Annotated in this window: 88 protein-coding genes and 1 tRNA gene (1 of these 89 running past the window's edge); 35 read left to right on the top strand and 54 right to left on the bottom strand. The window is 55.8% G+C overall.

The features are described 5' to 3' along the window. The 8 genes from BM155_RS10995 to BM155_RS10970 form a co-directional block, all read right to left on the bottom strand. Nucleotides 1-410: the 5' portion of an acyl carrier protein gene (locus BM155_RS10995; protein ID WP_083421158.1), read on the bottom strand. The gene continues 7 nt to the left of window position 1, outside the view; the window shows 410 of its 417 coding nt (coding positions 1-410); its start codon is at nucleotides 408-410; its stop codon lies beyond the left edge, outside the window. 123 nt (nucleotides 411-533) lie between these two features. Then, nucleotides 534-674 (bottom strand): hypothetical protein, encoded by a 141-nt coding sequence (locus BM155_RS17315; RefSeq protein WP_175487794.1) that lies wholly within the window; start codon nucleotides 672-674, stop codon nucleotides 534-536. Next, nucleotides 655-1,272, bottom strand: a complete 618-nt coding sequence (locus tag BM155_RS10990) for a DUF6338 family protein (protein WP_074903110.1) — start codon at nucleotides 1,270-1,272, stop codon at nucleotides 655-657. The genes BM155_RS17315 and BM155_RS10990 overlap by 20 nt, the downstream gene beginning before the upstream one ends. A 119-nt stretch (nucleotides 1,273-1,391) precedes the next feature. Then, on the bottom strand, nucleotides 1,392-1,646 hold the full coding sequence (locus BM155_RS10985; RefSeq protein WP_074903108.1) for a DUF2442 domain-containing protein: 255 nt from the start codon (nucleotides 1,644-1,646) through the stop codon (nucleotides 1,392-1,394). A 1,050-nt stretch (nucleotides 1,647-2,696) separates the two neighbouring features. Beyond that, the gene (locus BM155_RS10975; protein ID WP_074903106.1) at nucleotides 2,697-3,209 is read right to left on the bottom strand and encodes a hypothetical protein; all 513 of its coding nucleotides are present in this window, start codon (nucleotides 3,207-3,209) and stop codon (nucleotides 2,697-2,699) included. Nucleotides 3,210-3,324: 115 nt separating this feature from the next. Then, nucleotides 3,325-3,747, bottom strand: coding sequence for a hypothetical protein (locus BM155_RS17100; protein ID WP_139223232.1), 423 nt, complete (start codon nucleotides 3,745-3,747; stop codon nucleotides 3,325-3,327). A gap of 120 nt (nucleotides 3,748-3,867) precedes the next feature. After that, nucleotides 3,868-4,326: a hypothetical protein gene (locus tag BM155_RS17095; RefSeq protein ID WP_139223231.1), complete on the bottom strand. Its 459-nt coding sequence runs from the start codon at nucleotides 4,324-4,326 to the stop codon at nucleotides 3,868-3,870. Nucleotides 4,327-4,446: 120 nt separating this feature from the next. Next, nucleotides 4,447-5,379, bottom strand: coding sequence for a hypothetical protein (locus BM155_RS10970; protein ID WP_139223230.1), 933 nt, complete (start codon nucleotides 5,377-5,379; stop codon nucleotides 4,447-4,449). 302 nt (nucleotides 5,380-5,681) lie between these two features. On the opposite strand from BM155_RS10970, the gene BM155_RS10965 reads away from it, so the two are divergent. Continuing rightward, on the top strand, nucleotides 5,682-6,038 hold the full coding sequence (locus tag BM155_RS10965; protein WP_074903101.1) for a phage integrase N-terminal SAM-like domain-containing protein: 357 nt from the start codon (nucleotides 5,682-5,684) through the stop codon (nucleotides 6,036-6,038). 110 nt (nucleotides 6,039-6,148) lie between these two features. On the opposite strand, the gene groL is transcribed toward BM155_RS10965, so the two are convergent. The 3 genes from groL to BM155_RS10950 all read right to left on the bottom strand — a co-directional run bounded on the left by groL (nucleotide 6,149) and on the right by BM155_RS10950 (nucleotide 8,841). Continuing rightward, nucleotides 6,149-7,789, bottom strand: a complete 1,641-nt coding sequence (groL, locus tag BM155_RS10960) for a chaperonin GroEL (RefSeq protein ID WP_067154406.1) — start codon at nucleotides 7,787-7,789, stop codon at nucleotides 6,149-6,151. A 74-nt stretch (nucleotides 7,790-7,863) separates the two neighbouring features. After that, complete coding sequence (locus tag BM155_RS10955; protein WP_067154409.1) at nucleotides 7,864-8,157, bottom strand: co-chaperone GroES; 294 nt, start codon at nucleotides 8,155-8,157, stop codon at nucleotides 7,864-7,866. Between the two features lie 204 nt (nucleotides 8,158-8,361). Further along, nucleotides 8,362-8,841, bottom strand: coding sequence for an FxsA family protein (locus BM155_RS10950; protein WP_074903098.1), 480 nt, complete (start codon nucleotides 8,839-8,841; stop codon nucleotides 8,362-8,364). Nucleotides 8,842-8,989: 148 nt separating this feature from the next. Here BM155_RS10950 and cfa point away from each other — a divergent pair, with 148 nt between their 5' ends. Beyond that, nucleotides 8,990-10,138, top strand: coding sequence for a cyclopropane fatty acyl phospholipid synthase (gene cfa, locus BM155_RS10945; protein WP_074903095.1), 1,149 nt, complete (start codon nucleotides 8,990-8,992; stop codon nucleotides 10,136-10,138). A gap of 67 nt (nucleotides 10,139-10,205) precedes the next feature. Here cfa and BM155_RS10940 read toward each other — a convergent pair whose 3' ends face one another. Beyond that, nucleotides 10,206-10,967, bottom strand: a complete 762-nt coding sequence (locus tag BM155_RS10940) for an SDR family oxidoreductase (protein ID WP_067154418.1) — start codon at nucleotides 10,965-10,967, stop codon at nucleotides 10,206-10,208. A 184-nt stretch (nucleotides 10,968-11,151) separates the two neighbouring features. Beyond that, nucleotides 11,152-12,102: a DUF481 domain-containing protein gene (locus BM155_RS10935; RefSeq protein WP_231902367.1), complete on the bottom strand. Its 951-nt coding sequence runs from the start codon at nucleotides 12,100-12,102 to the stop codon at nucleotides 11,152-11,154. Between the two features lie 128 nt (nucleotides 12,103-12,230). On the opposite strand from BM155_RS10935, the gene BM155_RS10930 reads away from it, so the two are divergent. Next, complete coding sequence (locus BM155_RS10930; RefSeq protein WP_067154421.1) at nucleotides 12,231-12,554, top strand: MGMT family protein; 324 nt, start codon at nucleotides 12,231-12,233, stop codon at nucleotides 12,552-12,554. Here the strand turns inward: BM155_RS10930 and BM155_RS10925 are convergent. From BM155_RS10925 to BM155_RS10895, 7 genes are all read right to left on the bottom strand, one after another. Beyond that, nucleotides 12,532-13,881, bottom strand: coding sequence for an AmpG family muropeptide MFS transporter (locus tag BM155_RS10925; RefSeq protein ID WP_074903093.1), 1,350 nt, complete (start codon nucleotides 13,879-13,881; stop codon nucleotides 12,532-12,534). The genes BM155_RS10930 and BM155_RS10925 overlap by 23 nt on opposite strands. A 42-nt stretch (nucleotides 13,882-13,923) precedes the next feature. Continuing rightward, complete coding sequence (locus BM155_RS10920; RefSeq protein ID WP_231902368.1) at nucleotides 13,924-14,430, bottom strand: YbhB/YbcL family Raf kinase inhibitor-like protein; 507 nt, start codon at nucleotides 14,428-14,430, stop codon at nucleotides 13,924-13,926. 92 nt (nucleotides 14,431-14,522) lie between these two features. Continuing rightward, entirely contained in the window at nucleotides 14,523-15,515 is a 993-nt protein-coding gene (locus BM155_RS10915; protein WP_067154430.1) for a threonine ammonia-lyase, read from the bottom strand. A gap of 103 nt (nucleotides 15,516-15,618) precedes the next feature. Then, the gene (locus BM155_RS10910) at nucleotides 15,619-17,043 is read right to left on the bottom strand and encodes an aldehyde dehydrogenase family protein (protein WP_083421156.1); all 1,425 of its coding nucleotides are present in this window, start codon (nucleotides 17,041-17,043) and stop codon (nucleotides 15,619-15,621) included. Nucleotides 17,044-17,546: 503 nt separating this feature from the next. Beyond that, entirely contained in the window at nucleotides 17,547-18,425 is an 879-nt protein-coding gene (gene ampE, locus BM155_RS10905) for a regulatory signaling modulator protein AmpE (protein ID WP_074903091.1), read from the bottom strand. A gap of 280 nt (nucleotides 18,426-18,705) precedes the next feature. After that, on the bottom strand, nucleotides 18,706-19,269 hold the full coding sequence (ampD, locus tag BM155_RS10900) for a 1,6-anhydro-N-acetylmuramyl-L-alanine amidase AmpD (protein ID WP_074903089.1): 564 nt from the start codon (nucleotides 19,267-19,269) through the stop codon (nucleotides 18,706-18,708). Nucleotides 19,270-19,441: 172 nt separating this feature from the next. Beyond that, a complete protein-coding gene (locus BM155_RS10895) occupies nucleotides 19,442-21,712 on the bottom strand; it encodes a DUF1631 domain-containing protein (RefSeq protein WP_074903086.1) in 2,271 nt (756 codons plus the stop codon). Nucleotides 21,713-22,066: 354 nt separating this feature from the next. On the opposite strand from BM155_RS10895, the gene nadC reads away from it, so the two are divergent. Beyond that, nucleotides 22,067-22,921, top strand: coding sequence for a carboxylating nicotinate-nucleotide diphosphorylase (nadC, locus tag BM155_RS10890; protein WP_067154441.1), 855 nt, complete (start codon nucleotides 22,067-22,069; stop codon nucleotides 22,919-22,921). A gap of 235 nt (nucleotides 22,922-23,156) precedes the next feature. After that, nucleotides 23,157-23,390, top strand: a complete 234-nt coding sequence (locus tag BM155_RS10885; RefSeq protein WP_067154444.1) for a metallothionein — start codon at nucleotides 23,157-23,159, stop codon at nucleotides 23,388-23,390. Nucleotides 23,391-23,441: 51 nt separating this feature from the next. Here the strand turns inward: BM155_RS10885 and BM155_RS10880 are convergent, their stop codons facing one another. The 13 genes from BM155_RS10880 to BM155_RS10820 all read right to left on the bottom strand — a co-directional run bounded on the left by BM155_RS10880 (nucleotide 23,442) and on the right by BM155_RS10820 (nucleotide 38,706). Next, nucleotides 23,442-24,971 carry a glycosyl hydrolase family 18 protein gene (locus BM155_RS10880; RefSeq protein ID WP_067154446.1) on the bottom strand — a complete coding sequence of 510 codons (1,530 nt, stop codon included), beginning with the start codon at nucleotides 24,969-24,971 and terminating at the stop codon, nucleotides 23,442-23,444. Between the two features lie 11 nt (nucleotides 24,972-24,982). Beyond that, nucleotides 24,983-26,350 carry an isoprenylcysteine carboxylmethyltransferase family protein gene (locus BM155_RS10875; RefSeq protein ID WP_082817498.1) on the bottom strand — a complete coding sequence of 456 codons (1,368 nt, stop codon included), beginning with the start codon at nucleotides 26,348-26,350 and terminating at the stop codon, nucleotides 24,983-24,985. A 108-nt stretch (nucleotides 26,351-26,458) separates the two neighbouring features. Beyond that, the gene (locus tag BM155_RS10870; RefSeq protein WP_067154449.1) at nucleotides 26,459-28,174 is read right to left on the bottom strand and encodes a glycosyl hydrolase family 18 protein; all 1,716 of its coding nucleotides are present in this window, start codon (nucleotides 28,172-28,174) and stop codon (nucleotides 26,459-26,461) included. Nucleotides 28,175-28,576: 402 nt separating this feature from the next. Continuing rightward, nucleotides 28,577-29,311 (bottom strand): sulfite exporter TauE/SafE family protein, encoded by a 735-nt coding sequence (locus tag BM155_RS10865; RefSeq protein ID WP_074903083.1) that lies wholly within the window; start codon nucleotides 29,309-29,311, stop codon nucleotides 28,577-28,579. Continuing rightward, nucleotides 29,311-29,493, bottom strand: coding sequence for a cbb3-type cytochrome oxidase assembly protein CcoS (gene ccoS / locus BM155_RS10860; protein WP_067154455.1), 183 nt, complete (start codon nucleotides 29,491-29,493; stop codon nucleotides 29,311-29,313). Before ccoS ends, BM155_RS10865 begins: the two co-directional genes overlap by 1 nt. A 2-nt stretch (nucleotides 29,494-29,495) precedes the next feature. Continuing rightward, nucleotides 29,496-31,970, bottom strand: a complete 2,475-nt coding sequence (locus BM155_RS10855; RefSeq protein ID WP_074903081.1) for a heavy metal translocating P-type ATPase — start codon at nucleotides 31,968-31,970, stop codon at nucleotides 29,496-29,498. Then, nucleotides 31,967-32,491, bottom strand: a complete 525-nt coding sequence (locus BM155_RS10850) for a FixH family protein (RefSeq protein WP_067154458.1) — start codon at nucleotides 32,489-32,491, stop codon at nucleotides 31,967-31,969. Before BM155_RS10850 ends, BM155_RS10855 begins: the two co-directional genes overlap by 4 nt. A 67-nt stretch (nucleotides 32,492-32,558) precedes the next feature. After that, entirely contained in the window at nucleotides 32,559-33,980 is a 1,422-nt protein-coding gene (gene ccoG / locus BM155_RS10845; RefSeq protein WP_074903078.1) for a cytochrome c oxidase accessory protein CcoG, read from the bottom strand. Nucleotides 33,981-34,113: 133 nt separating this feature from the next. After that, the gene (gene ccoP, locus BM155_RS10840; RefSeq protein ID WP_175487793.1) at nucleotides 34,114-35,022 is read right to left on the bottom strand and encodes a cytochrome-c oxidase, cbb3-type subunit III; all 909 of its coding nucleotides are present in this window, start codon (nucleotides 35,020-35,022) and stop codon (nucleotides 34,114-34,116) included. Then, entirely contained in the window at nucleotides 35,022-35,240 is a 219-nt protein-coding gene (locus BM155_RS10835; protein ID WP_067154462.1) for a CcoQ/FixQ family Cbb3-type cytochrome c oxidase assembly chaperone, read from the bottom strand. The genes ccoP and BM155_RS10835 overlap by 1 nt, the downstream gene beginning before the upstream one ends. An 18-nt stretch (nucleotides 35,241-35,258) precedes the next feature. Then, the gene (ccoO, locus tag BM155_RS10830) at nucleotides 35,259-35,876 is read right to left on the bottom strand and encodes a cytochrome-c oxidase, cbb3-type subunit II (protein ID WP_067154465.1); all 618 of its coding nucleotides are present in this window, start codon (nucleotides 35,874-35,876) and stop codon (nucleotides 35,259-35,261) included. A 12-nt stretch (nucleotides 35,877-35,888) separates the two neighbouring features. After that, complete coding sequence (gene ccoN / locus BM155_RS10825) at nucleotides 35,889-37,343, bottom strand: cytochrome-c oxidase, cbb3-type subunit I (protein WP_067154468.1); 1,455 nt, start codon at nucleotides 37,341-37,343, stop codon at nucleotides 35,889-35,891. A gap of 142 nt (nucleotides 37,344-37,485) precedes the next feature. Then, a complete protein-coding gene (locus BM155_RS10820; RefSeq protein WP_074903076.1) occupies nucleotides 37,486-38,706 on the bottom strand; it encodes an argininosuccinate synthase in 1,221 nt (406 codons plus the stop codon). Nucleotides 38,707-39,009: 303 nt separating this feature from the next. Here BM155_RS10820 and pyrC point away from each other — a divergent pair, with 303 nt between their 5' ends. From pyrC to BM155_RS10800, 5 genes are all read left to right on the top strand, one after another. Beyond that, complete coding sequence (pyrC, locus tag BM155_RS10815; protein ID WP_074903074.1) at nucleotides 39,010-40,041, top strand: dihydroorotase; 1,032 nt, start codon at nucleotides 39,010-39,012, stop codon at nucleotides 40,039-40,041. Between the two features lie 153 nt (nucleotides 40,042-40,194). Next, nucleotides 40,195-40,878, top strand: a complete 684-nt coding sequence (gene rnt, locus BM155_RS10810) for a ribonuclease T (protein WP_067154475.1) — start codon at nucleotides 40,195-40,197, stop codon at nucleotides 40,876-40,878. Between the two features lie 154 nt (nucleotides 40,879-41,032). Beyond that, nucleotides 41,033-42,163 (top strand): extracellular catalytic domain type 1 short-chain-length polyhydroxyalkanoate depolymerase, encoded by a 1,131-nt coding sequence (locus BM155_RS17440; protein ID WP_217641515.1) that lies wholly within the window; start codon nucleotides 41,033-41,035, stop codon nucleotides 42,161-42,163. A gap of 10 nt (nucleotides 42,164-42,173) precedes the next feature. Beyond that, on the top strand, nucleotides 42,174-42,935 hold the full coding sequence (locus BM155_RS17435; protein WP_217641514.1) for a hypothetical protein: 762 nt from the start codon (nucleotides 42,174-42,176) through the stop codon (nucleotides 42,933-42,935). Between the two features lie 193 nt (nucleotides 42,936-43,128). Further along, the gene (locus BM155_RS10800; RefSeq protein WP_139223229.1) at nucleotides 43,129-43,323 is read left to right on the top strand and encodes a PFL_1563 family small protein; all 195 of its coding nucleotides are present in this window, start codon (nucleotides 43,129-43,131) and stop codon (nucleotides 43,321-43,323) included. Between the two features lie 91 nt (nucleotides 43,324-43,414). Here BM155_RS10800 and secF read toward each other — a convergent pair whose 3' ends face one another. From secF to queA, 4 genes are all read right to left on the bottom strand, one after another. Then, entirely contained in the window at nucleotides 43,415-44,416 is a 1,002-nt protein-coding gene (gene secF / locus BM155_RS10795; protein WP_067154478.1) for a protein translocase subunit SecF, read from the bottom strand. A 10-nt stretch (nucleotides 44,417-44,426) separates the two neighbouring features. Beyond that, entirely contained in the window at nucleotides 44,427-46,295 is a 1,869-nt protein-coding gene (gene secD, locus BM155_RS10790; RefSeq protein WP_074903072.1) for a protein translocase subunit SecD, read from the bottom strand. Between the two features lie 166 nt (nucleotides 46,296-46,461). Next, nucleotides 46,462-47,580 (bottom strand): tRNA guanosine(34) transglycosylase Tgt, encoded by a 1,119-nt coding sequence (gene tgt, locus BM155_RS10785; RefSeq protein WP_067154484.1) that lies wholly within the window; start codon nucleotides 47,578-47,580, stop codon nucleotides 46,462-46,464. Nucleotides 47,581-47,707: 127 nt separating this feature from the next. After that, nucleotides 47,708-48,748, bottom strand: coding sequence for a tRNA preQ1(34) S-adenosylmethionine ribosyltransferase-isomerase QueA (gene queA / locus BM155_RS10780; protein ID WP_074903070.1), 1,041 nt, complete (start codon nucleotides 48,746-48,748; stop codon nucleotides 47,708-47,710). A gap of 155 nt (nucleotides 48,749-48,903) precedes the next feature. Between queA and BM155_RS10775 the strand changes: the two genes are divergently transcribed. From BM155_RS10775 to BM155_RS10765, 3 genes are all read left to right on the top strand, one after another. Beyond that, nucleotides 48,904-48,990: transfer RNA gene (locus tag BM155_RS10775), tRNA-Leu, on the top strand. 100 nt (nucleotides 48,991-49,090) lie between these two features. Then, complete coding sequence (locus BM155_RS10770) at nucleotides 49,091-50,179, top strand: acyltransferase family protein (protein ID WP_067154491.1); 1,089 nt, start codon at nucleotides 49,091-49,093, stop codon at nucleotides 50,177-50,179. A 472-nt stretch (nucleotides 50,180-50,651) separates the two neighbouring features. Then, nucleotides 50,652-51,698, top strand: coding sequence for a glycosyltransferase family 25 protein (locus BM155_RS10765; RefSeq protein ID WP_067154494.1), 1,047 nt, complete (start codon nucleotides 50,652-50,654; stop codon nucleotides 51,696-51,698). Between the two features lie 79 nt (nucleotides 51,699-51,777). Here the strand turns inward: BM155_RS10765 and BM155_RS10760 are convergent, their stop codons facing one another. The 6 genes from BM155_RS10760 to BM155_RS10740 all read right to left on the bottom strand — a co-directional run bounded on the left by BM155_RS10760 (nucleotide 51,778) and on the right by BM155_RS10740 (nucleotide 58,418). After that, a complete protein-coding gene (locus BM155_RS10760) occupies nucleotides 51,778-52,200 on the bottom strand; it encodes a potassium channel family protein (protein ID WP_067154497.1) in 423 nt (140 codons plus the stop codon). A 1-nt stretch (nucleotide 52,201) separates the two neighbouring features. Further along, nucleotides 52,202-52,657 (bottom strand): tRNA adenosine(34) deaminase TadA, encoded by a 456-nt coding sequence (tadA, locus tag BM155_RS10755; protein ID WP_067154500.1) that lies wholly within the window; start codon nucleotides 52,655-52,657, stop codon nucleotides 52,202-52,204. A 161-nt stretch (nucleotides 52,658-52,818) separates the two neighbouring features. Then, on the bottom strand, nucleotides 52,819-53,625 hold the full coding sequence (locus BM155_RS10750; protein WP_067154503.1) for a putative RNA methyltransferase: 807 nt from the start codon (nucleotides 53,623-53,625) through the stop codon (nucleotides 52,819-52,821). After that, nucleotides 53,622-55,256: a GMC family oxidoreductase gene (locus tag BM155_RS10745; RefSeq protein WP_082817501.1), complete on the bottom strand. Its 1,635-nt coding sequence runs from the start codon at nucleotides 55,254-55,256 to the stop codon at nucleotides 53,622-53,624. Before BM155_RS10745 ends, BM155_RS10750 begins: the two co-directional genes overlap by 4 nt. Before the next feature lie 56 nt (nucleotides 55,257-55,312). Next, the gene (locus BM155_RS17310) at nucleotides 55,313-55,480 is read right to left on the bottom strand and encodes a hypothetical protein (RefSeq protein ID WP_175487792.1); all 168 of its coding nucleotides are present in this window, start codon (nucleotides 55,478-55,480) and stop codon (nucleotides 55,313-55,315) included. A gap of 214 nt (nucleotides 55,481-55,694) precedes the next feature. Continuing rightward, complete coding sequence (locus tag BM155_RS10740; protein WP_074903069.1) at nucleotides 55,695-58,418, bottom strand: family 20 glycosylhydrolase; 2,724 nt, start codon at nucleotides 58,416-58,418, stop codon at nucleotides 55,695-55,697. Between the two features lie 266 nt (nucleotides 58,419-58,684). Here BM155_RS10740 and BM155_RS17305 point away from each other — a divergent pair, with 266 nt between their 5' ends. The 3 genes from BM155_RS17305 (at nucleotide 58,685) to BM155_RS10725 (ending at nucleotide 60,089) form a co-directional block, all read left to right on the top strand. Continuing rightward, complete coding sequence (locus BM155_RS17305; RefSeq protein WP_175487791.1) at nucleotides 58,685-58,840, top strand: hypothetical protein; 156 nt, start codon at nucleotides 58,685-58,687, stop codon at nucleotides 58,838-58,840. Between the two features lie 90 nt (nucleotides 58,841-58,930). Next, nucleotides 58,931-59,431, top strand: coding sequence for a hypothetical protein (locus BM155_RS10730; RefSeq protein WP_139223228.1), 501 nt, complete (start codon nucleotides 58,931-58,933; stop codon nucleotides 59,429-59,431). A 160-nt stretch (nucleotides 59,432-59,591) separates the two neighbouring features. Then, the gene (locus BM155_RS10725) at nucleotides 59,592-60,089 is read left to right on the top strand and encodes an RDD family protein (RefSeq protein WP_067154513.1); all 498 of its coding nucleotides are present in this window, start codon (nucleotides 59,592-59,594) and stop codon (nucleotides 60,087-60,089) included. A gap of 218 nt (nucleotides 60,090-60,307) precedes the next feature. Here BM155_RS10725 and lptG read toward each other — a convergent pair whose 3' ends face one another. Both lptG and lptF read right to left on the bottom strand, forming a co-directional pair. After that, nucleotides 60,308-61,369, bottom strand: a complete 1,062-nt coding sequence (gene lptG, locus BM155_RS10720; RefSeq protein ID WP_067154516.1) for an LPS export ABC transporter permease LptG — start codon at nucleotides 61,367-61,369, stop codon at nucleotides 60,308-60,310. Further along, on the bottom strand, nucleotides 61,362-62,492 hold the full coding sequence (gene lptF / locus BM155_RS10715; RefSeq protein ID WP_067154519.1) for an LPS export ABC transporter permease LptF: 1,131 nt from the start codon (nucleotides 62,490-62,492) through the stop codon (nucleotides 61,362-61,364). The genes lptG and lptF overlap by 8 nt, the downstream gene beginning before the upstream one ends. A gap of 187 nt (nucleotides 62,493-62,679) precedes the next feature. Between lptF and BM155_RS10710 the strand changes: the two genes are divergently transcribed. The 18 genes from BM155_RS10710 (at nucleotide 62,680) to BM155_RS10625 (ending at nucleotide 85,008) form a co-directional block, all read left to right on the top strand. Continuing rightward, nucleotides 62,680-64,146 carry a leucyl aminopeptidase gene (locus BM155_RS10710; protein ID WP_067154522.1) on the top strand — a complete coding sequence of 489 codons (1,467 nt, stop codon included), beginning with the start codon at nucleotides 62,680-62,682 and terminating at the stop codon, nucleotides 64,144-64,146. A gap of 132 nt (nucleotides 64,147-64,278) precedes the next feature. After that, nucleotides 64,279-64,701, top strand: a complete 423-nt coding sequence (locus BM155_RS10705) for a DNA polymerase III subunit chi (RefSeq protein ID WP_067154525.1) — start codon at nucleotides 64,279-64,281, stop codon at nucleotides 64,699-64,701. Between the two features lie 35 nt (nucleotides 64,702-64,736). Beyond that, entirely contained in the window at nucleotides 64,737-65,597 is an 861-nt protein-coding gene (locus BM155_RS10700) for a hypothetical protein (RefSeq protein ID WP_074903067.1), read from the top strand. Between the two features lie 145 nt (nucleotides 65,598-65,742). After that, a complete protein-coding gene (locus tag BM155_RS10695; protein ID WP_074903065.1) occupies nucleotides 65,743-68,517 on the top strand; it encodes a valine--tRNA ligase in 2,775 nt (924 codons plus the stop codon). 481 nt (nucleotides 68,518-68,998) lie between these two features. Continuing rightward, a complete protein-coding gene (gene ndhC / locus BM155_RS10690) occupies nucleotides 68,999-69,412 on the top strand; it encodes an NADH-quinone oxidoreductase subunit A (protein ID WP_067154534.1) in 414 nt (137 codons plus the stop codon). A gap of 353 nt (nucleotides 69,413-69,765) precedes the next feature. Further along, a complete protein-coding gene (locus BM155_RS10685; protein WP_067154536.1) occupies nucleotides 69,766-70,413 on the top strand; it encodes an NADH-quinone oxidoreductase subunit B in 648 nt (215 codons plus the stop codon). Nucleotides 70,414-70,458: 45 nt separating this feature from the next. Then, complete coding sequence (nuoC, locus tag BM155_RS10680; RefSeq protein WP_074903063.1) at nucleotides 70,459-72,264, top strand: NADH-quinone oxidoreductase subunit C/D; 1,806 nt, start codon at nucleotides 70,459-70,461, stop codon at nucleotides 72,262-72,264. Between the two features lie 99 nt (nucleotides 72,265-72,363). Continuing rightward, on the top strand, nucleotides 72,364-72,951 hold the full coding sequence (nuoE, locus tag BM155_RS10675) for an NADH-quinone oxidoreductase subunit NuoE (protein ID WP_083421154.1): 588 nt from the start codon (nucleotides 72,364-72,366) through the stop codon (nucleotides 72,949-72,951). Next, nucleotides 72,929-74,215: an NADH-quinone oxidoreductase subunit NuoF gene (gene nuoF / locus BM155_RS10670; RefSeq protein ID WP_074903061.1), complete on the top strand. Its 1,287-nt coding sequence runs from the start codon at nucleotides 72,929-72,931 to the stop codon at nucleotides 74,213-74,215. Before nuoE ends, nuoF begins: the two co-directional genes overlap by 23 nt. A 56-nt stretch (nucleotides 74,216-74,271) precedes the next feature. Next, a complete protein-coding gene (gene nuoG, locus BM155_RS10665) occupies nucleotides 74,272-77,100 on the top strand; it encodes an NADH-quinone oxidoreductase subunit NuoG (RefSeq protein WP_074903059.1) in 2,829 nt (942 codons plus the stop codon). Further along, nucleotides 77,097-78,053 (top strand): NADH-quinone oxidoreductase subunit NuoH, encoded by a 957-nt coding sequence (gene nuoH, locus BM155_RS10660; RefSeq protein ID WP_067154548.1) that lies wholly within the window; start codon nucleotides 77,097-77,099, stop codon nucleotides 78,051-78,053. Before nuoG ends, nuoH begins: the two co-directional genes overlap by 4 nt. A gap of 28 nt (nucleotides 78,054-78,081) precedes the next feature. Beyond that, nucleotides 78,082-78,600, top strand: a complete 519-nt coding sequence (nuoI, locus tag BM155_RS10655; protein ID WP_175487790.1) for an NADH-quinone oxidoreductase subunit NuoI — start codon at nucleotides 78,082-78,084, stop codon at nucleotides 78,598-78,600. Nucleotides 78,601-78,683: 83 nt separating this feature from the next. Then, on the top strand, nucleotides 78,684-79,211 hold the full coding sequence (nuoJ, locus tag BM155_RS10650; RefSeq protein WP_074903057.1) for an NADH-quinone oxidoreductase subunit J: 528 nt from the start codon (nucleotides 78,684-78,686) through the stop codon (nucleotides 79,209-79,211). Continuing rightward, a complete protein-coding gene (gene nuoK / locus BM155_RS10645) occupies nucleotides 79,201-79,518 on the top strand; it encodes an NADH-quinone oxidoreductase subunit NuoK (protein ID WP_067154554.1) in 318 nt (105 codons plus the stop codon). The genes nuoJ and nuoK overlap by 11 nt, the downstream gene beginning before the upstream one ends. A gap of 1 nt (nucleotide 79,519) precedes the next feature. After that, nucleotides 79,520-81,376 carry an NADH-quinone oxidoreductase subunit L gene (nuoL, locus tag BM155_RS10640; protein WP_074903054.1) on the top strand — a complete coding sequence of 619 codons (1,857 nt, stop codon included), beginning with the start codon at nucleotides 79,520-79,522 and terminating at the stop codon, nucleotides 81,374-81,376. Further along, on the top strand, nucleotides 81,373-82,956 hold the full coding sequence (locus BM155_RS10635; protein WP_083421153.1) for a complex I subunit 4 family protein: 1,584 nt from the start codon (nucleotides 81,373-81,375) through the stop codon (nucleotides 82,954-82,956). Before nuoL ends, BM155_RS10635 begins: the two co-directional genes overlap by 4 nt. Next, nucleotides 82,953-84,482 (top strand): NADH-quinone oxidoreductase subunit N, encoded by a 1,530-nt coding sequence (locus BM155_RS10630; RefSeq protein ID WP_074903051.1) that lies wholly within the window; start codon nucleotides 82,953-82,955, stop codon nucleotides 84,480-84,482. The genes BM155_RS10635 and BM155_RS10630 overlap by 4 nt, the downstream gene beginning before the upstream one ends. 67 nt (nucleotides 84,483-84,549) lie before the next feature. Continuing rightward, nucleotides 84,550-85,008 carry a hypothetical protein gene (locus BM155_RS10625; protein WP_067154564.1) on the top strand — a complete coding sequence of 153 codons (459 nt, stop codon included), beginning with the start codon at nucleotides 84,550-84,552 and terminating at the stop codon, nucleotides 85,006-85,008. Between the two features lie 236 nt (nucleotides 85,009-85,244). Here the strand turns inward: BM155_RS10625 and BM155_RS10620 are convergent, their stop codons facing one another. Both BM155_RS10620 and BM155_RS17090 read right to left on the bottom strand, forming a co-directional pair. Continuing rightward, entirely contained in the window at nucleotides 85,245-87,635 is a 2,391-nt protein-coding gene (locus tag BM155_RS10620; RefSeq protein ID WP_231902369.1) for a TonB-dependent receptor plug domain-containing protein, read from the bottom strand. Nucleotides 87,636-88,233: 598 nt separating this feature from the next. Continuing rightward, nucleotides 88,234-88,563, bottom strand: a complete 330-nt coding sequence (locus tag BM155_RS17090; protein ID WP_139223227.1) for a hypothetical protein — start codon at nucleotides 88,561-88,563, stop codon at nucleotides 88,234-88,236. Here BM155_RS17090 and BM155_RS10615 point away from each other — a divergent pair. Then, nucleotides 88,539-91,649, top strand: a complete 3,111-nt coding sequence (locus BM155_RS10615) for a chitinase C-terminal domain-containing protein (RefSeq protein WP_074903050.1) — start codon at nucleotides 88,539-88,541, stop codon at nucleotides 91,647-91,649. The two genes, BM155_RS17090 and BM155_RS10615, sit on opposite strands and share 25 nt — an antisense overlap. Nucleotides 91,650-91,894: 245 nt before the next feature. Here BM155_RS10615 and BM155_RS10610 read toward each other — a convergent pair whose 3' ends face one another. The 7 genes from BM155_RS10610 to BM155_RS10585 all read right to left on the bottom strand — a co-directional run bounded on the left by BM155_RS10610 (nucleotide 91,895) and on the right by BM155_RS10585 (nucleotide 115,328). After that, nucleotides 91,895-92,710 carry an MBL fold metallo-hydrolase gene (locus BM155_RS10610; RefSeq protein ID WP_067154570.1) on the bottom strand — a complete coding sequence of 272 codons (816 nt, stop codon included), beginning with the start codon at nucleotides 92,708-92,710 and terminating at the stop codon, nucleotides 91,895-91,897. A 124-nt stretch (nucleotides 92,711-92,834) separates the two neighbouring features. Next, nucleotides 92,835-93,338 (bottom strand): protein disulfide oxidoreductase, encoded by a 504-nt coding sequence (locus tag BM155_RS10605; RefSeq protein WP_074903037.1) that lies wholly within the window; start codon nucleotides 93,336-93,338, stop codon nucleotides 92,835-92,837. Beyond that, nucleotides 93,329-100,963 carry a putative Ig domain-containing protein gene (locus BM155_RS10600; RefSeq protein ID WP_074903035.1) on the bottom strand — a complete coding sequence of 2,545 codons (7,635 nt, stop codon included), beginning with the start codon at nucleotides 100,961-100,963 and terminating at the stop codon, nucleotides 93,329-93,331. The genes BM155_RS10605 and BM155_RS10600 overlap by 10 nt, the downstream gene beginning before the upstream one ends. 352 nt (nucleotides 100,964-101,315) lie before the next feature. After that, nucleotides 101,316-101,477 (bottom strand): hypothetical protein, encoded by a 162-nt coding sequence (locus BM155_RS17300; protein WP_175487789.1) that lies wholly within the window; start codon nucleotides 101,475-101,477, stop codon nucleotides 101,316-101,318. Nucleotides 101,478-101,597: 120 nt separating this feature from the next. Then, on the bottom strand, nucleotides 101,598-102,230 hold the full coding sequence (locus BM155_RS10595) for a hypothetical protein (RefSeq protein ID WP_139223226.1): 633 nt from the start codon (nucleotides 102,228-102,230) through the stop codon (nucleotides 101,598-101,600). Between the two features lie 8 nt (nucleotides 102,231-102,238). Next, on the bottom strand, nucleotides 102,239-106,708 hold the full coding sequence (locus BM155_RS10590) for an RHS repeat-associated core domain-containing protein (protein ID WP_175487788.1): 4,470 nt from the start codon (nucleotides 106,706-106,708) through the stop codon (nucleotides 102,239-102,241). Nucleotides 106,709-106,850: 142 nt separating this feature from the next. Further along, complete coding sequence (locus BM155_RS10585; protein ID WP_217641510.1) at nucleotides 106,851-115,328, bottom strand: fibronectin type III domain-containing protein; 8,478 nt, start codon at nucleotides 115,326-115,328, stop codon at nucleotides 106,851-106,853. Between the last annotated feature and the right edge of the window lie 15 nt (nucleotides 115,329-115,343).

The raw sequence follows: 115,343 nt of genomic DNA, 5'->3' as shown, positions 1-115,343 counted from the left end.
CATTCATTGGACAATACCAATAAGATTGCCATTAACACACAAGTAAAGACACCAATAGCTAGTACATTTTGTACTAGTAAAGCTCTTTTAAACTTCTGGTGATTCTCCAGATCTCTATCTGGTAAGAACCAAGATTTTCTATTGCAAACCTCAATTAGATGACCAACAGAAACAGGATAATAGCCATACTCTGAATTTTTGATTCCACCTGCCTCTGGGACAAAGTGAAGACTGAAATCAAATTCAGTCAAATCAAGATCAAACAGTTTCTGAATGTCTTCAATTAATTCGAACGCATCATCTCCGGTTATGCCAAGATCACCTTCTAAATACATCTCAGATGATACATCTTCGGCCTTTACACCCGAATGATAGGAAACCCGTTCTTTCAGCTTATTCTCAATGCTCATTATTTAGAACGCATAACGCCAAGTGCAGGGGCCGGAGTGGAGGCGATTGGCTTTTGTGCAAGCGTAGCGACCAGCACAAAATCAAGCGCCGCAACGTAGGTCCCTCTGGCACGTATTGTTATGCTATTTTTTCTTTGGCGGATTAACCGGTTTTGCCAGTTCACTTTTTTCAGGCTTGTGGCCAGCTGTCGCAGGGCTATCACCGGGCTTATATCCCTTTTTTAATGGCACATAACCTCTATTTTCAGTCTTCTTCTCTGTCATCCAGCTGCTCTCCGCTATGGATTAATTCAATAGATTTAATCTCTGAGGACAAGATGATAACGCCCGCAGTTTGTTCTGCTGGGCGCTCAAACCCGTCATCTTCGTTGAGCACCCACAATTGTTCAAGGTATATTTGTTCGTCGGCCGGTGCACTTGATGCGAAAGAATTTGGGCCGTACATTCCTGCTACTTTCTCACCGTTCTTTAGGTTAACAATTACCCAATAAGCCTTTCGCTGTCCGAACACAAAATCCCAAGGCTTTTGCGTGGGATGAGGAACTAATTTTTGAAAATATTCAGTTTGCCGTATTTTCTTCCAAAGGTAGACCCAAAAAACTGGTGCGATAAAGAATACGAAAAAATAGAAAGCTCCATATGCAAATGGATATTTACTCTGTAGATCGTAGTGCTCGACTAAATAGATGGGCCAGATCAAAACTGAATAATTAAAGCAACTATACGCAACTGCATCCACGACCTGCTTTGAACTATCCATTCTTTGAGATGGAAAAAATAGTTCGTATGCTTTAATCGCCACGAAACCGGGTATCACAAAAGCGATGAAAACCAGTAATTTATCTTCTTCCCATATGTTCATATTTGTCCATGACCTGATTTAGCATAACGCCATGCGCAGCGGGCGGTTTGGCGGGCGCAGCACGACAAACCGATCCGACTGACGCTACTGGTTATACTTTCCAGCGATCTTAGTTTTAATCAGCGTTTAATAAGCCGATTATTATAAAGGTCTTCTACTGGAAAAATCATCGTGTAATCATCCCAATTTAAGTTCCCATCCACTATCTCAAAATCAAGAAAATTTTCTACCGATTTATACGGCTCATAATCAGGATGCCCATTTGAAAATATAAATGGAGCAAAATCGACACAAGCAACATGGCCATCATTAAATTTTATTTCCAGTATGTGACCAATTTTATGCTTGGCGGATTTAACCAATAGTTCTGACATTTCGCACCTTTTGAGTGATCGTCTTGGGAGCAATGTGCTTTTTCTTTACAAAGTAATCCACTCACTTATCTACGATCTCAGAAGCGTTTGCTTTAACAAATTCTTCGAACTCCTTTCGTTTTTTGGGCTCTAAACCTGGTCCCTTATCCTTAAGCGTTACCTTATGAATTCGCCCAGAAAAGAAATGGATCTCGGCCTTGGTTTCTCATCCATTGAACTTACCATGGATATGAATGGGCTCGTGTTCATTGCTATAGAAGAACAAGACGATACCAAGGTACTCATAGATTTTTGGCATAATGATTCCTTCCTTTGATTTTCTGTCCTTTATTTCACCAGGCGGTGTCTTGGCCCAGAGAGGATACCTTTTTGATCAATTTTTCGAAAGTGACCGATTCTCTGTACGTATAACGCCCGGCTTTAGGGCGAACTTGTAGCCGCGAAGCGGCGGAAAGGCCGTCCCAGCCCCGCAGGGGCGATAACAGCCGATTGTTATAGGGCTCTACATCTCTGGTCGAATCGGAGGCTCATTGACAGACCTAACCAGAGCACATTGCCCATTTTTACAGCTAGGCGCCACAAATTCACATATTAAGAATCCAGTATTGCAACTTAGCTGATCTGACATCTCAAGAAGAAAAGAAAACTTATCCTCCATTTGTTGGGCCTTATCTGTCGGAATAGACGAACACGCTTGCCCTACGATTCTGCAATCGCTTGAGGTTTCTCAGAAACCGCCCGAACAAACCTTTCGTAAGCTTTCAACCTCAGCTTCAATTAGCTGGCAATCAAATTTAGCCTCAACTACCGGTGTGACTCTTAACTGTGACTGGTCTAGATCTGATCCTGAACGCACAGCTATTAACGTGAAAATACCGAAGAGGGCCAAAACAAGAATCGCAGAAAATACTCCAGCTTTTAGAACCTGAGGACTCATCCTTTACGCCCTATAACGCTTTGCTAAGGGGCAGCCGAAACGCAGTGTAGGCTGTCCCGCGGAGGCCGAGCCTTTTGCGGCCAGAGTGAACTTGAGTAACTTGTTACAAGGCATTACTGTTCCATAAGGTCGACTATACGGCCGTTTTCTAATTTTACTGGACCGTAGTATTTATCTGGTTGCTCCAGATATTGCTCGAGTTGAGAGTTGCATGCTTGCAGGTGCTTCTTGAGTACTTCGATATCATTTGTTTCGAAGTACTCACCTTCATCGATTATTTCAATGGACTCGAACAATTCAATATTTGACCGAAGGAAGTCGACTAATAGAACGTGTATTTCGACGGGAGCAAATTGAGTTTTTGTAAACTCTTGAATATAGAGATCCCTATCGAACTCCAAGCGGAATGGCTCACAAGCTTCATGTGGAAAGATCTCAATACCTTTAACTGGGCCTATGTAGTCCCAATCTTCTTCATTGCGGGTTCTTTCGAGCTTTATCTCTTGCTCAGAGATTAGCGCGAAAGGCCATTCCATTTCTTTAGCAAACGCCTCAGCATTTGAGCAGATTGCATTATAGGAGGCTTCGTCTTTTAATTTTCCCTCAAAATGTACAGTAATTCCCACGCTCTCTCCTTATGCCTTGTAACCCCTTGCTTTGGGGCGTCGGAGCGTCAGCGTAGGCGTCCCAGCAGCGTGCCCCTTTGCGCTGCGACAACAGCAACTTGTTAGGGTGGGATGGCTACGCATTGCATTTAATTTCAATTGAACGACGACCAAACCAATTAAAGAAGATAAGCCCGGTTTCATCAGCTACTCGCTGCCCTTCAAAAGTATGACGAAGTATCCACTTATAGGGCTTTGACCCGGAGTAACATATTTCCAGCTCTGCATCAGTAACTATAGAGTTCAAGAATTCCCGCAGACTAGCCTCTAGGTCTTTAGGCTTCCAAACTGTTACGTCCCAACAACCACCGTGCCAGCCTTCAGCTGACGGATATACCCCGTATTCCGTGCATTCCAATTCAACTTGAAACCCATTTTCCGATTGCGGCGGGATACGAAGGACATCTCGGCCCTTTTCGGATTTGATTTCGGCTGCCACAGACAGCGAAGCCATAAATTCTTCAGCAACATTCCGAAAAGAATTACGAAATTCGCTCATTTTGAACCCTAACGCTCAGCGCAGGCGCAGCCAGCGCGGAGCTCCTTTTGTGTTAATGTTTGAGCGCTAGCGAGTAACGCAAAAGGTGCGTAGCGTTGGCTGTCGCTCTGCCGCTGTTTGTTATGCGTTCCGTAGCTTCCGGAGGTCACGGAGGCCTGTAAAAATAAATAATAAACTGATCAAAATGCCGGCACTTGCGAATACAACGATACTAGATAAAGACTGAAATTTACTTAATACTTTAGTGTTACCGACTCTCAATGATACCAATTGGTTGTTACCATCGAGTGACCTATAGTAATTAAGCCCTACTTCAGATCCACCTACTATGGATTTATAAACATCTTTACTCCAGAAGCCAGAATATCGGAATTTCTCTCCATCTACAGATAGCAAAAAAATATCGCTACCTTTACCTCCGGACTTTAGTTCCGATCTTTCAACAACTCCGCGGAATAGCTTCATTTCTTTCGCTGAAGGAAGGTTGGCCAGTAAGAAAATGCTCAACGATAGAAACAACCCACCAACAACAATTGCAGCCCAGCCATAGAAACTTGAAGGATTATCTAGTCGTTGCATCGTTCGTATGCATAACGTCCGGCTCACCAGCGCCCAAGCCGGAGAGCTTTTTGTGGTAAAATGAGCGCAGCGAATTCCACAAAAAGAACGTAGGTTTGGGCGTCTGCGTGGAGCCGTTTGTTATGTTTTTTTCTCATGATCTTTTGAAATGACCTCAGCGATTTTAACCTCACCATTCTTTATCATTTCTCTAATTTTCTCTTGCGCCTTTTTAGAAATCCCAAATTCTGGATGAACATACTCCTGTCTATGTTTTGCATATTTGTAAGCGCCTTCACCCTGAAAGTTTTTAACGTCATTCGGCCATTCCGACGGGTATTTATGCTTTCTTAATGGATCATCATAATCATCAGGCCAAGCCAAGAATTCAAAAACGATGTATACACTATGCTCTGAAAGCATTGGTAGTCGCTCTATTCTTGATACCTCATGCTCACCAAACGTTGCAGGCCGATCTCGCCTAAAAGCCTCATAAGCCGCATCGTCGGGAGAGTCTATATAATCTCTCCAATTTTCAACTCCATAAAAAAATGAAACTGGCAAAGGGCTTTCTGTATTTGTCTCGTGATCTATGATCTGATACTGATTCAGAAGATCATGACGCACTTTCATTTTCTTTACATCAAGCACTCGTCTGTGCTCTTTGTAGATAATTTCATTTTCTAGCTCTTTAGTTTCGAGAAGCAGACGCGCAGCATATATCCAATCTACTCTGACGTTATTTAAACCATCTAAAGTTTTATAAAAGATCTCGTAGTTATCTAAGCAAATATCCAAGTAAAATTGGGATGTCTCGCGCTCACGCTTTTTATGGTCAAGCATTGAATTGAATCGAAATGCAGCAAACGCACCCACCAATGCAGCTATAAGTACAGTAAAGAATCTCGATATGTGTTCAAAATAGGCAGGCAACACCTTCTTATCTATAGCTAATGCTGAGAAGTACCATAATACCAGTGCACCGATACCCACTAACACACCAGTAACTACTGGATCATATCTATATTTATTCAGAACTGATTTCCTCGATGAAAACATAACAGTTTTATTCAAAAGCCAGTGGCTCTATATCACCTTGGCTCTTGTTCACAGGCGCCCAATGCCACATACTGAAAAATCTCCATTGAAATCAATTAGATAACTTACGAGTCAATCTAACTTCCGGAGTTAAACGAGCCTGGCGCCCTGTTATCTTTTTTGTTTATTTGGCTCCAAGTTTTATCACTACGTCCTTTAAAGTCAATAAGTTAACCTCTGTTCAGCGGTGAACAATAGCCACTGGCTACTGATTACGGTCTTGACATCGTCATTCTTGCGGAAATACTGTATATAAAAACAGTTCCAGGAGCTCTACCATGGTCATGGATGACGTTCGCCCCAGGATATCCGCCCAACCGGTGCGTTTTTTAGACATGCTACGACTACATATTCGCCAGAACGGCTTGGCATTTACCACCGAGCAGACCTATGTCCATTGGGTGCGGCGCTTTATCTGTTTTCATCAAAAACGGCACCCTCAGGAAATGGGCTCTGCGGAGGTGGAGCACTTTCTCACACATCTTTCCCAGCAGAGGGATTGTTCGGTAAATACCCAGAGGGTTGCATTGAACGCCCTGGTTTACCTGTATAAGTGCTTCATTGGCAAGGGGGTGTTGAGCCCAATGGATCGGATGCAGGCGCTGGATGGGATTGCAGAAGCGGGAGCGGCCTAGCGTCTCGCTTCATGGTACCGAATAAAGGATTACGAGAAGGGAGTCGGACCAATACAAAAAAGCCCCGCAATTGCGGGGCTTTTTCTTTGGTATAGCCGGATCAGGCTGGCTTACATCATGCCGCCCATTCCGCCCATGCCTCCCATGCCGCCCATGTCAGGCGCAGCCGGTTTTTCTTCCGGGATCTCGGAAACCATGGCTTCGGTGGTGATCATCAGACCGGCGATGGAAGCAGCCGCCTGCAGTGCGGTGCGGGTTACTTTGGCCGGGTCGAGGATACCCATTTCCAGCATGTCGCCGTACTCGCCGGTAGCGGCGTTGTAGCCGAAGTTGCCGGAGCCTTGTTTCACTTTGTCTACCACAACGGAGGCTTCTTCGCCGGCGTTGGTAACGATCTGACGCAGCGGCATTTCCATGGCGCGCAGTGCGGCGGCAATACCGTGGTTCTGGTCTTCGTTGTCACCGGTTACCTTGATAGCCTGGGTAGCGCGAACCAGTGCGGTGCCACCACCAGGTACCACGCCCTCTTCCACTGCGGCGCGGGTTGCGTGCAGGGCGTCTTCTACGCGGGCTTTCTTCTCTTTCATTTCCACTTCAGTGGCGGCGCCAACTTTGATCACTGCAACACCACCGGCCAGCTTGGCCACGCGCTCTTGCAGTTTTTCTTTGTCGTAGTCGGAAGTGGATTCTTCGATTTGAGTGCGGATCTGAGCAACGCGGGCTTCGATGTCTTTCACATCGCCGGCGCCATCGACGATCACAGTGTTTTCTTTGGACAGAGTCACGCGCTTGGCGGTACCCAGGTGCTCCAGAGTGGCGCCTTCCAATTCCAGGCCAACTTCTTCAGAGATCACGGTGCCGCCGGTCAGGATGGCGATGTCTTGCAGCATGGCTTTGCGACGGTCGCCGAAGCCAGGGGCTTTAACAGCGGCAACTTTAACGATACCGCGCATGCTGTTGACAACCAGAGTGGCCAGCGCTTCGCCTTCTACGTCTTCAGCGATGATCAGCAGCGGCTTGGAAGCCTTGGCTACTTGCTCCAGCAGCGGCAGCAGGTCGCGGATGTTGGAGATTTTCTTGTCCACCAGCAGGATGTAGGGGTTTTCCAGCTCGGCGGTCATGCTTTCCTGGTTGGTGATAAAGTAGGGAGACAGGTAGCCGCGGTCGAACTGCATACCTTCTACCACATCCAGTTCGTTTTCCAGGCCGGAACCTTCTTCTACAGTGATTACGCCTTCTTTGCCAACTTTTTCCATGGCCTGCGCGATGATGGAGCCGATGCTCTCGTCGCTGTTGGCGGAGATAGTACCTACCTGGGCAATGGATTTGCTGTCTTCACAGGGAGTGGACAGGCCTGCGATGTGTTCAACAGCGGCGGCTACGGCTTTGTCGATACCGCGTTTCAGGTCCATCGGGTTGAAGCCGGCGGCCACGGACTTGAGGCCTTCGCTGACGATTGCCTGGGCCAGTACGGTGGCAGTGGTGGTACCGTCACCGGCGGCGTCGGAAGCTTTGGAGGCCACTTCCTTCACCATCTGTGCGCCCATGTTCTCGAACTTGTCTTGCAGTTCGATTTCCTTGGCTACGGATACACCGTCTTTGGTCACGGTGGGAGCGCCGAAGGACTTGTCCAGTACTACGTTGCGGCCTTTCGGGCCCAGGGTGGTTTTCACTGCGTCAGCCAGAATATTCACGCCTTTCAGCATTTTCTGACGGGCGTCATCACCGAATTTTACGTCTTTAGCTGCCATGATTTTGTTCCTCAGATTCTGTATGCGTTTCTATCTACACGCCGGACGGGCGCTACGGGGAGTACAGCGGTCGCTTAACCTTCCAGTACGCCGTAGATATCGCTTTCGCTCATGATGATCAGCTCTTCGCCGTCCACCTTGAGGGTGTTGCTGTCGGCATAGCGACCGAACACAACTTTGTCGCCAACTTTTACAGACAGCGCGCGAACGTCACCGTTATCCAGCAGCTTGCCTTCACCCACGGCAACCACTTCACCTTGATTCGGCTTCTCTTTGGCTGCGCCCGGAAGCACGATGCCGCCAGCGGTTTTCTCTTCTTCTTCCTTACGGCGCACTACGACGCGGTCGTGTAAAGGACGAATTTTCATGGATAAGCTCTCCATTGAGTGTTTCACAGTTTCCAAAGTGGTAGGCCCTGTCTCGGGCCCTCGCCCCGCTCCGGCTGGCAGAGCCGGGGCAAAAAACTTGGGGTGGACCCTATCTATGGGCACTCATGAGGATTTCAACAGCGGCAGGAAAAAAAACTGCGGGGTTGTGACTGCCATGCCACAGAAGTTTATTTTTTGTACAACTCAATCAGGGTCACGCTTATCTTCCTTGCTGGAGTGACTCTCATCGCGGGAGTAGTCCCCCTCGATCACATTGTGATCGTTGAATCGATCATCTGGCCGCGCTCCACGGGCTGTATAGCTGGTTCCCACGATAGTGACGTGCCGCAACAGGCGTACCAGCAGCAGCTGGCGCAGTCCTGGGACCAAACAGGCAAAACCGAGCAGGTCTGTAATAAAGCCGGGGGTTAACAACAGCACACCGCCCACGGCGAGGAAAATTCCTTCCACCATCTCCCGCGCCGGCAATTCACCAGCCTCGGCCTTCTGGCGGGCCCGCATCACTGTGGAAAGCCCCTGGCGGCGCAGCAGTGCCATCCCCAGTACCGCGGTGAACAGCACCAAGCCAATGGTGGGCAGTGCGCCGATCTCGCTGCCCACGGTAATCAAGAGCCACATCTCCAGGATGGGCATGGCGATGAACAACAACAGCAGTGGGCGCATTCGGGGTTCCTTTCAGCTTGTTTGGAGAAACGGGCGAAACTGGGTATTTTCGATATGCTGTAGTAAATGGAGTGAGGTGGCAAATTCTTCAAGGGCGCCGCATTCAACTCGGCGCGCCATAGCGTCAATTGAGCCAAGGAGGCCAACGATGGCAACTGAGCAGCAAGACACCATGGAAGTACCCGCAGTCGGCCGCAGCCGCCATTTGCTGGACGAGGTGTTCGGTGAAGCGGATATCCGTATCAACGGGGACAGACCCTGGGATATGCGCCTGCACCGGGCGGAGGCACTGGACGAAATCGTTGCACGTCACAGTCTGGGCTTGGGCGAGACCTATATGCGCGGGGACTGGGATGTCCCATCCCTCGACCAGTTCTTCTACCGCATTCTCACCGCGGACCTGCCCCGTTATATCAAGCCCTGGCGCAATGCCGGGCGTATCCTGCGCAGTTATCTGATCAACTTGCAGAGCCGGCGCCGTGCGTTCAAGGTGGGTGAACACCACTACGATCTGGGCAATGACTTCTATCAGGCCATGCTCGACAGCCGCATGACTTATAGTTGCGGCTACTGGCGCGAGGCAAAGACACTGGAGGAGGCACAAACAGCCAAGCTGGATCTGATCTGTCGCAAGCTGGGTCTGAAGCCAGGTATGCGCCTTCTGGACATCGGCTGCGGCTGGGGCAGCCTGATCAGTTACGCGGCAAAGAGCTACGGGGTCGAATGCGTCGGAGTGACTGTCTCCCGCGAGCAGAGCAACTATATCGCCGAAACTTATGCGGACTTGCCGATTACCGTGCACCTGCGGGACTACCGCAGCCTGGATCAACCCTTCGACCGCATCGCCAGCGTGGGCATGTTTGAGCATGTCGGGCGCAAGAATCACCGCACCTTTATGCGCGTGGTTAAGCGCTGCCTGAAAAAGGACGGCCTGATGCTGCTGCATACCATCGGCAAAAACCTGCGCCACTCAACAACTGACCCCTGGATCGAGAAGTACATCTTCCCCAACGGTGAACTTCCCTCCGCGGGCCAGATCACCGACGCGGCGGACAATCTGCTGGTTTGCGAGGATATGCACAACTTCGGCAGTGACTACGAGAAGACCCTACTGGCATGGCACGCCAATTTTGAACGGCACTGGGAGCGTTTCGCAGAGCAATATGGACAGCAGTTCTACCGCATGTGGCGCTACTACCTGCTGTCCTGCGCCGGCGCCTTCCGCGCCCGGTATATTCAGCTGTGGCAGTGGATGTTTTCAGATCGGTTGCAGGGTGGTATTGAGCGGGTTTCCTGAGGGGGTATAGATGCGGCCGCGATCGCGGCCGCAGTTTTTTCCACAGCGCATTATCCTCAATGCGGGATCATATGCGCGCGCCGCCATCGATATCCAGTACCCGACCGGAAACGAAGTCGTTCTCCAGAATAAACGCTACCGTAGAAGCGATTTCCTCCTGCTCACCCAGGCGGCGCAGAGGCACCTGCTTCACCAGGCTATCGAGGATCTCAGGGCGCATCTGCGCAACCATATCCGTATTGATGAAGCCTGGTGCAATCGCGGCTGCGCGGATGCCGTAGCGAGCCAGCTCCCGCGCCCAAGTGACGGTCATAGCGGCAACGCCGGCCTTACTGGCAGAATAATTCGTCTGCCCCATATTGCCGGCTCGGGAAAGGCTGGAAATATTCACAATCACACCGCCTTCCCCGCGCTCGGCCATGATCGCCGCAGCGGCGCGGCCACAGAGGAAGACGCCGGTCAAGTTGACATCGATCACCGACTGCCACTGAGCGAGGGACATGCGATCGGTCACTTTGCCGTCTTTGACTTTCAGCAGCATACCGTCGCGCATAATGCCGGCGTTGTTCACCAGCACCTGCAGGCCGCCAAAGTCTTCGGCAATTTTGGCAAAACCGCTGTCCACTTCTTCTTCCACAGCCACGTTGATTCCATAGCTGCGTACTTCTGCACCGTGTTGCGCGCAGGCCTCGACACTCGCCTTCAGATCATCTTCGTTTAAATCGATCAGTGCCAAACGCGCACCGCGCTCGGCGAGATATTCAGCAGTGGCGCGGCCGAGTCCCCGACCGGCACCGGTGATTGCTACTACGCTGTTGGCGATTTGCATTTTGGATTCCTCTTTCTAATCTTCATTATTTTTGTGCTCCCCTTGGGTAAATTGCGGGGAGGGTGATCAACTCCGAGGCGGGCACATCGTCTCACCACCGGGCTTCCTCAGCCAATAACGACGTATCTTTAAGCCTTCAAGGCAGATTTACCAGCACTTGGTCCAAAGCACCGGAAATTCACAACTACCACTGGTAACCGACACCAACCGTCACCTTGGTATCCTCTTTTTCCAAGTCCAGTGATGGCGTATTGTCATATAGCCAGTGGTAGGCGATTTCCATCAGCACTCCCTCTACCAGCGGGGTGCGCACGCCAAACTTGGCTGTGGCCTGGTAGTCGTCACTGCGATCGAGGGACTGCAATGTTTCCTGGTCCAGATAGACTTCAGGCCCAAGCGCGAATTTGTAGCGGTAATTCAGTGCCAAACGCCCGGCTGCGAAACTGTCATCCTGGTCCTCACTCAAATCAGTATCGATAAAGTCTTCCTGTAGGCTGCTGATACCGCCTTGCAGGGAAAAGGCCGTCTTTGCGGTGTCAAAAAAGAGATAACCTAGACCAAGACCCAGAGTGGTGCCCAGATCCAGGTTGCGCGCTTCTTCCCGTTCCACTGCGCTATTGGCGGCGGCAAACCACCTTTCGGCAAAAATCCAGCGCAGGTTATAGCCCAGCTGGTATTTTTCCAGTCCCTCCACTTCACTATCTGTCTGATTCTGATAAAGGAAATTAATCAGATGGTGGAAATCGCCATTGCGGATGTCCAGATTGATACTCGTATCGAGATCTTCGCGTTCGCGGTTGCCACTTTCGAAAACGCCACCGGCACTGACCTTGCCGTGAAAGACCACCGGGTTGCCGACAAAATTGATATAGGGTTCAGCCCGGTCGACAGCGGGAAAATCCATCACCCAGCCCGCGCCTTCGTCGCAGTATAGCTCCCACTGCTCGCGGCGGTGTCCAACCAGTGCACAAGGGCCTTCGCGTCCGGCGATCTTCAGGTCCACATCCACATCCATGGACAATACCTTGGACTTGTCCACCTTAATCTCGCCAAAATTCTCAGACTTCCATACAACCTGTTCCCGCTCCACAACCACCAATTCCCCGTGCACCCGGTCACCGTTATCCAGTGTCAAGACACCCGCCGCGGCATTAAGGGAGACAAAAAGCGGTAAAAAAAGCAGAAGCGATGTTAATTTTCGTACAACTGGAACCACAGGAAGTGCCTTGGAGTTATCGGGAAGTTGGAAATGCGGAGTTATTTGTGAGAGCAGACGCACAAACAGAGGGCAATGATGCCACAACCAGAATTTATCGTGTACTGGCCACAGTCCCTTATGGTCGCGTAATCACCTACGGTGACTTGGCGCAAATGGCGGGCTATCCGCGCGCCGCAAGGCTCGCCGGACAGACATTGCGCAAACTACCACGGGATACCAAACTGCCCTGGCACCGGGTCATTAACGCCCAGGGGCGTATATCACTGCCGGAGCCAGACGCGGCGCGGCAGAGAGCGCGGCTGGAAAGAGAGGGGATCTTTCTGCACAACGGGCGCGTGGATCTGCTCAAGTACCGCTGGCAGCCTTAGAACCGCGCCTGTCGCGCCACCACAGATAAACAGCCAGAATCACCGCCGGGGTACCCAGCAGGGCGACATAGACGAAAAATTGAGCATAACCCTGAGCATCCACGACTACTCCGGAGAAACCGCTGATGAATTTCCCCGGCAGGGTCATCAGGGAACTGAAGAGCGCGTACTGGGTGGCCGTATAAGCTTGATTGGTCAAACTCGACAAATAGGCGATAAACACTGCGTTGGATATACCGCCGCTGATATTGTCTGCGCTGATCACCACTGCCAACCAGACTTTGTCCGGCCCCACCTGAGCCAGGTGGGCAAACAGCAGATTGGTGGCGGCCACCATGGCCGCACCGAGAATCAAGGGGCGCATAATGCCGTAACGCACCACCAGCAAACCGCCCAGGAATGAACCGATGATGGTACAGAAGAAGCCAAAGATTTTTCCGATTTCGGCAATATCGCTCTTGCTAAATCCCAGGTCCAGATAGAAGGGATTGGCCATCACCCCCATGGCGATATCGCTCAAGCGGTAAATACCAATAAACAGCAAGAGCACCAGCGCAAAGCGGCCGTTGCGTTCAAAAAACTCAATAAACGGACAGGCGACGGCGCGTACAAACCATTCCTTAAGCGGGCCGTGCTCACCGCTGCCCAACATCCGATCTACCCACGCGTGCTGGAAAGAAGCCGCCTGCGCCTTCACTTTCGAGTGGTCCGGCTCTGCCACCAACAGGGTTGTGATAACCCCTACCCCCATCAGCAGTGCCATAACGGTATAGGACATGGGCCAGTTGGCCAGCTCGGCGATATACAGAGCACCCGCACCAGCCACCAGCAGCGCCACCCGGTATCCGAAGACATAATTGGCGGCCATGGCCCCCTGCAGTTCCTTATCCACGGCTTCAATGCGGTAGGCATCGATCACCACATCCTGGGAGGCAGAGCAGAAAGCTACCCACACCGCCAGTACCGCCACCTGAGTCAATGCCAGCTGCGGATTCAAACTGCCCATCCCCAGCAGGCCCAAAGCCACCCCCAACTGAGAGACCAGCATCCAGCTGCGGCGTTTCCCTAGCCAGCGTGTCAACAGCGGCAGGCGCAAATAGTCGATCACCGGAGCCCATAACACCTTGATGGAAAAGGTGATACCCACCCAGGCGAAAAAACCGATGGCTGTGCGGCTGACACCGTAATCCCGCAGCCACGCGGTCATGGTGGAAAAAACCAGCAACAGCGGCAGTCCGGCGGAAAAACCGAGGAAGAACATGGCGAGTACGCGAGGCTTGAGATAAACCTGCAGCGCCTCTCCCCAACTGAGTTTGTTTTGTGGCATGCCGCTGAATAATGTCTGTGTGAATCAACTCGTCCGCAGCGATCAACGACCGTAGACGACCTCCAACTCCGCTACCGCCAGCGCATTGGCGTTGACGTTAAAGCCCACCATGGCCGGGGTTGCGGTATCGTCCAGAGGCAACTGCTCCACCTTAAGCGCATAGAGGCGGAATTGATAGCGGTGGTCTCCGTGCCCTTCCGGTGGGCAGGCACCGCCGTAGCCGGGAGCGCCGTAGTCATTGCGGACCTGTATCGCTTCGGGAATCAGGCCGTTTTTCAGATCGCCAGCCCCTTCGGGAAGCTCAGTGGCATCTGCCGGAATATTGAACATAACCCAGTGCCACCAACCGCTGCCTGTGGGTGCATCCGGGTCATGTACCATCAGGGCAAAACTCTCGGTCCCCTCAGGTGCGCCCTGCCAACTGAGCTGCGGAGAAATATTATCGCCACCGCAGGCATCAAAAACGTGGGCCATGGGCATGCGCTCACCAGCTTTCAGGGTTTTCGAAGTGAGAATAAAGTCCGGAGTGGAAGAAACGGCAAAAGACATAGGCGTTATCACCATTAGTATTGTAGTAATCCCGAGTTTAGCAACCCGTGTACGGAGCAAACTGAGATATTGATGCAACAGTACTGAAACGTTCAAGACAGCTCCTCCCTGGAAAAAAGATCCGCAACCCGATCCAAATCCATGTTGCCGCCTGTCAGTATCAGGGCGACATTTTTGTTGCGAAAGCGCGCGCTGTGCTCCAGTACCGCCGCCAGCCCGACCGCCGCCGACGGCTCAACCAGCTGTTTGGTGTACATCCACAACATGCGCATGGCCTCGACAATACCATGCTCAGTTACCGTGACAATATCCCGTACGGTACGGCGTATCACCGCATAGTTACGTCGCCCCAGGGAAGTCCGCAAACCGTCGGCAATGGTATCCGGCACCTGTGGCGCGGTGATATGCACCCCGCCACGGAGAGAGCGCTGGGCGTCATCGGCGCCGGCGGGCTCGGCCCCCATTACCGTAATATCCGGAGCCAGCGCTGCCACCGCCAGGCCGACCCCCGCCAATAGGCCGCCGCCACCCACCGGTGCCACCAGCACATCCGGCGTGAAGCCGCGCTCGCGGCACTGCTGTATGGTCTCCAGGGCAACGGTACCCTGCCCGGCAATAATGCGGCGGTCATCGAAAGGGGGCACCACATGAGCTCCAGTCTGAGCTACCACGCTTTCCAGCGCGCGCTCCCGGTCCGCCTGCGAAGGTCCGCAGATCACAATCTCGGCACCGTAGGCAGCGACCGCCGCGCGCTTGACCTGAGGCGCTGTCTCCGGCATCACTACCGTGCACGCCAAGCCGCGCTCCGCAGCCGCCCAGGCGAGCGCAGCGCCGTGATTACCGGAAGAATGCGTGGCCACCATAGTGACCTCTGATGGTACCTGCGCCAATGCGTTGCAAACACCACGCGCCTTAAAGGCACCGACCTTCTGCAAATGCTCGCACTTAAACCACAGGTTGGCACCGCTGAGTGTATTCAGCAGGCGGCTGCTAATCAGAGGCGTACGGTGAATATAACTGGCGATATGCTGTGCCGCGGTGAAGACATCAGCGCTGCGGGGAACATCATTGCGATCATTCTGCATAAGGGGTATCGGGAAGGCAGAGGTTATTATTTCCTTGGAATGGCCAGAGACTGGAACCGGAGCGACCCTGACGGCTGCGCCCCGGCTCCGGCGCCCCGATAATTTAACGCAGTAGCCGCAACAGTTTAAATTTCCAGGTGCTGAAGGGTGCGTAACGTATACTCAGATCGAAGATATTGCGCCGTTTCATCACTGCCTTGAAATGACTGAAGGTGCGAAAACCGTGTTCACCATGGTAAGCACCCATGCCACTGGCGCCGACGCCGCCAAACGGCAAGGCACTGTTTGCCATAAACATTACACAATCATTGACACAAGCATTGCCGGAACTACAGCGGGCCAATAGGTGGTCGGCGGTAGCATCGCTCTGGGTGAAAACGTAGAGTGCAAGTGGTTTTTCGCGCTCGTTGACAAACGCTTCCGCCTCGGAAATATCATTCAGCTCCACGACCGGCAGCACAGGGCCAAAAATCTCCTCTTGCATCACCGCCGACTCCACGCCGACGTTGCGCAACAGCGTCGGCGCTACATAGCGCGCATCGGCATCCACTTGACCGCCGAAAACCACTTCTCCATCACTCAAGTAGCTGGCCAAGCGGTGAGCGTGACGACTGTTGACGATGCGACCGTAATCCGGAGACTTGCGAGGATCATCCCCGAACATGGCGCGCACAGACTTTTCAATTTCCGGCAGCAGCCGGTCGGCGGTGGTTTTGGAGCACAGGAGATAATCAGGGGCAATGCAGGTCTGTCCAGCGTTGAGAAACTTGCCCCAGGCTATTCGCCGAGCGGCCAACGCAATATTTGCATCGTCGGCGACGATACATGGGCTTTTGCCCCCAAGTTCCAGCGTTACAGGCGTCAGGTGCTTGGCGGCCGCGGCCATTACGATACGCCCCACCTGGCCGCCTCCGGTGTAGAAAATGTGGTCCCAACGCTGTTCCAACAGCGCGGTGGTTTCCGGCACTGCGCCTTCAACACAGATAAACGCATCGCCATCCAGGTAACGCGGCAGCAGTTCTGCCACCAGCCGGGACGTGGCCGGCGCCAGTTCGGAGGGTTTTAATACGGCGCAGTTACCAGCGGCGATAGCCGGCACGAGTGGCGATAACAGCAACTGCAAGGGGTAGTTCCAGGCCCCGATAATCAGCACCACTCCCAGGGGTTCCGGCAACATATAACTCTTTGCCGGCTGGGCGATTAGCGGCGTCGGGACCCGGCGCGGCCGCACCCATTTTTTCAAGTACTTCAGCGTGTGAGCGATATCTTCGTAGAGACCGGATATCTCGGTCATATAGCCTTCTTGGGGCGCTTTATGCAGGTCCTGCGCCAGCGCATCGAGAAAGCGGGCTTCGTTTTCAGACAACATGCTGCGCAGCTGTTCCAGCTGCCGACGCCGCCAGCCGATATCAGCGGTAGTGCCGCTGCGAAAATATGTGCGCAGCCCTGCCACCAGCGCCGCCGCATCGAAGCCGCTATCCGGTTCCGGGGGCAACCTTACTTGAGATTCCAACGCAGACGCTTTCAACCTTTGTTTCCTCTCTCAGATGTATCGTTATTATGGTACCGGTCAAAGCCGCACGCTTTTTACACCGGCTTGGGAAAGAGTCCCTGCAATATCGGAGGCGGATGGAATGAAGTCAAGAAGGGAAATGGGACAATTTTACAAATTTGGCGCAGATTCTCTTATCACCGAAGAGCGCATGAAGCTTGCGAAACGGCCCATGAGCAGTCGCTGGCACGACCGTTGTGCCGCACCTTCGGGCAATGGATTAAAGAGCCTCTGTTTAAGTCGCTTGGTAACGGTAAAGATGCTCTGGGCCAGATGAGCCGCTCAGGTGATGGAATGGACGTCCCGAAGCCCACTACGCGCCCATGCGAATCCATCAGCGGCTCCTTATGTATTTTTTTTAAAAACCGTCAAGTCACCTATCTATGTGGAAGGGGCGGCCGCAATTCAGGTCCGCCACGTAATTCGTTCATCCACTGACAGACTGCCCTCCCCGAGGCGCGGTAGCGGCCAGTGGCACCTCAAAAACCAAACAACACCGCCAGCGCCATAACGGTGATCCACAACAGCAGAGAACGGGAAAGCAATGCCTGCAACCCTTCCAATTGCGCACCGCAGATTCGCTGCCCCTCAGCCACTTCGGCACCAGCGCTGCACTCACTGGCATCTATGCCGCCCAGCGCACCCTCGAGATAGGTCTCCAACACTTCGTCGGTATCCCGCTCCCGGCAGGTGAGGCACTGGCGCCAGGCTCGGTAACAACCGACAAAATTGCCCACTATGGCAAAGCTGAATCCCATCACCCGTACAGGCAGCCACTCCAGAAGCCACAGCCAACGCTCGGCCGCGGCGCCTCCGTTACCGCCACGGGACAGCTCGGCGTAGAGTGCGCTCAGCCGGAACAATACAGCGCCCGGAATCCCCAGCAGGAAAAACCAAAAGAGTACGGCGAAGAGGCGTTCGAATGCGCAATAGGCCGCACCGCGAAACACCTGCTCATGCAGATGCCGACTGTCCGCCGGCTCCTCGTGCAATTCTTTCATCAGTGGGGCCGCCGCCTCTCTGGCCGCGGCCAAGTCGCCCTTGTACCAGTTGCGCAGGTAATTCGATAGGATTTCGCTAAAATTGCCCCTTCCCAGGCAGTAGAGAAGCAGGGGAACCCCCATCAGCAAGGAACCCAGCCCCCCCAGGAGAGCTTCCGCCAGCACCATCAATACTGCGGAAAACAGCACCGGGGGCAACACGCAGGCCGCCAGCATCAATCCCGCGTCCTTGTGCAGTAGTTCTATCTTGTCCAGTTGCCCGCGCCACCATCGAAACCATCCGTCCCGGTGCAGCGGCGCACCGGACCCCCAGAGCTGCACTAGGCCCAAGGCCAGCAACATGATCAACAGTGCCATAATCGTTCTCATGATTGAGTTGGATTGAGAAGAATAACGCCGACGAGCTTCAGAAAAAACTATTACCGCGCCACCAGCACTTAGGGCCCCTGATTAAACCGTTTTATAACGGCAAAGATACTTTGAGGCCCAATGAGAAGTTCCGGTGGTGGGATGGGCATTTCCAAACTGCCGGACACAGGGACCTACTCGTGTGTTTTCGCCCCTCATCCCAATGTCTACGCCCCACCCCCACTACAACTCCCGTGTGAGTGAATCAGAGGCTACCTAGGTTCTACGATCAAACGACGGCCGCTTGATCCAGTTCTCGAAAATAGCGATCCCAGTCAAAACCTGGGCCAGGGTCCAGTTTACGGCCGGGTGCGATATTCGAGTGGCCGGTAATCCGGCTTTTGTCGATTACCGGATAAGATGCCATGATAGCCGCGCTCACTTGCGCCAGCACTCGGTATTGCACATCGGTATAACTATCCGTGTCCAATCCCTCCAGCTCAATGCCGATGGAAAAGTCGTTGCAGTTGCAGCGGCCCTCGAACTGCGACTGTCCAGCGTGCCATGCGCGCAGCTCCAGGGGGACATACTGTGTAACGCGGCCTTCGCGGTCGATCAAAATATGCGCCGATACCCGAAGCCCTTCGATCTCAGCGAAATAAGGGTGGGCACTTGCATCTAACTGGCCGAGAAAAAGGTCGTCGATATAGCGGCCGCCATACTGGCCCGGGGGCAGGCTGATACAGTGAATCACCAGCAAGTCTATGGAGCAATCCGCTGGCCGGCTGTCGCAGTGGGGGCTGGGCACCCGGCGCGCGCCGGACAACCAACCGGATTCCAGTCGATACTTCACGCTAGGTCTCCGCTTCGGCAGAAAAGAGCGCGGGGGCTCGCGCACCACATCGCGCCAGGGAGTTCACATTCTATGGAAGCGGTGCTGGGGATGCCAACCGGCCCCGCGCACCCCCAGACAGGAGAACCGATCAGCGGATATTTAAATCCCAGGTGAAATGGCAGTGCAGCGGTTATCTTTGCTCACTGCGTTTCTTGCGCACGTTCCCGATCACGGATTGCAGTGCCCGTTCGAACAACATACCGTCATCCAGCGGCATCAACTGTGCTCCGCGCAAGGCATAGGCGAGCTCCAGACGAGAGAACTCCGCCACCTTGGCGCCATTGCGATTGACAAAAATAAACTGGTCTATGTCGCGAATGACCGCCGCCAGGCGACAGCGGAACTGCTCGTCGTCCGAACGTTTAAGTTCGAACCAGCTGCCCTGCGCCAAGCGATAGGTCATCTGCCAGTGGGGGTCGCTCTCCGGCAGCTGCGCTTCTCCCTGCTCCGCCTCGGGCGCGGCCACTTCCGCCTCGGCGACCACCTGTTCCAGTTCTTCCATTTGCGGCACGGAGACCGCCTCTTGCGGTATCTCCGGGGCCTGCTGGACGTCTGATTCAGAGGTGTTCTCCGCGGCTTCCCGCATTTCCTGGGCCACCTGCTCCCTGACTTGCCGCTCGCGCTCCTCGGTGAGCTGTTTGGCCAGCGCGAAGCGCTCCCGGTACACCTCTTTCAACCCGGAAAACAGCGTGCGCGCCTCGAAGGGGTTTAAGGAAACCGCCTCGACACCCTCGCGCAACCGCTCCTGTAACGTGGGCAACAACCCCAACAATTGCTGGCGGCTGTCGGGCATGGGAGCCAGCACACTCCAGACCAGGTCCCGGGCCGTGCGCACATCGCGGCTCCAGGCTTCGCTTTCTGTCCCTTCCTTGACACAGGTGAGAAAGAGGACGTTGTTCCAGACTTTGTGCAGCCAGTCCTGCACGACTTGCGGCAATTCCCGTTCGGCGACCAAGGCATCCATCACCGCGGCCACTCGCGCCCTCGCCGCCTGGGTTTTAGCACGCCCGTCCGCTTCGTCCACCACGCGGCGCTCGAGCATCTCCGCGCGTTTGCGCTCACGGGCAATAAACTGTCGGAAGGACTCCAGCAGCAGCGAGAAGATGTTGACGTCCTGGTCGAACTCGCTGAGTACGCGATCGACCACTTGACTGATCTCCCGGTACAGCGGGTCGGACTCGAAATTTTCCCCGGCTTGCCAGCCGGTCGCGGCGTCGGCCAGCTCGTTCAACAGCTTGCGCGCGGGGTGACCGCCCTTGCTAAAGAAAGACTTGTCGGCAATGGCCACCTTCAACAGTGGCAGCTGCAACCGCGCAAGCAACGTCTTAATCGGATCGGCCAGATTGCGGTCTTCGAGAATGAAGGAAAACAGCATCTCCACCAGCTTGATGATATCGCTGTCTACCTTGGCCAGAGAGGCGGCCTGGTTGGCCTGAACCAAGCGCTGTTGCAGCAGCTCACCAACATTCAGAGGCTGAGCTTCGTCCGCGGGCTTAAAGCTGTGGGCACTGCCTTGTAGCTCACCCAAATACGTCAGCAGGTCCGACGACGGCATAGGGGCGATTCCAGCGGTGGCGGGCAGCAGCCCCGGTGGAAAATGCCCCGCGCTTACAGGGCCACCACCTTGAGTCGGCGCGGTACTTCCGGACTGCACAGGCCCTGCCCCGGCCCCAGTAGCACCGCCAGAGCGCGGCGCGTTGCGCTGCTGCCGGGCGACCCGACGCTGCTCGCGCAGAGACGGCAAGACGCCGCGCTCCACCAGCAGCTGATTGCAGTGTTCGTAGAAATCCTTCAGCTGCGACATCACCCCCTGCTCAAATTTTTTCAGCAGGGTCAGGCGCGCGCGAATATGAATATCCAGTGGGCGCACGGCCTCGACAAAAGCGTCGCAGATGGCATCGGGCCCCAGGGGGTTGTTTTTGTCGTAGATCTTGACCGAATAGAGGGTGTCGAGGCGCAGGCACAGTTCCGTGATGAGCTCGGCACAATCGCGCTTGGCATTGGCCACCATGGTGTCGGCGGCAACCAGTTGCTCCAGGTCATCGTTGTGTACCAACGACAGATTATCCGAGGCGAAGGCCTCCTCTTTCTCCCGCTCCGGAGAACACACCTGAAACGCCGCATCGATATTGGCCGCAAACCGCTCGACAATATGGCGGCGCTCCACCCGCAGCAAACGCAGCGCCTGAAAAAGGCCATCCTGCTCTTCCTGCCCGTGGGCCCGCTCCGCCATGGAAAAGAGAGAGTCATCCACCTTGCCGAAAAGCTGCTTGACCTGCTCCTGCAGCAGCTCCCGCGCTTTATCACGCAGAGCCACCACTGCCGCTGCCAGACGCACCGGTTTGCGCGCAGAACTATCCAAGCGTTCCGCCAGTGAAACAACCTTGTTGGAATCTTTCATTGCCAAGCCGCCTTCGGGATACCGCCCCGGCTCCCAGCTCTATCGATAGTATCTAATTATGCCCTGCCATTGCGCTTCGCGCAGGGCGCCGTGCAAGCGTCCAATATTGTGCTCACCCGTTTGTACCGCACACGGGCGGATTGATTGCCAACGCCCATTCTACCGCTGTTTCGGTACGGTTGAACAACGGGCACCAGCGTAATTGAGACGCTTGTCACAAGCTGATGACAGCCAGAAAATTCATCACAACTTCCCCTGTCCCGACCCGCGGCGCCGCGTTATGACAATGCCGTCCCGGAGTCCAAATCCATCGGGTTTCAGGTACACTTCGCCCACCGTATTCGAGGTCTTCCCATGCAACCACAAGACACGCCTATTCCCAACCTGATCTCCGATATCAAACGCACCGTAAGAGCCGCACTGGAGGAGGACATCGGCAGTGGTGATATCACCGCCCAGCTGATACCGGCAGACCGGAGCGCCCGCGCGCGGGTGATTACCCGTGAGGCATGCACCGTCTGCGGCCGCGCTTGGGTGGAGGAGGTTTTCCACCAATTGGACCCGGATTTGCAACTGACCTGGCACTGCGAAGACGGCGATCAAGTGGCCGCCAACGCGGTGCTTTTCGAGCTCACTGGCAACGCCCGCGCCATTCTGACCGGCGAACGCACCGCACTGAATTTTCTGCAAACCCTTTCTGGTACGGCAACCACCGCAGCGGAATACGCGGCGCGGGCAGCGGGCACTCAGATCAAGATACTCGACACCCGCAAGACGATTCCCGGCTTGCGCACGGCACAGAAATACGCCGTACTCTGCGGGGGCTGCCACAATCATCGCATTGGCCTCTACGACGCCTTCCTGATCAAGGAAAACCATATCGCCGCCGCTGGTGGTATCGACCGGGCCATCGCCCAGGCCAAAAAGATCAAGTCCGGAGCACTGGTCGAAGTAGAGGTGGAAAATCTCGACGAGCTGCGCCAGGCACTCGACAGCGGCGCGGACGTAATTATGCTGGACGAGTTCAGTGACGAGGACACGCGGACCGCGCTCTCCCTGGCCAAAGGCAAGGCCAAAATCGAGATTTCCGGCAGTGTCGACAGTGACCGCTTACAGCAGCTGGCGAAACTGGAGGCGGACTATATTTCGTCCGGCAGTCTGACTAAACATCTACGCGCCATCGACCTCTCCCTGCGTATCGATCTCTGACGGCATCACCGCTTGACGTAGAGGGGCTCCGCGCCCCGTAATCACGCACAAGCGGAGGGAATATCAGTGCAAAACCGCCAGATACACGGATGTATCCCATAGCGTCACGGGTGTGTACTTGCACTTTCGTATCCGCCCCCAGGTCCGGGCGCCCCTCCCCACTATACAACCCTCGCGATTCAGGCAGTCGTTCCCTAAGCTTTATTTGGTCCCTTCTTTCACGGAGATTCCTGTCATGAACCGCTGCGAAACCTGTGGTAACGACTACGACAAAACGATGGAAATCACTATGGGCGGTATAACGCACACCTTCGACAGTTTTGAGTGTGCCATCCAGGCCCTGGCGCCAAGGTGCGAGCAGTGCAACTGCCGTATCCTGGGCCACGGAACCGAAGCCGGGGGCAAATTCTACTGCTGCGCCCACTGCGCGGCGCGCGCGGGGCATCCGGAAATGGTTGACCGATCCTAGCCGGCAATTGAGAACGGGGCCTCGCGGCCCCGTTTTTTCTCTTACTTCCGCTTAGGGCAGATTGTGTACATGGCTGCCGACCGGCCCGGAAAAGATTCCACCGTCGTGCATATCCCAGTTAATCGACCAGGTCATCACGCCGTTGAAATCCGGCCAGGCCTGACTCGGCGTCAGGCTGCCGCAATTAACCCGCGCGGTAAGGCAGTCCAGTGCCCGGTTGATATCTGCGGTGGCAGCCTGTCCGCTCCCGGCGGCGCTGGGCCCCGACGGCAATCCCAAAGCCACCTGGTCCGGGCGAAGCCCGTCGAAATAGCCCGCCGAGCCTCCACCGAGCGGGAAACCTTCAATCAGCATCATCGCCGAAGCCACCATCATATCCACTGATCCCGCCGCATAGGCCTGGGAATGGTAGGGGGTGGACAAGCCGCCGTTGTTGTACAGCTGTACATGCAACAAATCCAACTCGTCGCGCAGCTGATCAATCATCGGCAGATATGCGCCCCAAATACCCGTGTAGGCCACATAGCCACCCTGAACATAAGGATGTTCCGGCGCCATGGACAAGTACATATTCGGGTAGCGCGCTTTCAGCTGTTTAACCGCGCTGACGAGATTCTGCACCACCGGCGCACCATGCATAACGCCGGCACCTGACTCGAGATCGATGTCGATACCATCGAAGCCGTATTCATCCAAAATGTCCGCGGTGCTGTTAACGAAGTTGGTGACATGCTCTGCACTGTTGAGCGTCACGGTACCGTTCTGGCCACCAAATGACAGCACCACTATCTTGCCAGCGGCGCGTTTGGCCGCAATATCATCAATAAATTGCTGTTTGTTCAGCCCCGCGTCCAGATTGAAAGCGACATTACCGTTGCCGGCATCGTCCGCAAAAGCCACGACAATCACATCCCATACGTCCGATACTTCCGCGATGCGATACAGGCCCGAGCCATTGTTGAAGTTGTGCCAATAACCCACCAGCGCGTGCTTCGGCAACAAGCCACTGTTGCCGCCGGAACTGCCGGGGTTGCCAGAACTGCCCGAGCTACCAGAGGAGCTGGAAGAACTGCTGGAGCTACCCTCACAGTCCCCCAACTGCGTCCAGGCTTCCCCCCAAGCCCAGCCGACACCGGGCGCATAGGCTCCCCCCAGACTGCACCAGCCTCCCACATCACAGCGGAATTCCGATCCGACGTTTTGCACCAAATCGCCAGTGCTGTAACGCCCCCCATCGACATACTGCGGTGAGCTGCAACTGCCACCACTGGATGAAGAGCCGCTTGACGAGCCGCTGCCGGAGGAGCTGCTTGAGGAACTGGATGAAGATGAACTCGACGAGGAGGAAACGCCATCACAGGCACCGTCGTAGCGCCAGACATCCCAGGTCCCCGAATGGGTCGCTGGATCCTCGGCCTGAGTCCACCATTTGGCGGTATAGGCATTGTTAAGGTGGCGAACCTGATCTCCGCCCACGTAGACGCCTGCGTTCTCCCAGTCGGGCAGACTTCTGCAGTCCACCGCGGCGGCGTTTGCCGCACATAGCCCCAAAGCGGTGAGGCCAAGCCAAAACATTTTCATAATCCTTGTCCTTATTTCGTCGCCAGCTCCGGCGCCGCCGGGTGCACCTGCCCCTGGGCTCTGGGCTGGCCGCCAACATTCAACAAACACCCGGGTTTGAATCGCAGCAGCGGGAACCAGCGCCCGACAAAGGCAAACAATCCGCGCTGCTCGATATAGCGCGCATAGGCGACATAGTCCGGGTCCCAAGAAAGATGCCGCTCTTCCGTACGGGCGCGCATGAAGTAAATAAAATTCACCAACAACAGCAGCAGCGAGTGACGCAGTGCTTCATCCGCGGTGGTGCTGACCATAAAAGGCATGGAAATCATCCACCAAGACAGATTTTTACTGACATAAGCCGGGTGCTTGGTGTAGCGATATGGGCCGTTGGTGAGAATGCCGCGGTGGGTCAAATTGGAAAAGCGGATACCGAACGGCACACTCGCCCACACATAAATGGCAATCAGCAGAAGAATCGCGCTGCCCCACAGGCTGTAGGCCCAGGGTGTATTCCAGAACCAATAACCCCAGGCCGGCCCTTCATCGTATTTGAGATAGAGACCAGAAAAAGAGCCCCAGAATGGCTGATAGCCTATTAGCGCCACCCCCCAGCCGAGAAAACTCGGCTCTGCAGTGCGGATATGGGAGTCAAACAGGCGCAGCGTGCACACGTAGCCCACGGTCACGAACAACAAATCGATGTAGTAGAGAAAGTTGAAGGTGAAATCGAACACTGCGCGAAAACTTCCCACGAGCTGCGAAAAGTCAAAATTGAGCAGTGTTGTCAGGTTATTGCCGAGATAGACAAACATCAGCGGAAGGAAAAACAGTTTCACCAACCAACCCAGCAACAATTGGCCAATGGCGCGGCCATCGACATCATCGCGCCGGCCGAGCAGCCAGCTACCCAAGTGCCAATAGCCGTCCCTGGGTTTCAGCATGTGCCCGTCCAGCCAGTAAAAATAAGGTACCGCCAGCAACAGCCACCAGGGCAGAACCGTTTTCACCACCGCAAAATAATTGTCGTAAAAAGAGCCGTGATATTCGGGAAACAGCCAGTAAACAAAGGCCACCAGGCCCACACTGGCGTAAAAGCCCAACAGCTTCACCGCCGCGCGCCGCGCGCTGCCCTGCTTGCGCCGGGAAAAATCCAACCCTGCGGACGCATTGCGGTAAGGCTTCAGAAACAACCACTCCAGCAGAATAATCGGCACCGCCAGGGCTGTGCAGACCACTATCAAACCAGCTGTGCGCGAGGGCAATTGTTGTCCGTATTCGCGCAGCCAGACCACCGCCAGCAGAGAAATGCCAAGGGCGATCAGATTGATAACAACACTGGTGGGTGACTTGGGACATTCGACGGCTTCCGCCGCCGCGGGCTTTTTATTTTTTTTCATATCGCGGCCAGGTAATCAGTCAAATAAATTTTGTTTTGCCGGGCCCCGCGGCCATCCTGCCATCGGGGCCCTTTGGTTCCGAGTATATTTTCCGGAAACCAAACCAATCTACTGATTACTGTGCATGGCTTCAATCAACTCGCCATCTGCCGTATCGCCGGAAAGTTCCCAGAAGAAGGAGCCTCCCAGATTTTGGTCGGCGATATACTGCATTTTTCCGGCAATGGTAGAGGGTGTATCGTAGCTCCACCAATTGTTGCCACAGTGCGCGTAAGCCGTGCCAGCAACGGTGCCAGTAGCCGGGCAGGTGTTCTTAAGCACCTTGTAGTCCTCAATACCAGCCTCGTAGGTACCCGGAGCCGCACCAGTAGCAGAGCCGCCAGGAGCCGACTGGGTGACGCCGGTCCAGCCGCGGCCGTAAAAACCGATACCGAGGCTGAGTTTTTGTGCCGGAACACCTTTGCTTTTTAGTGCCTGAATCGCTTTATCGGCGTAGAAACCGGGAGTCGGGATACCCGGGTAGTCATACAATGCGGAATGCGGCGCAGTGGGACCATCGGCGTCAAAAGCACCAAAGAAGTCATAGCTCATGACGTTGTAGAAATCGACATATTGCGCCGCACCGGCGTAGTCCGCCTGATCGATCTTACCCCCTGTGTTGCCGTCCGCGGTGATCGCCGCAGTGACCAGCTTGTTACCAAAACGGGCGCGCATGGCTGCCATCATCTCGGTAAAAGCGGAGAAACCACTGCTATCGCAGGTCAGACCACAAGAATTGGGGTATTCCCAGTCCAGATCGATTCCGTCAAATACATCGGCCCAACGCGGATCGAAAACCAGGTTGTAACAGGAATCGGCGAAGGCCTGAGGATTCTGCACTGCCTGGGGGAAACCACCGGACCAGGTCCAGCCGCCAAACGACCAGAGTACCTTGATATGGGGGTACATCTGCTTCAGCTTGCGCAGCTGGTTGAAAGACCCCCGCAGTGCGCCCGTATCCCAAGTATCGGCCACGCCGTCGACACTTTCGGAAGCATCGTAGAAGCGGTCATAGTCTGCGTAGGAATCACCGATAGTGCACTTGCCATTCTGCACATTGCCGAAGGCGTAGTAGATATGCGTCAATTTCTCGGCAGATCCACTGGTGACAATGTTTTTCACGTGATAATTGCGGCCATAGACGCCCCAGTTCACGAAGTAGCCGCCCAGGCGCTCGCCGCCACTGCTGGAACCACTGCCGGAGCCGGAACCGCTACCAGAGCCGGAGCTGCTGCCGGAACTGCTGGACGAAGACGAGCTGCCGGAGTCGCTGGCACATTGCCCAATCAGCCGCCATACACCCTCCGCACCAGACTGGGCCGGGTCTTCCCCCTGGGTCCACCACTTGGCCTCATATTCCTTGCCCTGGTACTGGACCCGGTCTCCGCCAACGTAAACCTCGGTCGCAGACCACAGCGGCAGACTGACACAGCTGCCAGTGTCAACCGGGCCTCCGGAACCGGAAGAACTTCCCGACGAAGAACTGCCGGAAGAGGTGCCACCGGAAGAGGAACCACTACCGCCGTCACAGGCCCCAATGTCTTCCCAGGCCTCGGGCCAGGCCCATCCGGCGCTACCACCCGGCTCGTAGGGGCCGCCCTGGCTACACCAGCCCCCTACCTTACAGCGATAGGCCACGTCGTAATTCTGCACAATATCGTTCGTGCTGTAGGGGGAACCGTCCACGTAGACAGGTACGCCTCCGCAATCGTAGCTGTACGCCTGTCCCGTAATCAGGCCGAGTAGCGCCAGGGCCCCCAACCGTAAAGACGTCATTGTTTTCATGCATGTCACCGTATTTTTAAAGTGAGTTCGATAAGCCAACGGCGAAAGCCCGCGCAGATACCCCACAAGATGCAACAGCGCACACCAATCCCGCTGCACATCCCCACCACTCCAGCGAGCCACACTGATGCAAATATGCGCCTTTGGCATCCGAGCACTTCAACGCCCTGTTTCGCCGGTGGGGACTGCTGAGCACCGTTTACCGACGCACAGACAGCGCTGTCAAAAATAAAAATGATAACGCTGTCATCTGTGCGCGAGAGAAGATAACGCTGATTATTTTTTCGCACCAGACAGCGATTACGAATAAGTGCAGATGGTCACATAACGGCGAAAAAAATCGCGTCAACCTAAGAAGTGAGACACAGTCAGAGCAAAACGTTTTGCTAAAAAAGTCTGCTGTTAATGGTGGTGATGTTGGTGTTCTTGGTGTTGGTGATCCATGCTTTCCACCGCCGGCGTGTGGTCATGACCGGCGTGGCCGCCGTGCCCCAACGCCCCCCAGAGGGTCCAGCCACCGAACAGCAATATCGCGCCGGCAAACAGCAGCCGCACCGCCGGTTTCTGCATAAAACTGCGCACCTGCGCCGCGGCGGCGCCGGTGGCGAGCATTGCGGGCACAGTGCCGAGGCCAAACGCCAGCATTGCCAGCGCCGCGCGCAATGCGCTGCCCTGAGCCAGAGCGAAGGTGAGCGCACTGTAGACCAAACCGCAGGGCAACCAGCCCCACAGCGCCCCCAGGGCCAGTGCCTGGGGAGCGGACTTCACTGGCAGCAGTTTTTCCGACAGCGGGCGCAGGTAACGCCAGAGATGCGCCCCCCCTTTTTCCAGCCAGACAAGGCCGCGCCAGATCCCCGCGATATAGAGCGCCATAGCGATCAGCATCAGCCCCGCGAGCAGGCGCAGTGGCGTCAGTGTCGGCAGTGCCGCCGCCCCCAGTGCCCCCGCCAGAGCCCCCATGAATGCGTAGCTGCTGAGACGCCCTGCGGAATAACAGATCAACGGCGTCCAGGCAGTCTGCCGTCCCGGCACCGCCATCCCCAGAGCGGAGGCCACACCGCCGCACATGCCAATGCAGTGACTACTGCCAAAAAATCCGACGGCCAGCGCAGCAGCCAAAAATCCCCAGTCTCCCATTAGTCATCCCGCTCATCTTGCTCTGGTACATCGACGCCGGACTCGTCGTCATCGAAAAGGATACGTCTTCCTTCGGTTTCCAAGTCGTCGTACTGGCCGCTGTTCACCGCCCAGAAAAAGAGCTTTACTGCCAGGCCAATAAAAAGAATGGCGATGGGAATCAAAAAATAGAGACTGTCCAAAACTACCCCCGACTGATTAATCCCGAGGAAACCTGCCCCGTTGGCAGCAAGTTGCCAACAGGGCGCTTGCCCACACGACTGCGCGAAAGCCGCAATGCGTTCAATACCACGATCAGTGAGCTGGCCGACATGCCGATAGCCGCCGCCCAAGGCGGTACCAGACCGCACACCGCCAAAGGCAGAGCCAGAGCATTGTATCCCAGGGCCCATGTCAGGTTCTGACGCACAATGCGCCGGCATTTGCGCGCCAGGGCAATGGCGTCCGGCAGCACCATCAAATCGCCGTTCAAAAGGATGGCGTCCGCCCGCGACTGGGCGAGATCTGCAGCAGACAGCATCGCCACCGAGGCGTCCGCACCGGACAACACCGGCACGTCGTTGAGACCGTCCCCCACCATGAGCACTTTGTCGCCACGCCGTTGCAACTGTTGTAGATGTGCCAACTTGTCTTCCGGTGAAGCCCCCGCGCGGAAATCGCGGATTCCAGCGGCAGCGGCAAGGCGCGCCACCTCCGCCGATTGATCACCACTCAACAGTTCCGTGTGCAGGCCTTCCGCTTGCAGCCGAGCCACTGCCCCTCTCGCAGAGGGGCGCAGACTGTCGCCCAGCGCAATCCAGGCGACAGGGCCCTCGGTATCGGCGAGCAAGAGCCACTGCCCTTCCGCCGCCGGAATTTCCGGTGCCGCCGCGCCGGTCGGCTGCACAGCGAAGTCCGCCCGCCCCAGGCGCAGCCGCTCGCCATCGACAACACCCTCAACACCCTGCCCGGTATGCAGTCTGAGCTCGCTTGCGCCGAGATTGCCGCGCCAGGCCCGAAAGGCGCGAGCGAGCGGGTGGTTACTGTGGGATTCCAGCGCCGCAGCGCAGTCCTTGACCCGCTGTTCTGTCCAGCCGTCGCGCAAAAGTTCAATCTGCGTTATGTGAGGTTCGCCGCGGGTCAGGGTGCCCGTTTTATCGAACACGACACGGGTAATACGCGGAAGGGTTTCCAACAGATTGCCCGCGGCCACCAGCAGACCTATCTGTTGCAGGCGCAAGGTCGCCGCCGCGACCGCCGCCGGAGTGGCCAGTGACAGGGCGCATGGACAAGTGACAACCAACACCGACAAGGCCACCCAGAAGGCCCGCTCCGCGTCCAGGTGCCACCAAAAGGCGAACGCCGTCAGCGCCGCGACAAGAACCAGGCCGACGAACCAGCCGGCAACGCGATCCGCCAGAGCCACCTGGCGTGGCTTTTCCAACTGAGCCCGCTCCACCAGACGCTCTATCGCGGACAGGCGCGTGGCCTGGCCGGCAGCCGTCACACGCACAAGAAGTGAGGAATCACTGTTGACGCTGCCAGCATAAACCGTACTCCCTGGGGACTTTTGACGCGGAGCGGACTCGCCGCTGAGAAGGGACTCATCCACGCCGCTCTCACCCTCGATGACCTCGCCATCGGCGGGAATGGTGTCGCCAGGGCGCAACAGTATGGTGTCGCCGGCGGCCAATGCCGCCACCGGGACACTGTTCTCTTCACCCTTTTCAACTTTTGTCGCTGTCAGTGGCAACAGCTGCGCCAGGCCGCCACTGGCGAGACCGGCGCGGTGGCGTGCGCGCATCTCCACAGTGCGGCCAAGCAATAGAAAAAAGGTGAACATGGAGATGGATTCGAAATAGACTTCGCCGGTTTCAAAAACAGTGGCATAAAAACTGGCCACATAAGCGAGGCCTATAGCTAGTGAGACCGGCACGTCCATACTGAGGCTGCGCCCGCGCAAACTGCGCCAGGCGGCGGAGAAGAAGGGTCTCGCGGCGAAAAACACCACCGGCGTGGCCACCAGCAGGGACACCCAGCGCAGGTAGCTTTGCAGCTCGGTCTCTATGCCGCTGCTGGCACCGAAATAAAGTGCTACGGCAAACATCATCACCTGCATGGTGCCCAGTCCGGCAACACCCAGGCGGCGCAAAGCCGCTCGCTGTTCGCGCTGGATCAGGTCTTCGCTGTTTGCCGAAGTGGCCGGTGCCGGCCGGTAACCGATGCGGGCCAGTTCGGCGAAGAGCTGACTGGGTCGTATTGCGGATGGATCAAAGCATACCTGCGCGCGCTGGGTATTGGCGTTGACCGACACCTTGTCCACCCCTTCGAGCTGGCCCAGATGTTTCTCGATCAGCCAAACACAGGCGGCACAACTGATACCGCCGATCAGCAGACTGGCGAGTTGGCGATCGTCATCACCGAAGGGGCGCACATACTGGCGCTGTACCTCCGCCAGGTCGTAAGCGGCCCAGCGATCCTCGGGCGGCACCTCCTCCGGGCGTTCGTTTCGGCTGTCCCGGTAGCGGTAAAAGTTGTCGAGACCGCCGGCGACGATGGCACCGGCCACCGCCTCGCAACCAGGGCAGCACATAGGACGCTCTACCCCGCCGATGCGCACAGAAAAGTTGCTGCCGGCGGGCACTGGTAGGCCGCAGTGATAGCAGGCAGTGGAACTCATTGAATAGCGGGATTCAGCGGCGCGGAGTCGCCCAGGTCAAAGTTGATCTCGCCCTTGAGACGCCACTCGGCTTTCTGGTGCTCCTGCGGGTTCAGTTCAGGCATCAAACGCAAGTACCAACGGTGCTTGAGCTCGCCGGTCACTGAGCCGGTATAACGGCCCACCGACAACTGTTCGAGCAGAATATGGCGGTCCAGATCCGCCTCCACCGGGTGGCTGAGTGTCAGCAGCAACCGCTGAGGGTAGTCCAGATCGCCTGTCAGCTCGAGGGTGATGGTGTTGTCCGCGCGCGCGAAGCGCACCATACCCGCGAGCCCCAAAGCCTTGGCCCGCTTGTCCTGGTCTGCGGTGAAGTGATACAGGCGGCTGTCTTTGTAGTAGGTGTCGCTGACAGTGTCGTCCGCGTGACGCACAGCGATGGAGACCATCACGAAACTGACTACCACGGTCAAAATCAGTGGCGAAAGCACAAGCCACACCCAAAACTCACGATACCAAGGTTTTGAAGAGTGTTTACTCATTGTGTTATCCAAAATTACGGACCGTGAAACCTTTATTTGAAGGCCCGCTTTCCGCGGGCCTCAACGTCTATTGCTTAGGTCCGATAAACACCGTCTGATGCCGGTCTATCAGTTCGGGATCATCCTCCGCCTGCACGACGATAACGATATTGTGCTTGGCGGTTTTCAATTGGTCCTTGGGCACACTTACGCGAATTGGCACCGCAAAGATTTCCCCCGCCTCCAGGTAGATATCCCGCGGCCGGCGCAGGGAGTAATCGTAACCAGCCACGCCCTCGACGGCGATAGAAAACTCATGGGGATCCCGGTCCATGTTGTTGATTTTGACCGTGTACACGTTCTGAATATCCCCGCGGTACTCGCGGAACAGGCGCGCTCCCCGGTCGCGCAACACCTCGGCCTCTATGGGGCTGCGGGTGACGACCTGATGGGTAAAGAGGGCAACCATCGCCGTCAGCACAAAAGCGTAACCGAACAGGCGCGGGCGCAGGTAATTAGTTTTACCCGTTTCCAGTTCGTCTTCCGATGTGAAACGGATCAAGCCACGCTCATAGCCCATCTTGTCCATGACGCTGTTGCAGGCATCCACACACAGACCGCAGTTGATGCATTCGTACTGCATTCCGTCACGGATATCGATATCCACAGGGCACACCTGCACGCACCAGGAACAATCGATGCAATCGCCCAGTCCCTCTGCTCGATAATCCATATTTTTTTTGCGGGGGCCACGGGTTTCCCCGCGCTTGGCATCGTAGTAGACCGCCAGGGTATCCCGGTCGTACATCACCGACTGGAAGCGCGCATAGGGGCACATGTACTTGCACACCTGTTCGCGCATAAAACCGGCATTGAAGTATGTGGCAAAGGTGAAAAAAGCTACCCAGAAAACGGCCTGAGGATGGGCTTCAAAACTCGCCAGATCCACCACCAGATCGCGAATCCCGTAAAAGTAGCCGACAAAAGCCAGTGCCGTGGCAAAGGCGATCAATATCCAGATGGCGTGGGTGCCCCCCTTGCGGAGCACTTTGTTCACACTCCAGGGCGCCGCATCCAGTTTTATGCGCTGGTTTCGGTCTCCTTCACACACCCGCTCGGCCCAGATAAACATCATGGTCCACACCGTCTGCGGACAGGTAAATCCGCACCAGACCCGGCCCAGCCATGTGGTAACCGCAAACAAGCCAAAAGCGGCAATGATCAGCAGCCACGCAAGCAGGAAGCCATCCTGGGGGCCGAAGGTGGCCCAGAAAATGTGGAACTGTCGCTCCGGGAGGTCGAAGTGAAGTGCCTGACGGCCCTCGATATTAAACCAGGGGATGAAAAAATAGGCCGCCAGAAGAGGAAGGCCCGTGTATTTGCGGATCCGGGTGTAGACGCCGCGGATATGGCGAATATAAACCTTGTCTGCCGACTCATAGAGCATGCGGTAGCGCACTTCGCCGTCACCGTCCTGCTCTTCGATGCTGGGGATTCGATTGTCGCTCACAATACCTCTCTTAGCCCCTGCGCGGCGCGAACGGGCTCTCTTCAACTCGATGAGGCTTTTCTTATTCGTCCGTGCGACGCCCGGGATCCCGTTGCGACCCGGCCGCGCCGGGTCGATGGTTCAGATTGGAAAACTACTGCTCTACCTCTTCCTGACGAGAGAGGCTGTAGACATAGGCCGCCACCAGGCGGATCTTGTCTTCGCGCAGTTTGTCTTTCTGGCTCGGCATCTGGTTCTGACGACCGCCGCGGATGGTGTGTTGTATCTGCTCGCGGCTGCCGCCGTAGAGCCAGATATTGTCGGTCAGATTAGGGGCACCCAGCGCCTGGTTACCCTTCCCGTCCATACCGTGGCATGCCATGCAAACGGTGCCGAAGATCTTCTTGCCCTCGGCGGCCATCTCGGCATTGTGCTCGAGGCCGTTCATAGCCAGCACATATTCTGCGGCATTCTTGACACCTTCCTCGCCAATTACCGGACCCTGTGGCGGCATCACACCCTGCCGACCCTCGTGAATAGTCTCGAGAATTTTCTCCGGCGTACCCCCGTAGAGCCAGTCGTTATCGGTGAGGTTGGGGAAGCCATAGTTGCCGCCACCATCCGCGCCGTGGCACACAGCACAGTTGTTGGCAAAGATGCGCGCACCCATTTTCAAAGCCTCGCGGCTTTCGGCAATCTGTTCGATAGGCATATCCAGGTACTTGCCGAAAGTATCGTCGAACTGCTCCTGCGCCTTCGCCTGCTGGGCCTCCAGCTGATTCACGGAAGTCCAGCCACGCAGCCCTTTGAAGTTACCCAGCCCCGGATAAACCGCCAGGTAGATAGCGGTAAATATCAAGGTACCCACGAACAGCATGAACCACCATCTGGGCAGCGGGTTGTCGTATTCCTGGATGCCGTCGTAGACGTGACCGGTGGTTTTGTTTTCCGGATCCGCCTGGTCATCCACCGCCACTTTGCGGTTGGCAAACAGTACCCAGGCAATCAGACCCAGGTTCGCGAGGGTGAGCACAATTACCCACAGACTCCAAAATGTACTCATTACTTATCCTGCCCCTGTTTTTGTTTCGCGCCGGATTTGTCTCCGGATTCATCTTTGTCCCCGCGAGCTTCATCGGTTGAAGGCTCTTCATCGGCGAACGGCAGCTTGGCGTCCTCCTCAAAGCGCTTTTTGCGCTTCGGAGAAAAGGCCCACCAACAGATGGCGAGAAATGCCAGTGCTCCGAGAACGACGGCGATCTGCCGCAATATGTCAATCATGCTAAACCTCGTCGCGGATCAGCGTTTCTGCTGTACCACAGTACCCAGCTGTTGCAGATAGGCCACCAGTGCGTCTATCTCCTTCACCTTGTCGCCGATGAAGGGTTTGGAGGCATTGGCGATGTCCTCGTCGGTATAAGGCACACCCAATGTGCGCAGCGCTTCCATTTTCCTGGCCGTGTACTCACCGGTGACGACATTGTCGAACAGCCAGGGGTAAGCAGGCATAATGGATTCCGGCACTACACTGCGCGGGTTGTACAAGTGCGCGCGGTGCCACTCATCGGAGTAACGGCCGCCTACGCGGGCCAGATCCGGACCGGTGCGCTTGGATCCCCACAGGAAGGGAAATTCGTAAACGTATTCCTGCGCCATGGAGTAGTGGCCATACCGTTCCACTTCCGCGCGCAGCGGGCGGATCATCTGCGTATGACAGACGTGACAGCCTTCGCGGATGTAGATATCGCGCCCTTCCAGCTCAATCGGACCCAGCGGTTTGAGGCCGGCAATAGGTTCGTTGTTGTCCTTGGTAAAGAACTGCGGAACTATCTCCACCAACGCGCCAAAGCTGATGGCAATGACGATGAAGGCGATCATCAGACCGATGTTCTTTTCTACGATGTCATGGTTTTTCACGATCTGACCTCCTTACGCCGCTACCGGTTGTGCCTTAGTGTTGTCTTCACGAGCGGCATTCTCCGTCTCGGTCACGGTGCGGAACACGTTGTAAGCCATCAGCAACATTCCCAGCAGGAAGAGAGAGCCGCCGATCCAGCGCACGACATAACCCGGGTGGCTGGCAATCACACTTTCCACGAAGCTGTAGGTTAGCGTGCCGTCGGCGTTGAACGCACGCCACATCAAGCCCTGGGTAATACCATTCACCCACATAGCGGCGATGTAGAGCACGGTGCCCACAGTGGCCAGCCAGAAGTGCGCATTGATCAGCTTCACGCTGTACATTTCCTTGCGCTTCCACAGCACCGGCACCAGGTGGTACAGGGCGCCGATGGAGATCATGGCCACCCAGCCCAGAGCGCCGGAGTGAACGTGACCCACGGTCCAGTCGGTGTTGTGAGACAGGGCGTTGACTGTCTTGATGGACATCATCGGCCCTTCAAAGGTGGACATGCCGTAGAAAGACAGGGATACCACCAGGAAGCGCAGTGTCGGGTCAGTACGCAGTTTGTGCCAGGCTCCAGACAGGGTCATGATGCCGTTGATCATGCCGCCCCAGGAGGGGGCCAGCAGAATCACGGACATCACCATGGCCAGGCTCTGGGTCCAGTCCGGCAGCGCCGAGTAGTGCAGGTGGTGGCCGCCGGCCCAAACGTAGATCGAGATCAGCGCCCAGAAGTGCACGATGGACAGCTGGTAGGAATACACCGGGCGTCCGGCCTGCTTGGGCACGAAGTAGTACATGATGCCGAGGAAGGCCGCGGTCAGGAAAAAGCCCACCGCGTTGTGGCCGTACCACCACTGGATCATCGCATCCTTAGTGCCGGAGTAGATGGAATAGGATTTAAACGGCGCAACCGGAATCTCCAGGTTGTTGACGACATGCAACACGGCAATGGTGATGATGTAAGCGCCAAAGAACCAGTTGGCCACGTAGATATGTGAAGTTTTGCGCTTGGCGATAGTGCCGAAGAAAACCAGGGCGTAGGCGATCCAGACGAGGGTGATCAGTATATCGATCGGCCACTCCAGCTCAGCGTACTCCTTGGTGGAGGTGTAACCCAGCGGCAGGGTGATAGCGGCGGCAACGATGACCGCTTGCCAACCCCAAAAGGTGAAAGGTACCAGCCAGCCACCCCAGAGAGGCGTCTGACAGGTGCGCTGCACCACATAGTAAGAAGTAGCGAAGAGCACGCTGCCGCCAAAGGCGAAAATTACCGCGTTGGTGTGCAGCGGACGCAGGCGGCCGAAGTGGGAAAACGGCTGCCAGAAGTCGTTGAGGGCAGGCCAAGCCAGCTGAGCGGCGATCAGCACCCCCATTCCCATACCAACGATACCCCAGACCACGGACATTATGGTGAACTGGCGCACGATCTTGTAGTCATAGCCCGGCACAGGGCCGGTCTTTGCCACCGATGTCGTCATTGCGTTACTTCCGTTGCTTTTTAAAATTTGTTTACGTTGAACGACAGAAGCCGCACCCAAAGCGGCGGCTTTCTGCGTCACAATCGTCCGCACTGGTTGCAGGGCGAGGATTTAAACGCATCATCGGCCCCGCGCGGCTGATCTATATCAATTTTCTTCCTTTACCTGCGGCAATGCGCAGACGTAGGGCATTCAGCTTGATAAAGCCTTCGGCGTCCTTCTGGTCGTAGGCACCCGCATCCTCTTCAAAGGTGGCGATGCGCTCGTCGAACAGACTATCCGCAGACCGGCGCCCCACGGCGCTTACGCTACCCTTGTACAGTTTCAGGCGCACCTCTCCATTCACCACCTGCTGAGACTCATCGATTGCAGCCTGCAGCATGCGCCGCTCGGGCGACCACCAGTAGCCGTTGTAGATCAGCTTGGCGTAACGCGGCATCAGCTCGTCTTTCAAGTGCGCCACTTCGCGATCCAGGGTAATGGACTCTATCGCGCGGTGCGCTTTCAACAGGATGGTGCCGCCAGGTGTTTCATAACAACCGCGGGACTTCATGCCCACGTAGCGATTCTCGACAATATCCAGGCGGCCGATTCCGTTGGCGCCACCCAGCTTGTTCAGCTTCTCCAGCAGGGTTGCCGGACTCATGCGTTCGCCATCGATGGCCACCGCGTCACCCTTCTCGAAGGTCAGGGTGATATAGGTGGGCTGATCGGGGGCCGCTTCGGGGCTGACGCTCCAGCGCCACATGCTCTCCTCGGCCTCCGCCCAAGGATCTTCCAGAATGCCGCCCTCATAGGAGATATGCAGCAGGTTGGCATCCATTGAATAAGGGGACTTCTTCTTGCCAGAGGAGAAATCCACTGGAATCTTGTGCTGCTCGCAGTAGCGCATCAGCTTTTCGCGGGAAGTCAGATCCCACTCACGCCAGGGAGCGATCACCTGAATGCCGGGCTTCAGGGCGTAAGCGCCCAGTTCGAAGCGCACCTGATCGTTGCCCTTGCCGGTGGCGCCGTGAGCGATCGCAGAGGCGGAAGTCTCGTTGGCGATTTCAATCAGGCGCTTGGCGATCAGTGGGCGGGCGATGGAGGTGCCCAGCAGGTATTCCCCCTCGTAGATAGTGTTGGCGCGGAACATCGGGAAGACGAAATCGCGCACGAACTCCTCGCGCAGGTCATCGATGTAGATCTCCTTGACCCCGAGCGCCTCGGCTTTGGCCCGCGCCGGCTCCACTTCCTCGCCTTGACCTATATCGGCGGTGAAAGTCACCACTTCGCAGTCATAGGTCTCCTGCAACCAGCGTACGATCACCGAGGTATCCAGCCCGCCGGAATACGCCAATACCACCTTGTCGATTTTGCTCATTGCTGTCCTCTGCTGCCGCTTGAATCAAATAAGCGCCACCACAAGCGCCGGGGCCGGTGGTCTCCGCGCACGAAATCGGTGTCGATCTGGGGAATTATTCTTGGAGGTGTGCCCAGGAGTGGTACTCTCGGTACCTCTTTCGGGGCGCGATTGTAGCGCCAAGTTCGGCGAACGACTAGCGGAAAGCGATTCACCACAGCAGTTGATCATATTATGAACAGCCCGTGCATCGCAATTTATCCGCGCTTCCGGTAGCATGCGCGCCCCTAACCCGCTCATCTTTACCCGGTTACACAGAGCAATATGACGGAGCAGATCACCCTTCGCGCCCCAGACGACTGGCACATCCACCTGCGTGACGGCGCCGCCCTCGCGCGTACAGTTACTGACGCGGCCCGCCAATTCCGCCGCGCCATTGTGATGCCGAACCTGGTTCCGCCGGTTGCAAATGCGGATGATGCTCGCGCATACCGACAACGCATCCTTGAGCAAATCCCTGAAGGCACCGATTTTGAGCCCCTGATGACCCTATACCTCACCGATAGGACGGATGCGGAAGTCATCAGACAGGCCCGCAAAGCCGGCGTTGTCGCCGCCAAACTCTATCCAGCGGGCGCCACCACCAATTCCGACTCGGGCGTTACCGATCTGGCCAATATCTACCCAGCGCTGGAGGCCATGCAGGAATCCGGCATGAAGTTGCTGCTGCACGGCGAGGTGACTACCAGCGATATCGACATATTCGACCGCGAGCAGGTGTTCATCGAAAAGGTGCTGACCAGACTGGTGGAGGATTTCCCGAATCTGAAGCTCGTTTTGGAACACATCACCACAGCCCATGCGGTCGAGTTCGTGCAGAAAGCGCGCGAAGGCGTGGGCGCCACTATCACCGCCCACCATCTGCTCTACAATCGCAACCATATGCTGGTAGGCGGCATGCGCCCCCATTACTACTGCCTGCCGATTCTAAAGCGCAGCTACCATCAGGCCGCCCTGATGGAGGCAGCCACCAGCGGCAGCCCCCGGTTCTTTCTCGGTACCGACTCGGCGCCCCATATCCAGGGCAGAAAAGAGGCCGCCTGCGGTTGCGCCGGCTGCTACACAGCCATTGCAGCCATAGAACTCTACGCCGAGGCCTTTGACCGCGCCGGCAGGCTGGACAGACTGGAAGGCTTCGCCAGTGAGTTCGGGCCGGACTTTTACGGCCTGCCACGCAACGAAAATCGCATCACCCTGGTGAAACAGCCCTGGTCTTTGCCCGAACACCTGGATATGGGTGGAGAACCCTTGATTCCACTGGCGGCCGGGGAAACATTGAACTGGAAGCTGGTTTAAAAACAGAACATTAGCCACGTGCAAAAACCGAAAGGCAAAGTCCCTGGAGCGGCAGCTGCTTGTGAAACCTCAGCAAGCATCCACCAAACCTGCTGCCGCAGCGGACTTCGCATTTCAATAAACTAACCCCGACAGACCAAAGAAGGACATCGAGTGACCCCCGCGGAAGAACCCACAGGACCCAAAAGCCTACTCGCCCAACGATTCCGCGGCTTCCTGCCCGTAGTGGTGGACCTGGAGACCGGCGGCTTCAATGCGCGCACCGATGCCTTGCTGGAAGTCTCCGCGGTTATCCTGGATATGAACGAAGAGGGCCAGCTCTTTCCGCAGGAGACCCACACTTTTCACCTGGAACCCTTTGAGGGCGCAAACATAGAGCAATCCGCCCTGGACTTTATCGGCATAGACCTGGAGTCCCCGGAACGCGAAGCCATTCCCGAGGAAATGGCCCTGCCGGAAATGTTCCGCAAGATCCGCAGTGCGGTAAAAAAACACAGCTGTACCCGCGCCATCATGGTTGCCCACAACGCCCACTTTGACCTCGGTTTTATCAATGCCGCGGTGGAGCGCTGCGGTATCAAGCGCAACCCCTTTCACCCCTTTTCCTGCTTCGATACCGCCACTCTCGCCGGCCTCGCCTACGGCCAGACGGTTCTGGCCAAGGCCTGCCAAGTCGCGGGAATAGAATTCGATAACAGCAGTGCCCACTCCGCCGAATACGACGCAGAGAAAACAGCCGAACTCTTCTGCGGAATCGTGAATAAATGGAAGGCACTGGGCGGATGGCCACTATCCTCGGCAACCATATCCCAGGGGGAAGACCGGGAGACCTCCTGAGGCCCGGTGCCCTTGCGCCCCCTGCACCAGTGGCCGCGCGCACGGGAAAACCTGTCAGCCCGACATCTGTCGCTACAACCAAGGTCGCATTCCCATCCCCCCCCCTGCCCTTCTAGGCTGTCCGATGCCCGAATAACAATAAAAGGTGAATGCGATGATGACTTCCAAGCTCCTGCAAGGGCGCCTCCTGCGCTTGCTTGCCACCGCGGCACTGTGCGCGACTGCGACAGCTCAAGCCGGCAGCTGGCAAGAGAATGTCTCCGTTGGCGGTTTCAACAAGGTGCATATTTACACCCCGGAGAACAGTTCGCCGATCGGCAACGGCAAAGCTCTGCTGATCGTCCTGCACGGATGCGTACAACCTATCGACAATTATCTGACCGCCAACCTGGAAGACGCCGCTGAGGAATTCGGCATGGTGATTGCCGTACCCGACGCCATGAACAAAGCGGGCTATAACTGCTGGTCCTACTGGCAGGGCAGCAAGTCCCGCTCCGCTGGCGACTACCAAAATCTGATTAATCTGGCCAACACCATGGCCGGCGACAGTAGCCGGGGGATAGATCCGAACCAAGTCTACATCGCTGGCCTCTCCTCCGGCGCCAGCTTTGCCAACACCACCGCCTGCCTGGCGCCGGACGTTTTCGCCGGCGTGGGCGTTAGCGCCGGGCCGAGCATTGGCACTAGCGCCAGTGGCGCTCTGGGCCCCTGCGAAGCTGCCGATGTGGCTAGCCGTTGCAACAATTACGCCGGCAGCTACGCCAACCACTTCGCCACCCAAATTGCATCCATTGCACACGGCACGGAAGACTCGACGGTCAATCAGTGCTACAACCGACAAAATGCGGACGGTATGGCGGGTGTCTACGGTGTCAGTCAGCTTTCCGGAACAAACACCATCTCCGAAGACGGCCGCAGCGCCCAGGAAACCCTCTGGGAAGACGGTCGCGTTTCCATGCTATGGCTGGACGGTGTCGACCACTCCTGGTCTGGCGGCGAGGGCGCTACGGGAAGCTATATCAGCAGCGCAGGCATTAATTACGCACGCTACCTGGGACAATTTTTCGCCAACAACAACAAACGGGTTGACCGGAATCAGCAGCCAGTACTCAGTAACGTGGAAGTCAGCTCCAGTGGCGACCGCATCCTCGTCAGCGGCAACGCGACCGATGCCGAGGGCAGCATCTCTCAGGTAAACGCCACATTTAGCGGGAACATCACGTCCAGCGCCAGCGGTCAGGTCGATAACAGCGGTTTTTTTTATTACCAGCGACTCACTGACTGATGACCTCTACTTGGTCACCATAGTCGCCACCGACAATGAGGGGGCGAAAAGCGAAGCCTACGCGCAGACAGTGCGGGTTGGGCCGGAACCGCCCCCGATGGCGCCGGAACTGAGCGATATCTCCGCCGAAACCAGCGGTCAGTGCGCATCGGTCATGGGCACTGTCATCGATGAAAACCAGAACCTGGATTCGTTGGTGGTAGCTTTCGCCAACGACAGTGTCACCGCCTCGGTAACCGGGACTGCTTTCAGGGCCGAACAGTGTAACCTGACAGGGGGCGAGCAGACTGCCCTTGTTACCGCCACCGACTTGACCGGTCTCAAGGCCACCGCCAGTGTCACCTTTACCGTGGACGCTGGTGTGACCGCAACCCTCGATGATCATATCGTTGCAGGTCGCCTGGACTATACCAACTATGCCAACTGCTATCTCGAATACAGCACTGCACCTTTCCGGCTGGACGAATATCCTATTTCCAGCGACCGGTGCCAGTGGCGAGATGGTGACGGCAGCTGCAGCGGCCCAGCAGTGGCCTGCAGCAATAATGACAGTAATAGCGGCGGTAACGACGGAAGCAACAGCAGTTGCAGCGACTATTCAACGTACAATTACTACCACAAGGCCGCCGGGCGCGCATACAGTACCGGCAACCCCCTGACACCGGATTACTTTGCCAAAGGGAGCGGCGATGCCATGCCAGGATCAACCTGGGGTTGGACCACACTGCACAGCAGCGATGGCAGCATTTGGCGGACAGGTAACTGCCCCTGATAGAACACCGGACTCACAGAGACATACGGGAAATATGCCCGGTAAACGCCGGGCATTATCGAATCCGGCCTCCATGGATCCAGGCCAAAAATCATTCATGGAACGGCGGTATGAATACCACTTAATCGATTGGGTGAAATTTCATCCAGTTTTATGTATAATGCGTGGTTCACGCTCAAAACCGGAAATTACCGTGGCCAAAAAAGCTTCCACCTCCGCCAAGCGCAAACAGCCCGCCGCCGTCGAAACCCGCGAAAGTATCGAGGAACAGGTTCAGGCATTTCTCGCCGCTGGCGGTAAGATCCAGCAGGTCCCCAAAGGGGTCAGCGGGCAGACCAACACCTCAGGCCCCAGACACATCACCCTGGGCAAAAAACCCCGCAGCTGATTACTTCCTTTATCTTTCTCCGCGGCCAGCGGCACAGTCGCTGTACCACCTTGTTTTGGTTAGCCCCGGCTTAACCGGGGCAACGCGCTTCTTAAGGCATTTCTTCCAATTCCGCCCCTTCCTTGACCGGCGGCATCATGTCTTCCTTGGTAATCTTCAGGAACATCAGCACGTTGGCTGCCACGTATATGGATGAGTAAGTACCCACCACCACACCGACAATCAGCGCCAGGGAAAAGTTGTGAATCAGCTCGCCGCCGAAGAATTGCAATGCCCAAAGCACCAACAGAGTGGTGAATGAGGTCATAAAGGTACGGCCCAGCGTCTGACTGATGGAAATATTAATTATCTCCTCGGTACTCGCCTTGCGCACTTTGCGGAAATTTTCGCGAATGCGGTCTGCGACAACAATGGTGTCGTTAAGGGAGTAACCAATCACCGCCAACACCGCTGCGAGAACCGTCAGGTCAAAATCCAGCTTAAAGAGGGCGAAAAAACCCAATACGATGATCACATCGTGGGCCAGGGCCGTCACGGCACCAAAGGAAAATTTATATTGAAAGCGCAGCGCCACATAGGCCATCACCACGGCCAGTGCGAACAACATGCCCAACCCGCCGTCGTCCCGCAACTCCTCGCCGACCTGCGGTCCCACCATTTCCACGCGGCGCAACTCCACAGCGCCATCGCTGTTTTGACGCAACACCTCCACCACCTTGTCTCCGATGGTTTGTGACGCCTTTTCATCGCGGGCGCTGATCTGAGTCTGCGCCTCGGCCACTTCCGGCGGCAGCTTGATCAGGATTTCGTTATCGGAGCCAAATCGCACCGCCGAAGCACCTTCGAAACCGGCCAAATCCAACTGATCGCGGACCGACTCTACATTGGGCGCCTGCTCGTAAGCCACCTCAATTTGCGTACCGCCGGTAAAATCCAAGCCGAACTGTAGGCCGTTCATTGCAAGGGCAGTAATAGACGCGACCACCATGGCGATGGATAGCGCCGCGGCCAATTTACGCCAGCGCATAAAATCAAACACGCGCTTGCCCATATATTCGGTAATTTTTCCGTTCTCTACTTTGGTCTCGCTCATCGCCGACTCCTCAGATCCAGAGTTTTTGCACACGGCGGCCGCCGTAGAAAAGATTGATCAACGCACGGGTCCCCATGATTGCGCTAAACATGGAGGTCAAAATGCCGATGGACAGGGTTACCGCGAAACCCTGCACTGGGCCGGAACCAATCGCGTACAGGATCACCGCCACAATCAGCGTGGTGATATTGGCATCGACAATGGTGCTGTAGGCGTTATCGAAGCCGGCACTGATCGCCATTTGTGGCGACATGCCATTCCTGAGTTCCTCCCGTATTCGCGAAAAGATAAGCACATTGGCGTCTACCGCCATACCCACCGTCAGCACGATACCGGCAATACCGGGCAGAGTGAGTGTTGCCCCGATAATCGACATCACGGCTACCAGCAATATCATGTTCACCAGCAGGGCGAGGTTGGCAGCGAGGCCGAACACCCGATAGAAAAGCAGCATGCAGATCACCACCGCCAGCAGGCCGATCTGCACCGAAGTCACACCCACTTCGATATTGTCCGCACCCAGAGACGGACCTATAACGCGCTCCTCAACAAAATACATGGGCGCCGCCAGGGCTCCCGCTCGCAACAGCAACGCCAACTCCTGCGCTTCCGCAGGACTGTCCAGGCCGGTAATGCGGAACTGACGCCCCAAAGCACTTTGTACCGTGGCCAGGCTGATGATTTTCTTGTCGTCGGTGCGCTGCTGCACAATGACTTCATTGCCCTGCTCATCCGTGCGGGCCTGTGGCACGAAACGGCTTTCGATAAACAGAGTGCCCATGCGACGGCCGACGTTTTTCCAAGTGGCGCGATGCATTAATTCGCCACCGCGGGAATCCAGGGTGATGTTTACCTGCGGGAAGCCGCTCTCGTCGTAGCCGACGCGGGCATCGGTTACCCGGTCCCCTTTGATAATCACCTTGCGCTCCAGCCATGCACCACCGTACATCTGGCGCTGTCTTTCATCCCGGTATTCGAAATATTCCTTGTTGGTGACCAGCGTGTCCGGACGCGCCTCCATGCGGAACTCCAGGTTGGCGGTCTTGCCGATAATGCGCTTGGCTTCGGCGGTATCCTGAACACCGGGCAGCTCCACCACGATGCGGTTGCGCCCTTGGCGCTGCACGATTGGCTCCGCCACGCCCAGCTCATTGACGCGGTTGCGCAGGGTAGTGAGGTTCTGAGTTACCGCGTAATCCTCCAACTGCTTAACTTCCTGGTCAGACAATGTCGCACGCACGATCAGATTGTCGCCGCTGCCGGATTCGGTCAGCTGCAGTTGCGGGAACTCCTTACGCATGGTGGAGACCGCCAGATCACGTAACTCCTCGCTGCGGAAACGGGCAACGATTTCCCGCTCATCCACCAACTCCACGCTGCGGTAGCGGGCTTTGGCCGCACGCAGCTTGGCTTTCACATCCTGCGCGTAACCTTCCATATTGGTCTTGACGATGGTGTTGGTGTCCACTTCCATTAGGAAGTGCACCCCACCGGCCAGGTCCAGGCCCAGCTTCATCGGACTGGCCCCCATATTGGCGAGCCAATCCGGGGTAGTGGAGGCCAGGTTCAGCGCCACTACATATTCACTGTGCCCCAGAGCCTCTTGTATGGCTCGTTTGGCTGGCAACTGCTCTTCGATTGACTTGAGGCGCAGCAAAACCGCCTTGTCTTGCACTTCGCCGCCAAAATAGGCGATACCAGCGTCATCCAGTGCCTTCTGTGCCCGCTCGAGCACACCCTGCCCCACGGTCATAGCGCTGGACTGGCCGGAAATCTGCACGGCGGGATCCGGTGCGTAGAGGTTGGGCGCGGCATACAAAAAGCCGAGGGCCGCAACCGCGAGAATCAGGAGATACTTCCAGAGGGGATAGCGATTCATGCTGCTCTCATTGTTCTAGTGGGGCCGTTACGGCCGGTAAACTTTGGCAATGTCGGGGGATATGCGGGCTCCCGTGCCGGATTGCAAGGCGCCTTTTCCCCAAATGGAGGCCGATTATACGGGGATAGTATTAGGGTACAAATCAGCCCCGGACTGGCGCCCGCAATTACGATGACAGTGGCGGCACATCACGCCCGAGTCGCCGATAGAAATCGATCACAAAAGTCTCCAGTGCCCCGGCGGCAATCGCCTCTCTCAGCCCTTGCATCAGCCGCTGATAATGGCGCAGATTATGAATGGTATTGAGCTGGGCACCGAGCATCTCGCCACAGCGATCCAGATGGTGCAGATAGGCGCGGGAAAAATTCTTGCAGGTATAGCAGTCGCAATCCGCTTCCAGGGGGCCTGTGTCGTGCCGGTGCCTGGCATTGCGGATCTTCACAACGCCCTCGGCGGTGAACAGATGGCCATTGCGCGCATTGCGGGTGGGCATCACGCAATCGAACATATCCACCCCCCGGCGCACCGCCTCGACAATATCCTCCGGCTTGCCCACGCCCATCAGGTAACGGGGCCTGTCCGCCGGCATTCGGTGGGCCAAATGATCAAGCACCCGGATCATCTCCTCCTTGGGCTCACCCACCGACAGGCCGCCAATGGCATAGCCATCGAAACCTATATCGGTCAGACCGCGCAGGGAAATATCCCGCAGCTCGGGATACATACCACCCTGAACTATGCCAAACAGCGCCGACGGACTGTCTCCGTGAGCCCGTTTGGAGCGCTCCGCCCAGCGTAGGGACAGCTCCATGGACTTGCGCGCCTCTTCGGGCGTGGCAGGGTAAGGCGTGCATTCATCGAAGATCATCACAATATCCGACCCCAGCGCCCTTTGTACCTGCATGGACTCTTCCGGCCCCATAAAAACCGGACTGCCATCCACCGGCGATCGGAAAGACACGCCCTCCTCGGTGATCTTGCGCAGATCTCCAAGGCTGAATACCTGAAAGCCGCCGGAGTCCGTCAGAATAGGCCCCTGCCACTGCATGAAGTCGTGCAGATCCCCGTGTTCCTGCACCACTTGGGCCCCCGGGCGCAGCATCAGGTGAAATGTATTACCGAGGATGATCTGTGCCCCAATGGCCTCTATATCCCGCGGCAGCATCCCTTTGACGGTACCGTAGGTACCCACCGGCATAAACGCCGGCGTCTCCACCACCCCGCGTGGAAAACGCAAGCGCCCGCGTCGGGCCTTGCCGTCGGTGGTGTCCAATTCAAACTGCATAAAGCACTGGCGACTCAAGGGAAACTCCTGATTCTGGTACCGGCCCGGGCGGCAAATGCCAGCTTGCAGCGGCACTCCCACGCGCTACGGACCTGAATTTTGGCTGCGGACTGAGAGATGTGAAGACTCACCAGCCGCTCACATGGGGGTTGCGATCGATCAGCATCGCATCCCCGTAACTAAAGAAACGGTAGCGCTTCTGCACCGCCTCCCGATAGGCATTCATTGTCTGATCATAACCGGCAAATGCACTGACCAGCATTAGCAGTGTGGATTCCGGCAGGTGGAAATTGGTAATCAGGCGATCCACGACGCGAAACTGATAGCCGGGGTAGATAAAGATATCCGTTTCCCCCACGACAGGTTTCAGCTCACCTCCGGCCGCCGCACTCTCCAGGGCCCGCACGCTGGTGGTCCCCACTGCGATCACTCTACCGCCACGGGCACGGCAATCCGCCACCGCGCGGCAGACGGATTCAGGCACATTCATCACCTCACTGTGCATCTCGTGCTCGAATATGTTGTCCACGCGCACCGGCTGGAAAGTGCCGGCGCCCACATGCAGAGTCACGAACGCAGTCTCCACACCTTTGTGGCGCAGGGTCTCCAGCATAGCTTCGTCAAAATGCAATCCCGCCGTCGGCGCCGCCACTGCGCCGGCTTCCCGGCTGTATACCGTCTGGTAGCGCTCCCGATCCGCGTCCTCATCGGGCCGGTCGATGTACGGCGGCAACGGCATATGCCCCAGCCGCTCCAGCACCGGCAGCACGCCTTCTGCGGGAAACTCAAGTTCAAACAGCGCACCGCGGCGCGAAACCATCCGCAGCTCGGTACCGTCTTGCAGTAATATTTCGCTGCCGGGTTTGGGAGACTTGCTGGAGCGAATATGAGCCAAGGCATCGCGCTCGCCCTGCACCCGCTCTATCAGTATCTCCAAGCGGCCACCGGTGGCCTTGCGCCCGAACAGGCGCGCCGGAATAACCCGGGTATCGTTGAACACCAGCAGGTCACCGGTATCCACCAGATCGGCCAGATCCGCAAAGTGCCGGTGCTGGACAGCGCCGCTGGGGCCATCCAGGCACAGCAGGCGGCTGCCCCGGCGCTCTGCTGCCGGCGCGCGGGCGATCAGTTCATCGGGAAGTTCGAAGTGGAAATCCTGGCGGCGCATGGAATCAGTCCGGCAATCAGCAGTTTGGAGAACCAAGGGGCGCGAAGAGTAACGGAAACCGCTCTTCGCGCCAAATCCTGTTGACCGCGAGCCTCGCATCGCTATAATCGGCCCCTCTCGCGGTTCCGGTGTGCATTCTCGGGCCCCGAGCCAGTGCCAGAGTGGTGAAATTGGTAGACACGACGGATTCAAAATCCGTTGGGGTAAAACCCGTGCCGGTTCGAGTCCGGCCTCTGGTACCAAGTTTGAAAGCCCGCTTAGTGCGGGCTTTTTCGTATCTTGGTTAAGCGCCATGGACGACCATTCGACTCGATACGAGCTGAATAACGCGAATAAACGACAATGAATAGCCGTTTTTTCAACCTAGATGCCCTACGTGGAATTGCTGCCTTACTAGTAGTGTGGCAACACAGCAGCGAGCTCTTTGTTAGAAACCCTAGAATAGCTCAACATGGAACAGCGCTGGCTGATATAGCCTCGACGGTTGACTTCGGCCGAATCGGAGTTATTTGCTTTTTCCTGATTTCGGGGTTCGTGATCCCCTATAGTCTCTCCGAAACAGAGTCTTCTCTGAAGAGATTCGCTATAAGACGATTCTTCCGGCTCTACCCCCCTTACTGGATATCACTACTCGCCGCGATAGTCTTTACTGTTTTCGTAGACAACAGCCACCTTTCAACAGGCACTATTGTAGCTAACATCACAATGCTACAAGGATTGTTTGGTTATGAGAATATTCAGGGACTATACTGGACTCTCACAATCGAACTAATCTTTTACTGCCTGGTTGCCCTCTTATTTGCGATGAAATTACTCAACCGGCCCGCAGCTCTGCTTCTAGCCTGCTTGAGCAATCTATTCATATTCGTTGTTTGGCAATTAGCCGGTAAATTTATGCCTCAACTTACCAACCTACCCTCCCCCATCACTTACACCCCGTTTTGCTTGGCAGTTATGTTTTGTGGCGCACTGATCCGTCACACTTACATTAACCGATCTGATTACCACTACACTATTCTGGGTGTTTTTACTGTTTTTTCTTTACCCCTGGCAGTACTGACTCTTGGCCTACTGGGCCACAATCTGGTCAATAACCCCGCACGGTTCGGGCTCTCTCACCTAATTGCACTTGTAGTTTTTTTGGGAGGACTGCTGATGCGCAAAACCCCTCCCCGGCAGTTTCTGTATTTGGGGCTTATCAGTTACTCTGTTTACCTATTCCATCCGATTGCCATTAAAGTGCTCGACTGGTCAATTCAACAGCAATGGGGTCTACCGCTCGCCAACCTATCACTTGGCTTCTATATTTTTATCACTACGCTGTTCGCTATCGCCATTTCCCATCTTATCTATCAAGTGATAGAAAGGCCGTCCATCGCCATCGGCAGAGCTTTAACACAATCGGCAAAGTCACAGCTAAACTTTGCTTAATTGTACAACCCTATGTAATTTGGCTAGCACCTGACCTTATGATTAATTCGCAAGCCGCTTCTCCTCTTCCGCACCTGACAAACTATGTGAGATAGATCCCAAAATCAGACGTTCAACAGTACGAGCGTCCGCGTTAAGGTTAGACTCCGCAAACAAACCAAAGAAAGATAACAAGAAGGTAGGTATTGGGGGGTTGGTAGCTATCCTGGGGGCGGTTCTCGTCTCCATCCCGTCGGCGCCGAGCGGTGTCCGGCCACCTTCTGAAAGTCAACAGACGAATCAACCAAAAAATCCAGATTCGGACACAGGGATGGTCGGCCCAGGCGCCGAACCTTGCTCGATCACGGACCGCAGTAGCAACCGCTGGATTGGTCGCCCGCTGGCGACCGCGTTGCAGATAAGGTGATCGCATGCTCAACAGACTCCTCTCCTCTCTCACACCAGCTCTGAAGTGTGTAAGTGGGAGGCGCGGATGAAACAGCAAAATCATCGCCGCTTCACCGCGGCACTCAAACGCTTCGCTAATATCCCTGTGGACATGGTCGGCCAGCTTCTGAAACAACTGGCCGGCAACACGGGGGTGGCTGTAGCCAATGGCGCCTCCGCTCAGTTGCAGCGAGTGGCGACACAGCCGGCGCCCGCCTACCAGCCGCGGCCACAGAAACCGCATAAGCGCGAGCGCCCTACACGGCAACGCCCACAAACTTCGCACATCACCAAAGCACCCTGCTGGGTGATCACCTTGGACCCGGATGGGGAGCGGGTAAAATCGCTACTGGAATCACTGCGAGCACAGCGCCTGCCAACGACTGCCATCCCCGGCGTCGATGGCCGCAGTGGTATGCCTGAATTTGAGCGTGGCGAACGCCTCTCCCAAGGCACCACTCGCTGGCGCCATTTATGCGAGTTGAAAAGTTCCGAAGTCGGATGCTATCTGGCGCACCTGCGCGCCATACGCCGCGCCTATGAGTCCGGTCTCGAACGGGTCTGTATTCTCGAAGACGACGTACGCCTGGAACCGAGCTTCGGCAAGGTATTGGCGGAGCTGGAGCGCCTGCCCGCAAATGTGGAAATGGTGCGCCTGATGGGCCTCAAGGTGCGCAAGCGCAAGGAAATACAGCCGCTCGCCGATGGCAGTCACACACTGGTGCGGCCAGAGCGCGGCTGGTGTGGAGCGCAGGGGTATCTGATCAACCGCGCGGGCATGAAAAAGGTGCTGGCACACGGCAGCCGCATCTTCGAACCCATCGACAAGCTGTTTGACCACTTCTGGCAGTTCGATTTGCAACTCTACGGCGTGGAGCCGCACCTGCTGTGGGAAACGGAACACGAATCCAGTATCGTGAAGTCCAACGCGGGACGGGACAAAGTCGCAACCTGGCTCTATTGGCTGCACCCGCTGGGTAAACTCTGGCGCAGCCTGGAGCGCCATTACTATCTGCGGCGGAACGCGCGTGCATTTTACCCGGCTCAGAACCCCACAAAACGTCCGGGACGCACCCCGCGGCTCAAGTTTTAACGGAAACTTCAGTGCATTCTCGCAAGCGCTATTTCCAGCTCAAGGGTGTCCGGACGATAAAATAGACTTTGGGCTCAGTTTAAACTTCCCAATATTTCTGCATTTTCAGAAACATAAAAGAGGCGCTCCAGGTAATCATCATCAATCCTGCGAGCGCCTCCAGGCCAGCGGTAAAGCGCAAATAGCCCATGGGTTCGATATCGCCAAACCCCAAAGACGTGTATGTGGTAAAGGAAAAGTAAACACAGTCAATTAAACTGCCATCAAAATTGCCGGCCAGGGTTTCGAAATCCTCGGACCGCACCATATAGTAGTAACCGAGGGCAAACAGCCAGATTTCCGCAACGTGCGCGAACAGAGCACCGAACACACCGATCAACACCGCCAAATTCCGCCGCACCGACAACTTCTGCCCCAGCCGGAACAGCCCGTTGAGCGATTCGTGGTGAATCAGCACTGTCGCCGCCACAAGAAAACTGTTGAGTAGATAAGCAACCAGCATCTCAGCGCCTGTCCGCGAAGAACTCCCTCACCAGAGCCGCGGCCTCCTCCGCCAATACACCGCCCTCCACGGAAATTTTGTGGTTGTAAAAATCCGACGCGCCGAGCTGCAGTCGACTTTCCACCGCGCCGGCACGCGGCTCCGAGGCACCGTACACCAGCCTGCCGACACGCGCGTGTATCATGGCGCCGAAGCACATGGTGCAGGGCTCGATAGTGACATAGAGGGTAGTCTGCGGCAGTCTGTAGTTGCGCATCCGCTCAGCCCCGCGGCGCAGGGCGATGACCTCCGCGTGGGCACTGGGATCACAGTTACCAATCGGGCGGTTGCTGCCCTCGCCGATAACCTCTCCCTCGAACACCAAAACCGCACCAACCGGCACTTCACCGCGCGCACCGGCAATTTCCGCCAGCTCCAGGGCCCGGCGCATAAATCCGTAATCTCTCGGGGTTGCCATAAAGTTCCCAGATAAATTGTTATACCGACGTCGTGTAGCCGGGATAGTCTTATTTAATCCGCCGCATACCGAAGCCTATCGACGGGCCCGTCATATCCATCCCACCACATGCGCTTCTCATCTGGGCGCAAAGTATCTTTGCCGCCATTAAGCGACGCAACCTAAGGTTCCGTAGCGACCAGGCGGCGCACCACAAAGTCCGCTTCCAGATTCAGACTGTCTTGCTGTTCCAGCTGGCGGCGCATATCCCGGCTGCCTTTCCAAGCGAAAGGAGTCATCATCAGAAAATCCGCGATCGCCTCACGCCCCTGAACCCGAAATGGAAAGCAGCAACGGACTTCCATTTCCGGTACAAATCCGTCCACCCGCCCGGGCGGTGGATGGAGGCGCGGCTCGTCGTAGAGGGCCGCCTTCAGTGACCAGAGGTGCTCCGGCCCCGGAGATACATCCAACAGTGAACCGCCCGGATTCAGCACCCGGCGCATTTCACTGTCCGCAGCTGGAGCGAAGATTCGCAGCAAGTGGTCGACACTGTCCTGCGCCAAAGGTAGCTCCACACTGCTGGCCACCACAAACTGAACATCCGGCATGCGCTTGGCTGCCAGACGCACGCCGGCCTTGGCAATATCCACGCCCGCCAGTGCCTGCGACGGCCAGCCTGCGGCCTCGAGTGCGCGGAGGTAATACCCCTCGCCACAGCCAATATCCAGTAATTGTCGACCGGGAGTGTATGGCAGTAGCGCCGTCACCGCCTCAACCAGCGGGCGATAGTAACCCGCGTCGAGAAAGCGGCGCCGCGCGCGCAACATTTCCGCGGAATCACCGGGGTCTTTGCTGCGTTTTCGGTTGGCCGGCAGCAGGTTCACATAGCCCTCTCGGGCACAGTCATAGCTGTGATGGTTGGCGCAATGCCAGCGCGTATCATCGCACTGCAACGGCAGCTGACAGACAGGACATTGCCAGATCATTCGGTTTTCAGAGTTTCCGTGTTTACCTGCGGCGGACTCGCCCGCTTCTGCAGAATCAAATCCGCCGCTTTTTCCGCGATGGCAATGACCGGTGCATTGGTATTGCCGCTGATGAGGGCGGGCATTATGGAGGCATCGACCACGCGCAGTCCATCCACGCCATGCACTTTGAGTTCCGCGTCCACCACGGCCATCTCATCACGGCCCATCTTGCAGGTACCCACCGGGTGATAGATGGTCTCCGCATGGCGCCGGATAAAGCGTTTGATGGATAGCTTGCTGCGCAGCGCTTTATCCGGACTCCACCAGCGCTTGTGGTAACGCTGCATATCCGCTTGCATCAAAATATCGCGCGCCATTTCAAACGCTTCCACCATCACTGCCATATCCTCGGATTCGCTTAAATAATTCGGCTGTATCAGCGGCAGCGACCTGGGGTCGCCATCCGCCAATATGATTTCCCCGCGGCTTCTGGGCCTCAGTGCACAGGCGTGCAACGAGTAACCATAGCCTCCGGGCTTTTTCCGTCCGTGCTCAAATAGCGGCGCCGCGGAAAGGTGAAATTGAATGTCCGGTTGTCCGCCAGCACGACTGGAAAAGACGAATCCCCCCGCCTCGGCCACATTGTTGGTGAGCGGCCCCCGATGTGCCAAAAGAAATTCCGGCAGACGTAGAGCCATCTGTAATTTCGAGTGCAGAGAATTGGAAAAAGTTACCGCTTCCGAAGCCTGCACTACCTGGGTGATATCCAGGTGGTCCTGCAGATTCTTGCCCACTCCCGGCAAGTGTGCCTGCAGCCGTATCCCGTGCTTTTTCAACGCTTCGCCGGGGCCAATACCTGAAAGCAACAGCAATTGCGGCGATTGGATGGCGCCAGCGCAGAGCAGTACTTCCCTGTTGGCCAATATGCGCTTGCCGTTAATCAGCGCCACCCCACTTACCCGATCCCCTCTGAACAACAAGCGTGCGACCTGACTGCGGGTAAAAACGCTCAAATTGGGCCTGTTTTTAATTGGGTGCAGATAAGCCGCGGCGGCGGAACACCGGCGACCGTGTTTCTGCGTCACCTGATAAAACCCTACGCCGTGCTGATGACTGCCATTGAAGTCGTTATTGAACGGGTGGCCGGCGGAACGGGCCGCGCGCACAAAAGCGCGCCCGGCCTCTGTCTTCCATTGCAGGTCAGACACCGATAGAGGACCCGCGCCACTGTGAAAGGCATCGCTACCCCTGGCATTGCCTTCCGCCCGCAGAAAGTAGGGCAAGATGTCGCGCCAGCCCCAGCCGGGGTTGCCCGCGGCCTCCCAGGCGTCGTAGTCGTCACTGTTGCCGCGCATATAGATCATCGCGTTGATGGCACTGCTGCCGCCCAGCGTGCGGCCGCGGGGCCAAAACAGGCGGCGCCCTTCCAAATGCATCTGCGGCTCAGTGTAATGGTGCAGGTTATAGCGCTCCCCCGGCACCAGATAACCGATGCCCGCGGGCATATTGATCAAAAGACTGCGGTCCGGCGGTCCCGCTTCCAGAAGACAGACTCTGTGCCGCTCCTCGGCACTGAGCCTGTTGGCCAGTACACAGCCGGCGGAACCTCCGCCGACAATCACATAGTCGAATACCATTTCACGGGCCATAGGGTTTTCTCTTTTATCGCTTTGCTGCCCAGACGGTACACGCGACCATAGACCTGTCACAGGCTGTGCAAAACAAACCCCTCCACAATTTTGAAATCAGTGATAAAAACCGCGTTCGGCAGTGTTTCTGTCCGGCCAAAACGTGGTGCAGCAAGTGTAGCTGCAGCAGCGGCCTGGGCATCGATCGGTAAATTCTTCGCCACCGGCAGCAAAAGTAGTTCCATGCCGGGGAAGGACGCAGAAGTAATCACTTAGAGGGGGGGGGGGTAACCGCGGGGTTGAGAAGTGGCCCGTAGGGTACGCAGGTAAGCACTTTTGTACTACGCGGGCGCTCCCCCCTGTTTAGAGAGCCAGGACTAGCGGCGCCGCCCGCGAATACATCGGAGTAGCCCCCGGCGGGGCACTACCAGCGGTTAGCACCGGGCGATCGCGCAGAGATCAACGTTGCGCATTCGCCGCAGGCAGCGCCCGCAAAATCGCCGCGCGCCCAGTGCGGCGGCCGTCGGCACTGCGGGCGCGCACCGCCCATACCGCATCTGCCGAAACACTCGTTTCCAGTTCCCGCCATCTTTCGCCGTCGAAATACTCCAGTGGCAATCCCGGATAAGGCAGCGCGGTTTTCAGTGCCCCATCTTCCACCACTACACCGGGCACCGGTATACGATAAGCGATGCCGCTCAAATCCAGCTTGAGCAACTCCCTGTTCCCCAGCGCCGCAGCGAATCCGTTCCAGTCAGCGTCGAGCGATGCCTTATCGACAGCTGCGGTCCGGGCGGAAAAATTCTGTCCTTCCGCCAGCGGCAGCTCCCATTCCGCCCGGTGCCAGGCGCGTTCCGCCAAAGCCAAAAGGCGCGGAAATAGCATGTACTCCACCTGGGCATCAGTGCGCACCACCTCGCTCCACAGCTGCCCCTGAATACCCTGCACACTCTTCTCAAACTCTGGCGCCGGTGACATCGCCGACCAGCCCCTGCCATCGCGATCAGTTGAAATTTCCGCCAGTTGCGCGGTGTTCAGCGGCGCATAGCTGAACGCTTTACGGGTGTCTGTTGAGCGCGAGGCCCAGTAATAGCCGCTCTCTTTGGGATCCAGCTCGTAGGGCATGTCGAAATAAAGAAAATCCGCGTGGGACTGCACCACTCCAAACCCTGCATCTGCCAAGCGCACACTTTCAGCACCGCCGCCCCAGAACAGCGGTGTCCAGGCATTGGCATAATTTCGCTTGGTGGCCAGCATCTCACCGGCATTCTCTATATGTTTTACGCCATCACTCCAAGCCGCGAGAGTGGGAATACCGGCTTCGGCCACCAGGCGGCTAACCCGCTTGGCGAAGAAGGCACCCAACTGCCCGAGATCCTCCACTTCGCCCTTGGACACGAGTTTCTGACAGGCTGGCGACTCGCTCCACGGCATCTGGCGCTTCACCGATGCCACATCGCCCTTGTCTGGATCGCTGCCGGGAGCATCCTCGAAGCCATTGCCAGCAAGGATATTCAACGCTTCATCGCCACCGAAGTGCCAGCTGGCCAGCGGAGCACCGGCTGCCCGGTGCATCGCTTGCACTTCCCGGATCAACTTGCCAATAAAGTGGTAGGTAGAGTCGATACACGGATTGATGTAGCTGTCGTCGTAGAACTGTACCGACAGGTATTGCGTATCGTCCTGTGGATCAATCAATCGGTACTCAGCCGCCCTCTGTGCGGATTCATCGGCCAGTTTTCTGTAGCGCGCTTCCATCGCCACCACCGCGGCGCGTGCGTGAGCGGGCATGTCGAACTCGGGAATCACTTCAATATGGCGTGCAGCGGCATAGCGCACGATGTGGATATAGTCTTCGACAGTAAAGAAGCCGCTGCCGCTGTTGTCGGATTTTGGACCCGAACCCAGCTGAGGAAGCAGACAGCGGGTTTCACCGGGGTCGAAACAGCGCCTGGCCCCCACTTCCGTCAATTCAGACAGGCCGGGTATTTCAAGACGCCACCCCTCGTCGTCAGACAAGTGGAAGTGAAAACGGTTGAGCTTGTAGGCCGCCATCTGATCCAGCAACTTCAACACCACCGCCTTACTGTGAAAGTTGCGCCCTACGTCGAGAGAAAATCCGCGATGAGGAAAACGTGGCGCATCTTCCACCCGCACCCGCGCCAGTGTCTGGCTGCGCAGATCCACCAGTGCCAAAAGGGACTGCAGGCCGTAAAAAGCGCCGGCCTGATCTCGGCCAATAATCCGCGCACCGCGCGCTTTCGTCTGTAGAGTGTAAGCGCCCGCGACCTTTTCCCTGAAGGCTTCCGGTTCTATGTCCACCCGCACCGGGTAAGCCCCGGGGCCGGAGGGTGCCAGCCCCAGCTGCTCAAGCCGCTGGCGAAAAGCGTGCAGGCTCCTGCTCTCCAGAGGTCCCGCGTCCACCGCGATGCCAGTTCGGAGGCGCACCGGTTCTCCCGTTACTTCCAATAATTGCGGCCGTGGAATTATGCGCGTGCGCCAGGATTCTCCGCCGTCCGGTTGTCTTGTGCTGAAAGCAGCATAGCGACTGGCGGGGGTGGCCAGTGTATTGGCATCGTCGGCAGTGCGTTTCCAATTTTCCGGATGATGAGAGGTGATCGGCAGCGCCAACCCTTCAATACTATCGCTGTCAGTAGAAGCAATGACATGGGCCTTACCGGCCCCATCAACCACGAACAGGCGCGGCATGAAATCCGATTCAGACTGCATCCAATATTCCGCCAGTAGGTCAAAGGCCAGCGTCTCACCCTCGGCGATGCCGGTAAACGCCTCGGTGGGCGTCAGCCGGTGCAGATCACCCTTGATGTGCTCGAGCGTGAAGTCATCCCGGTTCAACAGACGCAGACTGCGGCGGATGCTGTGAAAGTAAATGGCCCAATCGCCTTCTCCGGGCCGGATTGCCTCGCCCTGATTGATTAGCGAAATGCGATAGCTTGAGCAGATGGCACCGCTGCCGCCAGCGCGTTTGCACTCAGTGCGCAGCCGTTCATCCACCCCCTGGAAGTTTGTAAGCACCTCTTGAGTTACCAAAAAATCGCGCGCAATCCGCTCTGCGGAGGAAAGTCGTTCACTGCCGGTCGGAGCGGGAAAGCCGCCGGACCGGTCGCAGGCAGATAAAAGCGCGGCCAGAAGCAGTGCGGATATCAAGGGAACACGGATCATGGCGCTTTCTCATCTTTTTTATTGCTGGCGTCACCATAGCGAAAAAGACAACGCTGTCAACAGCGTGTAGTGCGACACAGTTTGCAATCTTCTGCACGCCAGGCGAATACACCGGGGAAAACTCACATAAAGCCACACACCGGCCTCGCGCGGTCTTCTCGAACCCTTACCGCGCCCACGCTATTACGTCGGAAGTGCCTTTGCCTCCGCGGAAAACTCAATAAGCGACATAGATCAAGTTTTCATTAAAGCACCAGGCGTATTGTGTGAACCAGGATAAAAAACTTTGGCGTTCCGCTTCGCACCTTTGGAAGAAGATCGACAAGAATGGAAAAAACCAACAGTGGCGCGGCCTGTGGCGCAATGACCAGTTTTTCCAGCCCGTCCACAAATACCGGTTGCATGGGGCGCCAAAGATATGAGATACAACAGTTCATTAAGGGTGAACCATAATAAATTCAACGGCGACTGCGGCCGCTTGGCTAAGAAGTAGACACCCCGGGGTAGATCAAATGGAAGTCTCCAAGGAATTCAGCAGTTTTCGATTCCGTCCAAACAAACACCTGACAATTGTATTTAGTCTGCTTTTACTTCCCACGTCCGGTTCCTGCCTCGCCGACGAACTGTTTATTCCCGACTCCACCAGCGCTCTGAATCTGCAGGCGGACAACGCTTTTTTTACCGACAGCGCCTTTGGCATGGACAATGCCGCCCTATATGAAGCCGCGGAAAATCTACGCAACAACTCCATGGATTCGGTTCAGCGGCGTCTCAATTATCAATGGCTGCAGATGCACACCAACCCAGACAAGTTCCAGCCCACCACTGGTGGCAAGGCCCTCAATGAAATTCTAAAAATGGGTTGGAAAACCTACCGGGAGCAGAACAAGCGCAACTTCAGCAGTGGTCTTTTGCGCTACACCAGTGGCCACGGCACTATCGGCAAAGCCCTCGACTACGACGTGCGCCTTTCAGACGAAAAGTTCAGATTCTCCTTCGAATACGAATTCTGAGCGCAAAGATCGCATTCCGGCACCCAGCTGCAATCGTGCGCCAGGGGGGCCGCTGTATCACCAACGGGGGCGATCTTCCAACGCCCCCAATTTCCATCCAACTCCTTCCCCGGCATCGATTTGATAGAATCCCCGCCATTTATCTCTGGCGGAGACAACAGTGACCAATTCAGCCACCCCCAAAACCTTCTCACAACTGCCGCGAGCCGGCGTTGGCCGGCGACTGGCGGCCCTGGTTTACGACGCTTTGATAGTGGCTGGGCTTTTGATGGTGTATGGATTACTGGTGGTGCCCCTGTCCTCAACCCTGGGGCTACTGGAGTGCCTGCCGGATCAGCGCTGTGTGGGCACACCGCTGTACCACACGCTCTTTCCGCTGGGAATGGCGGCAGTGGTCGCCAGTTATTTCATCTGGTCCTGGCGCGCGGCGGGACAAACCATCGGCATGCGCGCTTGGCGCCTCCTGTTGGCCAGTCCCGGCGGCGTACAACTGAGCTGGCGTCAGTGCACACTGCGCGTATTGATGGCCCCGCTGTCGGTCGCCTGCCTGGGCCTGGGATACTTTTGGGCCTGGACCCGCACGGACCGCGCCAGCTGGCACGATCTGATTTCCGCCTCTGAAGTCCGTCTGCTGCCGAAACCCAAGAAGGGCCGTTAAGGAACCTCTGATTAATTCGCGTGAACACTATGGTAGCTTCCGGGGCGCTCAGGCAATAGGAAGGACATTTCGAAAACGCACGAGTACTTCCCTGTAGCTCCGACGGATACATCCCTGTATCCGACGGTTTCGAAATGCCCGTCCTATCACCTGAGCTTCACATGCGCCCCCGAAGCGCCTCTGCCACCAGAAAGTGACTTAATCAGAGGTTCCTTAATTTACCTGGCCCGCTTTAACAACAGCCAGCCCAGGGCAAAGCAGAGCAGTATCGGCAGCAGAACAGCGATAAACGGCGGGAAGCCGAACACCACCGATGAAGGCCCGAGCATATCCTGCAGCGTCTGGAAGACGATACCGACGATAACGCCGGTAAAAACCCGCAGGCCGGTGGTCACTTCCCGCAAGGGGCCAAAAATAAAAGAAATAGCCACCATGACCAGGCTGGCAATTGTCAGCGGCTGCAGCAATTTCTTCCAGAACTGCAGCCAATAACGGCTGGAGTCTTCCCCTTTGCGGTCGAGGAAATTGCCGTAAGCCCAGAGATTCCGCGGTGACAGATCCGACGGCAGAGGGACCACCAGAGCGAACAGTTCCGGGGAAATTTCCGCCTGCCACTCTTGCCGCGCCTTCACCTCGCTGAGGGCCCGGTCGGCGGTAAAGGTCGTCGTGCGGCTGTTCTCCAGTATCCAGTGGTCACCGGCAAAATAGCCGCGCTCGGCGAATTCCACCCGCTGCAACTCGCGCTCGTCGCCGAACCGGTAGCGGGTAACACCGTACAGCTCGCCGCTGGGCAGCGCCGCATTAAAGTGTACGAATTCATCGCCCTCCTTGAGCCACAGCCCCTCCTCCAGGCCGCTGTCATCCAGTTCTCCAAGGGCCATAGCCTTGCGGTTTTCCGCGGTCTGATTGGTATGCGGTATCACGAATTCCGCCAGCGCCAGCCCCAGCACAATCAGCAGCATCACCGGTTTCATCACAGCCCAAGCGATCCGGCCGATAGAGATGCCCGCAGCGCGCATTACCGTGAGTTCACTGGTGCCGGCGAGGGTGCCCAGGCCAACCATACAGCCCACCAGGGCGGAGAAACCCAGCTGTTCGTAGATCCGCTCAGGCAGTGTCCAGAGCACATACAGCACCGCGTCGGCAAACTGGTAATTGTCCTCCAGTTCGCCCAGCTGATCGACAATGGCAAAGATCACATCCAGGCCAATCAACACCAGCAGGACGGCGCCGACGGCCATGGCCACAGTGCGGCCGATATAGACATCCAGTTTACGCATTGCGCCCCTCTCCGCCGTGTACCGCGGCGCGCTTCGGCCGCCGCCTCCAGTCGCGTCCGCCCAGCATCAAAAGACCGAGAATGAGAAAAGGCGGGTGCACCAGCCAAATGGCCGCTGGGTTGCCAATCTTGCCATCTTCAATTGCCCCCCTTACCCCTTGCAATATCACCAGGTAGGTAATGTAGAGCAGCACCGCCGGCACCATCTTGGCGTAGCGCCCCTGCCGCGGATTGGTGCGGGACAATGGCACCGCCAGCACTGCCACCACCAGCACCAGTACCGGCAAGCTGAAGCGCCAGTGCAGATAAGCGCGCTCAACAGGATTGTCGCTACGCCACAAATCCAGCGTGGATGCGGACTCTATGCGGTCGCGCCAACGGCTGCGGGCTTCGGGAATCTCCAACTGCACTTCGTAACTGGAGAACTTCATCAGACGGTAGTCGCGCTGCCCCGGTATGCCTTCATAGCGGTAACCGTCGCGCAACACCAGATAGCGCAACCCGGTTTCCGGATCTATCCGCTGCACCCCCTCCCGCGCGACGGTGACGATCTGGTGGTCCGTTTCTGTATCCGCGCGCGAGTTGCCCAGCTCGGCGAGGAAAACATCGCGCATGGTGGACTTGTCCTCACTCAGGGAGTCGGCGTAGTAGACCGCGCGCTCCCCTTCCGTGCCGACAAACTTCTTCGGCACCAGGTGATCGAACTCGTTGCGCGATTTATCCGCGGTGAGCAGGCTGGAGGACCGCGCCATGCCGGTGGGCGAGAAATAAAGGCTCATGGACGCCACCACCAATGCCACCATAAAGGCCGGCGCCAGGGTGTACATCAGCAGACGCCGCTCGCTGAAACCGCAAGCGTGCAGCACTGTCATTTCACTCTCGATATAGAGGCGGCCATAGGCGAGCAGAATACCGACAAAGAGTCCGAGCGGAAGCACCAGTTCCAGAAACCCCGGCAGGCGGTATCCCATCAAGGCAAAGAGGATATTCGCGGAGAGGTCGCCCGCAGCTGCTTCCGCCAGATACTTCACAAAACGGCCACTCATCACCATCAGTAAAAGCACGGCGCTGACTGCCAGCGTGGCGAAAAGCAGCTCGCGGCACAGATAGCGGAAAATAATCACGGGGCGAATGAATTCCTTGGTGACAGCGATGCGGTAAGTTGTGGATCAAATAATGAACAAGTCACTCCAATTACGACAATCCTATGGCGCAGGAGTTAAACTTGTGCGGCGCATTATCGCCAAATTTATTTGCAATGTCTCGAAACGCGGGACATAGAACCAGATTTCAATGAAAGGAAACGGAATTATGCAGTTCTCTGCCAAGGTCTCCGATATCAGCAAACAGCGCAGCGCCTGCGCCATCATTGCCGTCGATGCCAAAAACCGTCTGGGTGCAGCTGGCCGCGCCCTGGACGAAGTCAGTGGCGGTGTCATCGGCAAAATATTGAAACGCGGCGACCTCGGCAACAAACTCGCCAGCACCCTGACCGTCAATCTGGTGGAAGGGCCGGTGGAGCGGGCGCTGTTGGTGCGCGCCGCAGACGGTGCGCTCAACCGCGCGGACTTCCGCAAGCTCGCCGCCAACAGCGCCGGGGTTGCCAAAGACTTCAAAAATGCCTGCAGCTATCTGACAGAGCTGGAAGTGGCCGATGCCGATACCGCCTGGCAGGCGCAGCAACTGGCCCTCTGCGCGGGCCTCGCCACCTACAGATTTACCCGCTGCCGAAGCGATGCCAAAGACAATCCACTGGCCAAATTTACCGTGCACGCGCCGGAGCGGGGACAACTCAAGGCAGTGAAGCGCGGCGTAGAAATAGGCGCCGCCCAGGCCGCCGGCAGCAACCTGGCACGCGAACTGGGCAACCTGCCGGGCAACATCTGCACCCCCAGCTACCTGGCCGGAGAGGCGCGCGCGCTGGCAAAAGGCAATGCCAAACTGACCACCACCGTACTGGACGAGAAAAAACTGCAGTCCCTCGGTATGGGCGCCTTCCTGAGCGTCGCCAAGGGCAGCGAACAGCCGCCGGCGCTGATCGCCATGAACTACAAAGGCGGCAAGGCCGGAGACAAACCGGTGGTCCTGGTGGGCAAGGGAATCACCTTCGACAGCGGCGGTATCAGCATCAAGCCCGGCCAGCAAATGGATGAAATGAAATTCGATATGTGCGGCGCCGCCGCTGTCTTCGGTGTCATGCGCGCACTGCTGGAACTGCAACCGGCAATCAACGTAGTGGGCCTGGTGGCCGCAGCGGAGAACATGCCCAGCGGCCGCGCCAGCAAACCCGGCGACATCGTCACTTCCATGTCCGGCAAAACCATTGAAATCCTCAATACCGACGCGGAAGGCCGCCTGGTACTCTGCGATGCCCTCACCTACGCAGCCAAGTACAAGCCGGAAGTGGTGATCGACGTGGCCACCCTGACCGGTGCCTGTGTCATCGCTCTGGGTAGTCACGCCACCGGCTTGTACTCCAACCGGGACAGTCTGGCACAGGAACTACTCGCCGCTGGCGAACGCACTGGCGACCGCGCCTGGCAGATGCCGCTGTGGGACGAATATCAGTCCGCGCTGGACTCCAACTTTGCCGACATCCAGAATATCGGCGGCCGCGAGGCGGGCTCCGTCACCGCCGCCTGTTTCCTATCCCGCTTTACCGAAGACTACACCTGGGCGCATTTGGACATCGCCGGCAGCGCCTGGCACTCCGGGGCCAAGAAGGGCGCCACAGGGCGGCCCGTGCCGCTCCTGGTGGAGTACCTGCTGGGCAAATGAGCCGCAAAACCCAGAGGTGACGGCCCCGGTGGCCGCGGCCTCTGACCCACCCCGCGGCCAGGGAAGGGCGCGGGCGGGGCCGCGCCTGACGCCTCCGCGACAGCGTCCCATTCGCCCGAGCTGGAATTAAAGATGACCCGAATAGACTTCTATGTACTCCCCGGTGATCAGCACCGGGACGCCGATATTTTCGCCTGTCGCTTGGCGGAAAAAGCCTACCGCGCGGGCTTACGCGTGCTGCTGGCAGTCGACGACAAAACCCGGGCCAACGAACTGGACCAACTGCTGTGGACTTTCCGCGAGGACAGCTTCCTGCCCCACGCGCCGCAGAGTGCGGGCGAAAACGCAGCGGTGGAAATCAACTGCGGCGAGGAACCGGGCCAGCACCACGGTCTGCTGATCAACCTGCGCAGCGACGTCCCCGGCTGGTTCAGCCGCTTTGAGCGCCTGGCAGAAATCGTCGTGCAGCAACCGGACGCCCTGGCGCGTTCCCGAACGCGATTCTGTCACTTCCGCGATCGCGGATATCCGTTACAATCCCACAAGATCAACTGACATTAACCACACGGCAAGCAGGCACTCACCCAGCCATGTCCCGTCGGAAGAACAAATACAAACAGCGCGGACATCAGCCCGGGCCTTCCAGCGAACTGCTCGATGAGCTGAACACCCTGCGCGACCTGCTCGGCAGTGACGAACTCGGCGATATCCCCCTGCTCGATCAGGTGGCCGGGCCTGTCCCGTCCCGACAGTCCGCCGCGCGGACACCAAAACCGCAGCCGCTGCGACCGGCGTCCCGCCGACCGCTGGAAGAAATTGACCTGCCGATTCTCTTCTCTCCCGTAGACGAAGAGCTGCCGGACGACGGCAAACCGGAGCTCAACGAGTCAGAACTCGAACTGCTGCGCCCGCTACAAAACCTGCGCCCGGAAAGCGGAGCACCTCTGACGGAGTCCTCCACTGCCCCGGCCGCAGCGGCGCCGCGGGAACGGGAAGAACCCCCATCACCGCCTGCCGCGCATCTACAGAAGCAATCTGCAGCGGGCGATGCCGCTCAAAGCGCCGAGGAACAGGGACAGGGAGAACTCTTCGTTCAAACCAAGACCCCGTCCAAGGAAAACCCGTTTCTGCCCGCCCATATCCGCGCGCGCCTGACAGGCGGTCGGGTCCCCAAAACCGTGGAACCCACCCCCGAAGCACCAGCGACCGCGACGAGCCCGGCCGAAGAAGTTTCTGCGGAAAGCACTGGGCCCAAGGCAAACGCAGCCGCGGAACCCCAAGAGCCCGCGCCACTCCTTCCGCAAGCGGGGAAAGACGCACAACCGGCGGATAAGGAAATCCAGCGCAAGCAACTCGTCGACCGCCTGGTGGCAAAACAGCTACCCGAACTGGAGCGCCAGCTCCGCGCGCGCATCGAGAAAATGCTCGACGAACTGGAAGCCAAGCAGTAGCGCGGTATAATCCCCGCCTTTTCCAACAGTTCCGGCACAGGACCTGGCCGCACCGGATTCGCCCGTCACTTCGGCGAATTCGGCGCGACAGGCCTCGAGTGATTTCCCAGCCCCCGCGGCGAGCAGAACAAGGTTTCCCACCCGCATGGACAAGACATATCAGCCCAACGCCATAGAACAGCAGTGGTACAAAACCTGGGAAGAAAACGGCTACTTCAAGCCCAACGGCGATACCGAAGCCAATCCCTACAGCATCATGATTCCGCCTCCCAACGTCACCGGCAGCCTGCATATGGGCCACGGCTTCCAGGAATCCATCATGGATGCACTGATCCGCTACCACCGCATGCAGGGAGATAACACGCTCTGGCAGGTGGGCACCGACCACGCCGGTATCGCCACCCAAATGGTCGTGGAACGCCTGCTCGCCGCAGAAGGACAAGACCGCCATCAACTGGGTCGCGAAAAGTTCATCGAAAAAGTATGGGAGTGGAAGGAACAGTCCGGCGGCACCATCACCCGCCAACTGCGCCGCCTGGGCGCCAGCCCAGACTGGTCCCGCGAACGCTTCACCATGGATGAAGGGTTTTACAAGGCGGTGCAGGAAGTCTTTATCCGCCTGTACGAAGACGGCCTTATCTACCGCGGCAAACGCCTGGTGAACTGGGACCCGAAACTGCACACCGCCATTTCCGACCTGGAAGTGTTGAACGAGGAAGAACAAGGCCACCTGTGGCACTTCCGCTATCCGCTGGCGGATGGCTCCGGCCACTTGGTGGTCGCCACCACCCGCCCCGAGACCATGCTCGGCGACACCGCAGTGGCCGTGCACCCGGAAGACGAGCGCTACAAGCACCTGATCGGCAAGAAGGTTAAGCTGCCGCTGACAGAACGCGAAATCCCCATCATCGGCGACGACTATGTAGACCGCGAATTCGGTACCGGCTGCGTGAAAATTACCCCGGCCCACGATTTCAACGACTACGAAATGGGCCAGCGCCACCAGTTGGAGATGATCAACATCCTCGACGCCGACGCACATCTGAACGAAAACGTGCCGGAAAAATACCGCGGCATGGAGCGCTTCGCCGCCCGCTCCCAGGTTGTAGACGACTTAGACGCCCTGGGCCTTCTGGAAAAGGTCGAGCCACACACCCTGAAGGTTCCCCGCGGCGACCGATCCGGCGTAGTGATCGAGCCCTGGCTTACCGATCAATGGTACGTAAAAACCCAGCCGCTGGCGGAAGAAGCCATCAAAGCGGTGGAAGACGGCCGCGTCAATTTTGTGCCCAAGAACTACGAGAATATGTATTTCTCCTGGATGCGCGATATCCAGGACTGGTGCATATCCCGCCAGCTGTGGTGGGGCCACCGCATTCCCGCCTGGTACGATGACGAAGGCAATGTCTACGTCGGCCGCTCCGAACAGGAGGTGCGAGAGAAAAACAACCTGGGCAGTGAAGTCACCCTGCGCCAGGACGAAGACGTACTCGACACCTGGTTCTCCTCCGGCCTCTGGACCTTCGGCACCCTCGGTTGGCCAGAGGAAACCCCGGAACTCAAAACCTTCCACCCCACCTCGGTGCTGGTGACCGGTTTCGACATCATCTTCTTCTGGGTCGCGCGCATGATGATGCTGACCCTGTACTTCAAGAAGGAAGTGCCCTTCCACACCGTGTACGTGCACGGACTGGTGCGCGACAGCCAAGGGCAGAAGATGTCCAAATCCAAGGGCAATGTGCTAGACCCCATTGACCTGATTGACGGCATCGATCTCGAAAGCCTGGTGCAGAAACGCACCACCGGCATGATGCAGCCGCACCTGAAGGAAAAAATTGAGAAGCAGACGCGCAAGGAATTCCCCGAAGGCATCGCCGCCTACGGCACAGATGCCCTGCGCTACACCTACTACTCGCTGGCATCCACCGGCCGCGATATCAAGTTCGACGTGGGCCGAATCGAGGGCTTCCGCAACTTCTGCAACAAAATCTGGAACGCCTCCCGCTACGTGCTGCAAAACTGCGAGGGCCACGACTGCGGCCAGGATGGCAGCGGCGATTTCGAACTCAGCCTCGCCGACCGCTGGATCATCTCCCAGCTGCAACGCACAGAAAAAGCCGTGCGCGAAGCTATGGACAGCTACCGCTTCGACCTCGCCTCCCAGGCGCTGTACGACTTTATCTGGGGTGAATACTGCAGCTGGTATCTGGAACTTTCCAAGCCGGTACTCTGGGACGAAAACGCGTCAAACGCCATTAAAAAAGGCACCCGCCGCACCCTGATCCGCGTACTGGAAACAACACTGCGGCTGGCGCATCCACTGATGCCTTTCATCACCGAGGAAATCTGGCAAAGGGTGAAAGACCTCGCCGGCGCAAGCGGCGAAACCATTATGCTGCAACCCTACCCGGAGCCGAACGATCACAAGATCGATACCGAAGCCGAAGCGGCCATCGCCTGGCTGAAGCAGGTGATCGAAGGCGTGCGCAATATTCGCGGAGAGATGAACATCTCCCCAGCGAAGAAAATTCCGCTGCTGCTGCGCAACGGCTCGCAGCGCGACGAAGCACTGCTGGAACAGGCCCGCAGCCTGCTGCTCAAGCTCGCAAGCCTCGAGTCCATCACCTGGCTCGCCGACGGAGAATCCGCGCCCGCTTCTGCCACGGCGTTGGTTGGCGACATGGAGCTGCTGGTCCCCATGGCCGGGCTGATTGATGTACAGGCAGAAACGGCACGCTTGCAGAAGGAAATCGACAAGCTGGCGAAAGAGCGCAGCCGCCTGGAGAACAAGCTGGAAAATCCCAAGTTCGTCGACAAGGCGCCGGCGGAAGTAGTCGCCAAAGAAAGGGATAAACTGGCCGACGTGCTGAGTGCCCAGGCGCGCCTGCAGCAACAGCTGGAGGCAATCAGTAAGCTTTGAGAAACCTCTGATCGGTTCACATCCCGGCGGCAAAAGTCATTCTGTGACTGAGCGCCCGAAGCCCTCTCCGGCTTCAGAGGTTCTCAACAGTGACAATTCGCAAAAAAGGGGCGCAGGCCCCTTTTTTGTTGTCACCGCTTCACTCTCTGTTTTCCCCGACACCAGCTGCCAAATGCCTTCCCCCCCTTCCCACGCCCACCTGAAAGCGGTGACGCCCAATATTACAGAAGTAACGCGCATATAAACCCATTACTTAAGAAGTAATTGATCCTTTAGCTCACTGGCACTCTCCACGGCAAAGATTTATAAAACAGGCAGTGTTCCGTACTTGCGTCACACATCAAAATTTTTACGCCAACAATAAAAAATCAGCCTCTGCCGCGGTTGATCTGAATTCCGCAGACAAAATCGATCAGGGATTTTTATACGCCGCAGTACGACCGAAAGAGGGTCAGCACCCTCCAGCAAATCGGGGAGAGAAATGTTGAATCGACCAACCCAATTCGACCCGGCCACTCTAGTGCAGCATTTATGGCCACTGATCGTCTACGGATTTGCCGTACTCGCGCTCATCGCCCTGATGTTAGGGCTGTCGTATTTCCTCGGCCAGCGGCGGCGGGACGCCGCCACGGATGAACCTTTCGAATCCGGTATTGTCTCCCAGGGCAGCGCGCATGTGCGTCTTTCTATCAACTACTATCTGGTGGCCATACTCTTTATTGTCTTCGACCTGGAAGCTATCTACCTGTTCAGCTGGGCGATCGCTTTCCGGCAAACCGGTTTGCTGGGTTTTATCGAAGCAGCTATTTTCATCGTAATACTCCTCGCCGGCCTGATCTATCTATGGCGCCTGGGCGCACTGGATTGGGGCGGAAAACAGCAAAGGAACCTCTAATTAATTCGCGTGGACGCTGCAATGAAATTGTGAGTATTTATCTAAGGAACCTCTGATTAATTCGCGTGGACACTATGGTAGCTTCCGGGGCGCTCAGGCAATAGGAAGGACATTTCGAAAACGCACGAGTACTTCCCTGTAGCTCCGACGGATACATCCCTGTATCCGACGGTTTCGAAATGCCCGTCCTATCACCTGAGCTTCACATGCGCCCCCGAAGCGCCTCTGCCACCAGAAAGTGACTTAATCAGAGGTTCCCTAACCTTTAACCGTCTTCACGTCCAAGGAGCGTATGGGGCAAAGGCTCCCATAGAGCGACGAAAAGGACAACAATAACCTCTTAGGGAAAGCCTATGCGCTGGCAGTTAACCAAAGCGGACAATCTGATCGCCGTGGATGCCAGGCGGACACAGGACGATATTTTTTCCGAAGAGATCAAAAAAAATATCCTGCTTACCAAGTTAGAAAAACTGGTGGCCTGGGGCAGAGCCAATTCACTTTGGCCCTTTAACTTTGGCCTTTCCTGCTGCTATGTGGAAATGGCCACTGCCTTTACCAGCCGGCACGACATCGCCCGTTTTGGATCAGAAGTGATCCGCGCCACACCGAGACAAGCGGATCTTATCGTCATTTCCGGCACCGTATTTATCAAAATGGCGCCGGTAATCCAGCGACTCTATGAGCAAATGATGGAGCCGCGCTGGGTGATATCCATGGGCTCCTGCGCCAATTCCGGCGGCATGTACGACATCTACAGTGTGGTGCAGGGCGTAGACCGTTTTCTCCCCGTTGACGTCTACGTGCCCGGCTGCCCGCCGCGCCCGGAGGCATTGATGCAAGGGCTGACCCTACTGCAAAAACAGGTGGCCACGGAGCGCCGCCCCATCAGCTGGGTGGTGGAAGATCAGGGGGTGCGCCGGATTCCAAAACCCAGCCTGCGCGACGAAAACCGTGAAAAACGCATGGCGGCAGACAAACTGCGGTCACCCGATACCGTTTGAGCACTGCAAGCCCGCGCTTGCCCTCCCGAAAGGGGGAGAAAAATTATGAACAGCGTCATCGCCAACAGTGTTTACAGCCCGACACCCTACCGTGCGGCGGCCAAAAGTTTTATCGGTGACCTGCGCAGCCAATACCGGCATAACAAATACTGGCTGCAACCGGACTGCCCCGATATGCCGACGCTGTGGACGGATAGCCGCTCACTGCTGCCGCTGCTGCGCTTTCTGAAAGCGGAAATTTCCCACCCGTTCGCAATGCTTTACGACCTGACCGCCATCGACGAACGGCTGCGGATCAACCGCGGCAAGGGAGAATCCGAGCAGCCTAAAAGTGATTTCACCCTGGTCTACCAACTGCTTTCCGTGCAGCGGGATCTGTTTATCCGCATTAAATTGGCGCTTCCAGCATCGCATTTGTCCGCCCCATCCGCCACCAGCGTGTGGACCAGCGCCAACTGGTACGAGCGGGAAATCTGGGACCTGTTCGGCATCGAGTTTATTGGGCATCCGAATCTGCGCCGGATCCTGATGCCTTCGACCTGGCTGGGACACCCGCTGCGCAAAGACCACCACGCCCGTGCCACTGAAGTAGACCCTTTCAAACTAACAGCGGAAAAACAGCGCCAGGAACAAGAAGCGCTGCGATTCAAGCCCGAGGAGTGGGGTATGGCCCGCGCCAGCGACAGCGCGGAATTCATGTTTTTGAATCTGGGGCCCAATCATCCCAGTGTGCACGGAGTTTTTCGCGTCGCACTGCAACTGGACGGCGAGCGCATTATCGACGCCGTGCCAGACATCGGCTACCACCATCGCGGCGCGGAAAAAATGGCCGAGCGTCAGGCTTGGCACACTTTTATGCCCTACACCGACCGTATCGATTATCTGGGCGGCGTAATGAACAATCTGCCCTACGTGTTGGCGCTGGAGCAACTGGCGGGAATTCCGGTCCCATCTCGCGCACAGGTGATTCGGGTAATGCTGTGCGAACTATTCCGCATTGCCAGCCATCTAGTGTTCTACGGCACCTTTGCCCAAGACGTGGGGCAGATGTCACCCGTCTTCTACATGTTCGTCGACCGGGAAAAACTTTTCGGCATTATCGAAGCGATCACCGGCGGGCGTATGCATCCGGCCTGGTTCCGAATCGGCGGTGTAGCGCAGGATCTGCCCCGCGGCTGGGACAAGCTGGTACGAGAATTCCTCGACTATATGCCAAAACGGCTGCGCGAGTACGAGGGCATGGTGCTGAAAAACAAGCTGTTGCAAAAACGCACCCGTGGCATCGGCGTCTACAACACACAAGAAGCACTGGAGTGGGGCGTCACCGGCCCCGGCCTGCGCGCCACAGGACTAGAGTGGGACCTGCGCAAGCGCCGCCCCTACAGTGGCTACGATCAATTTGAGTTTGATATCCCCTGTTTCGACGGCGGCGACTGTTTCGACCGCTGCCGGGTTCGTGTCGAGGAAATCTGGCAGAGTCTGCGGATTATCCGCCAGTGCCTCGACAATATGCCCCCCGGCCCCTACAAATCCGATCATCCCCTTACCACCCCCCCGCGCAAGTCGCGCACCATGCACGACATAGAGACGTTGATACAGCACTTCGTCAACAACAGCTGGGGGCCGGTAATGCCGCCGGGTGAAGTCTGTTATCCGGTGGAAGCCACCAAGGGAGTGAACAGCTACCAAATTATTAGCGATGGCGGAAATTGCGCCTATCGTACCCGAATCCGCACGCCCTCTTTCCCCCACTTACAGATGATTCCACTGATGGCGCGCGGCCTATTGGTGGCGGATCTGATCGCTATCATCGCCAGTATCGATTTTGTGATGGCAGATGTGGACCGGTAGCAGGGCGCGCTGATGAATGCACGCGAACGCGATGACGGCTTGTGGCACAGGGCAATCAAGCAAACCTATCAGCGGTTCCCAAATTATCGGGAATAACCTATGTCCAGCACTTTTGAAGCGGAAGTCATAGCAGTAATGGAGCAAAACAAGGCGGGCGAAGACATTCACAAGGCCAGCTTAAGTGATGCGGAAAAAGCCGAGATTGAACGCGAGTTCGCCCACTACGAGGACAAGGCCTCTGTGGGCCTGGAAGCACTGCGTATAGTGCAGAAACACCGCGGCTGGGTTTCCGACGAAAGTCTGCGGGCGGTCTCTGCCTATTTGGACATTCCAGTGGCGCAACTGGAAAGTGTCGCCACCTATTTCCAACTGATATTTCGCCAGCCAGTGGGCCGAGAAGTGATTCTTCTGTGCAAAAGCGCCAGCTGCTGGATTATGGGGTGCGCCCACCTGCAGAAAAAAATCCAGGAGAAGTTGCGTATCAAGCCAGGAGAAATCACGGCAGACGGGCTTTTCACCTTATTGGAAACCCCCTGCCTCGGCGACTGCGACAACGCGCCGGTAATGATGATCAACGGAGAGATGCACCGCCATCTCACAGAAGCCACAGTGGACGAAATTCTCGACAACAAAATCAAAACCCATCGCGCGAAAGGCTCCTGCCATGCCGGACCAGACACTGACTAAGCCGTTGACCAAAAACATATGCCCGCAGCATAAACCACCGGATATCGAGCGCTACCAGGATAACGGCGGCTACAGCGGCTGGAGAAAAGCCCTGGGCATGGCACCGGAAGATATTGTCGAGCTGGTTCAGAAAAGCGGACTGCGCGGCCGCGGCGGTGCCGGTTTCAACACAGGGCTTAAATGGAGCTTCGTCCCCCGGGGAAAGGGCAGCCCCGCGGTCAAATATCTGGTGTGCAATGCAGACGAAATGGAGCCGGGCACCTTCAAGGACCGGCTACTGATGGAGCAAAACCCTCACCTGCTGATCGAGGGCATGGCCATCGCCGCCTACGCCATAGAAGCGCGCACCGCCTATATTTTTATCCGCGGCGAATACCACCTGGCAGCGGTACGCCTGGAACAAGCGATAAACGAAGCCAGACAGGCCGGCCTTATCGGGCCGGACATTCTCAACAGCGGTTACAGCTTGGAAATTTATCTGCACCGCAGCGCCGGTAATTATATCTGCGGTGAAGAAACTGCCCTGCTCAACGCCTTGGAGGGAAGGCGGGCCATCCCACGGGCAAAACCGCCTTTTCCCCAGGTCAGCGGCCTCTGGGGTAAACCCACCGTCGTCAACAATGTGGAAACACTTTGCAATATTCCCCACCTGATCGAACTTGGCAGCGAATGGTACAAAAGCCTCGGCCGCTGCCAGGACGCGGGCAGCAAACTGTTCGGAGTCAGCGGCAAGGTCAACAAACCGGGCACCTGGGAATTGCCCATGGGTACACCCATCCGGGAAATCATTGAAGAACACGCCGGCGGCATGCGCGATGGACTGAAACTCAAAGGCTTCCTCCCCGGCGGTGGTTCCACGGATTTTCTCGGCCCCACAGATCTGGACCTGCCGATGGACTATGACGCAATCGCCAAGGCGGGCAGCCGCATGGGGACCGGCACCATCATCGTACTGGACGACCACACCTGCCCAGTGGGGCTTGTCCTGAATTTGAGTCAGTTTTTTGCCCGGGAATCCTGCGGCTGGTGCACCCCCTGCCGCGACGGTCTGCCCTGGGTGGTGGAAATTCTGACCCGAATCGAAAACGGCAGTGGGACACCGGAGGATCTGGATCTGCTGCAGGAACAGGTGGCACGCATGGGCCCCGGCAATACCTTCTGCGCTCTGGCCCCCGGTGCCGCCGAGCCCCTACAAAGCGCACTGCGCCTGTTTGAAGAGGACTTTATCGATCACATCAGAAAAGGGCGCTGCCCTTACCGGTAGAGAGCCATGCCCGCAATCTGTGCGAGCAGAAGGAACCATAAAAAAACGGATAAGCTATGCCTACCATCACAATCGACGGCAAAAACTATCAAGCAGAAGAACAAGAAAACCTGCTCAGCGTCTGCCTCACAGCCGGAATAAACCTGCCCTACTTCTGCTGGCATCCGGCGATGGGATCTGTTGGTGCCTGCCGCCAGTGTGCAGTGATCGAATACAAAAACACCGATGACAAGCACGGCCGTCTGGTTATGAGCTGCATGACCCAGGTCAGGGAAGGCGGTATTTACAGTGTCGACGCAACGCGCGCGCGCCAATTCCGTGGCGGCATTATCGAAAACCTGATGACCAACCACCCCCACGACTGCCCTGTCTGCGAAGAGGGCGGCGAGTGTCACCTGCAGGATATGACCGAGATGAGCGGCCATACCATGCGCCGATTCCGCGGCCGTAAACGCACCCACCGCAATCAGTACCTGGGCCCCTTTATCAACCACGAAATGAATCGCTGTATTGCCTGCTACCGCTGTACACGCTTTTACCGCGACTACGCCGGAGGCACAGATCTACAGCCTCTGGCGCGAAATAACCAGGTCTACTTTGGCCGCCATGAAGATGGTTTACTGGAAAACGGCTTCAGCGGCAACCTGGTGGAAGTCTGCCCTACTGGGGTCTTTACTGACAAAACCTTCAGCAAACACTTTGTGCGCAAGTGGGATCTGCAATCGGCGCCCTCGGTCTGCGAACACTGCGCGGTGGGCTGCAATACCGCACCCGGCGCGCGCGCCCCCGGTAATGGAAAAGATCCGATACTGCGCCGGGTGGTCAATCTCTACAACCGCGATATCAACGGCTATTTCCTCTGCGACCGCGGTCGCTTTGGATACGATTATGTCAACAGCGAAAAGCGCATCAAAAATGTTTTGGTCGCGTGCGAAAAAAATATCATCAGCTCCACTGCGGCACCGGGGGAAAGAATCCACGGCGAAATACACCCGGAACCCGCGGTTAAACATCTGGCCCGGCACCTCGCAGAGGTCCAACAGGGCCGGCGCCGCCTTATCGGCATAGGATCACCTCGCAGCTCACTGGAAAACAACTTTGCACTCCGGGAGCTGGTGGGAAAAAACAACTTTTTTAGCGGCCTTTCTGCGCGGGACCTGCAACTGCTACAACTGGTGGACAGAACGCAGCGGGACGCGCGCATTCACTGCCCCACCACACCGGAAATCGAGAGCGCAGACGCCATATTGATTCTCGGTGAAGACATAGACAACACCGCGCCGCGCGTCGCACTGGCAGTGCGCCAGGCAGCACGCAACCGACAAAAGCGGCAGGCACAGCAACTGCAGATTCCCCTTTGGCAGGACGCCTCGGTACGCCAGCTGCGCGTCGAAGCCAGTCCCATTTTTTTTATCGGGTTGGAAAAACCTCGGCTCGCGGATATCACCAGTGCCACACTGCTCGGCACACCGGAACAAACCGCGCTCTTTGCCGACAGCATCGCGCAACTGATTCTGGGGGACGATACCGGTGCACGGAAACTTGCCCCAGACTGCCGCGCACAGGTGGAGCAAGTGGCGAACACCCTTCGGCAGGCGGAAAATCCGCTGATCATCTCCGGCTGTGGGAGCAGAAGCAGTGACATTATCCACTGCGCCGGAAAAATCGCCGCCACTCTGGCAGATACCTCTTCCTCCCCCTGCTCCTTGTACCTGGCCTGTCCAGAAGTCAACAGCCTCGGGCTGACACAATTTTTCCCAGCGGGGGAAGGGGATCTGGAACAGCTGGCACACACCCTAGAAATACACAGCGGCACGCCGTGCACACTGATCGTGCTGGAAAACGACCTCTACCGCCGCGCCGACCGCCACACTGTCGAACGGATTTTCAACAGTGCCGATGCCGTCATCCTGATCGACACCCTGCTCAATAACACCGCGCGACACGCGGATTTGATTTTCCCCGCCGCAGCCACGGCGGAGAGTCAGGGTACCTATATTAATAGCCAGGGTACCGCTCAGCGCTTTTACGCCGTTTGTGAAGGGGCCAGCTATATTCAGGAAAGCTGGCGTTGGCTGGTGGATGCAGCGAATTTCTGCAAACAGAAATCCCCGCAACTGGCGACCATCGCCGCCTGGAGGCACAGCATGGACCTGAGCGAAGCACTCGCCGCAAATTTTCACCAGTTCGAAGTCTTGGAGAAAATCGGCCCCGACGAAAACTACCGCCTCAACGGGCTCAAAATTGCGCGGCAAAGCCACCGCTACAGCGGGCGCACCGCGCTGGGCGCCAAAGCGCAGGTGGCCGAACTTCCACCACACCCGGACCCAGACGCCCCTATGACTTTCAGTATGGAGGGCATCCAAAGCCCGGCGATGACACCGCTCTCCGCCCATATCTGGTCGCCAGGCTGGAACTCAAATCAATCGATTATCAAATTTCAGCAGGAAATCAATGGCCACCGCCTGGGTGTCAGGGGCAGCGTCCCTATCCGGCGACAACCGCAACCACTCCCCGAATGGCAATTAGCAGCATCGGTGCCCGCAAAAACCAGTAAAACACTGACCGCCGTTCCCCTCTACCGGCTATTCGGCTCCGGTGAGCTCAGTGTGGGCGCCGCAGCCATCGCAAGCGTCACCGACATTCCCTTTGCACAGATCAGCCGCGAAGACGCCCAGAGGCTCGATGTCACAGCTGGGGACATTGGGCAATTGCAGCTGGGCGGTGAATCCCACACCGTGGAGATCCGCATCAGCGATGCACAGCCACCCGGCACGGTGGGTGTGCCTTCCGGATTGCCGGGCCTGGAAACCCTGGCAGCACTGTTGCCCGCTCCCGCACAGCTGGAACGCCGCAGCGACCGCGAACCGGGAGAAACACCATGACAGTTCCAATATGGATCACGCTACTGAATATCTTCGGCATACTGGCGGCCGCAGTACTACTGGCTGCCCTGCTGACCTGGGGTGAGCGGCGCCTGCTGGGCCTGTGGCAGGACAGGCCGGGCCCCAACCGGGTAGGCCCCTTTGGCCTGCTGCAGGTGGTGGCGGACATGATCAAACTGTTTTTCAAAGAGGACTTTGTCCCCCGTTTCGCCGATGTCCCCGTATTTATACTCGCCCCAGCGGTGGTAATGGCCACCATGCTGCTTTCCTTCGCAGTACTGCCAATATCCCCCACCATCGGTGTCATCGATCTAAATATCGGCCTCCTGTTTATCCTCGCCATGTCTTCCATGGCAGTCTACAGCGTGATCCTCGGCGGCTATGCGTCTAACAACAAATACGCACTGTTAGGCGGCCTGCGCGCCGCTGCGCAAACAGTTTCCTACGAAGTTTTTATGGGGCTGAGCCTGATGGGCGTGGTGATGCTCTCCGGGAGCTTTAACTTGCGCGAAATTGTCTCAGCACAACAGGACGGCTGGTACCTGCTGCCCCAGTTTATCGGATTCGTTGTATTTTTTATCGCCGGAATTGCCGAAAGCCACCGCCTGCCTTTCGACCTCCCGGAAGCGGAGCACGAACTGACCGCCGGCTTTCACACTGAGTACTCCGGCATGAAGTTCGGGATCTTTTTTGTCGGTGAATACCTGTCTGTCATTCTGATTTCCGCCCTGATCACCACACTATTTCTGGGCGGCTGGTTGGGTCCCTGGCTGCCACCGCTGGTCTGGTTTTCCCTGAAAACCGCGTTCCTGGTACTGCTGTTTATTCTTCTGCGCGCCGCCCTGCCGCGCCCCCGCTACGACCAGCTGATGCAATTCGGCTGGAAAGTGATGCTGCCGCTCTCTCTGCTCAATTTGCTGGTCACCGCGGGGGCACTGTTATGGATTGGATAGATACACAAAGAACCGCCGGAGAAACCCCATGATAGCGAGCCAACTGCGCAGTATGTGGCTGGTATTCAGGCACCTGTTCCGCCGCAACGCGACGGTGCAGTACCCGGAAGAAAAACCCTATCTGGCGCCGCGCTACCGGGGCCGCATTGTGCTCACTCGAGACCCGGATGGCGAAGAGCGCTGTGTGGCCTGCAACCTCTGTGCCGCGGCCTGTCCCCCGGACTGTATCGCCTTGCAAAAAACCGAGGATGAAGACGGCCGCTGGCGCCCGGCCTGGTTCCGCATCAATTTTTCCCGCTGCATTATGTGTGGTCTATGCGAAGACGCCTGCCCCACTTACGCGATACAACTTACCCCGGATTTCGAGATGTGCGAATACGATCGCCAGAACATGGTATACGAAAAGGAAGATCTTCTGATCAGCGGCCCGGGAAAATATCACGATTACAGTTTTTACCGCATAGCGGGCAAAGCGGTCGCGGGCAAGAAAAAAGGTGAGGCGGAGCAAGAGTCCAAGCCAGTCGAAATCAAGAGTCTGAATTTATAAAAACAATAATGGAATCCCTAAGCACACGCCCAGGTGAAATCGCCGTTTCTTTAGCGCCTTCTTACGGAGCGAGGAATAAACCTATGACAGCAGTGATTTTCTACATCAGCGCAGCCACCGCCACGGTTGCCACCGCGATGGTTATCTCCAGTCGTAACGCCGTCCACGCCCTGCTCCACCTGATTGTGTCTCTGCTCGCCATCGCGGTTATTTTTACACTCTACGGTGCGCCCTTTGCCGCGGCACTGGAAGTCATCGTCTATGCCGGCGCAATCATGGTATTGATGATTTTTGTCATTATGATGCTCAATCAGGGGGACGCCGCTGTCGATCAGGAAAAAGCATGGCTCGCGCCGAAAAACTGGTACGGCCCGGCGCTACTGACTGCAATTCTCCTGGTACAGCTGCTGCTGTTGATATTCAGCGGCGCAGAGGAATCCGCACAGAGAATACACTACATTGGCCCCACGGAAGTGGGTATCGCGCTGTTCAGCCACTACATACTGGCGGTGGAACTCGCATCAATGCTGCTGCTCGCCGGTCTCGTTGGCGCTTTTCACCTGGCCCGGCACAAACGCATCGAAACGTCGGAGGCCCCAGATGCCGACTGAAACACTGCCAGACCTGCTCACCGGATTGACGCTGTCCGCCATTCTTTTCTGTTTAGGGCTCATCGGTCTACTGGTGCGGCGTAATGTGATTTATCTGTTGATGTGCGTGGAAATATGCACCAACGCGGCGGCCTTGGCGTTTGTCGTCGCCGGTGCACACTGGGACAGTAGCGACGGCCAGGTGATGTTTATTTTCATTATCACGCTAGCAGCAGCGGAAGTGGCTATTGCGCTTGCCTTGGTTTTACAGTTCTTTCGCCGCCGGCACACCGTGGATATCGACCAACTGAACGGATTGAGAGGTTGATATGCAGGATTTTTTCGCCCCGTTTCTCGCCTGGATCCCGCTACTGCCGCTGCTCGGCTTTGTACTGCTCATCGCCTTGCCACTGTTTCACCTGCGAGAGCCGCCCGAAGCCGTCAGTGCTGTTGTAGGCGTTGGCAGTGTATGCCTGAGCGCACTGCTTACGCTGCTAATTATGTGGACGCTGTTCCTCAACAATCCGTCGGCGGTTTTACAGGTCTCGTTATGGCAGTGGCTCAAGGTCGGCGCACTGCAGCTGGGATTTGATTTTTATCTGGACTGGCTGGGCATGGCGATGTTACTGGTGGTCACAGGGGTAGGCTTTCTGATCCATCTTTACTCCGCCGGTTACATGCATGGGGACGATGGCTACCGACGCTACTTCGCCTATCTCAACCTGTTTGTCGGCGCCATGTTAATACTGGTGATGGCGGATAATCTGCTCTTGCTCTACCTGGGTTGGGAAGGTGTTGGGCTGTGCAGTTATCTGCTGATCGGTTTCTGGTACCGGAACTCAGCCAACGGAGACGCCGCACGCAAGGCCTTTATTGTCACCCGTATCGGCGACACGGCCATGCTCCTCGGCCTGATCCTGTTGTTTAGCCAGTTCGGAACGCTGAGTATCCGCGCGTTGAATACAGCCGCAGCCAGCGCGCCCGCAAATAATTTAACGGTTACGCTCGCCGCCCTGCTACTGCTCGGCGGCGCGGTGGGAAAATCAGCGCAACTGCCGCTGCAGACCTGGCTGCCCGATGCCATGGCCGGTCCGACCCCGGTCAGCGCACTGATCCATGCGGCCACCATGGTAACCGCCGGCGTCTACCTGATCGCGCGGATGCACCCACTCTTTAACGCCTCGGAAACAGCGATGAGCGCTGTGGGTATTGTCGGTGCGCTGACGCTACTGCTGGCTGGTTTCAGCGCAATGGTACAAAGCGATATCAAACGGGTACTGGCCTACTCTACCATCAGCCAAATCGGCTATATGTTCCTGGCACTGGGTGTGGGAGCCTGGACCGGCGCCATCTTTCACCTGATGACCCACGCCTTTTTCAAAGCCCTGCTGTTCTTATCCGCCGGGTCAGTGATTCTCAGCCTGCACCACGAACAATCACTGTTTTCCATGGGCGGCCTGCGTAGAAAACTCCCTTTCACCTTTGGCTGCTTTGCTATTGGTTGCGCCAGTTTGGCTGCTCTGCCGTTTACCGCGGGCTTCTATAGCAAAGACCAGATACTGCTCAAAGCATGGGAGTACCAAGGCGGTTTCAACGGCATCTGGTTCACGGGAATTTTGGGAGCCCTGATAACCGGCTTTTACAGTTTCCGCCTGCTGTTTTTGGTGTTCTTTGGCAACGATGGTCCGGCCTCCGCCCAGTGCAAGGATGCCAACAACGGGGTAATGACACTGCCTTTGTCGGTCCTGGCGGTGCTGGCGTTATTCGGAGGCCTACTGACCCCGCCACTGCAAAGGGTTTTCACACAGGCCCCGGCTGGCCATGCACCGCTCTGGGTTGAAGGCGTGGCCATTGCCGCGCCCATCCTGGGGCTGGCCCTGGCATGGCTACTGTTCCGACACAACACCAGTCCCATGGAGTCCCGGGGCAAATCCGCCCTGGAAAAGCTCTGGTTTTCTGGCTGGGGCTTTGACTGGCTTTACCACAGATTGCTGGTACAACCCTTAACCTCCCTCGCGCGCATTAACCGCAATGACATTCTGAACAGTATTTACAACGGCACTGCGTTTATCTGCCGGCAGCTTCACAACCTGCTCAGCACTTCGCAAAACGGACTAATTCGCTGGTATATAGCGAGTTTCACCTGTGGTGCCATTATCTTTCTCGCGCTTTTGGTGGTCCTATGACACCCTTCAGCACACTCCCGGCAATCATCGCGATTCTGTTTTGTGGCGGCATACTCGCCTGGCTGTCCGAGCGCTATTTCAACCGTGGCAGTCGCCAGATTTCGCTTATCAGTCTTTCAGTGGCCGCCGCCCTGCTTGCCACCTACTGGCCTCACTTAACGGATTCCCCCACTGGCGTTTGGTGGGACAGTGTGCAAATTAACTGGATTCCCCGCTTCGGTATCAGCTTCTCTCTGGCTATAGACGGTCTGGGATTTCTGATGCTGGCCCTGACGGTGTTAATGGGCCTTTTCGGTCTGGTGGTAACCTGGCGGGATATCCGCTTCCGGCGCGGCTTTTTCTATTTCAATTATCTCTGGACTCTGGCCGGAGTAGTGGGGGTTTTCACCGCGATAGACCTCTTTTTATTTTTCTTTTTCTGGGAAGTCATGTTGCTTCCCATGCTGTTTTTGATCGCGGTCTGGGGTTATGAGGAACGCATTCCCGCAGCAATCAAATTCTTTATTTTCACCCAGGCCAGCAGTCTGTTGATGTTGCTGGCCATCGTCACCCTCGTTTATCTTCACTACAGCGCCAGTGGAATACTGACCTTCAATTACCGTGAGCTGTTGAACGCACAGCTGACACCCGGAAACGCCTATTGGCTGATGCTCGGTTTTTTCATTGCCTTCGCGGTAAAACTGCCCGCATTGCCCCTGCACACCTGGCTTCCGGATGCCCATACCCAGGCACCCACAGCGGGCAGCATACTGCTTGCGGCAATATTGCTGAAAACCGGTGCCTACGGTCTGCTGCGCTTTACTCTACCGCTGTTTCCCGAAGCCTCGGCGGCTTTCGCACCCGTTGCCATGTCGATCGGCGCCGCCAGTATCATCTACGGTGCTCTGCTCGCCTTCGCACAGCAGGACATGAAGCGCCTTGTGGCCTATTCCAGTGTCAGCCACATGGGTTTTGTATTACTCGGCCTCTACGCCATGAATACAGTTGCAGCACAGGGCGCGGTAATGCAGATGATCGCCCACGGCTTCAGCACTGCCGCACTATTCTCCCTTGTAGGCGCCATTCAAAAAAGGCTCAACAGCCGCGACATGGCGCAGCTGGGCGGCCTTTGGAGCAGTCTGCCCAAGCTGTCCGCAACAGCACTTTTTTTTGCGGTGGCGTCTCTGGGAATGCCGGGGCTGGGTAACTTTATCGCCGAATTCCTGGTGTTGCTTGGCAGCTTCGACAGCAATCACTGGATCACTGCCATCGCGGCAACAGGACTGATCGGCGCGGCGCTCTATGCACTGCTGATGATGCAACGGGTATTTTTCGGCGGACTACGCACACCCGAAGACGCACAGACCCGGTCTCCGACGGATCTTAAAGCGCGTGAATTTCTGGCGCTCATATCGCTGGCTGCAGGGTTATTGCTCCTCGGTCTTCGCCCACAAGTAGTTTTCGATATCGCTCAACCCGCCATTGCAAGAACTGGAACACTACATAAGAAAGCACCCACTGCCACCTCACAAATATCCTCGCCCAAATTGCGACTTTCCGCCTGGCCAGACACTGATCATCGTAGAGGAAATTCACCATGAGTGCACGGGAACTCCATGCCATTCTTCCGTTGCTTATATTGAGCGGAGGCATCCTGTTTCTTTTGCTACAAGTATCCTTTCTACGCAGCCACAAGGCTGCAGCGGCCACAGCGGTGATCACCTTGATCGCGGCAATTGCGGCTTGTTTTGACGTTGCCCGCACTCTGTCGCAAAGCGCAGCACCCATCGAAGTCACCGGTCTGCTGTTGATCGATCAGCAGGCATTGTTTTTCTGCCTGCTGTTTTTACTGGCCGCGCTGGCCATTGCGGTTCTGGGGTTTAGTTATTTGCAAAAGCGATGTGATTCTGCACGGGAAAGCATACCCGAAGCCTTCTACCTATTGCTGTTACTGGTTATGTTGGGAGCAATGGCACTGGTTTTCTCCAATCATTTCGCCAGCGTATTCCTCTCCATGGAACTGATGAGCCTGGCGCTCTATCCAATGCTCGGGTTTGCTGTCACTGGCGATCTTTCCCCTAGACTGGAGCAAATGTACTCTCTTGAGTCCGGCGTTAAGTACTTGCTGCTGTCGGCCTTGTCCACCGCATTGGGACTGTTCGGCATGGCCCTAATCTACGCTGCTTGCGGTGCGCTGGATTTTGGTGGAGTGGCTGCGGCGGTGGCGAATTTACCGCGCACCCCTTCGCTGTTATTGAGCGGCCTGACTTTGCTTTTGATTACACTCGCTTTCAAACTTTCTCTGGTGCCCTTCCATATCTGGACCCCAGACGTCTACCAGGGTGCACCCTCGCCAGTCACCGCCCTGATTGCCACCGTTGGCAAAGGTGCCGTGGTGGCTCTGTTACTGCGCTTGTTTACCGAACTGGAACTATTTTCCATTCCAGCGCTGACCGGGCTGCTGGCCGCAGCTTCCGTGGCCAGTATGTTGGTCGGCAATCTACTGGCGCTTATGCAAAAAAATATCAAACGACTATTGGCCTATTCTTCCATCGCACATATCGGCTACTTACTCGTCGCATTTCTGATTGGCAACAGCGCCTTCGGCAACGAGGCGGTTCTCTACTACCTGGTTGCCTATGTGATCACCACCCTAGGGGCTTTCGGCGCGGTGGGACTGATCGCAGACAGCGCCCTGGCGAGAACAGCAGGCAGTGCAGGTGAGTATGTCTACACCACCACATCCCCTTTTCAACGCGACTTTTACCGCGGACTCCTATGGCGGTCCCCCTGGCTTGCCGGCTGCCTTGCGGCAATGCTTCTCTCGCTGGCAGGCATCCCTCTAACCATCGGTTTTATCGGCAAGTTTTACATCTTTGCCGCCGGCATCCAGGGACAACTGCGGCTTCTTCTGGCCGCTGTCGTGATCGGCAGCGCCATAGGCCTTTTCTATTACTTACGTCTGCTGCTAACCATGGTGCTGCGTGAACCTCAGGCGCCACTGGATTCCATAGAAAGCGTACGGATAGCCGTATCGGGCCGGCTACTACTGATCTCACTGACTGGCGTATTGTTGATTTTTGGTGTGTTTCCACAGATCTTGATCGATTGGATATATACGCTATAAGAATACATATGGAGAGGCGCCGCACATTCTGACGTGCAGGCGGCTACAAAAATCAAAAGGCAGCGCCATGAAAACATTCAAGCAGGCTTATGAAGTCATCAAAGATGCGGAGAAGTTCCACCTGAAAATGGCGGATCTGTATAAAAAACTATTAAAAAAAGCCCAGGATCGGCGAACGCAACTACTGCTCAAGCACATGCTGGAGCACGAAGAGCGCATGGCGAGAAACCTTTCCAACTATGGTGAAGTCGCCAAGCATAAGGTGATGCGAACCTGGCTGCAGTACACTCAAGAAGAATCTTCTGATGACTTTATCAACAAACTTGAGCTGAGCGACCCGCCCACCATTAGAGAAATCAACAAAATTGGCAGAGAAGTAGACCGTTACTTTTCCAATCTTTACGAGGCAGTACACGGGGCGATAGAGTCTTCCGAAGTAAAGGAAGTATTTGAAGACCTAAAGCAGATTCAAGATAAAGAGAGGATCACGCTATCTATGGCCACCAATTCACTATGGGATATGTGAATTCAACATTTCCGCCGAACTCTAACAAATCTCTAATTAATTCACCTCCTAATGAAAACGACAATTCACCTTTGAACAAAAGGTTCAGACAATGGGGAAAGCATTTTGAAATGCGACGCATGTATAGTCGCATACGTGCATTTTCGCAATGCTATCCCATTGCCCGAATACCCAACATCAACTAAAGCATTCTCGTAAGTGAGTCAGCAGGCATTCTCTTTTATTCAAATAAAACCCTAGAACTCGTAGCGTGCCCGCAAATAATAGAGTGCTCCATTAAATCCCATTGGAGAGGTCACAGGGTATTCCGCTCCCGCAACGCCCGCCCACGGATTTTCGTCCGGATAATTATCGAGCAGATTTTCAGCACCCGCGATCAAGGAAAGTGAATCACTGAAATTATAGGCGGCCTCCACATCCAGCGTCCATTCGTCCCCAACGTCAATCGGCAAGCTGCCATCATCCAGATGCGCCTCCCAGTAACTACCGTAATAATTAATCCGCATCAGACCACGCCAGCTATCACCGTAATGGGTTATCGTCGCGTTTGCACGGATATTCGGCAGTCCATCCTCCAACTGGCCAATCCGGGTTTCATCCATGGTCTCGGGGTTATAGTCGATCACTTCGGTCTCTGTCCAGTTCGCAGCCAAACTGAGTTCCGTGGAATCTGTGAGCGAATAAGTACCAACCAAATCTATGCCCTGAGTTTCTGTATCGAAATCGTTGGTATAGAACCGGAAGATATTGAGTGACTCAGCACCAGTGATACCATCAGCCACCAGTTGCGCCCGCTCCGCATCGGTCAGTTCCTGGTCAGCGGACTGGGTGATGCGATCAGTGACCGTTATATGGAAGTAATCCAGGGTAATATCCCACCCCCCGAGATTGATAATTGCCCCAAAAGTATAGCTCTCAGATTCTTCCGGCTGCAGTTGCTTGCCACCTTTTAACATTGCGATGGGATTGGTCGCGGGAATCGTACCTCGGTTGACCAGCTGCCCATCGGTAAATACCGTGGATACATTGGTGATATTGGACTGCCCCGGTGTGGGTGCACGAAAACCGGTACTGACCGTAGAGCGCAAAGCCAGTACATCATTAACGATATAATGTCCGGACAACTTGAAGTTTGAGGTACTGCCAAAATCGGAAAAATCCTCCCAGCGCAGCGCTGCCCCTAAGCGCAAGCTGTCGCTCATTTCAAGCTCTGTATCGGTATAGATAGCAATATTGTCGCGGTCAAAAACCCCCGCTACTTGGGGACCAAAGCCCGGGAACCCGTTAGAGCCAACAGTAAAACCCTGATCTACAAGTGGACCTACTTCCCATGAAGCCTGATCCCCCATTTTTGCCTCGAACTCTTCCTCGCGCCATTCAAATCCCGCAGCGACAAACAAAGGCTTTTCACCAAGCTGCATACTCTTGGTCAAGTCAATATTGAAATTGGTTTCCTCTTGAATATATGAACCGGGAGAAAATTCAGTCGGTGTATTCGGTCCAAGCGTGGCATTGACGGTATTGTAGATAAAATAATCCACCCGGTTGTGGCCGCGGCTCGCGCTGATATCATAGCCGATGCCATTGGCCATTTCTCCACGCAGACCAAAAACCATCGAGTAATCTTCCAGGTCGCCGCCAAAACGCGGCGTGAATCCGCCCGGAAAAATTTCCTGGAAAGAAAAACATTCCTCGCTTGCCAGTGCATCAGCGTGATCCATGCCCACACAACTATCAACACCATTACTTGGGTCCAGATCAGCGATCAGCGGATACAGGTTTCCGTCATCATCCTCCCAGGCGTATACACCGGGGCGCGTTTCTGGGTTGCGGAAATAAAACCCGCCATCCACGGTCCGGCTGGCATAGTTGCCAAATGCATATAGCTCCGCACCGCTATTTAACTCAACAGCACTATTGATGAAAAACTTGATGTCATCCTCCACCTCTGGCTGCCCCCAGATCTGCGCGGGGTCTGCCACTTCAGTGTTGCCCGCGGCAATCAATTCGGCGGCATCATCTCGCTGCACGCTGCGGCTGGTGTCATCCTGCTGGCGAAATTCCAAGCTGACGTTGGCGAATCCGGAGTCAGTCAAAGGCAGACCCACATTTGCTGCGAAAACTTGTTGATCGCCATCACCCTCTGCCGTGGTTGCATACTTCACTTCCGCGGAGCTTCCCTCTGCCGCGTCTTTCAACTGGAAATTGATCACTCCGGCAATGGCATCCGAGCCGTACTGGGCCGCAGCGCCGTCTCGTAGTACTTCCACCTGCTTCAACGCAATCGCAGGGATTGCAGAAATATCCGGCCCCTGTGCACCATCGGAAAGCCCACCTCCCAGAAAAGAGATCACTGCGGCGCGGTGTCGACGCTTGCCGTTGACCAACACCAGAGTGCTGTCCGGCGGCAGACCGCGCAGGTTCGCGGGACGTACAATAGTCGCCGCATCGCTGATCGGCTGTGTGTTCACATTATAGGAAGGCACTACATTGCGCAGCAGATTGTTCAGGTCACCATCCCCCTGATTGACGAACTGATCACCGCTGACGATATCGATCGGAGCGGCGGAATCGGTAGCGGATCGCCCTTCAACACGTGTCCCTATAGTGACGATCTCTTCAATCATATTTTCCTGACACACTGCTGAAATCGAACTTATGGAAACCGCTGTTGCCAAAACAGAGCGAATCGCAATTATTTTTTTGTCTTTCATAAGAGATACCCGAAATTTTTATCTATAAGATAAAGGACCCCAAACTGCCAGAAGCTGGAAGTTAAATGCTCTTCCAGTTCCTATACCGGACGCACCCAATGAGTTCGATAAAAATTGAGGGACGCCAGTTGCAGCTTAGCAAAACAGATCAGAGGTTATAGTTTCCTCTAATCCCCGTAATGCCTATGCAAATACTGTGACACCCATAGGGTAATATTTTCGAATAGATATGTGATTCCGGTCAGCTTTTATTGGCACAACAGCTTAATATCAATTCCTAACCACCCGAAAATGAAAATTATGACTTTTTAACAAAATCAAAGCGCAAATTTATCCTTTTCAATTTCTTTACCGTAAAAAAGAAACAGTACGACAAAATCTCCGACCGCTTCGTTTACAGTTCAACAATCCTGTTCGCACCTATTCGGGAAGGGCTTGCAGCTATTGCACCATTACTTGGCATAGCAAACCGAAAACGGCATTCCCCCGCAGACTCAAAGCTCCCCTTAGATTACGCCTCCGAAAAATTTCCATAAGTGCTGCAGCGGATTTCAAGAAACGGGATGGCGCTAAAAATTTGGTCGGGGAAAACCACAACCATATACCCGGAATCCAGCACAAAACATTTAGAAAAAACTAAATTGGCGCCGAATACGCTATACATTTCACAAATCCGCCATTTGCTCATTGTTCTGAGGAAGTAGAGGTTGCTAGTGTTGACAGCGGTGTCATTTCGCATAGCGCAAAGTGCACGGCGTAAAGCCACCACTTGCAGCCAAACACCATCGACAATATCAAGAGCAACAGGAAGGGACGATGCAACGGAGAATCGCAATTGCATTGACGCTTGGCTTAGCCGGCACACAAGGCTACGCCTACGATTGCAGCGGGCTGCCCGCCTACGCGGACGGTACCAGCTACAACACTGGTGATCAGGTCCAGAACAACAACACGGCTTATCAGTGCACAGTGGGTGGGTGGTGCACCATCGGTGGTCCCTATGCGCCGGGTGTCGGCTGGGCGTGGCCCCACGCATGGACAGATTTGGGCAAATGTGGTGCCGCACAAGACACACCACCACAGGGATCCATCACCAGTCCCGCAAGCGGCACCGTTTTCAATAAAAATGACAGCGTTATCATATCGGTTGATGCCAGCGACAACAGCGCCGTGGTGTCCGTCGAATTTTTTGTCGATGGCACCTCGATCGGTACGGACATCACTCCCCCCTGGCAAATCAGTTGGTCGGCCTCAGGCACTAATCCTGTGCTCAGTGCCCGAATCACCGATGATGCCGGACAGCAGACGGTAACCCCCGATATCCCCATCACCGTCAACAACCCCGAAGGTCCACAAGCACCTCAGATTAGTCTGGATGCCCCAGCTAATGGCACCACTTTCGATACAGGTGCCAGCGTCGCAATCACAGCAACCGCCAGCGATACAGACGGCAGTCTGCTCAACGTGGAATTCTTTGTCGACGGCGCAAGCGTCGGGGTGGATACCACACCACCCTATCAGTTCAACTGGACCGCCATCGAAGGCAACCATACGATCCACGCAGTTGCGACCGATAACGACCACCTCTCCACAAATTCCAATAGCGTCTATATATCCGTCGGCGAAGCGCACACAGGCGACCACCCCTGCCGCCCCGACGGGCTCTATACAACACCGGGAACTGCGCCCAACTACTGCGACATCTACGATGCTGCCGGCCGCGAGAAACTGGGGCCGGATCACCAGAGGCGCATCATCGGCTACTTCACAAGCTGGCGAAACGGCACTAATGGCCAACCCAGCTATCTGGTGAAAGATATTCCATGGGACAAGGTTACCCATATCAACTACGCCTTCGCCCATATAGACAGCGATTATTCTATTTCCATTGGTGACACTTCAAACCCGGATAATCCCTCCACCGGTATGGAGTGGCCGGGGGTGTCTGGCGCGGAAACAGATCCCGCTTTTAATTACAAGGGACACTTCAACCAACTGGCTAAATACAAAAAACAACACCCCGATGTGAAAACCCTCGTTTCCGTCGGTGGCTGGGCCGAGACCGGTGGCCACTTGAACGAACAGGGTGATCGCGTCAACGACGGTGGCTTCTACACGATGACCACTAATGCCGACGGCAGTGTCAATTACGCGGGAATCGAAGCCTTTGCGAACTCAGTGGTGGACTTTATCCGCACCTACGGCTTTGACGGTGTGGACATTGACTACGAATATCCCACATCGATGAACGACGCCGGCAACCCTCTGGATTTCGGCTTTGCAAACCCCCTGCGCGCCTATCTGATGAATTCGTATGTGGCGCTGATGCGTGTGCTGCGGGAAAAACTGGACCAGGCCGGAGAGGAGGACAATACCCACTACCTGCTCACTATTGCCGCCCCATCTTCCGGCTACCTTCTGCGCGGCATGGAAACCATGCCGATCACCCAGTACCTGGATTACGTCAACATCATGACCTATGACTTCCACGGTACCTGGAATGAGTTCGTGGGCCACAACTCTGCAATTTTTGATAACGGCAATGACCCGGAACTCAAGGCGGCGAATATCTATAACACCGCACAGTATGGCGGCATTGGCTATCTGAATATCGACTGGGCAGTAAAATACTTCCGCGGTTCCATGTCGCCCGGACGCATCAATATCGGCACCCCCTACTACACCCGCGGATGGCAGAATGTTACTTCGGCTAACGGCGAATGGGGCCTCGGCGGCACAGCCTCATTACCCAACCAGTCAGAGTGTCCGGCGGGTACCGGCGGTGCAGCCAAATGCGGCTACGGTGCCATCGGAATAGACAATATCTGGCACGACTCGGACGGCAACGGACAAGAAATCGGAGCCGGCACCAATCCTTTGTGGCACGCAAAGAATTTGGAGCAAGGGATCCTCGGCAGTTATATCGGGTACTACGGCCTGGATACAGTCAATGATCCGGCAGACAGGCTCGTCGGTACTTACACCCGGCACTACGACAGTGTGTCCCAGGCTGCCTGGCTATGGAACGACACCAAAAAAGTATTCCTCTCCATCGAAGACGAAGCCTCCATGGAAGCCAAGGCCCAATATGTCATCGACCAGGGACTGGGCGGCATTATGATCTGGGAGCTGGCGGGTGATTACGCCTGGAATGCCTCCAAAAACGAATACTTTGTGGGCTCCACCATGACCGGTGTCGCCTACGAAAAATTTAAAAGCGCCACTCCCTATCGGGAAAAACGCAGCAACCGCCCGCTGCCAACCCAAGCGGTGGATATAACAATAACAGTGAGTGACTTCAAACTGGGCGACCAGAATTATCCACTCAACCCCAAGCTCGCCATCACAAACAATACCGGAACCACGATTCCAGGCGGTACAGTGTTCGAATTCGATATGCCAACCTCTACCCCAGATACCATCAGCGACCAAAGCGGTGCCGGGCTGGAGGTCATCGAAAGCGGCGCCAACGCAGGCGGTGGTAACGTGGGCGGATTGCAACACGAATTCCATCGCGTGCGCTTTTCTCTGCCGAACTGGAAAGACCTGGCCGACAGCGAAAGCTGGGACATGACCCTCAACTACTATCTGCCGATCACCGGCCCCCAGGCCTACACCGTTACTATTAACGGAACCGCTTATGCCCTGGCCTTCGAATACCCGGACCTGCCACTGGCCGATCTCTCAGGTGATCACAACAATGGCGGGGACGGTAACAGCGGTGATAGCGGCGGCGATGATAACTGCGCAGGCATGGGTATTGACCCCTCGGTTTATCCCGTCTATCCCAACTGGCCCGCTGGCGATCACGCCAACGGCGGTGACCGGATTGTACACAACGGCAGTGTCTGGCAAGCCAAGTGGTGGACCAATTCCCAGCCGGGCAGCAGTGACGGCAGCTGGACACTCATTTGCTCAGCGAATTAAACCGCATCTAAACCATTCTCTGACTGGTGCAAAAAAATTCTAGGGAGCCTCTGATTAATTCATTTCCTGGTAGCAGAGGTTCTTTGGGGGCGGATGTGAAGCTCAGGTGATAGGACGGATATTTCGAAACCGTGCCTGAACACCCCGTAGCCCGCTACCACTCCCGAGTAAAAACATCAGAGGCTCCTTAAAGTCATTCTCACAGGCATGACCTGGGCGCTAGGGAAGGCGCCCTTTTTTTCGGATTAGCGATAGCGGGATAAATCCACTTGAAGACAGGACGCAATTAGATTGCGCTTACTGAAGTTATAGCGACTGAGCACACTCATCATATTTTCCCTGCCCAAAAGACGCCTTGTCACAGCGGACAAATCCAGCCCCTGGTGCTCCAGAGATTGCGCACGGTCCGCCAAATTGAGCAAATAATCGTACTTTTCCCGCAAGCGCTTTTTACCATCTTCCACCACCCCGCGGTGCGGACAGAGAATCACCTCAAAATCCCGCTCGAGCACTTTGCGGATACTATCGAGCAGTGTGGGAATATCTTCATCACTGCGCAGTAATTTTAAATAATTGGCAAGATACAGATCCGCACTGAACAGCCAGCCCCTCTCCGGTAACAGATAGCAGGTCATATCCTTTGCGTGGCCCGGTGTAAAAATCGCTTCTACCGCTTCGCCACCAATCTGAACGTGGTCCGGTAAGGGCCTGGCTTTCACCTTACCCGCACTTCCCCAAATGATCTTTTGTATCGGTGGAATTCGGAAGCCCCGCTTGAGAATATCCACAGTTCCCGCCGGGGCCAGAGGCTGCACCCCCGTCAACCGGTAAATGGCGTCCGCATTGCCAGTGTGATCCTCGTGGTGGTGAGTCAATAACAGTTGACTGAAGGGACAAGCGCAGACAAATGGCCGCACAAACTTCCACTGATTGCTCGGACCCGTGTCGATAATCGTATCCGCCAGCCGGTAGACAATAAACGAACTGTTAATTCCCAGGTCAAAACGGCCTACACGCAGCCCATCCAATCCCTGGTAGCGGAAAGAATCGAGAACAGACACAGCAATCCCTCAATTTTCAGGAAAAGCCATTTGAACGCAATTACCAAGGCAGGGGAAATTACCATATCCGCAAACTTGTGTGACATATCCAGTCTCTGACTGGCTGCGGCAGCGTGGAGGAATACTAATCGGTCAGCGTGAGCCTGAACTGTAGGCCCCATTTGGAAGTGGCGCCAGATGTCACCCAGGCCACCCGGCCGTCACTGCCCACAATTACAATGGTTGGTGTTACCCGAACGCCCCAGGCATGGCTCAATGCGCCATTGGGGTCGTTAATGGTAGGGAACTGCAGATCCCGGCGCACCAGATATTCAGCTAATTCCTCATCACTGCCGGACTGCATGGCCACGGTAATCACCTGATGATCCTGCGAGAGCTCAGAAACCACCGGAGAAACCACACGGCAGTAACCGCACCAGGAAGCCCAGAAATAAATCAGCACCGGCCCCTGCGAAGTAGCCTGGTGCAGATCCAGCAGGCTTCCATCCAAAGACATGCCCGAGAGAGGCGGCGCCTGCTCTCGGGGGATATCCCGCTGCTGATAGTAAGCCACCGCACCGACAGCCAGTACAGCGATAAACGCAAACTGGAGTAGATTCCAGAAGACTTTCTTGAATTTTACTGCCATGCGGTATTCCTGGCCTCAGCGACTTGAGCCTGTTGGTCGCCACTCAGACTGATGACGCCATTTTGCGGAACACCGATCGCAGTCATCAGCTCCGCCAACGCATCGATATTGGCAAGTGGCAATTCTGCATCAGCCTCCGTCGCAATCACTTCTATCGCACTCTCTGAAGACTTCCAGTTGCGGACCTGCACTTTTTCCGCGCCCGCCAGCAGATAGATATCCAGATGATTGCCATTTTTTACCAGCCAGATATCTTCCGGCGCTATGGCACCTTCAAACAACAGCGTGTCGCCGGCACTTGAACCACGATCGTTAATAGTATCCACGCCATCGCCACGCGCGAAGACATAGATATCGGCACCGGCATTGCCTTGCAAGGTGTCGTTGCCCGCTCCTCCGCGGATAGTATCCGCCCCCTGCGAACCATAGATAGTGTCATTGCCCTTTTCGCCACGGATTTCAGCGATTGCCGTCAGCACCGTCGTTGAAAAGTCCAGAGTATTGTTACCAGTGGTACCCTGGATATAGTCAACGCCACCATTACCGTTAATTACTTCGACGGTATAGGCTCCGGAGTAAGAGGCCAGGCGAATCAGATCGTTGCCACTGGAACCGCGCACTTCATCCACCCCCGCTCCGCCGGAGTAGCGGTCATAGCCGGTATCGCCCGCTGTGAGTAGAAAAACGTCGTCTCCACCTTCACCGTAGAGGTTGTCACTGCCAATGCCTCCTTCGATAAAGTCGTCTCCCTGGGAGCCGTAGATGGTATCGTTGCCGGCACCGCCATTAATCCGATTTATAGCGATTAACTCCGTATTGCGAAAATCCAGAGTATTATTGGCACTGCTGCCGACAATCCGGTTAGTGCCCGCTTTGCCGTCGATGGTTTCAACAGTGGCATCACCGGAGAAAAAGCTGAGGCGGAATTCATCGTCACCGTCGGTACCGAGCAGAGTATCGCTGCCTTCGTCCCCCTGATAACGGTCATAGCCGGTATCCCCTGGAGTGACGATAAAGGTGTCGTCACCAGCACTGCCATAAAGAGTATCGCTGCCGATTCCGCCTTCAATCACATCATCCGCCGAGGAGCCGTAAATAGTATCGTTACCGGCCGCGCCGTGGATCGAAGCAATATTCACCAGCTGGGTCTCTCTGAAATCCAGGGTATTGTTGGCGCTGGTTCCAAACAGGCGGTTCACCCCTTCGCCACCGTCTATACGCTCAACAGTATTCGCGCCGGAGAAAACGCTGAAAATCATATCGTCATCTTCCGCACTCCCCAGCAACTGATCGTCCCCCTTGCCTCCACTGTACTTGTCAGCACCGGTGTCGCCGGCAGTAAACAGGAAGGTGTCATCGCCATCGCCACCTACCAGATAATCACTGCCCAAACCACCAACTATAGTGTCTGCCTGGGGTGATCCATAAATGGTGTCATTACCACTACCGGCGTCAATGGATGCGATACCGATCAACTCTGTAGCGGAAAAGTCCAGTGTGTTGTTGGCAGTGGTACCGACGATACGATCTGTCCCACCATTTCCATCGATCACTTCCACAGACGCCTCGCCGGCAAAAACACTGAACCGGAAAAGGTCATCACCACTGGTCCCCAGCAACGTATCTCTTCCTTCGCCGCCGCGATAGGAATCCGCCCCGGTATCCCCAGGTGTCAATTTGAAAATATCGTCACCGCCCTCACCGTAGACAGTATCGCTGCCCAGGCCACCTTCGATTACATCGGCATCCGAGGTGCCGTAAATAGTATCATTGCCCTCGGCACCGTTAATCAGTGCGATATTGACCAGCTCGGTATTGCGAAAATCCAGTGTATTGTTGGCACTGGTGCCACTGATCCTATTAGTCCCGGCGCCGCCATCAATACGCTCCACAGTAGCCGAACCGCCGAATACAGAGAACACAATATTGTCATCTGCGGAGCTGCCCAGCAGTGTGTCGAAACCTTCGCCTCCACTGATGCGGTCCGCGCCCGAATCCCCTTCCATCACGACAAACGTATCGTCACCGCCTTCGCCGTAAAGGTAATCGGAACCGGGCCCACCGAGGATGCGATCTGCACCCTGTGAACCGTAAACGGTATCATTGCCTGCACCCGCATCTATCTCGGCAATATTCAGCAGCTGGGTTTCACTGAAATCCAGAGTGTTGTTAGCGCTGGAACCGACAATGCGGTTATTGCCGGCACCGCCGTCAATAATTTCCACCCGCGCTTCACCACTAAATACACTCAGGCGGATTTCATCATCACCATCAGTGCCAAGAATACGGTCAGTACCTTCTCCACCGCGGTACTGATCGAAACCCGTATCACCGGCGGTAAGCAGGAAGATATCTGCACCACCGTTGCCATAAAGCAGGTCTGAACCCAAACCGCCCTCAATTACGTCCGCCGCAGAAGACCCCTTGACGGTGTCATTGCCGGCACCGGCGTCAATCAAATCGATGGAAACCAGCTGCGTATTGCTGAAATCCAGCGTGTTATTGGCGCTACTGCCCAGAATACGGTTGTAGCCGCCGTCGCCGTCGATAACTTCCACCGTCGCGTTACCGGAGAATACCCTGAGGCGGAAATCATCATCACTCGGTGTACCGACAAGCCAGTCCTCACCTTCACCGCCATCATAGCGGTCAAATCCGGCATCACCAGCTGTGATCAGGAAGCGATCATCGCCACCCTCGCCGTAGAGATTATCACTGCCCAGACCGCCGACAATAACGTCCGCAGCACTGGAACCGTACACAGTATCGTTACCGGCACCGGCATCCAGGCGCGCGATATTCAACAGAGTGACATCGCGGAAATCCAGAGTGTTATTGGCAGAAGTGCCCAATATTTGGTTGTTACCCTCGCCGCCGTCGATAACTTCTACTCGAGCTTCTCCACTGAATACACTGAAGCGGAACCAGTCGTCGCCATCACTGCCGACCACCTTGTCCAGGCCAGTGCCGCCTTCCACCCGATCCGTGCCGGAATTCACTCCTTCGATATAGAAAATATCGTCACCGGCGTTGCCGTACAGCTGATCGTTACCGCTGCCACCGATAATTTTGTCGTCAGAGGAACTACCATAAATAGTGTCGTTGCCAGCCAGGCCGTCAATAAAAGCGATATTGACAAGTTCCGTATCGGAGAAATCCAGGATATTGTTAGCGCTGGTGCCGTAAATAACGTTGTAACCAGCGCCGCCATCAATACGTTCGACGGTAGCACTGCCGCTGAACACACTGAAGCGGATGGCGTCGTCGCCGCTGCCTCCGAGCACCTGGTCAAAGCCCTCGCCGCCTTCAAAGCGATCGGCATAGCCATCATTACCCTCGACGATAAAAGTATCGTTACCTCCCTCACCGTAGAGTTGATCGGCACCGGGACCACCGATAATTACATCGTCGCCATCACCGGCATAGATGGTATCGTTGCCGGCCTTGCCATCGATAATATCGGCCCCGACGCTGCCGTGGAGTGTGTTGTTTCCGCTGTTGCCCTCTACATCGACCTGAGATTCCCCAGCCTCTATATCCCAGGAGAATTTAGCAAAATCCAGTGCCTGACCGGCAGGATGGCGAATCACCAGTATTTCGTTACTCAAAACACTGCCGGCGAACGGAATATCGCTGAAGGTAAAGCGATTACTGCCGACAATTTCTGCGGCGTAGTTGAGATCGGGAGACGGCAGCAGAGTCAGGGTCGCACTGGCATCCACCAGTGCCACGCCCTGATTATCCAGCTGTACTCGGTAATGGGATTCCACCTCATCGGTACCGCTTAGGGGAACTTGTTCCTCCAGCTGATAGCGACAGATAAACAGTGTCTGCCCCGCGCTCTCACTGTCCCGGTTTACAAAAGCAATGCTGTCCAATAGATAGCCGCTGTAGGCCGGATCGTCAGTCTGCGCCGGCTGGAATACCAGGCTGAAAGGACTGTCTCCATCCACATTGCAATCATCCAGGCCGCGCAACCGGATCGTCTGCGGAATATCCCAGTTTTCCGCGGTAAACTGCAGGTAGTGATCTCCGAGAATTTCCGCCTCGGTTTCATCCGTAATGGACAAATTGAGAGTCAGGCTTGTACCCGCCTGCAGCGGCTGGTCCAGGCTAACTTCCACTGCGGCGATCACTGTGCCCGCTTCATCGGTTTCCAGCGGCGTCAAGGGTGTAACCGTAATGCGCTTGGACTGGGAGGGTACTGTAATGGTGCAGCAACCGCTGGCGGTCACCGTTGTCTCGCCATCGGTGATCTCCGCTTCCAGGGTGTAATTGCCGGGCAACAGGCCGGACACATCCCACAGATACTGATCGCCCTCCCCATCTTCATCTTCAGGAATATCGGTAACAATCAATGTCCTGCTGCCACCCTCGTACAGATAGTAAAGAGATACAGTGGCATTGCTGTCTGGATCGCTGTCCTGCCATTGGATCAGCAGTTGGGGCCCGCTGACGGTAACCGCGCTGTCCGGCAGAACCAGCGTGATCTGCGGAGGATCATTGACAGCGTTTTCGTTGATGGCAAACCGGTTGACCGGGCTCCAGTCACTGGCCATGCCCTTGGCATCTTCAGCGCGGGCGCGCCAGTAGTAGTGACTGTTGTCATTGAAGTCGAAACCGGGCGTCCACTGAGTATCCGCTTGCTGCTGGCTTGCCACCAGCAGCGTCAACTCCGCATCCGAATACACTTCAAAGCGGTACTGCACTGCATCGCCATCCGGGTCAATCACCGGATTGACCTCAAATAGCGGACGCAGGCTTTCCACCACCGCACCATCGCCGGGATTCTGCAGGCTGGGCACCGGTGGTGCTGAATTATCGCTGTCCACCTGGAAGCTGGCGCTTACCCAGTTACTCTCCACCTCACCGTCACTGACCTTGGCGCGCCAGTAGTAGGTAAGGTCCTCCTGCAGTCCCTCGATAATCCAGGCGGTCTCTGTGTCTCCCTCGGTCACCGGACCGGACGAAATAACAGCTCCGCTGTCAAAACTGGCCACAGTATCCAATTCGAAAAAGTACGTGAGCGGCTGCTGCTCCGGATCAGAGGCATTGGCCACACGCAGTTCCACGCCGTTATTCGGCAACCACTCTGACAATCCGCCAACCGGAGAAACAATCGAAGGCTCCGTGGGTGCATTGTTCTGCATACTGACCAGAAAACTGCCGATCGCACTCTCTGTGCGAGCGCCGTGTTCGTCCTCCACCCAGGCCTTCCATACATAGGCTGCATCTTCATCGAGCGGGTTCGGCACCTGCCATTTGGTTTGGAAGTTGCCGCCGGGCAGAAGTCCGTTTACGGATGCAATCGGCGTTTCCAGGTCGGATTCGTGATACAGATCGAAACCGTAAGTCAGTGCGTCCCGATCTGCGTCAAAGGCGTGAGCTACGACCAGTTCCGGTCGGGTGTCGGCAACCATCGCGTCGATTTGCGGAGCGATAATCGCCGGTACTGACGGCGCGTCATTGGCGGTGTTGATAAAAAACCGGCTCGCCTCCCAGTTGGAAGCAACCGGGGCTTCATTACTGCCTGCTTCCACCACGGTAATTGCGCGCACGCGCCAGAAGTAGAGACTGTTGTCAGCAAAAGACTGCCCGGGCAGCAGCGCATCGGCGGCAACAGTCCAGCGGGTACTGCCGTTGCCTTCATCCACAGTGGCTTCCGCCACCTTGGTGAGCATCGCCTCGTCGGAATAGATTTCAAACTGATAGGCGACAGTCAGCTCCGGATCGTGCTGTCCGTTCGTCACTTCCAGTGTCGGCAACAGTTCGGCGGCGCCGTCGAGTATTTCCGCATCAAATACCGGGCTGGCAATTTGCGGGGCCCCGGGCGCCACTTCCGGCACCGTGGGATCACTGCCGACTTCCTCTTCTTGGGCATCGGTGCGGCCATCGCCGTCGTAGTCGCCGGTGCCGTCCCGGTCCAAATTACCGAAGTGCTCTCTCTCCCAGGCATCACTGAGGCCGTCGCCGTCGGTGTCATCGGCCGGGTTCACCTTCAGATTGACAGAACGCTGAGTGGAGAGAGCACCGTCAGTCGCGGTAAAGGTAACGACATAATTGCCCGCCTGACCGATGGCCGGCTGCCAGCGGAAAATGCCGGTACCGTCACCGCCATCGGTAAAGGTGGCGCCGGAGGGCAGGTTACTGGAAGACAACTGCGGCACTGTGCCGTTCGGGTCCGAGGCCTGCACCAGGAATCCGATCTGACCACCTTCGTGGCTGGTGCGGTCGAGAATCGCCTGGATCACCGGAGGCTGCGGCAGCTCAGCGGAGTCGACAAAATAGAGCGTATAGTCGGGACTACTATCGTAATCAAAAATATTAATAAAATAGTTAAAGCTCACCTTATCATCAGCGCGCTTTTTTGACAGCCAGTAATTATTCGGATTCAGCGTTTTCCCGTCTCCGCGCACTACCCTGTGCAACACCTTGGCCCCGGCGTAGGGGTCGGACACCTGGATAAAACCGAAGCCTTCCTGCACAGCGCCGCTCAGAACGCGGCTACCGCCATTTTCACTTCCGAGGGTATAAGACAAGGATGTCACCTGGGCACAGCTCTTACACAAGGCGAGATCCGCACCCGTATTTTCACTCTCGTAGAGATATAAATCGCCGCCGGCACCGTAGGCGAGAAAATCAAGCACAGCGTCCCGCCCCGGCAGATCCACCAGCACATCCTTCACCAGCAGGTGGGCGTTGGTAGCTTCAATCAGGGACGTCAACTCTCCCCCCAGCTCATCGGCGTGAGTAAAGCTGGCGGAAAATTCAGTAAATTTTCCCGACAGGGTGGATTCCATCACCCAGCGGCCGGTTTTCATACTCTGGGGCGCTATTTCGCCGAAATTGATCAGCAGGGTGGGTTCCGCAGGCTGGCTCTCAACAAAACTCTTGGTAATGGTAAAGTCGATCGCCAAACCCTGCTCGTTATCGACGATCCGGGGCTGCGCAGATTCTATTTTGACATTTCTGGCGGTACCGTAGCCGCTGTTGTCGATACGCACACCCAGGGTATAGGGCTCCGGCGGCTCAATTTCGGTGGTAAAGGCATCGTCGCCGATCACTTCCTGGGTGAGAAAGTAATCCAGTGTCAGCAGCGGCTGGGGCTTGACCACGATGGAGTCCGGCGCCACCTGCACCAGCTCTTCCTTGCCGCCGTAGGAATAGGAAAGCGTTGCGCCCACAAAATAAAGTTCGCCGTTGTCCGTCTGCCCCGCTGCATTGGCGGTGGGCACAATCAGCCAGCGAAATTCACCCACCTTTCCCGCCTGGATCACGCCGTCAGTCACTGCGCCATCGTCGCCGGTGACCAGTGAATTAATATTTTGCGTATCATCCACGCGGATAAAAAACTCCGCATCACTGGCGGCAGTGTTGGAGGTGGCCGTGACCGCATTGCCGTCGGCATCGGTAAAATTGACGGTAATCGCGATATCTTCGATGGAATAGGTATCCAGGCTGTTGGTAATGCGCATTATGGCCTCAAAGCCCTGACGCTCCAGTGTCAGCTCCTGGAGTATCTCTATGCGCACCTCCGCACACAGCGCCTCTTCCTGAGCAACGGCAGCCGGCACATCCAGCGTACAAATCCAAAAAGCTGCCCAAATCCCCCAACGTTGCAACATGTTTTCTATTCCCGACAATGACTTGTATTTCAAATCCTGTTTATGTTGACGATCTCGATTAGCGGCTAGGTGACCGTCAAATCTCTCATCTATTCGTCGCCACCCTGGGGCGACCCAGCCGACGCTGCTCGATCAGCTGGCTCCTCGCTCAAGCCTTACTCAAGAACGCCAGCTCATCTGCCGGCACTGTGGTCTTAATCAATTCTTTGTAAGCGGCAAGTCTCTGCTCTCTGTTGCGCCCCTACAACTTGTTCACATAGGCCGCCTGGTGCCCCGACAAGCCGTTTTACCAACAGGGATACAGTTTCTGGCCAATCCCCTGGCTCCACTAGCAGGTGCATGTGGTTGGTCATCACGCGTAGAGCTTTATATCCCGCTTTTCTTTGCATTCGAACAGGTTGTCGCAGTAGTACTGGTAGACCTCATCAGCCGGGAGCACCGGCTCCCGGTTGTGGCTCCGCTGGACTATATGGTGAGGCATATTGGCTAACAGTATTCTGGTCTTCTTTGGCATAGTTTTTCTGCCTTGTTTGCAGAGAAGACCAAAACCAAATGCGTTACCCCCCAGATCAATGATCTGTTGAAGAAAGATATAGCTTTGGTTGAAGGAGTTAAGTGATAGTTTGCCACTAGATCAAATATTATCGTAAACAGCAGAATATCTTTTCTTAAGACCGGGATTACCTAAATGGCTTTCCATCACTGACCTCGCCTTCTCTCGCTCTCCCTTAAGCAAGTAGGCTGCGGTCACATACACATACCAATGCTGCTGTTTAAGCAAGCAATTATCTGAAGATTCGTATGCTTCCAGCAAATCATCAATACCTTGTAACCTCTCAAGCAACTCAACAAGCCATTGCTCTATGAAAGAACATATCGCCACACCTACCCGCGAATAATCTTCTGCACTTTTAGTAAACCAACGCTCATGGTATTCTTTGGGAGCACTAATCTCTATAGGTTGTTTGAGAACAATATCAGGAGCATTAGCAAGCAGCATCTTATTACCATTGACTAGCCTCAACGCTTCCTTTGAGACAAGAGGTATTTTCCAGACAAAGAATGGATGAATATGCGCCTCGGCACCTTGCTCATACCTTGGAAAAAACTCTGTAATAAAATCAATTTCCTGAATTGATTCCACAAGCTTTCTTTTATAAACAAGTGACCCTCTGCGTCGTTTAAAATTGTACTTTGAAAGAGCCTGGTCAACAGGCCCATTTAACATTTCAAGTAAGTTAGCTTTTGCTAATTTAATATCGCTCATATGTTTATTTACGGGACTCGAATTTCAAGCGAACGACCAACGTTAATACCACGGCTCTTGCCGACACCTACTGCAGGATTATTAGTATTCACACCACTATCAAAGTTTCTCTGTGCTGCTGTCTTTCTAGCAGACCCAGATTTAACTTCTAAGCCAATAATTCTACCTCGTGGGCTAACAGCAGCACCATCATAAACTCGTAATTGGCCATCTGCATTTCGAACAGAAACACGGCCTTCAATTATACTCCAACCAGGCTTTTTCTTAACCGCATCCCAAACTTTTTGTTCTGCGGCAGCCCCTGCTCTTTCTAGGCCATTAGGACTTGCGAATTTCCCGTCATCTGTACGCCAGCCATTATTCCATCTAGCTTCACTTTTTTTAACACTAAACTTCCCCTTAAACCAATTCAGCGGATTAAGACACCCAAATGCACACTCCCCTGCCGATGCCGCCAAATCAAAATCCGCACACGGGTCTCCCATTAGATTCTGTGCTGCAGATCCCATCCACTTCATAAACATGCACTGCAGCACACACCGGCCATACGCAAATACTAAAGGAACAAACTCTCCGGTTGGGTCTATAAACCCATTTGGGTTGTTGTATGCATAAGCGTAATAATTCAGTGCGGATTCCAGGCCCAGGGGGTCTGCCTGAAGATAGCGGCCGGCCTCCGCATCATAGTCCCGCATATAGTTCTGATGCAGCCCACTCTCCCCATCAAAATACTGCCCCGGAAACCGCAAATTATTCCCAACAACCTCAACCAGAATCTCAGCCTTTCCAAACGCCGAATAGCGAGCCTCCCAAACCACTGCCCCGGATTTATCCAGCATCCGCTGCGGTGTGCCCAGGTGGTCGTTCTGGTAGTAGTAAAGCTCCCCGCTGGCAGCCCGCTGAAACAGAGGTTCCGTCATCCAGGGCATACCCGGCTTGAAGTGGTATTCCCGGATCAGGTTGCCGGCAGTGTCGTACTCCGCCGCCAGCCCCTCTTCGTTGTAGAGAAAGTAGGTTGTTTCGCCGGCCTGTTTGCGAATCCGCTGGCCGTAGGGGTTGTACTGGTAGCTGCCAACGGTAACGCCGTTTTTAACAACGGCGATCAGGCGTTCTTCGTGGTTGTATTGATAGTCCCAGGTAATGCCGTCCTGCACTTTGCGGCTTGTGTGGCCGTTGTCGTTGTATTCGAAACTGGCCAGACTGTCACCGCTGATAGCGATCAGCTGGTTTTGGTTGTTGTAGCTGCTTTGAGATACAGACAGATTGAAATCCGCCTCCGTGGCGGAATCTGCCCGCTCGGCGTGTTCTGTGCGGTTGCCCACGCCGTCGTATCCGAAGCGCTCGTCGTTGGCGGCGTTTTCCAGCGGGTAGTCCGCTTCGGTCAGGCGGTAAAGGTTGTCATAGGAAAATATATATTCACCGTGCTCGGAAGTGATTTTGCGAATATTACTTTCCAGGTCGTACTCGTAGACGGCTCTGGCTTTATTGTTGCCGGCGCTGTCTTCAAGAATACGCTCCTTGACCCGCAGGAAGTCATCGTAGCTGAGGGTGATCCGGTTACCGCCGGGCAGCAGTAGTGTCTGCGGCGCCAGCCAGTGGAAATCAGTCCAGGCCAACTGGCCCTCACCGGGGATATGCACCGCCGCCAGCTGGTTATTTTTGTTGTAGTAGTAGGTATAGGTAATCCCTTCCGGATTTGTATAGGTTTTTTTCAGTCCGTTGCCGTAATAGGTATAGCTGTAGCTTTTGGAGAAAGTGATCTCTTCGGCCTGATCCCCCTGGCCGTAATAATCCACCCTGACCGATGCCAGCCGGTTCAGGCTGTCGTAGGTGTAAGTTTCGCTGTGATGAACTATATCCGCAGTGGCGTTGGCGGTATCCGGCCCCGGAGTCTGGGTATAACCGGTGTACTGGGCCTTGGCATTATAGTGGTAATCCACTACCTTGACCGGCTGCGGGTTGTCCTTGTGGGCATAGACCTGCAGCCTGATCAGGCGGTTGGCATCGTCGTAGCTGTATACGCGCTTTTCCTGCTGTGGGTTGGTAACCGCAATCAGGTTGCCGTTGGCGTCGTAATCGTAGACCCGTTGTTTAGAGGTGCCGATAAAGTCGTGTTTGGTTTCCGTTTTCAGACGGTCGTTTTTGTCATAGGTGTAAACAGTCAGGCGCCCTTCCGGGTCCTTGACTTGCAGCAGGTTATCGCGGGCGTCGTAGGTAAATTCGGTTTTTTTTGTCTCACCGTTGACGGGATCGATAATGGCGATCAGGCGGTTTAAGTGGTCGTATTCATATTTTTCCGTGTTTTGCAGTGCGTCTGTATCCGAAATGAGGTTGTTACTCAGGTCATAGCCATAAGCGCGCAGGTATTCTAGATTGTTGGCCTTTTGCCTGCTCTGCACTAAGCGGTTGCGTTTGTCGTAGCCCAGCTCTTCCTCGTAAGTCGGGTTCTTAACCTTTGAAAGCAAGTTCTGCTGATAACTGTATTCAGTGCGGTTTTGTTCGCCGTCGACAATAGCGCTCAGCTTGTTCTGGCTGTTGTATTCCAGGCGGATACTGGCACCTTCGGCATCTGTGATAGTTACCAGGCGGTTGCCTTTGTCATAAGTCAATGCCAGCTTGTTGCCCTTGTCATCGGTCACTGTCACCGGCAGGCCGGAGGCGTTGTTGGTGATATGCAGGCTGCTGCCGCTGGCATCAGTAACTTTTATCAGGTCACCGGCGGCGTCGTACTCGTAGTGGAAGCCCTGGCCATAGGGATTCAGGTCCGAGAGCAGGTTGCCCACTGCATCGTAGTCTCGGGTCCAGGTTTTGCCACGCGCATCGACAATAGTGTGGGCGTTGCCGTTGACATCGTAGTCCCGGTATTCAGTAACATTGCCTTCGGGATCTATGACTTTGGTTACGTTGCCAAAATCGTCATACTCCCAGCGGGTTATGGCAATTTCTGTATTATCGGCTGTGGATTCTCCAGTACTTTCGCTGAGCATCTGCCCGTACTGGTCGTAGGTATAGCGGGTGATGCGCTGATCGGATGTGCCGGCAGCTTCAATCAGAGTGATCAGATTGCCGCGCTCATCGTATTCATATTCGGTGATCACGCCGCGCTCATCCCGCTCCCGCAGCGGCAGAGTCAGTTCAGTATTCCACTCAGTGGTGGTATAGGTACCGTCGGGATTTTCGGTGCGGGTGACATTGCGAAAGGTATCGTAAAAGTGTTTGGTTTTCAGACCCCGGGCATCGGTAGTGACACTGCTGATAATGCGCACCGGTGCTTCATTGGCGTTAGCTGCCAACTGAGTACTACCGGTGTACCGGTATTGTTCAGCCAAATCTTTGGCGGTCTTATTGCCGGAGTACTGGTATTCTATTTCATACTGCAGTTCGCCGCCGATCAACTGCTTGATCGGCATTCCCATCACGTTGTGCCAGGTTTCCGTGACCACGCCTGACCTGTCGCGCTGGGTGGCCTTGTAAACCTGATCCTCAGCACTGTGGCTATAGGTAACGCCGGTACCGTCCTGAGTTTCGTAGCCGTTAATATGGCCATCGGCATTGGTGGAGTAGGTGGTTATCCGTCCATTGGGATCGGTGACACTCTTAAGTGCCAGTTTGTTATTACTGAGGGACTGATACTGGTAAACCCAACTTTTACCGCGCACGTCGATCACTTCCACCAGCTGCTGATAACTGAGTGGATCAGCGGCATTCTCACCATATTTGTAGACTACCTGCCGACCACTGTAGTCCTCGAGACTTATCAAGCGGTAAGATAAAACTGCATCACCATTCACTTGGTTTTCCACTTGTTCCCAGTGGTACCTGATCACAGTGTTACCAAAGTGATCCTTGACGCGCACTATACGGTCGCCTTCGTACTCCAGGCTGACGCGGACACCATTTTTATCTTCGTAGTAAGAGAGTTTTCCCTCTTTGTAGAAAATCAGGTTGCCCTTTTTATCGCGCCAGGTGTAATCCTCACCGCTCTTCGTCAGTGTCTGATTTAAAAGGGCATGATAGCCGTCTCCATCCGGTGTGATACAGCTGTTCAAATCCGAGCGGAACTTTTCCGGACGGTAGGACTGGCCATTGCGGAACAGGTAGAACTCATAGGGTTGCTGACAACCGGAAGCCGTTGCCTGTTGGCCTGATGCCTGCTGCTCTTCCTCCGAGGCCTGCGCCTTGAGCTGATCGTAAGTGAGAATTGGATTCCAGCGACTGTTCCACTCCCAGCCGCTGCGGGTCCAGCGGCGCGTCATACGCACATAGCCGCCCAGCACCTTGACCTGCATATCTTCCAGGTCTTCCATATTTTCCGAGGAAACGGCGCGCGGCTGGGCGCCATCGCTGAAGATACCGGGCTTTGCATAAGTCCCGGAAGTCAGCACCAGAAGTGCCAGGGATACCACTGTGGAGACTGCCGTTATCCAGCGTTTATAAACTAGTAGCCGCCCCCGAGCACTGGCTCCGACTAGAAGCATTTTTTCTTGTTCCCCGACAGAAAACTTCATCGATACTTTCCCAAAGTTCTTTTCGTTGTTTCCAATTCCAATCGCGGGTGCACCCTACCGGAATACGCCCGGGCCAGCCCTCTCCCACCGGGAGAGGGCGTTCTCAGTGCATTTATTGAGCCGCAGTGTTGTATTTGTTGCACTCATCGCAACTCGGGTCCGGCTCACAGCGGAGGGTTTCGTCTTTGCTTATCGGTGTATAACCGCTGCCATAGCTGGCGCCGCTGCCGCCCCCTCCACCGAAGTAGTAGCCGCCTCCGCTACCGCCTCCAGCACCTCCACAGGAACCGTAGGAGGCCGTGGACCAGTAAGTAGATGTACCGCCGGGCACTACCTGGCCGTTGGCACACTGGCTCTGATAGCTGACTTTGTATTTAAAGCTGTGGCTGCCACATCCGGCTCCACTGGCCGCGCCCTCTTCACTGGGGTTAAAGTCGCGCAGTGCGGTGATACGGTATGGGATATACACCACTTCACCCGCCTCCAGGGTTTCCGGCACCTCGGCGAGAAACTCGAATGACACCACGTCATTGCCGGATGGCAGCAGGCCCTGTACTTCATCTGCACGGATCAAGCCGTAGTTGGTGAGGCTCAGCTCACCGGTGAATACGTCGCCCTTTTTCATATCCGGCAGAGTGACACTGATCGGGTCCAACATCACCACGGCCACCGGCACATTGGTTTCAAAAGTAGCCTCCAGCTTGATCTCGTAGCGGTCTTCCAGGTTAATTTCGTTCACCTGCCATTCGACTGTGACAATGCGGTTCATAAGGAACACTTCTTCGGCGACAGTCGCACCTGGCCTGATCCAGAGGCGACCGGAAACGCTCTCGTGATCGAAGGCACTCACCCGGTAGGCGTATCGGCCGGCCGGCAGGTCTTTGAGCAAGGCTTCACCATTAGCATCGCTGCTGATAGTACGGGTTTCGGACAATACCTGTTCGTTCTGCAGTTCAATTTTGGCTCCGGCCAAACCAGGGATCAGTTGATTGTCCTCGCCCAGTGTGGCGGTGTAGATGTCGCTGATATGGAAAAAGACATCGCCAATTTCCGAAGTGACCACGGCCACAAACATCTGCACCGTAAAGCTGTGGCCTCCGTCACCCTCTACCAGAAGACGGAATTCGTAATTGCCCTGCTCTACGGTGTTATCCGGGCTGAAGGTGACGCTGATATCGCGACTCGCGCCAATGTCCATATCACCGAGGTTCGCGGTGCCGTCGAGACGCACCCAGGTCGGCGCCGGGTTCTGAGCGCTGTCCACCAGGGAGAGGGTGGCATTGCGCAGCACGTCGAAACCGGTGTTCTTCAGCGTAAAGGTCTCTGTGGTGCTGCCTCCAAGAGCAACACCGGTATCGATAAAGGCGGGCGTCGCCTTGATAACCGGCTGGCTCTCAGACAAGCGGTATTCCAGTGCAATATCTTCCAGCACTTGCGCCACACCATTCACATTCGCCAGTACCTGGAAATAAAGGGAACCGCTTTCCGGTGCCAGATTGTCGCCAGAAAAAGACAGGTTGATTACCCCCTTCTGTTGCGGCGACAGCGCAATTACTGAGCCTAGATCCAAGTGCAGACCTTGTGGTATCTGCAGCTGTTCTGTTCCGGGTTCGGCGACAGAAACCAAACGCACATCAGTCAGCTCACTGCCGTAACCCGCGTTTATATTGATCGGGATAACCTGGGTGTAATTACGCGGTATATGAAGGGTGATCTGCGGCGGACTTACTTCGGAAGTCAGCACCGCAAACTCCCCCTGGTTAGGACGGGCAAGACTATCCGGGTGGATAACGGATATCCGCCAGGTACCACTCTGCCCCTGGGGATCGAACTCGTAAGAGAAGTTGCCGTCCGCATCAGTAATCACGGACACCTGCCGCTCGAAGCCGCGCAACTCCATCACCAGTGTCAGTGGCACATTACCAACGGGCGAGTCACTGGTGCGATCCATAGCGCGACCGCTAATAGTGACAACTTCCCCGTCACTGTAGATCAGTCCAGGAGTAACTTCGGTAACTTCACCATAGTAGGCGGTCTCCTGAAGCGACGCCTGGATACGGGTACCGTTACCCTCAATCAAAACCTGCGTGGGCTTGCCGGTGTGGTAGCGGAAACGATCAATTTCCAGTGCCACAGTGACTTGATCCGGTGCCGCCTGAGGTATCGGCACTTCAATCCAGTCGGAAACAAAGGTCTCACCAGGCTGCAGCCGCGCTACCGTCTCACCACTGGCGACGGTAATGACATCACCGGTAAATTGCTGTACAGGCTGACTGGCGAGCAGGTTTCCATCCGCATCTTCGATGCGGATGCGCACTTCGTCCGACGGATCGCGGCCATTGCGCCGCGCCATCAACACTTCTGTTTCCACAAGCGAAGTGTTTTCCATGGTGAAGCGCACCTTGCCCAGGCCGCCCCGGTAAACGGTGTCCGTCTCCAGCCCGAGACGCAGAGCTGCGTCACCCACCAGTATTTCATCTTCCGCGTGGATAAATACTGTTTCGCCAGGCAATGGCGATTGCTCCAAGCGCAGCTGAATATTGCTGAGAGTATCCAGCTTCTCGTAACCGCCAATCACAATCGGCACTTCGACCAGGCCACCGGCGGCAACGGAGAAGCTGGCGGATTGGTGCTCGCGCGCCACACCGCCGTCATTGACAGTGGCAAACAGCTTGATACCCGAGATGTCACTGCTGCCACGGTTCTGTACGCGGAAGCGCACTTCATTCATCACGCCGCGCTTGACCACAGCATCGCCGCTTTCCGGCTCAATCACTTCCACCGAAAGCGCCGGCAACAACAGGTTGTGCCCTATGCTGGTTGCTCCTTTCTCGTCCTCGGCGATTACCGTATAGCGGCGTTCCGTCATTACACCCTGTGCTCCAGCGGAGTAACCGGTATCCACGAACACCGTTGTATTTCCGCCATGAGGAATCAACGCATCAGTGATTTCCTGCAGATCATCGCTTTCACCCACATAGACACGATAGCCAGCGATAGCCGTACCACTATGGTTCCACTGAAGCTGCGGGTTGCCCTCGGCACTGACCGAAATACTGAGATCGGAAACAGGCAATAGGCCAAAGTTTAGGTAGACCGTGTTACTCGGAACAGACTCGTTACCCGCTTCATCCAGAGCAGTTACCACATAGACGTGCTCGCTCTCGCTGGGTTTGGCATCCAGGGCGATGGTATCCGGGATACCGATTTGCAGTGGCTCTATCTCTCGCAGGGTTTCCGCTGTTGCAGTCTCGCCCTCAGCCAAATTCAAGCGATAGAGGTTATAAGTGAGCTTGTCCACTGCCTCATCGTTGCCATCGGCATCTTGCAGCGGTGCCTGCCAGGTGGCCACTATGCCGGCACCATTCAGCTCCAGGGCCAGCTCAGAGGGCGCAGCGGGAGGAATACTGTCCGCACTGACAGCCACCGGCTCACTCATCGCACTCACCGCAACCTGGTTGTTATTCCGGCGTTCACTGGCGATGGCATAGAAATAGTTGCCATCGTCAGGCAGAACGTCTTGGGTTTCGGTTTCCGAAAGGCGCAGGATCTCCACAAATTCCGCATCGCCCTCCGCCTTGCGATAGAGCACATAGCGGGCGCCTTCCACCGCATCCCAGGTTAGCGCCACTTTGCCACCCGGCAATGCAGTGGCCTTGAGGTTTTGTGGAATATCCAGCGGTGGCAGATCGCCCTGGTAGACCTGGAAGCTGTTCGGTACACGGATTTTGTTGCCAATATTGTCCAGATCATCCAGCGCCTGATAGCTGAAGCTCAGATTTGCCACCGTGGGATTGCCGTCTGCATCCCGCCCGGCGCTGGCGGGAAGAGTAAAGCTTCCCACCCACAAGGGGCTTCCTTCTATAGACTGAACATCGCGCACCAGAGTAATGCCGCTCTCGTAGCCGGGAACTTCCAGGTTGTCGAGCAGCGGCACTAAAGTGGGCATTTCTCCCTGCTTGACTTCGTCGCTCAGCTGCAGCACCACTTCCACCTGCAGGCCGCTCACTTCATCGACCTTCAGAGGCTCGCCCGGGTTCAATGTCAGCGCGGTCACTTCCGGCCCCTGAGCATCAATTAGCAGTGTTGCCCCCTGCTCGATAACTGTTCCTCGGTTACCAACATTATCGTGCGCGGACATTACCGCATAGGCGGTTCCAGAGATGCTGTCAGGTTCGATAATGAAACTGCCGGTGTACAAGGTGTCATCGCTGTAATCCTTACTCAGATCAACGGCGATAGGCACACCGCCCTCAGGTACTATGGCGAAATAGGGCTTGTTACGCAGCGGCTCGTCAAACTGCACCACAACTTCCACTGTACCTGGCGCGTAATGGCCGCTAGCCGAATCCACTAAGCCATTGGAGTGGTAGCGCACCTCCAGAGCATGGGGACCTTCACTATCCGCAGTGGCTTCTACAAGATTGGACAGGCTACTCTCTGTGCCCACTTTATTAACCGTAGTAACGGCATAGAAATAGTTACCATCTACCGAGGGTAGATCAGTAAATTTCGTTTCATTCAGAAGCTGGTTGTTCAGTTGCTGCGCTTCCTGCACAGAAGTGAACGGAGAAGCTAAGCGATAGACATTGTAACCAGCAGTCTGGTTATCGATATCATCACTGTTCGCCGCATTCCAAGACAGAGAAATCTGACCAAGCTCTCTCTCGATAGCAGTCAGATTGGTCGGAGCATCCGGGATAGATGTATTGAGCACTATAGTGCGTGTGGCACTCGGCTCGCCAAAACCACTACGCTGCGGATATGCCGCCGCTGCGCTGATCTGGTTCTCTCCCTCTTCCAGGGAAATTTCTACCTGGAAATTGCCATAACTATCGACCGCAGCAACACTGCCCTCCGCAACGCCATTGCGATAAACCTGAACCTGGGTCTGTTTTTCCGCTTTACCGTAAACGATTACCGACGGCTTGTTGGTCACCCAGCCGTCACTCGGGCTGGTAATCTGCGGTGCCGGTGGTGGGGCGAGCGCCACGGTGAAACTGTACTGGGCAATAGTGACATTTTCCCAAACATCGTAGGCTTTAACTGTAAGGACATGTTCACCATCCGACAGATCCAGCAGGACAATATTGCGTCCAAAGGCGCCACTACTGGCTGTATATGCGGTACCCAGCAAAGTGCCGTCCAGATAGAACTCTATCCGGGATACACCAGACTCATCCTCAGCGGTGATTTTGAAACTGCCATCTTCTGACAAAGTCGGAGCCAAAGTGAGATCCAGCAATTCTGCTATCTGCTGATATTGCGCAGCATGGATAACCGGACCATCTGTGTCCTCCACAGGTGTTACAGCCACCGGTGTTACCACTGGATCGGAGCCACCGGAAATATTTACAGCAGTTACTGCCACATAATAGGTAGTGCCATTTTTCAGGCCCGCAAGAGACCAACTGTGCTCACTGTCAGCAGCGCCTTTACTGCGCACGGCCTTTAGTTGCAGTCCCACAATGGAATTGAAACTCTTATCTTCCACATAAACCGCATAGTTTTTCAGCAGTTCATAGGGCGCGACACTGGACCAACTGATCTCAATCTTGCTGCTCTTCGGCACCGCGGTCACAGTAGTCGGATTCGGCAATAATGTGGTACCGGCATCTTCAATACCGACAGACGCATTGCCACTCTCATCGTACGCATAGACTCGCAAGGGATAGGAGGTAGCAGGGCTGAGATCTTCTACCAAATGCTCTACCGGCGCCTGCGAATCACTGAGTGATGCCAGTGGAATATCATCCACCCTGCCGCTTAAGTCTCCGGCAAATACCACCTTATAACCAGCCAGATCACCGGCGGAGTTAGCAGACGGATTCCAGCTGAGCTGCAGGCGGTCGGTACCCGGAATTACAATCAGATTGCTGATCTCATCTGGCGCAGCCACATCCACCGGCACAGCGCCCGTGGAAGTTACCGCGGGATTAAATAGTCCCTGGGTATCGTAAGCGACTACAGCAAAGTGCGCCTGAGTATCCCGTGGCAATCCTTCCACACGGAATTGCTTGGTTCCCTGCGGTACAACCGCTACCGGTGTTTTGCCGGCGATATCCGTAAAGCTGCTCGCACTCTGATAGATACGGTACTCACCAATATCGTTGCCGTTGGCAAACTCATCGTAGCTGCTCCAGTTCAGCAGCAGATCTGAACCACTGCCGTTGGGATCGATTACCAACGCAACCGGCCCAGGCGGATTATTGTCATAACGGATCTGCGCCAAGGTCGGCTCACTCTCATTGCCAGCCGCATCGCGCACGACAAAGGCGATGGTGTTATCGCCCGATGACAATGCAACCTGTGTACTCCATGTGGTATCAGCTGATGCAACTACGGCCAGACTGCCATTCACAAGAACAGCACTGCCCGCTTCTTTGGTGCCGCTGAATACATGGGCATTCACGGTAGTCACCGGCGGATAATCATTCAGTGTTGCAGGCGCCGGTGGTGTGTAATCGAGCGTGAAGTGATAAGTACGCTTGGCAGACAAATTACCCAGTTTATCTGCTACCTGAGCCACAATCTCATAGTCACCATCCAGGAAGGGAGCGTCCGGAGTAAACTGGATTTGACCTTCAAACAGGGCAAGAGCCCCTGCCAGTACTACGCCATTGCGTTTAACCGTAATGTCACTGTTTTGCAGGTCAATGCCACTGCCTTCCTCGATTACCACCAGTGTGATATAGGGCGGGGCCAGGTTGAGACTTCCTATCGGATCGGCAGCCGTAATATTGGGAGCATTGCTGTCTACATTAAAGATCAGGAAAACTGGCTCCGACAAGTTACCACTCAGATCCCTTGCCACTACCTCAATCGTGGACTCACCTTCCGGCAAATAATAACGACCAGACCAACGGCCTGATCCCGAAGGTACAATTTCACTGCCGTTAACCAAGATAGCAGTGTCGTCTTCACGATTGCCGGAGAGCGTAATCCAGCGGCTGTTAGAGTTGTTTATTTCAGGTGCCAGTGGCTGATCCAGAGTCAGTGGAGCTGGCTTAGTAATATCGACAACTATAGGGACAGAGAACCTATCGTCTTCCGGCTCCTGCTCAACCCCATCCTGATCCTGATCCATGCCCAGACCGTTAGTACCGAAAATATCCGGCCCTACAGAAAAGGTATAAACACCTTCCCCAAGAGGTTGAGCAAAGTCAATTTGGTAGCGGATATCATCTAGAGATGTAACCGAAGTAATCGCGATAAAATTTCCTACAGAATCCGTCAATTCAAAGTCATTAATATCCAGTGATTCGTTATCAATTCCAATATTGAACTGTACAACCACACTGGAAATAGGCGCATTGTGGTAACCGCTGGGGCTAACAGCCCGCACTCTGGGTGCAGCAGTCTTTTCAGCGATATGAACGCTGCCATCCTCGCCATCAACGCCACTGCTATTGCTTCCACCGTCATTAGCTTCCACCCGGCTCGTATTGAGACCGGTGAGTGATTCATAATAGATAGCAACGCGGCCGCCACCGCCGGCACCGGCATTGATCCCATAGCCACCGTTGGCTCTTATATAACCGTTACCTCCAACCACCAATTCGCCGATATCCAGCCAGATAGAGCCACCACTGCCACCCCCTTTATAGCTGGAAGAACCATAGCCATTGGCATCGATATAACCGTAGTGCTCCAATCTGTCTGCCACTAATTTGATAGCGCCGCCGCCACGGGAGCCCGGCTGACTATCATCCTGATACCTGCCGCCGGTTCCAAAATCCATAGGGGCTACCGCGCTGCCGTAAACTGCATTGGTCGTACCATCAGCCAATACCCCACCGAGGCCACCGTAGCTACCACCAGATTGATAACTCACTTCCTCTGAAGGTAGATATCCCTTTCCACTAACATCGATATAGGAATTCGAGCTGATATAGAAATCAGTAGCACTCAGAGTAATACCAGAAGTAAATATGTCTGACGCCGCCGGTGTGGTGATCTTTCCACTGTTCTTAACCGTAATGGAATCAAAGCTGTAATCCTGCGGCAGCTCGAGAGTGTAGCCGTCGACGACCAAGTTGTTGTTGGCTACCGTAAAATCACCCTCGGCTTTCACATATACTGAGCCATAACCATTACCCGATATTGCTGAGCCCAGGTGCACGCCATCTTTTAGCGTAACAACTGCATCCTTAAAGCTTAATGGAGTTGATAGATTTACGCTCTCATCAATGATTATTCGCAAATCCTCAAAGTAAATCGGGATATCCACCTGCCCACTCAATTGATAGGGTTCATAGGCTGTGGATGTACCGCGATTAATAATCTGCAACTTGGCATTATTGGATGGCAGAGAACGATCATAGAGATAAACAGTTCCCGGGCCGCCATAGGCAGTAGCGCCGGCGTAATTGTTACCAGCCAGCGCAAAAACACGGGCTGCAGGGTCAAAGCCCGTCAACGAGTCGTAGTAGATAGCGATACGACCACCACCACCGGTCCCTGCGTAATATCCACGCCCCCCGGAAGCCTCTATCAATGTACCGCTGCTTCCAATCAGTTCCTTTGCTTCGACCCAGATAGAGCCACCACTCCCCGCACCGACGTCTCGCAGGTATTCTCCATTCGCCAATATATCGCCATACAC

This window comes from Microbulbifer thermotolerans, from assembly GCF_900112305.1.
GTDB classification, from domain to species: domain Bacteria; phylum Pseudomonadota; class Gammaproteobacteria; order Pseudomonadales; family Cellvibrionaceae; genus Microbulbifer; species Microbulbifer thermotolerans.
This window is presented reverse-complemented; position numbering and strand designations above follow the sequence as displayed.

What these genes read in the sequence shown, in the direction of transcription:
- BM155_RS17315 (WP_175487794.1), bottom strand. Translation starts at nt 674, where the DNA reads ATGACAGAGAAGAAGACTGAAAATAGAGGTTATGTGCCATTAAAAAAG.
- BM155_RS10990 (WP_074903110.1), bottom strand. Translation starts at nt 1,272, where the DNA reads ATGAACATATGGGAAGAAGATAAATTACTGGTTTTCATCGCTTTTGTG.
- BM155_RS10985 (WP_074903108.1), bottom strand. Translation starts at nt 1,646, where the DNA reads ATGTCAGAACTATTGGTTAAATCCGCCAAGCATAAAATTGGTCACATA.
- BM155_RS17100 (WP_139223232.1), bottom strand. Translation starts at nt 3,747, where the DNA reads ATGAGCGAATTTCGTAATTCTTTTCGGAATGTTGCTGAAGAATTTATG.
- BM155_RS17095 (WP_139223231.1), bottom strand. Translation starts at nt 4,326, where the DNA reads ATGCAACGACTAGATAATCCTTCAAGTTTCTATGGCTGGGCTGCAATT.
- BM155_RS10965 (WP_074903101.1), top strand. Translation starts at nt 5,682, where the DNA reads ATGGTCATGGATGACGTTCGCCCCAGGATATCCGCCCAACCGGTGCGT.
- groL (WP_067154406.1), bottom strand. Translation starts at nt 7,789, where the DNA reads ATGGCAGCTAAAGACGTAAAATTCGGTGATGACGCCCGTCAGAAAATG.
- BM155_RS10955 (WP_067154409.1), bottom strand. Translation starts at nt 8,157, where the DNA reads ATGAAAATTCGTCCTTTACACGACCGCGTCGTAGTGCGCCGTAAGGAA.
- BM155_RS10950 (WP_074903098.1), bottom strand. Translation starts at nt 8,841, where the DNA reads ATGCGCCCACTGCTGTTGTTGTTCATCGCCATGCCCATCCTGGAGATG.
- cfa (WP_074903095.1), top strand. Translation starts at nt 8,990, where the DNA reads ATGGCAACTGAGCAGCAAGACACCATGGAAGTACCCGCAGTCGGCCGC.
- BM155_RS10940 (WP_067154418.1), bottom strand. Translation starts at nt 10,967, where the DNA reads ATGCAAATCGCCAACAGCGTAGTAGCAATCACCGGTGCCGGTCGGGGA.
- BM155_RS10925 (WP_074903093.1), bottom strand. Translation starts at nt 13,881, where the DNA reads ATGCCACAAAACAAACTCAGTTGGGGAGAGGCGCTGCAGGTTTATCTC.
- BM155_RS10920 (WP_231902368.1), bottom strand. Translation starts at nt 14,430, where the DNA reads ATGTCTTTTGCCGTTTCTTCCACTCCGGACTTTATTCTCACTTCGAAA.
- BM155_RS10915 (WP_067154430.1), bottom strand. Translation starts at nt 15,515, where the DNA reads ATGCAGAATGATCGCAATGATGTTCCCCGCAGCGCTGATGTCTTCACC.
- ampE (WP_074903091.1), bottom strand. Translation starts at nt 18,425, where the DNA reads ATGGCACTGTTGATCATGTTGCTGGCCTTGGGCCTAGTGCAGCTCTGG.
- BM155_RS10895 (WP_074903086.1), bottom strand. Translation starts at nt 21,712, where the DNA reads ATGAAAGATTCCAACAAGGTTGTTTCACTGGCGGAACGCTTGGATAGT.
- nadC (WP_067154441.1), top strand. Translation starts at nt 22,067, where the DNA reads ATGCAACCACAAGACACGCCTATTCCCAACCTGATCTCCGATATCAAA.
- BM155_RS10885 (WP_067154444.1), top strand. Translation starts at nt 23,157, where the DNA reads ATGAACCGCTGCGAAACCTGTGGTAACGACTACGACAAAACGATGGAA.
- BM155_RS10880 (WP_067154446.1), bottom strand. Translation starts at nt 24,971, where the DNA reads ATGAAAATGTTTTGGCTTGGCCTCACCGCTTTGGGGCTATGTGCGGCA.
- BM155_RS10875 (WP_082817498.1), bottom strand. Translation starts at nt 26,350, where the DNA reads ATGAAAAAAAATAAAAAGCCCGCGGCGGCGGAAGCCGTCGAATGTCCC.
- BM155_RS10870 (WP_067154449.1), bottom strand. Translation starts at nt 28,174, where the DNA reads ATGAAAACAATGACGTCTTTACGGTTGGGGGCCCTGGCGCTACTCGGC.
- BM155_RS10865 (WP_074903083.1), bottom strand. Translation starts at nt 29,311, where the DNA reads ATGGGAGACTGGGGATTTTTGGCTGCTGCGCTGGCCGTCGGATTTTTT.
- BM155_RS10855 (WP_074903081.1), bottom strand. Translation starts at nt 31,970, where the DNA reads ATGAGTTCCACTGCCTGCTATCACTGCGGCCTACCAGTGCCCGCCGGC.
- BM155_RS10850 (WP_067154458.1), bottom strand. Translation starts at nt 32,491, where the DNA reads ATGAGTAAACACTCTTCAAAACCTTGGTATCGTGAGTTTTGGGTGTGG.
- ccoP (WP_175487793.1), bottom strand. Translation starts at nt 35,022, where the DNA reads ATGAGTACATTTTGGAGTCTGTGGGTAATTGTGCTCACCCTCGCGAAC.
- BM155_RS10835 (WP_067154462.1), bottom strand. Translation starts at nt 35,240, where the DNA reads ATGATTGACATATTGCGGCAGATCGCCGTCGTTCTCGGAGCACTGGCA.
- ccoN (WP_067154468.1), bottom strand. Translation starts at nt 37,343, where the DNA reads ATGACGACATCGGTGGCAAAGACCGGCCCTGTGCCGGGCTATGACTAC.
- BM155_RS10820 (WP_074903076.1), bottom strand. Translation starts at nt 38,706, where the DNA reads ATGAGCAAAATCGACAAGGTGGTATTGGCGTATTCCGGCGGGCTGGAT.
- pyrC (WP_074903074.1), top strand. Translation starts at nt 39,010, where the DNA reads ATGACGGAGCAGATCACCCTTCGCGCCCCAGACGACTGGCACATCCAC.
- BM155_RS17440 (WP_217641515.1), top strand. Translation starts at nt 41,033, where the DNA reads ATGATGACTTCCAAGCTCCTGCAAGGGCGCCTCCTGCGCTTGCTTGCC.
- secF (WP_067154478.1), bottom strand. Translation starts at nt 44,416, where the DNA reads ATGAGCGAGACCAAAGTAGAGAACGGAAAAATTACCGAATATATGGGC.
- secD (WP_074903072.1), bottom strand. Translation starts at nt 46,295, where the DNA reads ATGAATCGCTATCCCCTCTGGAAGTATCTCCTGATTCTCGCGGTTGCG.
- tgt (WP_067154484.1), bottom strand. Translation starts at nt 47,580, where the DNA reads ATGCAGTTTGAATTGGACACCACCGACGGCAAGGCCCGACGCGGGCGC.
- queA (WP_074903070.1), bottom strand. Translation starts at nt 48,748, where the DNA reads ATGCGCCGCCAGGATTTCCACTTCGAACTTCCCGATGAACTGATCGCC.
- BM155_RS10770 (WP_067154491.1), top strand. Translation starts at nt 49,091, where the DNA reads ATGAATAGCCGTTTTTTCAACCTAGATGCCCTACGTGGAATTGCTGCC.
- BM155_RS10765 (WP_067154494.1), top strand. Translation starts at nt 50,652, where the DNA reads ATGAAACAGCAAAATCATCGCCGCTTCACCGCGGCACTCAAACGCTTC.
- BM155_RS10760 (WP_067154497.1), bottom strand. Translation starts at nt 52,200, where the DNA reads ATGCTGGTTGCTTATCTACTCAACAGTTTTCTTGTGGCGGCGACAGTG.
- tadA (WP_067154500.1), bottom strand. Translation starts at nt 52,657, where the DNA reads ATGGCAACCCCGAGAGATTACGGATTTATGCGCCGGGCCCTGGAGCTG.
- BM155_RS10750 (WP_067154503.1), bottom strand. Translation starts at nt 53,625, where the DNA reads ATGATCTGGCAATGTCCTGTCTGTCAGCTGCCGTTGCAGTGCGATGAT.
- BM155_RS10745 (WP_082817501.1), bottom strand. Translation starts at nt 55,256, where the DNA reads ATGGCCCGTGAAATGGTATTCGACTATGTGATTGTCGGCGGAGGTTCC.
- BM155_RS17310 (WP_175487792.1), bottom strand. Translation starts at nt 55,480, where the DNA reads ATGGAACTACTTTTGCTGCCGGTGGCGAAGAATTTACCGATCGATGCC.
- BM155_RS10740 (WP_074903069.1), bottom strand. Translation starts at nt 58,418, where the DNA reads ATGATCCGTGTTCCCTTGATATCCGCACTGCTTCTGGCCGCGCTTTTA.
- BM155_RS10730 (WP_139223228.1), top strand. Translation starts at nt 58,931, where the DNA reads ATGGAAGTCTCCAAGGAATTCAGCAGTTTTCGATTCCGTCCAAACAAA.
- lptG (WP_067154516.1), bottom strand. Translation starts at nt 61,369, where the DNA reads ATGCGTAAACTGGATGTCTATATCGGCCGCACTGTGGCCATGGCCGTC.
- BM155_RS10710 (WP_067154522.1), top strand. Translation starts at nt 62,680, where the DNA reads ATGCAGTTCTCTGCCAAGGTCTCCGATATCAGCAAACAGCGCAGCGCC.
- BM155_RS10705 (WP_067154525.1), top strand. Translation starts at nt 64,279, where the DNA reads ATGACCCGAATAGACTTCTATGTACTCCCCGGTGATCAGCACCGGGAC.
- BM155_RS10700 (WP_074903067.1), top strand. Translation starts at nt 64,737, where the DNA reads ATGTCCCGTCGGAAGAACAAATACAAACAGCGCGGACATCAGCCCGGG.
- BM155_RS10695 (WP_074903065.1), top strand. Translation starts at nt 65,743, where the DNA reads ATGGACAAGACATATCAGCCCAACGCCATAGAACAGCAGTGGTACAAA.
- ndhC (WP_067154534.1), top strand. Translation starts at nt 68,999, where the DNA reads ATGTTGAATCGACCAACCCAATTCGACCCGGCCACTCTAGTGCAGCAT.
- BM155_RS10685 (WP_067154536.1), top strand. Translation starts at nt 69,766, where the DNA reads ATGCGCTGGCAGTTAACCAAAGCGGACAATCTGATCGCCGTGGATGCC.
- nuoC (WP_074903063.1), top strand. Translation starts at nt 70,459, where the DNA reads ATGAACAGCGTCATCGCCAACAGTGTTTACAGCCCGACACCCTACCGT.
- nuoE (WP_083421154.1), top strand. Translation starts at nt 72,364, where the DNA reads ATGTCCAGCACTTTTGAAGCGGAAGTCATAGCAGTAATGGAGCAAAAC.
- nuoF (WP_074903061.1), top strand. Translation starts at nt 72,929, where the DNA reads ATGCCGGACCAGACACTGACTAAGCCGTTGACCAAAAACATATGCCCG.
- nuoG (WP_074903059.1), top strand. Translation starts at nt 74,272, where the DNA reads ATGCCTACCATCACAATCGACGGCAAAAACTATCAAGCAGAAGAACAA.
- nuoH (WP_067154548.1), top strand. Translation starts at nt 77,097, where the DNA reads ATGACAGTTCCAATATGGATCACGCTACTGAATATCTTCGGCATACTG.
- nuoI (WP_175487790.1), top strand. Translation starts at nt 78,082, where the DNA reads ATGATAGCGAGCCAACTGCGCAGTATGTGGCTGGTATTCAGGCACCTG.
- nuoJ (WP_074903057.1), top strand. Translation starts at nt 78,684, where the DNA reads ATGACAGCAGTGATTTTCTACATCAGCGCAGCCACCGCCACGGTTGCC.
- nuoK (WP_067154554.1), top strand. Translation starts at nt 79,201, where the DNA reads ATGCCGACTGAAACACTGCCAGACCTGCTCACCGGATTGACGCTGTCC.
- nuoL (WP_074903054.1), top strand. Translation starts at nt 79,520, where the DNA reads ATGCAGGATTTTTTCGCCCCGTTTCTCGCCTGGATCCCGCTACTGCCG.
- BM155_RS10635 (WP_083421153.1), top strand. Translation starts at nt 81,373, where the DNA reads ATGACACCCTTCAGCACACTCCCGGCAATCATCGCGATTCTGTTTTGT.
- BM155_RS10630 (WP_074903051.1), top strand. Translation starts at nt 82,953, where the DNA reads ATGAGTGCACGGGAACTCCATGCCATTCTTCCGTTGCTTATATTGAGC.
- BM155_RS10625 (WP_067154564.1), top strand. Translation starts at nt 84,550, where the DNA reads ATGAAAACATTCAAGCAGGCTTATGAAGTCATCAAAGATGCGGAGAAG.
- BM155_RS10620 (WP_231902369.1), bottom strand. Translation starts at nt 87,635, where the DNA reads ATGATTGAAGAGATCGTCACTATAGGGACACGTGTTGAAGGGCGATCC.
- BM155_RS10615 (WP_074903050.1), top strand. Translation starts at nt 88,539, where the DNA reads ATGCAACGGAGAATCGCAATTGCATTGACGCTTGGCTTAGCCGGCACA.
- BM155_RS17090 (WP_139223227.1), bottom strand. Translation starts at nt 88,563, where the DNA reads ATGCAATTGCGATTCTCCGTTGCATCGTCCCTTCCTGTTGCTCTTGAT.
- BM155_RS10605 (WP_074903037.1), bottom strand. Translation starts at nt 93,338, where the DNA reads ATGGCAGTAAAATTCAAGAAAGTCTTCTGGAATCTACTCCAGTTTGCG.
- BM155_RS10600 (WP_074903035.1), bottom strand. Translation starts at nt 100,963, where the DNA reads ATGTTGCAACGTTGGGGGATTTGGGCAGCTTTTTGGATTTGTACGCTG.
- BM155_RS17300 (WP_175487789.1), bottom strand. Translation starts at nt 101,477, where the DNA reads ATGCCAAAGAAGACCAGAATACTGTTAGCCAATATGCCTCACCATATA.
- BM155_RS10595 (WP_139223226.1), bottom strand. Translation starts at nt 102,230, where the DNA reads ATGAGCGATATTAAATTAGCAAAAGCTAACTTACTTGAAATGTTAAAT.
- BM155_RS10590 (WP_175487788.1), bottom strand. Translation starts at nt 106,708, where the DNA reads ATGCTTCTAGTCGGAGCCAGTGCTCGGGGGCGGCTACTAGTTTATAAA.